General features: G+C 66.3%; 107 protein-coding genes, 1 tRNA gene and 4 pseudogenes (2 of these 112 running past the window's edge). 74 read left to right on the top strand and 38 right to left on the bottom strand.

The annotated features are described in order from the left end of the window. From ACQHI0_RS12395 to ACQHI0_RS12380, 4 genes are all read right to left on the bottom strand, one after another. Positions 1-195 carry the 5' portion of a DUF2316 family protein gene (locus tag ACQHI0_RS12395; RefSeq protein ID WP_427908085.1) on the bottom strand. 117 nt of this gene lie to the left of the window's left edge, so only the first 195 of its 312 coding nucleotides appear in the window; its start codon is at positions 193-195; its stop codon lies off the left edge, out of view. 27 nt (positions 196-222) lie between these two features. Further along, on the bottom strand, positions 223-819 hold the full coding sequence (locus ACQHI0_RS12390; RefSeq protein WP_427908084.1) for a TetR family transcriptional regulator: 597 nt from the start codon (positions 817-819) through the stop codon (positions 223-225). Next, on the bottom strand, positions 819-956 hold the full coding sequence (locus tag ACQHI0_RS12385; protein WP_427908083.1) for a hypothetical protein: 138 nt from the start codon (positions 954-956) through the stop codon (positions 819-821). Before ACQHI0_RS12385 ends, ACQHI0_RS12390 begins: the two co-directional genes overlap by 1 nt. A 245-nt stretch (positions 957-1,201) precedes the next feature. Then, on the bottom strand, positions 1,202-2,008 hold the full coding sequence (locus ACQHI0_RS12380; RefSeq protein WP_427908082.1) for a FadR/GntR family transcriptional regulator: 807 nt from the start codon (positions 2,006-2,008) through the stop codon (positions 1,202-1,204). Positions 2,009-2,157: 149 nt separating this feature from the next. On the opposite strand from ACQHI0_RS12380, the gene ACQHI0_RS12375 reads away from it, so the two are divergent. From ACQHI0_RS12375 to ACQHI0_RS12320, 12 genes are all read left to right on the top strand, one after another. Beyond that, positions 2,158-3,372, top strand: a complete 1,215-nt coding sequence (locus tag ACQHI0_RS12375) for an acyl-CoA dehydrogenase family protein (RefSeq protein WP_427908081.1) — start codon at positions 2,158-2,160, stop codon at positions 3,370-3,372. A gap of 42 nt (positions 3,373-3,414) precedes the next feature. After that, positions 3,415-4,017, top strand: coding sequence for a 3,4-dihydroxy-2-butanone-4-phosphate synthase (locus tag ACQHI0_RS12370; protein ID WP_427908080.1), 603 nt, complete (start codon positions 3,415-3,417; stop codon positions 4,015-4,017). 74 nt (positions 4,018-4,091) lie between these two features. Further along, positions 4,092-5,039 carry a VOC family protein gene (locus tag ACQHI0_RS12365; RefSeq protein ID WP_427908079.1) on the top strand — a complete coding sequence of 316 codons (948 nt, stop codon included), beginning with the start codon at positions 4,092-4,094 and terminating at the stop codon, positions 5,037-5,039. A 35-nt stretch (positions 5,040-5,074) separates the two neighbouring features. Continuing rightward, on the top strand, positions 5,075-5,563 hold the full coding sequence (locus tag ACQHI0_RS12360; RefSeq protein WP_427908078.1) for a flavin reductase family protein: 489 nt from the start codon (positions 5,075-5,077) through the stop codon (positions 5,561-5,563). A 79-nt stretch (positions 5,564-5,642) separates the two neighbouring features. Continuing rightward, a complete protein-coding gene (locus ACQHI0_RS12355; RefSeq protein ID WP_427908077.1) occupies positions 5,643-6,056 on the top strand; it encodes a nuclear transport factor 2 family protein in 414 nt (137 codons plus the stop codon). Between the two features lie 228 nt (positions 6,057-6,284). Then, positions 6,285-7,193: a nuclear transport factor 2 family protein gene (locus tag ACQHI0_RS12350; protein WP_427908076.1), complete on the top strand. Its 909-nt coding sequence runs from the start codon at positions 6,285-6,287 to the stop codon at positions 7,191-7,193. Between the two features lie 4 nt (positions 7,194-7,197). Next, complete coding sequence (locus ACQHI0_RS12345) at positions 7,198-8,451, top strand: MFS transporter (RefSeq protein WP_427908075.1); 1,254 nt, start codon at positions 7,198-7,200, stop codon at positions 8,449-8,451. Positions 8,452-8,562: 111 nt separating this feature from the next. Then, positions 8,563-9,411 (top strand): fumarylacetoacetate hydrolase family protein, encoded by an 849-nt coding sequence (locus tag ACQHI0_RS12340; RefSeq protein WP_427908074.1) that lies wholly within the window; start codon positions 8,563-8,565, stop codon positions 9,409-9,411. 151 nt (positions 9,412-9,562) lie between these two features. Continuing rightward, positions 9,563-11,551: an acetoacetate--CoA ligase gene (locus tag ACQHI0_RS12335; protein WP_427908073.1), complete on the top strand. Its 1,989-nt coding sequence runs from the start codon at positions 9,563-9,565 to the stop codon at positions 11,549-11,551. A 227-nt stretch (positions 11,552-11,778) separates the two neighbouring features. Further along, positions 11,779-12,552, top strand: a complete 774-nt coding sequence (locus tag ACQHI0_RS12330; RefSeq protein ID WP_427908072.1) for an SDR family NAD(P)-dependent oxidoreductase — start codon at positions 11,779-11,781, stop codon at positions 12,550-12,552. A 240-nt stretch (positions 12,553-12,792) separates the two neighbouring features. Continuing rightward, positions 12,793-13,431: an MspA family porin gene (locus ACQHI0_RS12325; RefSeq protein WP_427908071.1), complete on the top strand. Its 639-nt coding sequence runs from the start codon at positions 12,793-12,795 to the stop codon at positions 13,429-13,431. Positions 13,432-13,496: 65 nt separating this feature from the next. After that, positions 13,497-14,150, top strand: a complete 654-nt coding sequence (locus tag ACQHI0_RS12320) for an MspA family porin (protein WP_427908070.1) — start codon at positions 13,497-13,499, stop codon at positions 14,148-14,150. Between the two features lie 113 nt (positions 14,151-14,263). On the opposite strand, the gene ACQHI0_RS12315 is transcribed toward ACQHI0_RS12320, so the two are convergent. Continuing rightward, the gene (locus ACQHI0_RS12315) at positions 14,264-15,022 is read right to left on the bottom strand and encodes an SDR family NAD(P)-dependent oxidoreductase (RefSeq protein WP_427908069.1); all 759 of its coding nucleotides are present in this window, start codon (positions 15,020-15,022) and stop codon (positions 14,264-14,266) included. 85 nt (positions 15,023-15,107) lie between these two features. On the opposite strand from ACQHI0_RS12315, the gene ACQHI0_RS12310 reads away from it, so the two are divergent. From ACQHI0_RS12310 to ACQHI0_RS12220, 19 genes are all read left to right on the top strand, one after another. After that, on the top strand, positions 15,108-16,328 hold the full coding sequence (locus ACQHI0_RS12310) for an amidohydrolase family protein (protein ID WP_427908068.1): 1,221 nt from the start codon (positions 15,108-15,110) through the stop codon (positions 16,326-16,328). Further along, complete coding sequence (locus ACQHI0_RS12305; RefSeq protein ID WP_427908067.1) at positions 16,325-17,875, top strand: FAD-dependent monooxygenase; 1,551 nt, start codon at positions 16,325-16,327, stop codon at positions 17,873-17,875. Before ACQHI0_RS12310 ends, ACQHI0_RS12305 begins: the two co-directional genes overlap by 4 nt. 8 nt (positions 17,876-17,883) lie before the next feature. After that, on the top strand, positions 17,884-19,548 hold the full coding sequence (locus ACQHI0_RS12300; RefSeq protein WP_427908066.1) for a (2,3-dihydroxybenzoyl)adenylate synthase: 1,665 nt from the start codon (positions 17,884-17,886) through the stop codon (positions 19,546-19,548). Positions 19,549-19,558: 10 nt separating this feature from the next. Then, complete coding sequence (locus ACQHI0_RS12295) at positions 19,559-20,281, top strand: TetR/AcrR family transcriptional regulator (RefSeq protein ID WP_427908065.1); 723 nt, start codon at positions 19,559-19,561, stop codon at positions 20,279-20,281. Between the two features lie 58 nt (positions 20,282-20,339). Beyond that, positions 20,340-20,936, top strand: coding sequence for a VOC family protein (locus ACQHI0_RS12290; protein ID WP_427908064.1), 597 nt, complete (start codon positions 20,340-20,342; stop codon positions 20,934-20,936). Next, positions 20,933-21,226 (top strand): hypothetical protein, encoded by a 294-nt coding sequence (locus tag ACQHI0_RS12285; protein ID WP_427908063.1) that lies wholly within the window; start codon positions 20,933-20,935, stop codon positions 21,224-21,226. The genes ACQHI0_RS12290 and ACQHI0_RS12285 overlap by 4 nt, the downstream gene beginning before the upstream one ends. Continuing rightward, positions 21,223-22,470: an alpha/beta hydrolase gene (locus ACQHI0_RS12280; protein ID WP_427908062.1), complete on the top strand. Its 1,248-nt coding sequence runs from the start codon at positions 21,223-21,225 to the stop codon at positions 22,468-22,470. The genes ACQHI0_RS12285 and ACQHI0_RS12280 overlap by 4 nt, the downstream gene beginning before the upstream one ends. A 583-nt stretch (positions 22,471-23,053) precedes the next feature. Then, the gene (locus ACQHI0_RS12275; protein ID WP_427908061.1) at positions 23,054-24,142 is read left to right on the top strand and encodes an amidohydrolase family protein; all 1,089 of its coding nucleotides are present in this window, start codon (positions 23,054-23,056) and stop codon (positions 24,140-24,142) included. Between the two features lie 60 nt (positions 24,143-24,202). Beyond that, the gene (locus ACQHI0_RS12270) at positions 24,203-25,168 is read left to right on the top strand and encodes an amidohydrolase family protein (protein ID WP_427908060.1); all 966 of its coding nucleotides are present in this window, start codon (positions 24,203-24,205) and stop codon (positions 25,166-25,168) included. A 60-nt stretch (positions 25,169-25,228) separates the two neighbouring features. Next, a complete protein-coding gene (locus tag ACQHI0_RS12265) occupies positions 25,229-25,672 on the top strand; it encodes a DoxX family protein (protein ID WP_427908059.1) in 444 nt (147 codons plus the stop codon). 213 nt (positions 25,673-25,885) lie between these two features. Further along, positions 25,886-26,044: a hypothetical protein gene (locus tag ACQHI0_RS12260; RefSeq protein WP_427908058.1), complete on the top strand. Its 159-nt coding sequence runs from the start codon at positions 25,886-25,888 to the stop codon at positions 26,042-26,044. Positions 26,045-27,100: 1,056 nt separating this feature from the next. Beyond that, complete coding sequence (locus ACQHI0_RS12255) at positions 27,101-28,054, top strand: polyprenyl synthetase family protein (RefSeq protein ID WP_427908057.1); 954 nt, start codon at positions 27,101-27,103, stop codon at positions 28,052-28,054. Positions 28,055-28,100: 46 nt separating this feature from the next. Further along, a complete protein-coding gene (gene crtI, locus ACQHI0_RS12250; RefSeq protein ID WP_427908056.1) occupies positions 28,101-29,627 on the top strand; it encodes a phytoene desaturase family protein in 1,527 nt (508 codons plus the stop codon). After that, the gene (locus tag ACQHI0_RS12245; protein ID WP_427908055.1) at positions 29,624-30,592 is read left to right on the top strand and encodes a phytoene/squalene synthase family protein; all 969 of its coding nucleotides are present in this window, start codon (positions 29,624-29,626) and stop codon (positions 30,590-30,592) included. The genes crtI and ACQHI0_RS12245 overlap by 4 nt, the downstream gene beginning before the upstream one ends. Before the next feature lie 161 nt (positions 30,593-30,753). Next, positions 30,754-31,107: a lycopene cyclase domain-containing protein gene (locus ACQHI0_RS12240; RefSeq protein ID WP_427908054.1), complete on the top strand. Its 354-nt coding sequence runs from the start codon at positions 30,754-30,756 to the stop codon at positions 31,105-31,107. Continuing rightward, complete coding sequence (locus ACQHI0_RS12235) at positions 31,104-31,436, top strand: lycopene cyclase domain-containing protein (RefSeq protein WP_427908053.1); 333 nt, start codon at positions 31,104-31,106, stop codon at positions 31,434-31,436. Before ACQHI0_RS12240 ends, ACQHI0_RS12235 begins: the two co-directional genes overlap by 4 nt. Further along, positions 31,429-32,190, top strand: coding sequence for a class I SAM-dependent methyltransferase (locus ACQHI0_RS12230; protein ID WP_427908052.1), 762 nt, complete (start codon positions 31,429-31,431; stop codon positions 32,188-32,190). Before ACQHI0_RS12235 ends, ACQHI0_RS12230 begins: the two co-directional genes overlap by 8 nt. After that, positions 32,190-33,764, top strand: a complete 1,575-nt coding sequence (locus ACQHI0_RS12225; protein ID WP_427908051.1) for an FAD-dependent oxidoreductase — start codon at positions 32,190-32,192, stop codon at positions 33,762-33,764. The genes ACQHI0_RS12230 and ACQHI0_RS12225 overlap by 1 nt, the downstream gene beginning before the upstream one ends. After that, positions 33,761-34,780 carry a DUF5914 domain-containing protein gene (locus tag ACQHI0_RS12220; RefSeq protein WP_427908050.1) on the top strand — a complete coding sequence of 340 codons (1,020 nt, stop codon included), beginning with the start codon at positions 33,761-33,763 and terminating at the stop codon, positions 34,778-34,780. The genes ACQHI0_RS12225 and ACQHI0_RS12220 overlap by 4 nt, the downstream gene beginning before the upstream one ends. 99 nt (positions 34,781-34,879) lie before the next feature. On the opposite strand, the gene ACQHI0_RS12215 is transcribed toward ACQHI0_RS12220, so the two are convergent. After that, positions 34,880-35,200, bottom strand: coding sequence for a hypothetical protein (locus ACQHI0_RS12215; protein WP_427909400.1), 321 nt, complete (start codon positions 35,198-35,200; stop codon positions 34,880-34,882). Between ACQHI0_RS12215 and ACQHI0_RS12210 the strand changes: the two genes are divergently transcribed. Both ACQHI0_RS12210 and ACQHI0_RS12205 read left to right on the top strand, forming a co-directional pair. Then, positions 35,094-35,705, top strand: a complete 612-nt coding sequence (locus ACQHI0_RS12210) for a fasciclin domain-containing protein (RefSeq protein WP_427909145.1) — start codon at positions 35,094-35,096, stop codon at positions 35,703-35,705. The genes ACQHI0_RS12215 and ACQHI0_RS12210 overlap by 107 nt on opposite strands. A gap of 54 nt (positions 35,706-35,759) precedes the next feature. Continuing rightward, on the top strand, positions 35,760-36,254 hold the full coding sequence (locus tag ACQHI0_RS12205) for a DUF6764 family protein (protein ID WP_427908049.1): 495 nt from the start codon (positions 35,760-35,762) through the stop codon (positions 36,252-36,254). A gap of 125 nt (positions 36,255-36,379) precedes the next feature. Here the strand turns inward: ACQHI0_RS12205 and ACQHI0_RS12200 are convergent, their stop codons facing one another. From ACQHI0_RS12200 to ACQHI0_RS12190, 3 genes and pseudogenes are all read right to left on the bottom strand, one after another. After that, on the bottom strand, positions 36,380-37,678 hold the full coding sequence (locus ACQHI0_RS12200) for a glycosyltransferase (protein ID WP_427908048.1): 1,299 nt from the start codon (positions 37,676-37,678) through the stop codon (positions 36,380-36,382). Positions 37,679-37,705: 27 nt separating this feature from the next. Next, positions 37,706-37,990 carry a DUF2867 domain-containing protein gene (locus ACQHI0_RS12195; RefSeq protein ID WP_427908047.1) on the bottom strand — a complete coding sequence of 95 codons (285 nt, stop codon included), beginning with the start codon at positions 37,988-37,990 and terminating at the stop codon, positions 37,706-37,708. 118 nt (positions 37,991-38,108) lie between these two features. Then, positions 38,109-38,423, bottom strand: a pseudogene (locus ACQHI0_RS12190) (DUF2867 domain-containing protein); the annotation flags it as partial. Positions 38,424-38,919: 496 nt separating this feature from the next. Between ACQHI0_RS12190 and ACQHI0_RS12185 the strand changes: the two are divergent. Further along, a pseudogene (locus ACQHI0_RS12185) lies at positions 38,920-39,109 on the top strand (transposase); the annotation flags it as partial. A gap of 188 nt (positions 39,110-39,297) precedes the next feature. Here ACQHI0_RS12185 and ACQHI0_RS12180 read toward each other — a convergent pair. Beyond that, entirely contained in the window at positions 39,298-40,305 is a 1,008-nt protein-coding gene (locus tag ACQHI0_RS12180; RefSeq protein WP_427908046.1) for a MerR family transcriptional regulator, read from the bottom strand. 307 nt (positions 40,306-40,612) lie between these two features. Here ACQHI0_RS12180 and ACQHI0_RS12175 point away from each other — a divergent pair, with 307 nt between their 5' ends. After that, positions 40,613-41,629 (top strand): recombinase family protein, encoded by a 1,017-nt coding sequence (locus ACQHI0_RS12175; RefSeq protein WP_427908045.1) that lies wholly within the window; start codon positions 40,613-40,615, stop codon positions 41,627-41,629. Here ACQHI0_RS12175 and ACQHI0_RS12170 read toward each other — a convergent pair. Continuing rightward, positions 41,608-41,695, bottom strand: a tRNA-Leu gene (locus ACQHI0_RS12170). The two genes, ACQHI0_RS12175 and ACQHI0_RS12170, sit on opposite strands and share 22 nt — an antisense overlap. A gap of 492 nt (positions 41,696-42,187) precedes the next feature. Here ACQHI0_RS12170 and ACQHI0_RS12165 point away from each other — a divergent pair. Next, positions 42,188-43,348: a serine hydrolase domain-containing protein gene (locus ACQHI0_RS12165; RefSeq protein WP_427908044.1), complete on the top strand. Its 1,161-nt coding sequence runs from the start codon at positions 42,188-42,190 to the stop codon at positions 43,346-43,348. Between the two features lie 98 nt (positions 43,349-43,446). Continuing rightward, a complete protein-coding gene (locus ACQHI0_RS12160; RefSeq protein ID WP_427908043.1) occupies positions 43,447-44,703 on the top strand; it encodes a diguanylate cyclase domain-containing protein in 1,257 nt (418 codons plus the stop codon). A gap of 8 nt (positions 44,704-44,711) precedes the next feature. On the opposite strand, the gene ACQHI0_RS12155 is transcribed toward ACQHI0_RS12160, so the two are convergent. Beyond that, positions 44,712-45,446, bottom strand: a complete 735-nt coding sequence (locus tag ACQHI0_RS12155; RefSeq protein WP_427908042.1) for an ATP-binding cassette domain-containing protein — start codon at positions 45,444-45,446, stop codon at positions 44,712-44,714. A gap of 175 nt (positions 45,447-45,621) precedes the next feature. Here ACQHI0_RS12155 and ACQHI0_RS12150 point away from each other — a divergent pair, with 175 nt between their 5' ends. From ACQHI0_RS12150 to ACQHI0_RS12135, 4 genes are read left to right on the top strand one after another with little or no spacing between them, the layout of a single operon-like run. Next, on the top strand, positions 45,622-46,992 hold the full coding sequence (locus ACQHI0_RS12150; protein WP_427908041.1) for an MFS transporter: 1,371 nt from the start codon (positions 45,622-45,624) through the stop codon (positions 46,990-46,992). A gap of 46 nt (positions 46,993-47,038) precedes the next feature. Continuing rightward, positions 47,039-47,698 carry a response regulator transcription factor gene (locus tag ACQHI0_RS12145; RefSeq protein ID WP_427908040.1) on the top strand — a complete coding sequence of 220 codons (660 nt, stop codon included), beginning with the start codon at positions 47,039-47,041 and terminating at the stop codon, positions 47,696-47,698. A 16-nt stretch (positions 47,699-47,714) separates the two neighbouring features. Continuing rightward, positions 47,715-49,178: a sensor histidine kinase gene (locus ACQHI0_RS12140; protein WP_427908039.1), complete on the top strand. Its 1,464-nt coding sequence runs from the start codon at positions 47,715-47,717 to the stop codon at positions 49,176-49,178. Continuing rightward, the gene (locus tag ACQHI0_RS12135; protein WP_427908038.1) at positions 49,175-50,092 is read left to right on the top strand and encodes a TAXI family TRAP transporter solute-binding subunit; all 918 of its coding nucleotides are present in this window, start codon (positions 49,175-49,177) and stop codon (positions 50,090-50,092) included. Before ACQHI0_RS12140 ends, ACQHI0_RS12135 begins: the two co-directional genes overlap by 4 nt. 2 nt (positions 50,093-50,094) lie before the next feature. On the opposite strand, the gene ACQHI0_RS12130 is transcribed toward ACQHI0_RS12135, so the two are convergent. Further along, a complete protein-coding gene (locus ACQHI0_RS12130) occupies positions 50,095-50,766 on the bottom strand; it encodes a TetR/AcrR family transcriptional regulator (RefSeq protein ID WP_427908037.1) in 672 nt (223 codons plus the stop codon). A 76-nt stretch (positions 50,767-50,842) separates the two neighbouring features. Here ACQHI0_RS12130 and ACQHI0_RS12125 point away from each other — a divergent pair, with 76 nt between their 5' ends. Beyond that, the gene (locus tag ACQHI0_RS12125; RefSeq protein WP_427909144.1) at positions 50,843-52,057 is read left to right on the top strand and encodes an acetyl-CoA C-acetyltransferase; all 1,215 of its coding nucleotides are present in this window, start codon (positions 50,843-50,845) and stop codon (positions 52,055-52,057) included. Between the two features lie 37 nt (positions 52,058-52,094). Further along, on the top strand, positions 52,095-54,260 hold the full coding sequence (locus ACQHI0_RS12120) for a 3-hydroxyacyl-CoA dehydrogenase NAD-binding domain-containing protein (RefSeq protein WP_427908036.1): 2,166 nt from the start codon (positions 52,095-52,097) through the stop codon (positions 54,258-54,260). A gap of 63 nt (positions 54,261-54,323) precedes the next feature. Here ACQHI0_RS12120 and ACQHI0_RS12115 read toward each other — a convergent pair whose 3' ends face one another. Both ACQHI0_RS12115 and ACQHI0_RS12110 read right to left on the bottom strand, forming a co-directional pair. After that, positions 54,324-55,472, bottom strand: coding sequence for an acyl-CoA dehydrogenase family protein (locus ACQHI0_RS12115; RefSeq protein ID WP_427908035.1), 1,149 nt, complete (start codon positions 55,470-55,472; stop codon positions 54,324-54,326). A 91-nt stretch (positions 55,473-55,563) separates the two neighbouring features. Further along, positions 55,564-56,622, bottom strand: a complete 1,059-nt coding sequence (locus tag ACQHI0_RS12110) for an AraC family transcriptional regulator (protein WP_427908034.1) — start codon at positions 56,620-56,622, stop codon at positions 55,564-55,566. A gap of 107 nt (positions 56,623-56,729) precedes the next feature. Here ACQHI0_RS12110 and ACQHI0_RS12105 point away from each other — a divergent pair, with 107 nt between their 5' ends. The 5 genes and pseudogenes from ACQHI0_RS12105 to ACQHI0_RS12085 all read left to right on the top strand — a co-directional run bounded on the left by ACQHI0_RS12105 (position 56,730) and on the right by ACQHI0_RS12085 (position 61,026). Further along, positions 56,730-58,214 (top strand): flavin-containing monooxygenase, encoded by a 1,485-nt coding sequence (locus ACQHI0_RS12105; RefSeq protein ID WP_427908033.1) that lies wholly within the window; start codon positions 56,730-56,732, stop codon positions 58,212-58,214. 34 nt (positions 58,215-58,248) lie between these two features. Next, positions 58,249-58,467, top strand: a pseudogene (locus ACQHI0_RS12100) (AMP-binding protein); the annotation flags it as partial. 66 nt (positions 58,468-58,533) lie between these two features. Beyond that, positions 58,534-59,280, top strand: a pseudogene (locus tag ACQHI0_RS12095) (AMP-binding enzyme); the annotation flags it as partial. A gap of 116 nt (positions 59,281-59,396) precedes the next feature. Further along, complete coding sequence (locus tag ACQHI0_RS12090; RefSeq protein WP_427908032.1) at positions 59,397-60,281, top strand: oxygenase MpaB family protein; 885 nt, start codon at positions 59,397-59,399, stop codon at positions 60,279-60,281. 70 nt (positions 60,282-60,351) lie between these two features. Next, positions 60,352-61,026: a TetR/AcrR family transcriptional regulator gene (locus tag ACQHI0_RS12085; protein ID WP_427908031.1), complete on the top strand. Its 675-nt coding sequence runs from the start codon at positions 60,352-60,354 to the stop codon at positions 61,024-61,026. An 82-nt stretch (positions 61,027-61,108) separates the two neighbouring features. Here ACQHI0_RS12085 and ACQHI0_RS12080 read toward each other — a convergent pair whose 3' ends face one another. The 5 genes from ACQHI0_RS12080 to ACQHI0_RS12060 all read right to left on the bottom strand — a co-directional run bounded on the left by ACQHI0_RS12080 (position 61,109) and on the right by ACQHI0_RS12060 (position 67,301). Continuing rightward, on the bottom strand, positions 61,109-62,638 hold the full coding sequence (locus ACQHI0_RS12080; protein ID WP_427908030.1) for an aldehyde dehydrogenase family protein: 1,530 nt from the start codon (positions 62,636-62,638) through the stop codon (positions 61,109-61,111). 73 nt (positions 62,639-62,711) lie between these two features. After that, positions 62,712-63,551 carry an oxygenase MpaB family protein gene (locus ACQHI0_RS12075; RefSeq protein WP_427908029.1) on the bottom strand — a complete coding sequence of 280 codons (840 nt, stop codon included), beginning with the start codon at positions 63,549-63,551 and terminating at the stop codon, positions 62,712-62,714. Beyond that, the gene (locus tag ACQHI0_RS12070; protein ID WP_427908028.1) at positions 63,548-63,742 is read right to left on the bottom strand and encodes a hypothetical protein; all 195 of its coding nucleotides are present in this window, start codon (positions 63,740-63,742) and stop codon (positions 63,548-63,550) included. Before ACQHI0_RS12070 ends, ACQHI0_RS12075 begins: the two co-directional genes overlap by 4 nt. Positions 63,743-64,108: 366 nt before the next feature. Next, positions 64,109-65,899, bottom strand: coding sequence for a hydroxysqualene dehydroxylase (locus ACQHI0_RS12065; RefSeq protein WP_427908027.1), 1,791 nt, complete (start codon positions 65,897-65,899; stop codon positions 64,109-64,111). Then, positions 65,892-67,301 (bottom strand): NAD(P)/FAD-dependent oxidoreductase, encoded by a 1,410-nt coding sequence (locus ACQHI0_RS12060; RefSeq protein ID WP_427908026.1) that lies wholly within the window; start codon positions 67,299-67,301, stop codon positions 65,892-65,894. Before ACQHI0_RS12060 ends, ACQHI0_RS12065 begins: the two co-directional genes overlap by 8 nt. A 203-nt stretch (positions 67,302-67,504) precedes the next feature. On the opposite strand from ACQHI0_RS12060, the gene ACQHI0_RS12055 reads away from it, so the two are divergent. Next, on the top strand, positions 67,505-68,188 hold the full coding sequence (locus tag ACQHI0_RS12055) for a TetR/AcrR family transcriptional regulator (protein WP_427908025.1): 684 nt from the start codon (positions 67,505-67,507) through the stop codon (positions 68,186-68,188). A gap of 15 nt (positions 68,189-68,203) precedes the next feature. On the opposite strand, the gene ACQHI0_RS12050 is transcribed toward ACQHI0_RS12055, so the two are convergent. Continuing rightward, complete coding sequence (locus ACQHI0_RS12050; protein ID WP_427908024.1) at positions 68,204-69,349, bottom strand: AI-2E family transporter; 1,146 nt, start codon at positions 69,347-69,349, stop codon at positions 68,204-68,206. A 137-nt stretch (positions 69,350-69,486) separates the two neighbouring features. On the opposite strand from ACQHI0_RS12050, the gene ACQHI0_RS12045 reads away from it, so the two are divergent. Together ACQHI0_RS12045 and ACQHI0_RS12040 are read left to right on the top strand one after the other, a co-directional pair. Further along, entirely contained in the window at positions 69,487-70,137 is a 651-nt protein-coding gene (locus tag ACQHI0_RS12045; protein WP_427908023.1) for a TetR/AcrR family transcriptional regulator, read from the top strand. Continuing rightward, positions 70,121-71,722 (top strand): MDR family MFS transporter, encoded by a 1,602-nt coding sequence (locus tag ACQHI0_RS12040; protein WP_427908022.1) that lies wholly within the window; start codon positions 70,121-70,123, stop codon positions 71,720-71,722. The genes ACQHI0_RS12045 and ACQHI0_RS12040 overlap by 17 nt, the downstream gene beginning before the upstream one ends. A 29-nt stretch (positions 71,723-71,751) precedes the next feature. Here the strand turns inward: ACQHI0_RS12040 and ACQHI0_RS12035 are convergent, their stop codons facing one another. Next, on the bottom strand, positions 71,752-72,447 hold the full coding sequence (locus tag ACQHI0_RS12035; protein WP_427908021.1) for a hypothetical protein: 696 nt from the start codon (positions 72,445-72,447) through the stop codon (positions 71,752-71,754). A 164-nt stretch (positions 72,448-72,611) separates the two neighbouring features. On the opposite strand from ACQHI0_RS12035, the gene ACQHI0_RS12030 reads away from it, so the two are divergent. Continuing rightward, positions 72,612-72,803 (top strand): hypothetical protein, encoded by a 192-nt coding sequence (locus ACQHI0_RS12030; protein ID WP_427908020.1) that lies wholly within the window; start codon positions 72,612-72,614, stop codon positions 72,801-72,803. On the opposite strand, the gene ACQHI0_RS12025 is transcribed toward ACQHI0_RS12030, so the two are convergent. Then, positions 72,793-73,794, bottom strand: coding sequence for an AraC family transcriptional regulator ligand-binding domain-containing protein (locus ACQHI0_RS12025; RefSeq protein WP_427908019.1), 1,002 nt, complete (start codon positions 73,792-73,794; stop codon positions 72,793-72,795). The genes ACQHI0_RS12030 and ACQHI0_RS12025 overlap by 11 nt on opposite strands. A 292-nt stretch (positions 73,795-74,086) precedes the next feature. Here ACQHI0_RS12025 and ACQHI0_RS12020 point away from each other — a divergent pair, with 292 nt between their 5' ends. Genes ACQHI0_RS12020 through ACQHI0_RS11995 form a run of 6 tightly spaced genes read left to right on the top strand, consistent with a single transcriptional unit; the run spans position 74,087 to position 78,480 of the window. Beyond that, entirely contained in the window at positions 74,087-74,389 is a 303-nt protein-coding gene (locus tag ACQHI0_RS12020; RefSeq protein WP_427908018.1) for an urease subunit gamma, read from the top strand. Beyond that, positions 74,386-74,670, top strand: a complete 285-nt coding sequence (gene ureB / locus ACQHI0_RS12015) for an urease subunit beta (RefSeq protein WP_427908017.1) — start codon at positions 74,386-74,388, stop codon at positions 74,668-74,670. Before ACQHI0_RS12020 ends, ureB begins: the two co-directional genes overlap by 4 nt. Then, a complete protein-coding gene (locus ACQHI0_RS12010) occupies positions 74,667-76,376 on the top strand; it encodes an urease subunit alpha (protein WP_427908016.1) in 1,710 nt (569 codons plus the stop codon). The genes ureB and ACQHI0_RS12010 overlap by 4 nt, the downstream gene beginning before the upstream one ends. 5 nt (positions 76,377-76,381) lie before the next feature. Beyond that, entirely contained in the window at positions 76,382-77,038 is a 657-nt protein-coding gene (locus tag ACQHI0_RS12005; protein WP_427909143.1) for an urease accessory protein UreF, read from the top strand. Then, positions 77,031-77,753, top strand: a complete 723-nt coding sequence (gene ureG / locus ACQHI0_RS12000; protein ID WP_427908015.1) for an urease accessory protein UreG — start codon at positions 77,031-77,033, stop codon at positions 77,751-77,753. The genes ACQHI0_RS12005 and ureG overlap by 8 nt, the downstream gene beginning before the upstream one ends. 40 nt (positions 77,754-77,793) lie before the next feature. After that, on the top strand, positions 77,794-78,480 hold the full coding sequence (locus ACQHI0_RS11995) for an urease accessory protein UreD (RefSeq protein ID WP_427908014.1): 687 nt from the start codon (positions 77,794-77,796) through the stop codon (positions 78,478-78,480). 2 nt (positions 78,481-78,482) lie between these two features. On the opposite strand, the gene ACQHI0_RS11990 is transcribed toward ACQHI0_RS11995, so the two are convergent. Beyond that, positions 78,483-79,775 (bottom strand): DUF1576 domain-containing protein, encoded by a 1,293-nt coding sequence (locus tag ACQHI0_RS11990; RefSeq protein WP_427908013.1) that lies wholly within the window; start codon positions 79,773-79,775, stop codon positions 78,483-78,485. A 219-nt stretch (positions 79,776-79,994) separates the two neighbouring features. Next, a complete protein-coding gene (gene ilvD, locus ACQHI0_RS11985) occupies positions 79,995-81,686 on the bottom strand; it encodes a dihydroxy-acid dehydratase (RefSeq protein WP_427908012.1) in 1,692 nt (563 codons plus the stop codon). Between the two features lie 59 nt (positions 81,687-81,745). Between ilvD and ACQHI0_RS11980 the strand changes: the two genes are divergently transcribed. After that, a complete protein-coding gene (locus ACQHI0_RS11980) occupies positions 81,746-83,005 on the top strand; it encodes a hypothetical protein (protein WP_427908011.1) in 1,260 nt (419 codons plus the stop codon). Here ACQHI0_RS11980 and ACQHI0_RS11975 read toward each other — a convergent pair. Continuing rightward, the gene (locus ACQHI0_RS11975; RefSeq protein WP_427908010.1) at positions 82,983-84,269 is read right to left on the bottom strand and encodes an MFS transporter; all 1,287 of its coding nucleotides are present in this window, start codon (positions 84,267-84,269) and stop codon (positions 82,983-82,985) included. The two genes, ACQHI0_RS11980 and ACQHI0_RS11975, sit on opposite strands and share 23 nt — an antisense overlap. Positions 84,270-84,376: 107 nt before the next feature. Here ACQHI0_RS11975 and ACQHI0_RS11970 point away from each other — a divergent pair, with 107 nt between their 5' ends. Next, positions 84,377-84,967 (top strand): TetR/AcrR family transcriptional regulator, encoded by a 591-nt coding sequence (locus ACQHI0_RS11970; RefSeq protein ID WP_427908009.1) that lies wholly within the window; start codon positions 84,377-84,379, stop codon positions 84,965-84,967. Between the two features lie 43 nt (positions 84,968-85,010). Here ACQHI0_RS11970 and ACQHI0_RS11965 read toward each other — a convergent pair whose 3' ends face one another. Beyond that, positions 85,011-85,991 (bottom strand): fatty acid desaturase family protein, encoded by a 981-nt coding sequence (locus ACQHI0_RS11965; protein ID WP_427908008.1) that lies wholly within the window; start codon positions 85,989-85,991, stop codon positions 85,011-85,013. Between the two features lie 150 nt (positions 85,992-86,141). Next, a complete protein-coding gene (locus tag ACQHI0_RS11960) occupies positions 86,142-86,432 on the bottom strand; it encodes a hypothetical protein (protein ID WP_427908007.1) in 291 nt (96 codons plus the stop codon). A gap of 292 nt (positions 86,433-86,724) precedes the next feature. Here ACQHI0_RS11960 and ACQHI0_RS11955 point away from each other — a divergent pair, with 292 nt between their 5' ends. The 4 genes from ACQHI0_RS11955 (at position 86,725) to ACQHI0_RS11940 (ending at position 92,233) form a co-directional block, all read left to right on the top strand. Further along, positions 86,725-87,669 carry an RNA polymerase subunit sigma-70 gene (locus ACQHI0_RS11955; protein WP_427908006.1) on the top strand — a complete coding sequence of 315 codons (945 nt, stop codon included), beginning with the start codon at positions 86,725-86,727 and terminating at the stop codon, positions 87,667-87,669. Positions 87,670-87,772: 103 nt separating this feature from the next. Beyond that, positions 87,773-88,195, top strand: a complete 423-nt coding sequence (locus ACQHI0_RS11950) for a YybH family protein (RefSeq protein WP_427908005.1) — start codon at positions 87,773-87,775, stop codon at positions 88,193-88,195. 358 nt (positions 88,196-88,553) lie between these two features. Next, positions 88,554-91,148 (top strand): rifamycin-inactivating phosphotransferase, encoded by a 2,595-nt coding sequence (gene rph, locus ACQHI0_RS11945; RefSeq protein ID WP_427908004.1) that lies wholly within the window; start codon positions 88,554-88,556, stop codon positions 91,146-91,148. A gap of 164 nt (positions 91,149-91,312) precedes the next feature. Then, complete coding sequence (locus ACQHI0_RS11940) at positions 91,313-92,233, top strand: D-alanyl-D-alanine carboxypeptidase family protein (RefSeq protein WP_427908003.1); 921 nt, start codon at positions 91,313-91,315, stop codon at positions 92,231-92,233. A 107-nt stretch (positions 92,234-92,340) separates the two neighbouring features. Here ACQHI0_RS11940 and ACQHI0_RS11935 read toward each other — a convergent pair whose 3' ends face one another. Further along, positions 92,341-93,351, bottom strand: coding sequence for a glutathione S-transferase family protein (locus tag ACQHI0_RS11935; RefSeq protein ID WP_427908002.1), 1,011 nt, complete (start codon positions 93,349-93,351; stop codon positions 92,341-92,343). Positions 93,352-93,468: 117 nt separating this feature from the next. Between ACQHI0_RS11935 and ACQHI0_RS11930 the strand changes: the two genes are divergently transcribed. After that, positions 93,469-95,037, top strand: a complete 1,569-nt coding sequence (locus ACQHI0_RS11930; RefSeq protein ID WP_427908001.1) for an MFS transporter — start codon at positions 93,469-93,471, stop codon at positions 95,035-95,037. A 2-nt stretch (positions 95,038-95,039) separates the two neighbouring features. Here ACQHI0_RS11930 and ACQHI0_RS11925 read toward each other — a convergent pair whose 3' ends face one another. Together ACQHI0_RS11925 and ACQHI0_RS11920 are read right to left on the bottom strand one after the other, a co-directional pair. Further along, positions 95,040-96,341, bottom strand: a complete 1,302-nt coding sequence (locus tag ACQHI0_RS11925; protein WP_427908000.1) for a QsdR family transcriptional regulator — start codon at positions 96,339-96,341, stop codon at positions 95,040-95,042. A gap of 17 nt (positions 96,342-96,358) precedes the next feature. Continuing rightward, positions 96,359-97,345 carry a lipase family alpha/beta hydrolase gene (locus tag ACQHI0_RS11920; protein ID WP_427907999.1) on the bottom strand — a complete coding sequence of 329 codons (987 nt, stop codon included), beginning with the start codon at positions 97,343-97,345 and terminating at the stop codon, positions 96,359-96,361. 300 nt (positions 97,346-97,645) lie between these two features. On the opposite strand from ACQHI0_RS11920, the gene ACQHI0_RS11915 reads away from it, so the two are divergent. From ACQHI0_RS11915 to ACQHI0_RS11890, 6 genes are all read left to right on the top strand, one after another. Beyond that, a complete protein-coding gene (locus ACQHI0_RS11915) occupies positions 97,646-98,791 on the top strand; it encodes an acyl-CoA dehydrogenase family protein (RefSeq protein ID WP_427907998.1) in 1,146 nt (381 codons plus the stop codon). Positions 98,792-98,800: 9 nt separating this feature from the next. Beyond that, the gene (locus tag ACQHI0_RS11910; RefSeq protein ID WP_427907997.1) at positions 98,801-99,886 is read left to right on the top strand and encodes an acyl-CoA dehydrogenase family protein; all 1,086 of its coding nucleotides are present in this window, start codon (positions 98,801-98,803) and stop codon (positions 99,884-99,886) included. Next, positions 99,886-101,376, top strand: coding sequence for a carboxylesterase/lipase family protein (locus ACQHI0_RS11905; protein WP_427907996.1), 1,491 nt, complete (start codon positions 99,886-99,888; stop codon positions 101,374-101,376). Before ACQHI0_RS11910 ends, ACQHI0_RS11905 begins: the two co-directional genes overlap by 1 nt. Before the next feature lie 215 nt (positions 101,377-101,591). Next, positions 101,592-102,917, top strand: a complete 1,326-nt coding sequence (locus ACQHI0_RS11900) for a lipase family protein (RefSeq protein WP_427907995.1) — start codon at positions 101,592-101,594, stop codon at positions 102,915-102,917. A 93-nt stretch (positions 102,918-103,010) separates the two neighbouring features. Then, positions 103,011-103,679 (top strand): TetR family transcriptional regulator, encoded by a 669-nt coding sequence (locus ACQHI0_RS11895; RefSeq protein ID WP_427907994.1) that lies wholly within the window; start codon positions 103,011-103,013, stop codon positions 103,677-103,679. A gap of 146 nt (positions 103,680-103,825) precedes the next feature. Then, entirely contained in the window at positions 103,826-105,031 is a 1,206-nt protein-coding gene (locus ACQHI0_RS11890; RefSeq protein WP_427907993.1) for a glycoside hydrolase family 76 protein, read from the top strand. Between the two features lie 24 nt (positions 105,032-105,055). On the opposite strand, the gene ACQHI0_RS11885 is transcribed toward ACQHI0_RS11890, so the two are convergent. Further along, on the bottom strand, positions 105,056-105,529 hold the full coding sequence (locus ACQHI0_RS11885; RefSeq protein ID WP_427907992.1) for a hypothetical protein: 474 nt from the start codon (positions 105,527-105,529) through the stop codon (positions 105,056-105,058). 285 nt (positions 105,530-105,814) lie between these two features. Between ACQHI0_RS11885 and ACQHI0_RS11880 the strand changes: the two genes are divergently transcribed. After that, positions 105,815-107,056, top strand: a complete 1,242-nt coding sequence (locus ACQHI0_RS11880; protein WP_427907991.1) for an oxygenase MpaB family protein — start codon at positions 105,815-105,817, stop codon at positions 107,054-107,056. Between the two features lie 34 nt (positions 107,057-107,090). Then, a complete protein-coding gene (locus ACQHI0_RS11875) occupies positions 107,091-107,381 on the top strand; it encodes a hypothetical protein (RefSeq protein ID WP_427907990.1) in 291 nt (96 codons plus the stop codon). 28 nt (positions 107,382-107,409) lie between these two features. On the opposite strand, the gene ACQHI0_RS11870 is transcribed toward ACQHI0_RS11875, so the two are convergent. From ACQHI0_RS11870 to ACQHI0_RS11845, 6 genes are all read right to left on the bottom strand, one after another. Beyond that, entirely contained in the window at positions 107,410-107,697 is a 288-nt protein-coding gene (locus ACQHI0_RS11870; RefSeq protein WP_427907989.1) for a hypothetical protein, read from the bottom strand. Positions 107,698-107,824: 127 nt separating this feature from the next. Continuing rightward, complete coding sequence (locus tag ACQHI0_RS11865; protein ID WP_427907988.1) at positions 107,825-108,622, bottom strand: SigB/SigF/SigG family RNA polymerase sigma factor; 798 nt, start codon at positions 108,620-108,622, stop codon at positions 107,825-107,827. A 52-nt stretch (positions 108,623-108,674) separates the two neighbouring features. Next, positions 108,675-108,875, bottom strand: a complete 201-nt coding sequence (locus ACQHI0_RS11860) for a hypothetical protein (protein ID WP_427907987.1) — start codon at positions 108,873-108,875, stop codon at positions 108,675-108,677. 110 nt (positions 108,876-108,985) lie between these two features. Beyond that, a complete protein-coding gene (gene pepN / locus ACQHI0_RS11855) occupies positions 108,986-111,454 on the bottom strand; it encodes an aminopeptidase N (protein WP_427907986.1) in 2,469 nt (822 codons plus the stop codon). A gap of 51 nt (positions 111,455-111,505) precedes the next feature. After that, a complete protein-coding gene (gene glmS, locus ACQHI0_RS11850) occupies positions 111,506-113,338 on the bottom strand; it encodes a glutamine--fructose-6-phosphate transaminase (isomerizing) (RefSeq protein WP_427907985.1) in 1,833 nt (610 codons plus the stop codon). Between the two features lie 15 nt (positions 113,339-113,353). Beyond that, on the bottom strand, positions 113,354-113,623 hold the full coding sequence (locus ACQHI0_RS11845) for a hypothetical protein (protein WP_427907984.1): 270 nt from the start codon (positions 113,621-113,623) through the stop codon (positions 113,354-113,356). Positions 113,624-113,866: 243 nt separating this feature from the next. Between ACQHI0_RS11845 and ACQHI0_RS11840 the strand changes: the two genes are divergently transcribed. After that, positions 113,867-114,528 carry the 5' portion of a hypothetical protein gene (locus ACQHI0_RS11840; RefSeq protein ID WP_427907983.1) on the top strand. The gene runs 844 nt beyond the window's last position, so only the first 662 of its 1,506 coding nucleotides appear in the window; it begins with the start codon at positions 113,867-113,869; the stop codon falls past the right edge of the window.

The raw sequence follows: 114,528 nt of genomic DNA, 5'->3' as shown, positions 1-114,528 counted from the left end.
CAGTTGTTCAAGGTGGTCGCGTAGCAGCCAGACATCCGCTGGCTTGGCGATATCGCTGCAGTTCAGGGCGGACTCGAACTGCTCATGGGTGAACTCCAGCGCGGCTTGTGCCTCTTGCGGGGTCAGGCCGGTGAGCCGGAGGTTGGCGTGCAGCTCCTCGCTGGTGCGTGCTCGTTCTTCGGCATTCAGGGACATCTCGATCCTTCACAGGTCAGGTGGGTGTCAGCGGTGGGTGGCGCGCAGGCCGTCGATGAGCAGGGTGCAGACGTTGTCGAAGGCGTTGTCGATCCCGGCGGTCTGCCAGGAAGCGGCATGAATCGGGTGGTGGAAGGCCAACGTGCCGTCGAAGACGGCCTGTGCCGCCGCGCCCGGGTCCGAGACGCTGAAGTCGCCGGTGGCGACGCCGGCGGTGACGATGGCGCGTACCTGGTAGACGAGGGCCGCCACGTGTTCGGCGACCACGCTGTTGTGCTCGGCCGCGAGGACCGCGTAGGTGGCGGTGAGCGCGGGGTCGTCGAGCGCCTTCGCGCGTTTGGTGGCGAACAGTTCGACCAGCCATGCCCGCAGCCGCTCGGGCGGGGGCAGTAGGCGGTTGTCGGCGATCGCGGCGAGGCGATCGTAGGAGCGGTCGATCCAGCGGCGGGTGACCGCCTCGCGGAGCGCCGCTTTGGAAGGAAAGTGCCGGTAGACGGCGGCATGGGAGACCCCAAGAGATCGGGCGACGTCGACAACGGTGGCCTTGGCCGGTCCGTGGCGGCGCAGCATGTCCTCGGTGGCCGCAAGCAGGGTCTCCGCATTCAGTACGGCGGTGCGAGGCATCAGCGTTCGCTGTCCAGCTGCTGCATCTGCGGCGCCGCGTAGCGGTCCCCGGCGACCTCGGAGAAGCCGGCGTCGATCGCGGCGTGGATCGTCGCGATGGCCTCCCGCTCGTCCGCCGGACCGTAGGTGCCCGACATCGCGCTACATCCCAGCCTCAGCACCGGTACGCAGGGGCCGTTCGTGCCCAGGTGTCGCATCTCCATACCCGGAACGTACGCCAAGAGTTACAAGTTGGAAAGTCTGTAACTAATCTTTGTTCACAACAGTCGGCCGGGGGTAGCCGCCGACGCAGACGCGACGGCATTCGAAACCCGACCGATCTTCCGGGATGCACACGTGCGCGGGTGAATTCGGTGCACATGCGGATGTCGTTGCGGGAAAGCTACAGTGGGGAATTCGGCGGGGGCGACAGGATCATCGTGGGGTCGGTACGCCTGAGTGCATCGACGGCAGCATCGGTGTCACAGCGATTGAGGGCGTCGACAAGATCTTCCAGGACCTGGGCCAACCCGTTCAGGTGGACGTCGGGCTCGGTCGCCTCCAGCACCGCACGCAGGTATGAGGTTCCGACGTCCATGATGCTCAGGTAGAGGGTGTCGAGTAGCTGACGCTTGCCGATTCCTGCGATGTACTCGTGCAGCGCCCAACCCGCCCAGATGAAGTCGGAGACCGCCTGGGAGTTGCGGGCACGGCGCACTTCCCAGAGCCGCTCTTCGAGAGCTTGCTGATCGGCAAGTGTCATCTGTCGTAGCACCTCCTCGACCAGCAGGGGGGCGATGGCATCGCGAATCTGCACGGCCTCGGCAAAGGCGGATTCATCGTCAGCGGCGGCGCGGAACCAGCCGTTCATCCGGGACAGCGGGGAAGGGTCGCAGGCGAAGATACCGCCGCCAGGGCCTGGTCGTGAGGTTATGACTCCTCGGGCCTGCGCGAGCTTGATCGCCTCGTTCATCGTTCCGACGGAGAAGCCGCATAGCTTGCGCAGGTCCTCCTTGCTGCCGATGCGCTCACCCGCGCGCGCGGTGGCCGCAAGCCTGCTGATCTGGCCGGCCGCGACCTCGGCGCGCGAGCCGCCGATTGACACCCTGCCCTGCGTATCCGCAGGTTGGTGCCACATTGTGCGGGACGACGCCGGTCCCTCGAACCCCTCCACCTCAGCGGCGGTGAGTTCATCTCGCTGGTCGCTCATCGTCTTCCTTCCGGTTGGGAGCTGTTCACATTCAGGGTTGACAAGTGACCGCCTTCACATCATCCTAGCAATTAATCATGATTAATTAGCGGCTCGGGCGCGCACCGACTCGCCGGCTATCCGCTTCGAACACGAACAAAGGATCTCCTATGACCCTCACCGACACTGCTGCACCCTCGACGTCGTCGGCTACCGAACGGGAACGTCTCGTCACCGTGGCTCGCGAGCTCGCACCGCTGCTGCGATCGAACGCTGCGCAGGCCGAGACCGACCGGCGGGTGCCGCAGGTCAACATCGACGCACTCCGGGACGCGGGCCTGTTCGATATCACCAAGCCAGCTCGGCTCGGCGGCTCTCAGGAAGGCTTTCGCACCTTCCTCGAGACGGTGGCCGAACTCGGGCGGTCCTGCGCCTCCACGGCCTGGGTCGCCACGCTGAGCAACGTGACGTCCTACACCCTCGGCTTCTTTCCGGAAGCGGTCCAGCGGGAGGTGATGGGGGAGGATCCGCACGTCATCACGTGCGGCGTCGTGACGCCCACCGCGACGACGGTCCGCGTCGACGGTGGATACCGGGTCACGGGGCGTTGGGGATTCGCCTCCGCATCCCATCACGCCAGCTGGGCCAACGTCGGCATCCCGATCACCGATGAGGCCGGCGATGTGCTGGCACCCGGAATGGCACTGATCCCCTTGTCGGACTTGACTATCGACGACACCTGGTATGTGGCGGGAATGTCCGGATCCGGCAGCGACACCCTGGTCGCGGACGACGTGTTCGTTCCCGACGCCCACGTGCTCTCCGTCCAGGACGTGATGCAGGGTGTGACGGCGTCGGAATTCCAGGACGAGAGTCTCTATCACTCCGCGCTCGTCCCGGTGCTGGCGTTGGTACTGGCCGGCCCGGTTCTCGGTATGGCCGAGGGAGCATACGACACCGTGCTGGCGACGCTGAAGAAGAACAAGCCGATCTCCTACTCGTTCTACGAGCGCTCGATCGACGCCCCCTCGACCCAACTGTCGATGGCCGAGGCCCGCTCACTGATCGACCAGGCCAAGCTGCTCGCGTTCCGCAGCGCCGACGAGGTCGACGCCGCCGCGGCCGCGGGCAGGCAGATGAGCGTCGTCGAACGCGCCCGTTGCCGAATGGACGCGGCCCACGCGGCCAAACGATGCCGCGAGGCTGTCGAAGTTCTGCTCAACGTGTCCGGCGCGGGCAGCTTCGCCCAAGCCAATCCTTTGCAGAGGATTTGGCGGGACCTCGAGACCGGTTCGCGGCACGCCTTTATCAGCTTGAACATCAACGAAGAGATCTATGGCCGCGCCCTTCTCGGTATCGACGAACAGGTCTCCCCGTTCGTCTAGTCGACACCGGAGCTAACAACGGCACTACTCGCAGGAGGCCCCATGGCAGTGACACTGGATTCCCTGGCAGCGGTTCAGGGCTGTTCCGAAGACGATGCGTGCGCCCAACTCGCCGCAGGCGCGCCCATCGTCGTGTCCAGCAGGAGTGAGGGCGGCACAGGGATTCTCGTCGCCGCTGCGGCGTCGGTCTCGACCTCCACGTCCGCCTTCATGGTCCGGCACTCTTCGGGTCTTCTGCAGATCGCACTGCCGTCCGAACGGTGCGAGCGGCTTCTTCTCCCACCGATGAATCCATTCGACACCAGCGGAGTTCGGGTGTGCGTCGCGGTAGACGCGATCCGTGGGACCGGGACCGGGATCTCGGCCGCGGACCGCGCCACCACCGCCCGCGCTCTCGCCGGCCACGCTGCCACAGCGGAGGAGTTCACCCGCCCTGGACATCTGATCCCGGTCAGCGTCGAACCCGACGCCGCCACGCTGCCAATACCAGCGGCAGTCGCCCTGGATCTGGTCGGGCGGGCGGGAATGTCCAACGGCGCCCTGTTCGCCGGGCTCGTCGGCATCGCCGACCCCACCCGAATGATCACACACGCCGAGTGCGTCGCTTTCGCCGATCGCCACGCACTCCCACTGCACACCGTCTGAGCGCAGACGCGTCTCCTTAGATACCCACTGTCACCGTCTCTGGTGACCTGATGCGACAAAGCAGGTTCTTTCGCATGCCATTGCATACCCTCTCCCGCGTTATCATCGGCGTTCCGAACGTCGCCGAAACCGCCGCGTTCTACGATGACTTCGGACTTAACCGCACCGCAGGTACCGGGTCTGGTCGGGGAACCGAATCGGTCACCTTCGCTACCGTTGACGGCGGTGAACAACTCGAACTGATTCCGGTCCCGGACCGCCGTCGCCTCGTCGGCCTCGACGTTGCGGTTGACGACACCGATGACCTCGACCGGATCGCGCACAATCTGCACGGCCTCGGGCTGACCCCCGTCCGGAACGGGTCCAGCCTTTCCGTGGTGGATCCAGGTACCGATGTGCTCGTGCGGGTCGCTGTCGCCGGCCGTATCGCGCAGACCCCATTTCTCCTTCCCCCCTACAATGCGCCCGGCAATGTCGGACGCGATGCCGCCCGCGCGGATTGCATCGAGCGAACTGGCCGGGTACGCCCCCGCAAACTCGGGCACGTGGTGATCGGGTCGACCGACCAGCCGGCCAGCGAGCGCTTCTTCATCGAGGGCATCGGATTCAAGGTCAGCGACCGAGTCCCCGGAATGGCTGCCTTCCTGCGGTGCTCGACCGACCATCACAACGTTCTGGTTCAGGCCGCTCCGGTGACCATGCTGCACCACACCTCCTGGCAGGTCGACGATGTCGACGAGATCGGCCGCGGCGCGACCGCCATGCTGGAGAAGGACCCGCAGCGGCACATCTGGGGCCTGGGACGTCATCATGTCGGCTCCAATTTCTTCTGGTATCTCAAGGATCCCGCCGGCAACTTCAGCGAGTACTACTCAGATCTGGACTGCATCGTCGACGACCAACTGTGGACGCCGAGGGACTGGGAAGGTGCACAAGCCCTGTTCAACTGGGGCCCTCCGCCGCCGCCGTCGTTCCTCGCACCCGAGGATCTGGCGGGCCTCATGGCCGGAACTCACGGCTGACCGGCGCCGTGCCCACCACCGAGGAGACAGCGGATATGGATACTCACCAGTTCAAGGAGGCAATGGCACGGGTTACGGGACCTGTCGCCATCGTCACCGCCAACGATCACGGAGTGCCGCACGGCACCACAGTCAGCTCACTGGCGTCCTTGAGTCTGGCTCCGGCAATGATCACGATCGCGCTCGACAATGCCTCTGTGCTGCTCGGCGTTGTTCGACGTACCGGTAGCTTCGGTGTGAACGTCCTTTCCGCCGAACAGCACGAAACCGCGACACGTTTCGCCGGCCGCCGCGATGACCGGTTCGCCGACACCGCGTGGGAATTCGCCGACGGGCTGCCGTATTTGCCCGCCAGCTGCGCCTGGCTGCACTGCCAGGTCGCCGCCGAGGTCCCCGGCGGTGATCACACATTGATCCTGGGCGAAGTCCGCGACTGCACAACCTCCGAGAACACCCCGCTGATCTACAGCCATCGAGCATTCGGCATTCGGGCGGCGCTGTCCCCGGTCGCGAAGGCGTCATGATCGAACCACACATGGCCTACGGTTCGCCGCGCCGCGGACGGTCATCCGGTCTCGTACTACCACCTGCCGGAGTCCGCGCATGATCAACGACAACTATGAAACCGCCGAGGACACTGTCAGGGGCGAGATCATCGAACGGGAGGCCGCGCGCACCGCGGCACTGGTCGTGGGCCGGTTCGGCGAGGTCGCCGACATCTACGACGACCGGCTGACCTACACCCACTCCAATGGCTGGCGTGACGACAAGCAGAGCTTGCTGGCCAGGGTGACCGAGGCCGGAATGCGGTACGAGGAGTTCGAGCACCGGCTCGATCACGTGACCGTGATCGGCGATATCGCGGCGGCTACCGGCCTAATGCACGCCGTCGTCGCAACGGACGGGCACCGTCACGAGGTCTCATCGCTGACCTCGACCGTGTGGACCAGGCGCTCCCCGGACGAGCCTTGGACCATGCTGCTTTTTCACTCCTCAGCCACGCCGACGGTGCGGTAACCGGCACCGATGGCGCTGGCGCCCGGACACTCGACGCCGACGGGATGGTGTTGCTCCCGGGCGTGATTGATGCACACATTCATCTGCACGTACTCGAAGCGCCCGGCGGTGACGGACCTGACCCGCGTTGCAATACCCGCCATATCACCCAGATCTGCTGCGCGGCAGTCGAACACACCCCCGCACTACGGAACTGGGCGCACCCAGCTCCAGTTATGAGGATCATTCATGCCCATCGGTCATCGAACGATATTCACTTTCACCGAGAACCAACCACCCGAAGTCGTGGCGCAGCTCTCTGACCGTCTCAGATCTCTGATTGTCCGACTCCCCGGGATCGACGCCTTGCAGTGCGGCGCGACGAGTGGGCACGGGCATCCAGCCTCCGGGTTCGAACTGCTGGCGATATTCGCCGACAGGATGTCACTCGAGAATTTCCTGTCGGCGCCGGAATATCGGTCGATTGTCGCCGAGTTGGTCGATCCGCAGCTGAAGTCCCGAAGCTCGATACAATTCGACCCGCCGATTTCCCAGCCGGATACCAGGAGATCGGACGAAGCGGCGGTAATCGAGGTCGTTCTCCGGGAGCGAGCTGCGCGCGACACCGCTCAGTGGGACCAGATGAGGTCCGCGTTCGCGGCGGACTCGCAAGTCAGCCTGACCTGGTTCACCGGGACCGGGCCCGAGTTCGTCGATGCCTCGAAGGACATGTACGACCGCGGCAGCCGCGGCTTCCACATGATCGGGGCACCGAGTGTCGAGATCGTCGGTGACCGAGCACTGGCTCACGAGGGAGTCACGGTGTACGCGCGGGGAACCCTCGCCGACGTCGAGCTCGACATCGCCTCGCACGGCCGGCTCTACCAGCGGTTGATCAAGGCCGACGGGCAGTGGCGCATCACCGATCTCACCATGCTCTATTACAAGGATGTTGTCTCCCCGGTGAATCCAGCAGCGGATACGTCCGCGCTGGCGGACATCGGCTTTCCGGTCGACCGCCCGTACAAGTACCTCGCTGCGCTACTCGACGCCGTGGGATACACCGTCGGACCCGACTTGCCGGGCCCGGACCGTCCCGAGCTTGCGGCCCAATACATTGCGGCGCACCGCACTTGGCTTCACGAACCCCAGGGATAGATTCATGACCACCACTGCTCGACTGCGTGTGCCTGCATTCGTCAGCGTCGCGATCCTCGCATTCGTCGCGGCCGCCTCCGACGGCTACGACCTCGCCATTTTCGGTGCCGCGATACCGGACCTACTCGCCGAACCGAACTGGGACCTCACCCACGCCCAGATCGGAGTGATCGCCAGCACTGCCATCGTGGGTATGTGTCTCGGATCCATCTCGGCCGGGATGCTCGTCGACCGCTTCGGTGCGCGACGGCTTTTCCTGGCGTGCGTCATTTGGTTCTCCGTAGGCATGATCCTTTGCGCAGTCGCACCTACCTCGGAGCTGCTGGGCATCGCCCGCCTCGTCGCGGGGTTGGGACTGGGTGGCCTCGGTCCGGCGGCGATTGCTTTGACGATGAGTGTCGCACCGGAGCACCGGAAGAACGTCGCCAACGGCGTCATGCTCACGGGAGTGCCTATCGGTGGTATTGCTGCGGCACTCAGCGCGTTCGTATTCCTCGAAGGCGGGGGATGGCGGGCGGTTTTCCTCATCGGCGGTGTGGTCCCGCTGGTGTTCGTTGTACCCATCGCAATGATAAAGCTGAAAAAGTGGGCACCGGACACCATCTCGGCCACGTCGGCAACTCCGGGTGTGCGGGCATCTCTGCAGTCCTTGATCGCCGATGGCGGCGGCAAGGCACTGACCGCATTCATCGTGGTCACCGCCTGCTGCCAGATCTTGTCCTACGGCCTGCTCACATGGCTGCCGCAGATCATGAAATCGTCCGGTTATTCCCTCGGTTCGTCGCTGGCGTTTCTGATTATCTTCAGCATCGGTGCAACGACCGGCAGTGCTGCTGGATCTTGGATCGCGGACAAGGTCGGCGGTCGACTCGTGACGATTGTCGGCTTCGCGGTCGGCGCCGCAGCCATACTCGGCCTTTCCGTCCAGCTACCGCAGCCCATCCTCTATGTAGCGTTGTTCCTCGCCGGGGCTGGTTCTGTCGGTATCCAACCGGTCGTATACGGCTTCGCCGCAGGGTATTTCCCGGCCGGCGTGCGCGGTAGCGCGATCGGATTCATCGGCGGCATCGGCCGGATCGGCGGCGTCTTCGGCCCGATCCTCGGAGGTCTTCTCGGTGGGTTGTCCGCACTGGTGAATTTCTCCGTATTCGCCGGCATCGCGGTTTTTGCATCGTTGCTGAGTTGGATAGTTTTCTCCACCGACCGCACCCGCCCCGAACGGCCTCCGACGCCCACGACCGTCGCTGCCGAGGTCTAGTAACCAGAAATAAGTCGCAGAGCTCCACGTCGAGGCTGCTGCGGTTGGCCTTTCCGACCATCGACGAGATATGTAATCCAGTCCCGCCACGAAACATCAGAGGTGACATCAATGAGAATTGCCAACATCGACGGCCGGCTTGCTCTCGCCGCCAATAACGGGTACCTCGACGTCGCGAAGGCCAGCGACGGCCGGTTCGGGCCCGATCCCCAGGCGGTATTCGAAGACTGGTCGACTTTCGTCGACTGGGCATCGCGATTCGACACCGCTGCGCATCCGGTAGTCGAGACCACAGAACAGACGGTATGGGGTCCGCCGGTGCCACGGCCTCGGCAGATTTTCGCGATCGGCCTGAACTACCACGACCATGCCGCCGAGTCAGGACTCGACAGCCCCACCGTTCCTCCGGTCTTCACCAAGTTCCCCACCAGCTTGACCGGCCACGAGCAGCCCGTAATCCTGCCCGCTGACACCGTGGACTGGGAGGTCGAACTCGTCGCCGTCATCGGTACCCGCTGCGACTACGTGTCCGAGTCGGATGCTTGGGACCACATCGCCGGCGTGACCGTCGGTCAGGATCTATCCGAGCGCTCACTGCAGCTCGCCGGACCTGCTCCCCAATTCTCGCTCGGCAAGTCCTATCGCGGCTTCGCCCCGACCGGCCCCGAACTGGTGACGGTCGACGAGCTGCCCGACCGGAACAACCTCGAGATCGGATGCGCGGTCGCTGACGAAGTCCTGCAGCAGGGCCGGACCGCAGACCTGATCTTCACCGTTCCCCAGCTGGTCGCCCATCTCTCGGCGGTATGCCCGCTGCTGCCGGGTGACCTCATCTTCACCGGCACACCCGCCGGTGTCGGCGGCGCCCGTAAGCCGCCGAAGTTCCTTCGACCCGGTGACGTGCTGATCAGCTGGATCGAAGGCGTCGGCACCATCCGTACCCCGCTGGTCGCCGGCTGAGCCGACCCCGATCCCCATCCCCATCACCATCACCATCAGATCGCACCGGTGCCCGCCCGGACTCCCACGACAGCCCGCAGATGCGGACTCGCGGAACCGTCGAGCACCCGAACCGGCACCGGTGCGGTGCACATCGCCGTCGAAGGACAGGATGAACACCCAACCCACCCCGACCGACCCCATCACGGAACCGATCTGGACGCCCACCGAGTCCGAGGCAATGTCGGCCAGAATCACCGAGTTCGCCGACTTCGTGTCGGCGCGCACCGGTGTCACCTACCCGACCTACCACGATCTGTGGTTGTTCTCCACCGAGCATCTCACCGAGTTCTGGGCGGCGGTGTGGGATTTCTTCGAGATCGTCGCCGACGGCGACTACACGGACGTCTTGACCGACGCGACAATGCCTGGGGCGGGCTGGTTTCCCGGGGTTCGGCTCAACTACGCCGAACACGCACTGCGCAATGGGGGGTCGGCCGAGGCGGCGGTCATCTCGATCAGCGAGGACGGCACGACCACGGAGATCAGCTGGGCGCACCTGCGCCAACAGGTCGCCGCTTTCGCGCAGTGGCTCCGCGATCATGGCGTCGGCCGCGGTGACCGGGTGGTCGGCTACCTACCCAACACTTCGCATGCGGTCGTCGCCTGCCTTGCCACCGCCACCATCGGTGCCGTGTGGTCGGCCTGCGGCCAGGATTACGGGGCCGCGGGTGCCGCATCCCGTTTCGCCCAGCTCGAACCGGCAGTCCTCGTCACAGCCGACGGCTACCAGTGGAACGGCCGTCGGCACGACCGCCGTACCGAAGCAGCCGACTTGCGTCGACGCCTTCCCACCCTGCGCGCAGTCGTCCACGTGCCCGTCCTCGGTCTGGCGCCGGCCGAGCCCGATGCTGTTCTGTGGGACATGGTGACGACCGGCGATGCCGAGTTGACCTTCACACGGGTTGATTTCGATGCCCCGCTATGGGTGCTGTTCTCCTCCGGTACCACCGGAATGCCCAAGGGGATCGTCCATGGACATGGTGGCGTCACCCTCGACCACTTCAAACTCCTGGGCCTGCACAAAAATTTGAGCCCCGGCGACCGTCTTTTCTGGTACACATCGCCCAACTGGATGATGTGGAACTTGGTGCTCTCCGGTCTGCTGGTCGGTGCGACCATCGTCGTCTACGACGGCAGTCCCACCCACCCAGGCCCACAGCGGCTGTGGGACATCGCCGCACAGCACGACCTCGATGTTCTCGGCGTCAGCCCCGGCTACCTGCTCGCAAGTGCCAAAGCAGGGCTGGAACCCGGCCGCGATCTCGACCTGCGGGGACTTCGAGTGATCGGCTGCACCGGAGCACCACTTCCCGCCCAGTCCTATCACTGGGTGCGGGAGCAGGTCGGGGACCACATCCAGCTGGCATCGACCAGCGGCGGCACTGACGTCGTCAGTGCATTCGCGGGCAGCGCGCCGACCACAGCGGTGTGGGCAGGTGAGATCTCGGCACCGATGCTCGGTGTGGCGATGGCAGCCTGGGACGACGACGGCCTCCCGGTCGTCGGCCAGGTCGGCGAGCTGGTGATCACCCAGCCCATGCCGTCCATGCCGATCTTCTTCTGGAACGACCTCGACGGCGCGCGCTATCACGATGCGTACTTCACGACCTATCCCGGGGTGTGGCGACACGGGGACTGGATCACCCTCACCCCACATGGCAGTGTGATCATCTCCGGACGCTCGGATTCCACCCTCAACCGGCAGGGTGTCCGGCTCGGGAGCGCCGATATCTACGACGTCGTCGAGGACCTCCCCGAAATCCGTGAGGCCTTGGTGATCGGCGCTGAACTCTCCGATGGAAACTACTGGATGCCACTGTTCGTCGTTGTCGAACCCGGACACACCCTCGACGAGGCACTCCGCGACCGGATCACCACGGCAATCCGCACTCGAACGTCACCCCGGCACGTCCCGGACGAAATCATCGCCGTCCCGGCAATTCCCCACACCAGGACCGGTAAGAAACTCGAAGTACCCGTAAAACGGCTGCTGCAGGGAATTTCTCTCGGGAAAGTTGCCGGCACTGACACCATCGACGACCCCGCCGCCCTGCATTACTTCACTCGATTCGACACCACGCGAAAGACTGACAGGTGACGTGCGGGCGTTGTCCTGCTCACCAGTGCTGATCTGCCGGAATTGACCGGCGCGCACGTACATTTCGTCGTCCGACAGCTTTGCGTGGCTGCCGTTGGCGTCACAACATCAATATTCTCAGGAGTAGGAATGACATTTCACAGCCAACCGAGTGCTGACCGGCAGCCCGGCAACCACCGCTCGCTCGTGCTTGTTTGCCGCGTGGTCGACGCCGATGGGCGTATCGCATGAACAGGGAAGCCTGTGCTCTGCGATTGACCGGGAAGACCGTCGTCGTGACCGGTGCCAGCAAGGGGATCGGTGCCGAAATAGCCGACCGCATCGAGGAGGCGGGTGCGCACGTGATAGCGGTTGCGCGGCGCGATAGTGCCACCCGATCCGTGCACCGTCTCGACGTAACAGCCGCGGATCAGTGGGCCACCTTGGCCGCGGAGCTCGAAGCGGCCGGTGGTGCTGTGCACGGTCTGGTGAACTGTGCCGGCATCACCCGGCGTTCCCGGATCGATGCGGTCAGCGCCGAGGATATGACGGACGCCTACGCTGTCAACGTCCTGGGCCCCCTGTTCGCGATTCAAGCTCTCACGCCGTTGATGCATGCCGGCGGGTCGATCGTCAACATCGGCTCTATCGCCGCGCTCACCGGCCACTATCCGGTCGCCTACACAACCAGTAAGTGGGCGGTGCGGGGGTTGACCCACGCCGCGGCTTTGTCGCTGGGCGAACGTGGGATCCGGGTCAACGCGGTCCATCCCGGGTTCATCGATACACCGATGACCGCCAGTGCGCCCGCAGTCTTCCGGGACGCATCTATCGGTGAAACGGCACTTGGTCGCGCCGGCACCCCGGCGGAAGTCGCCGGTGTAGTCGAATTCCTCCTCAGCGACGACTCCACCTATGTCACTGGTAGCGAGATCGTCGTGGATGGCGGAGTTGTTTCGCACGGAGGGGTCAAGTCGATCTCCGACGCTCTTCGCGCCGCCACCGTATCGCCGGTGGAGTAGGCGGCCCGGTGATGTCGTGCACATCGCCGCGAATCTGGAGAACGAGGCAGCGGGGAGCCGTCACCAGCCGAGATCCGCACGCGCGGTCGATCCATTGTGACCGCCCCGAAAACCTCACGAAAGAAGCCGACCTGTTCCCGCGCGTCACAGGTCCAGATTGTCCGAATTCGAGTCCCGCGCTGGTCGCCGAAAGCTTCCAAGAGCGTGTTCGGCTCACCACTCCTGATAAGGACCCCGACCATGCGAAAAATCCTTGCTGCCACCGCGTTGGCCACAGCTGCCCTGGGCATCGCGAGCGGCGCGGCGACGGCAGACACCTTCGTGCCGTTGCCGGACGGCGAAAAGGCCGGGCCGGACGTCACTATCAAGCGGGTCGCGGAAAGCGCACTCATCTCGCCGTCGATGGCTGCTAATGGAGCGGGCCGGGTGGCATGGGTGAGCGGAACGGTGATCGCCGACGTCGCCGCAACACCCAAGGGCGACCCGAAACCGTTCGTCGGCGGAGGCGGGGCGGATGGAACGAACAACTCCTCGACCCACGGCTCCTCGCGGATCAACACCGGCTACATCGTCGGCTGTCAGGTCAGCGTCGCCGACAACGCGATCTCCGCGGGTATCTCCGGCGGCATCTCGACCACCGGTGTCAACGCAGGCGGCAACATCGGCGTGAAGATCGGCCCCGGTGAGGTGAAGTTCGTCGGCGTCGAGGGCTTCGACATCATCGACAAGGGCACCTTCCACATCAGCTACAAGGACGTCGAACTGCATATCCAGGGCTGTGGTGGTTACGCACAGGCACGCGCCTACACCGTCGTCGAGATCATCGGCGCGAACTACTCGAAGACCACACTGTACGGGCAGCCGTTCAGCATCGGCTGACACTCCGCGTGTTCGTCGAACAACCTCTCGCGCAACAGCTTCAAGCCTTGAAAGGCACCACAGACATGACCAGATTCAAAACGGCCGCCGCCGGCGCCGCGGCGACCGCCACCGTCATCCTCGGCCTGCTCTCCACCGGCGCAGCCAGCGCCGACACCTTCATTCCGCTGCCCGGCGGTGAGATCACCCAGACCCTGCCTGACGGCACGGCCGTCACGATCCGGCTGACCAGCGAGTCGGTCAATATCAGCCCGTCGATGGGTTCGACTCCGCTGCACCGCAACGTCTGGGCCTCCGGGCGCGCCGAGGTACAGATCCACGGCAAGCACAAGTACTCCAAGATCTACCCCGGCTACGTGGTCGGCTGCCAGGTCGACATCAGCGGCGGCACCGCAACCGGCGGCGCCAACGCCGCCACCTGGGAGGGCAAGGGCAGCGGCGGTGTCACCTCCGGGGGCAATTTGACGCTTGGACCGGGCCAGGCGTCGACGTTCTGGTTGCTCGACCTCGAAGGCCCCGACGCCTACGGCGAGAAGGCGAACCTGCCCGGCTTTGCCTTCCGCGAGGAGCAAGCCTCGGTGACCTGGGCCGATTCGACCCTCGGTCTCGGCGGCTGCGCCGGATACGCCCAGGCCCGCGCCTTCGTCGGCGTCGAGGTCACCACCAAGCAGGGGCGTTCCGAACTGCGCCTGTGGGGTCAGCCGTTCAGCCTCGGCTGATCAACCGTCCGTGACATCGCAAAGCCCGGCCACCATCGTGGCCGGGCGCTATGCAGGTACGCACCCGCCAGCGCCGGGCCACCCGAGTCCCGCCGAGCCAGGGCACTTGCCCGTTACGTGGAAGCGGTGTCCCAGTCGAGCGGTGAGTGCCAGATGCTAGGGCCGGCGGTGGTCATCATGATCTCCGGAACGAAACAGCGAGGCGACGTCCTGACCAGAAATCGCACTGCTTCGGCCACATCGGCAGCATCGAACATCTGGTCCCGGATGCCGGAGTCGGCCCATCCAGTGCCCGGAGTGTCGACGAACCCGGGAAGCAAGGCAGTGACATGAACACCAGAACGACTCAGCTCGGCATGGGCGACATTGCTGAGTGAGACCAGAGCAGCCTTGGTCGCCGCGTAGACAGAGGCGTTCGGTCCGTTCTCACGGGCGGCCATGGAGCTGACATTGATCACGTAACTGGCACCGTGCTCGGCAGCTGCCTTCTTCAGCGGCGCAATGCAGGATTGCAAGATGATGTAGGAGGCTTTGAAGTTCAGGGACAGCTCGAGGTCGAGCTGCTTCCCGGTCTTTCTTTCGATCGGTCCTACGAGTCCGATCCCGGCGTTGTTGACGAGCATGTCAAGGCGACCGAACCGGTCCAGGTGCGCCAGGCCGACCTGTGCTGCGGCGTCCGGGTCAGCCAGATTGGCGGGATGTGTCTGTACTTGCGTCCCATGCACCGCGAGCATGCCCGCGGCGGCTTCGAGTTTCGCCGGATCTCGTGCCACCAAGGTGAGGTCCCAGCCTTCATCGGCGAGCATGTCCGCGATCGCCAGCCCGATGCCTGCCGAGCCGCCGGTGACGATCGCTGAGCGGTGTGTTTCCACGATGTTCCTCCTAGACGTTGACTAATAATAGTCACATATGTCAGAATTTTGTCAATCTTGACAACTTTAATTCTGAGGAGGCGTCGTGCACAACAGCACCCGGTTTGCGGTCAAGGACGTGCGGATTTTCGACGGAGACACCGTCCTGGATCGCGGCACAGTCCTTGTCGACGGTGCCACCATCACCGCCGTCGGTGACTCACTGGACAGCACGGGATTCGAGGTGATCGATGGCTCCGGGGCGACATTGATACCTGGGTTGATCGACTGCCATACACACCCCACTGGTGACGCCCTGGCGCTTGCGATTCTGTTCGGGGTGACAACCGAACTGGACATGTTCACGGTGCCCGAGCGCCTCGGCGAGCAACGAATTCACGCGGCACAACGCAACGACGTCGCCGATATTCGGTCGGCATCGACCGGCGCCACCGTCCTCGGCGGACATCCGTCGATGTTGATCGGCCTGTCGTTCCGGGAGCAGTTTCCCGTCGTCACCGGCCCCGAGGACGCAGCGCAATTCGTACGGGACCGGATTGCCGAAGGCGCCGACTACATCAAACTGCTGATCGACAACGGCGCCGCCATGGGGCACCCCTCGCCCACGCTGTCGGAAGAGGCCGCCCGAGTGGTCGTCGACGAAGCGCACAAGCACGGACTGCTCGCTGTCGCACACGCAACCAGCGCGGACGCCGCCCTGATCGCTGTCCGCGCCGGCGTCGACGGACTGGTCCATGTGTTCATGGATCAACCCCCAACTCCCGAGGTGATCGACACGATCGCCGAGGCCGGGGTGTTCGTCGTTCCGACGCTGGTCACCATGGGATCACTGGCCGGCGACCTGACCGGGGCCGCGGTAGCCGAGGACCGCCGCGCCAAGGCACTGATACCCGAGGACTGGCACCGGAATCTGTGCCAGTGCTGGCAGATGGGCAGCCCTAGCTCGCTCGACAACGCCAAACAGGCCGCCGCCGCACTCCGTAGTGCGGGGGTACCGCTGCTCGCCGGAACCGATGCGGCCGATGTCGGTGTCCTGGGGACCGCGCACGGGATCAGCCTGCACCAGGAACTCGCACTGCTCGTCGAGTGCGGACTGACTCCCACCCAGGCACTCGCCGCGGCCACCTCGGTCGCCGCGGACAAGTTCGGGCTGACCGACCGCGGACGCATCGCGCCCGGCCTGCAAGCAGACCTTGTCCTCGTCAACGGCGATCCCACCCGCACCATTGCGGATTCGCTGTCGATCGACCGGGTGTGGCGACGCGGCGAGGTCCTCGATCGAAAACTCGTCAAGGAGCATCTGTGAGCATTCGGCGCGACAACGGCGGCACCCGGGTTGCGGTCATCGGCGGCGGGCCAGGCGGTGCCTTCACCGCGCGACTGCTGCAGCTGGCCAACCCTGGCTGGCAGATCACCCTTTACGACCTGCTGCCACCCCTCGAAACATTCGGTTTCGGGGTCGGGCTCAGCTTCAGCACCCGCCACAGTTTGCAACAGAGCGACCCCGAGACCTTCGATGAGATCTTCAAAGTGTCCCTGCGCGGGCATGGTGCACGTCTGTACTCCGACCGCGGCTCAGTCGACCTTCCAGGCGCCGACCGCTCGGCAATCGCCCGTGCAGATCTGCTCCAAGTGCTGTACCGGCAGGCAGAAAAGGCAGGCGTCCGCACCGAGACCGGCGGACGGGTCGACGCGTTCGACGTCGATGCCGACATCGTCGTTGCCGCTGACGGGGTAGGCAGCACAACCCGGACCGAGCACGCAGGGCAATTCGGCGCCTCCGAACGGATCGGACGCGAACGCTTCATCTGGTTGGGCGCCGATCGCGCACTACCGGACGCGTTGTTCGCGTCGGTGCACACCGAGTTCGGGACTTTCACCGCCCACGCCTATCCTTATCGAGCCGATCGAAGCACGTTCCTGGTCGAGACCGATGAGTCGACCTGGGTTGCCGCCGGATTCGAGTTCACCTCCGAAGGACTGGCGCCTGGGCAGTCCGACGAGATTGCGCGCACTTTCCTCCAATCGATCTTCGCGCCCTACCTCGACGGCACTCGGCTGTTGGGCAACAACAGCCGATGGACACGATTTCGCACTGTGCATTGCGAACGTTGGCATCATGGCAACGTGGTCCTCGTCGGCGATGCCGCGCACACCGCTCACTACTCGATCGGGTCGGGTACAAAACTCGCCATGGAGGATTCGATCGCACTCGCCGCGGCATTGACTCGGCACGAGGACACGGCGACAGCCTTTGCCGAGTATCAGTCGATGCGCGCGCCGGCGGTCGCCCGGCTCCAGAACGTGGCTTACCGTAGCCAGCTGTGGTGGGAGCGCTTCCCGTCGCGCCTGAGTATGTCGCCGGAACAACTGCTGGCCTCCTTCCTTACCCGGGCCGGAAACGTCTCGCTCAGCGACTTTCGAAACCACGCACCTGGAGCCGCCACGAAGGCGCTACGGGAATACGGCACGGAAGTCCCCCCGGAAACCGGTCTCGACGACTGGGTCCTTGCACAACCGTTGCAGCACGATGGACGACAGTTCACCCACCGGCTCGCATCGCGCAGCGGCGCTGCGCTATCTCGAGTGGAGGTGGATATCGAGGATCCGCACGGCGCCGAGGCCGATACCTTCCTGGCCCGCTGTGCCGATGTGGCGCGGCAGGACCGAACAGATGGGGTCGAGCTGGACGGCGGCATGCTCCGTCCTCAAATTCTTCAGCGCCTCGATCTTGCCGAGCGGCTGCGGGACGAGTTCGGCGTGCTCACTTCGGTGCGAGGCCCGGCCGATCACTGCGGCGACCTGATTGCCGGGCTCATCAGCGGCCGCACCGACCTCATCTCATTGGACTAGGACACACGATGACCAATCACCCCCGCCATCAGGCCACCGCAGTCCCATTCCCGGACGAATACGTTCAGCGGTACTTCGATGCCAACGTGTGGCATCGGCGTTCTCTCGCCGATTCCTTCCGTGCCACGGTCGAGCGCTTTCCAGACCGACCCTCGCTGGTTTGTGGCACAACCACGTGGACATTCCGTGAACTCGACGAACTCAGCGACAGACGCGCCGCAGGGCTGAATTCGATCGGTCTGGAGCCAGGCAGTCGCGTGCTGCTCCAGCTGAACAACAGCGCTGACACCGTTTTGACCTGGTATTCGCTGCTCAAAGCCGGTGTTATTCCCGTCTGCACCCTCGCGCTGCACCGCGGTCACGAGATCGGCGAAATCGCCCGTCAGACACAGCCCGCCGCCCACCTCGTAGACGCGGGCGACCCGAAATTCGATCTCGTCTCCTTCGCGCTCGAGCAGTCGGCGGCCGCCGACCGGCCTTGGAAGGTAATCGCCATGGGAACGAACGTTCCAGATACGGCGATCGATATCTCTTCACTCGACACCGTTGTCAGCGCCGTCGATGCACGCACGATCGTGGATCGGATCCAACGAGAACTGCGGCCACAGGATGCCGCCGTCTTCCAGTTGTCGGGCGGCACCACCGGAGTTCCGAAAGTCATTCCCCGGCTCCACGCCGAGTATTGGTACAACGCAGAGCGATACGCACATACGCTCGGTTGGACGCATGAGGATCGGATCGGCTACGCCGGTCCGCTCGCTCACAACGCCGGCATCATCTGCGGCATTCACGGCCCACATTCGGTCGGTGCCGCGCTCATTCTAGGTCTCCCCGAAACAGATTCTCTCTTCGAGGTCTTGGTCGACGAGCGCGCCACCGACATCGTCCTCGGGGGGCACGCCTACGAGATTGTGCTGGACCCACGCATCAGCGCTGCGCGGTCACTCGAGCGGGTGATCTTCAGTGGGAAGAAGGTCGCCCCGAAGCACTTCCACGCCCTCGACGACCGCGGAATCTGGGCCGGTCAGCTCTTCGGCATGAGCGAGGGACTGTGCATGGTCACACCACTCGACGCGCCTGCATCCGTGCGGGCAACCACCGTCGGGGCTCCGATCTCCCCGCTCGACGAGGTGCGGATCTTGCAACCCGGCACCGAACAGGAAGTCGATCCAGGAACCGTGGGGGAGCTCTGTGTCCGCGGGCCCTACACCATTCGCGGATACTACAACGCCGAAGAACAGAATCAGCGTTCCTTTACCTCCGACGGGTTTTACCGCACCGGCGACCTCGCCGCCCAGCGGTCGATCGAGGGAATGATCTGTTATTCCATCGAAGGACGAATCAAGGATCTCATCAACCGCGGAGGCGAGAAGATCAACGCCGCCGAGATCGAACTCCTCTTGGTCTCCCATCCCGACATCACCGAAGCAGCCCTTGTCCCGATGCCTGATGCCCGCCTCGGCGAACGCGCCTGCGCCTTCGTGGTCGGCGACTCCGGCTCACGTCCGAGTCTCGAAGAAATGCGTGGCTTTCTCGGTGCGCGTGGGGTGGCGAAGTACAAGTGGCCCGAACGGTACGTCTGGCTCGACGAGATGCCTCGCAGCAACGTAGGGAAGATCGACAAGCGGGTGCTGGGTGCCCAGGCCGCCGATCTGAAACCGGGCTCTCACTAGACTGGTGCCCATGGTGAATGGCAAATCGACCGCTCGACCAGGCAGCAACGGTAAGTCCGTTCGGCGAGAGTTGGTCGTCGCGCAGATCTACGAACAGGCCGCGCGCCTGTTCGCTGAACGCGGATACGCCGGTACCACACCACAGGACATAGCGGACGCGGTGGGCGTGAGTCGGCAGTCGCTGTATTACTACGTCAGCAGCAAGGAAGAGATCCTCGCCAATCTCGTCGCGGAGATGACGGAAAAGGGGGTGGAGACTCTTCGGGCGCTGGTCGAGACCGATGCTCCAGCCCCTGAGGTTCTATACCGTATCGCTCACCACACCATCGTCGATCGCGCCGCCAACCGAACTAGGTTTCGGCTTCTGGATCGGTCGGAGGCCGCGCTCTCCGAAGAGCTTTCGCAGCGATTCCGAGAGGGTCGTCGAACCGTGCTCACGCTCGTCACGGAGGTGATCGAGCGGGGGAGGGCGGAAGGGCACTTCCGGACAGCGAACCCGAAAACGTCCGCGCTCGCCGTGCTGGGGATGTGCAATTGGGTGGCATGGTGGTTCGAGCCCGGTCCCGACCATCCCGTCGAGGCCATCGCGGCCCAACTGTCCGAGCACGCCGTGACAATGCTCCGCGCGCCCGCCGGCGCTGACGCGCCCAACGCTGACGCGCAGAGCGTTATCGATGCCATGCAAGTTGGACTGGACACCCTCCGTCAACTGCTCCCTGACAGGGTTGACTAATATTTGACAGATCAGTCCATCCTGCTTATTCTTTTCTTATGCCGAGTAGGAGGCTGCAATGACCGAACTAACGCACGCGGTGCAGGGCGTGGACCACGCCGCATTCCCCACCTTCGATCCGAAAGCGACGATCCGGTTCTATCGTGACGTTCTCGGATTTCCGGTAGTCCACGCGACATGTGCACTCGGATGGGGCCCGGCAAATCACCCCGACTTCATCCACTTCTTCTTCGACATCGGACAAGGTGACCGCATCGCCTTTTTCTATTATTTCGGGGTCGACCCGTACCATGACGAGAATGTTCCCGAAGTCCTGATGGCTGCTCGCCATCTCGCTATTCACGTCAACACTGAAGATGACCTACTGGAATACCGCCGACGCCTCGACGCCAGCGACTGGAAGTGCGAGCTGCAGGTGCGACACGAGACCGTCGAATCCATCTATGTCAGGGACCCGAACGGCTACCTGATCGAAATCACCCGTCCGCTACGCGTACTGACCCCGGAAGATGATCTCGACGCGAACCTCAGCGTCGATGCCCTGATGGCCGTGGTCGACGAGGATGAGCCCAGCCTCGAGCGCTTTTACCAGATCAAGGCGGAGCTCATCGCCGCGCGCTACGCCGACGAACCCGCTGAGGTGTCCTACGTATGACGACCGTGCTGTATGTTCTCGACGTGGAGGATTTCCGTCCGCTCGCTGAGGTCGCCGCAAAGTGCCCTGGCGTAACCGTGCGCCGGCGTGGCCCCTACCACGAGGTGTCCTCTGCGAAGGGCATCGAGATCGAACGCGCCGCCACGGGTTGCCGAAACGCGGTGTGGTTCAGTGCCGTTGCCGCTATCGGTAGCGGCCGGATCACCCAGTGGGACAAGGCCATCCTGCGTATCGAACCCGATAGGATCGGCGCGCCGCTGTGCGATAGCTCCGCAGGAGACGATCAATGAGCGACGGTAATGCCATCGACCGGCTCGGCGCCGGTCGTGACGTCGACGGGATTGCCCCACCGACCGGAGTTGTTACTACCCTGCACGAGCTCGCGACGTTCGACGGTGCTCGCGTGCACGGCGCCCTTCATAAATTACCGGGGTCGCGCACCGTCGTGTGCCTTATGCATCCCCGGCAACAGGTGGCCCACCATCCGCTGATCGCCTACTTTCTCCGGATGGGCGCATCGGTGTGGACGCAAGACACTCGATCACCCAACAACGACATCAATCTGGTGCACGAACAAGCGCTGCTCGACGTGGCCGCAGGGCAGGTGTTCTTGCGAGACATCGGCTTCGACTCCGTCGTGGTCTTCGGACATTCCGGCGGAGGCACCCTGTTCGCCTATTACATTGAACAGGCCGCGCTCGAGCCGCAGCATCGGATCGACGTGACCCCGGCCGGCAAGCCGATCGCGCTCGCCGGAGCCGTGATGCCGGTCCCGGACGGCGCACTCTTCCTGGCGCCCCATCCCGGACAAGGCCAGGTCCTGCGTCACTGCATCGACCCGTCGGTCTTCACGGTCGATGATCCACTGTCGATCATCCCGGAATTGGACATGTACGATCCGGCGAATGGTTTCCGCTCGCCTGGCGTTTCTTCGGCCTACAGTGACGACTTCCTCCGCGAGTATCGAGCGGCACAGTTGCGGCGTATCGAACGCATCGACGGCATTGCCCGCGAATACGCCGCCGAAGCCGCCGACGCGCGCGTCCGATTCGCCAAGACGGAAGACCCTCGAGATCGGCGAGAAGCGCTCGCACCGCGAGTAATCCTCACGTACCGCACCGATGCCGACCCGCGGTACGTCGACCTCACCCTGTCACCCAACGACCGTCCATACGGGTCACTGTTCGGCCGCAGACCGGATCTCACCAATTACGGACTGGTCGGATTCGGACGGATCACCACGGCGGACGCCTGGCTGTCGACGTGGTCGGCACTCGCGACCAACGCCGACTTCCAGCGATGTGCCGCGGGAATCCATATTCCCACCATGTACATCGAATTCACCGGCGACCAAGCCGCTTACACCGAAGACGCCGACCGTATGTTCGCCGCTATCCCCGCTGAGGACAAGACCCGGGCGGCCGTTCGTGGCCAGCATTTCGGCCAGGCATTGGCAATCGGAGAACCCACCGGCTACGCGTCAGCTGCCACCCTCTTCGACGAATGGCTGGCCAAACGATACGATCTGCGCTGAGCGCTCACGCATTCGTTCTCCTGGTCGGCAGGATCTCTGTCGTTGGACCTGATCTGCGCCCACCCAAAATCCGCGTTGGTAGGCAGAGCAGCCTCTCAACCAAGCAGTGCGTCTACGACACCGTCCTGGCCACAGCGATGCGACGACCCCTGCCGACCTGGCCGGCACCTGCCGTTCGGCGGGGAGCCTGTGTGGTGGATATGCTGCGGGCCTGGTTTCCGGATACGGCAAGGTCGTGCTACCGAATGGAACCGGCGTTCTCGGATATCATTTCGCAGCAGCGGATCTGGTGTCGGTCGTCGGGTCAGCCAGGGTCGGTGGCAGCTGGCGGGGTCGGCTCTGCGGGGCTGAAACATTGTGCTCGCGGATGATGTCGAGGCGCGAGAAAACGCGGCCGCCTGGCTCCGGGAGTAGTCGTCCATCTGGAACACCGTGGCTATCCTCAGGCCACACCCAGCTTCGATTGTTCATGCGTTTGCGTTCGGCGTTTGCTCCTTGAATGACAGCCGCATGGTCTGTAGTCACCCGAACACGCCGATACACGACCGAACGTGTCGGCAAAGACCACCGACAGGAGATGCTCTTGAGTGCGAATTCCTCCCGAGCCAAGCGGATTGCACTGACCGACGTCCGCGTATTCGACGGCCGCAGGCTGTCCGAGCCACGCACCGTGATCATCGACGGAGCGGTCATCGGTACCGACCCCGATGGTGTCGAAACCGTCGACACGGGCGGCGCGGTGCTGTTGCCCGGGCTCATCGACGCTCACGTTCACCTGCACGGACGTGAAACACTCGAACAACTGGCAGGGTGGGGGGTAACCACCGCCCTTGACATGGCGACCTGGCCCGCCGAACTGGTGGCCTCGCTGCGGAATGTCGACGGATTGACCGACATACGCAGCGCCGGACTTCCGGTGATCGGCCCAGGCGGCCCCCACTCACATTTCGGGATGCCGACGGAGGCTCTGGTCGCTGATGCTGAGCAGGCGCCACGGTTCGTGTCCGATCGCGTAGCCGACGGGTCCGACTACATCAAGATCGTATTGGAAGCGCCAGGGCAGGGCGGCCCGGATCCGCAGGTGGCCGCCGCTGTGGTGGCGGCCACGCACGAGCACGGCAAACAGGTTGTCGCACATGCCTCCTCGCACGGCGCCTATGCTCTCGCTGTCGATCTGGGTGTCGATGTGGTGACCCACATCCCGAATGGTGAGACTCTCGATACTGCGGTGGTCGCCCGGATGGCGTCCGACCGTCGAGTCGCGGTGCCTACCTTGACGATGATGCAAGCACTGTCGACGATGCGAGGCGAGCCTGATGGATTCGCGGGGGCCTGCGCCGGTGTCGCGGCCCTGTATGCGGCGGGTGTACCGATCCTGGCCGGTACCGACGCGGCCGTACAGCCCGGCCTGCCACGACTGGTGGTGCATGGGGAGAGCCTGCACCGCGAACTCGAGTTACTCGTCGCGGCTGGGATGTCGACGGTGGACGCACTGCGCGCGGCGACAGTCGAGCCCGCCCGTCACTTCGGACTCGGCGACCGCGGCGCCATCGAGCCGGGCTTGCGGGCGGACCTGATTCTCATCGACGGTGATCCGTTGGCCGATATCTCCGCCACCCGGAAGATTCGCAAGATCTGGTGTGCGGGAACGGAATACACGCCAGCGAACTGAACACGAACCGTACCGATGATCATCACGTGCCGCACCAACGACACCGGGAGATGTTGTCCTGTGCCCCCTGCGAAGGAACAACTGATCGACGTCCACGCGCATTTCGTCACCGATCGCTACATCGCGGCGGCTCGAGCGGCAGGCCACCAGCACCCCGACGGAATGCCCGGCTGGCCGGGCTGGGATGTCGACGCGCATCTCGAGCTCATGGAATCCAGTGGTATCGCGACGTCGATGCTCTCGGTGTCCTCACCCGGAACCCACTTCGGTGACGATCGAGCGGCCCGCGAACTGAGTCGCGAGGTCAATGAATTCGGCGCGGCGGTGGTGCGCGATCACCCTGGCAGATTCGGCCACTTCGCCGCACTGCCGCTGCCCGATGTCGAGGGGTCCTTGACCGAGATCGCCTACGCGCTTGACACGCTCGGCAGCGACGGTGTGGCCGTCGAAACTAACGCGCACGGTCGCTATCTCGGCGACAACCGCTTCGAACCGGTGTGGGCCGAACTCGATCGCCGCAAAGCCGTCGTGTTCGTCCACCCGACCTCACCACTGCATCCGGAATCGATCTCCCTCGGACGCCCCAGACCGATGCTCGAGTTCCTGTTCGACTCCGCCCGGGCCGCGAGCGATCTGCTGTTCGCGGGAGTGCTCCTGAGATACCCGGGCATCGAGTGGATCTTCACTCATGGCGGCGGTGCGCTTCCGCTGCTCGCCGACCGGATGGAGTTGTTCAGCACAGCATTCTTCGGCAGTGACAATCCTGCCCCGCTCGCCCGTGAACAACTGCGCGCATTGTGGTTCGACATGGCGGGCACGCCGTTCCCCGGGCAGATACCGGCCTTGAACGCCGCTTTCGGACTCGATCGTGTGCTTTACGGCAGCGACTACTGCTGGACCCCGCCGGCCGCGGTGACCACACAGATAACTTCGATCGACGACGCGCAACAGCCTGCGGGTTCGACGTGGCGGGCATTGACAACCCACCATGCCTGTCAGCTGTTTCCGCGACTGTCCCAGGGATAGGCGGCGGAGAGTGCCGATCCGATCGACCACAGTGAACGACAAGGCCTTACGGAGACAACTATGAGCCTGAACCCGATACGCCTGGCTGCCCGAGTGCTCACCGGTTCGACTTACGCACTGCTGGGCGCGGACGCGGTGCGTGAGCCCGGTGGCCGCACCGAACTGGCTGCGCCCACCCTGGCCGCGGCACGGAAGGTGGTTCCGCTACCTGGCGACGACGAAGTACTGGTGCGCGCCAACGCCGCAGTGCAGGTGATCGGCGGAACATTGCTGGCGCTGGGCAGACTGCCGCGTCTGTCCGCGCTGGCCTTGGTCGCCTCGATGATCCCGACAACCGTCGCGGGACATGCCTTCTGGAACATCGAGGATCCGGCGGCGCGCAAACTCCAGCGGGTGCAGTTTCACAAGAATATGGCCATGATCGGTGGCTTGCTGTTTGTTGTGCTCGACAATCCCGACCTCCGGGAGGCGGATAAAGCCCACCGAATCGCGACGATCGACTGATCGAAGTGGCCCGCGTCCTTCAACATCGAACGCGCACCTTCGGGGTTCCGCGGTGCCCGTGACTGCTGTCGCTGCAGGAGTCGGCAGTCGAGGGCTCGGTGCCAATAGAATCCTCGGCAACGATGGGAGTTGCATGTCGGAGGTTTCGCAGCTGACGGCGATTGATTCTGCGGGCGTGCTCTGGCCGGTCCTGCTTCGTCCGGGGAGCGGGCGGTGACGCGCGTCGAATTGGTTGGTCAGGGCGTGTTCGGATCGGTTGATGACGACTACCTGAGCCGTCTGGTCGCTGTCCGCAAGTACTTGGAAGAGCGGGGCAGCTGTTGTGTTGTCAGGGAGCTCGGCAAGCGGCTCGACCTCGATTCCAGCGGGTAAGACGGAAATACCTTGCACCGCAGAAGGCCTCGTCTATCCATACCGGTATGAGAGTCTGCTGCTCATCCTGAAGGCCGGAAGCAACTATGTGCTGGTGCCCGCGTCGTGGACCGAGAATGACGGCACCACAGTTGTCCTGTCCGCAGTCGCTACCGAGGCGCTGCGCCTCAAGTTTGCGATGTCGGGTGCGACCACCATCGCTGACAAGTGCTGAGCTTGACTGTTCCTGTGGACCATTTCGAGATGTCGCGGCGGTCGAGTCCATATCTGCCCGATCAATGGCTCTTCCCTTGCAAGGAAACCCGACATTGGGAGTTTTCGCCATCAAGAGCCGATAGTCGGCTGTGGACGCAAGGGTCAGCGTCGACGGAGGGAGGACTCAAGCGGTAGCCGCACCAGCCCATCGGGCTCTTGCGCTCGAGTTCGGCGGTCGTCATCGACAGTTGTATCCGGTCAGGCCATGTCCAACGCGCGTTCCGAATCCTGCGGAGCATGGTCCATTCCCTGCGCGACGGCAACGGCGCCGCATAGCTCGTTCCCCAGCGTACGTCTCGTGGCACTCGGACAGGACTGCAGCTTGGTGTCACACGCCGCACTTACCGACATGCTTGCACAGCGCAGCGGCGGCCACGACGATTTGTCCTTCCGGCGCAGATTTCTGCACCGTCGACGGTCGATCTATTGCCACGATGGTGAGACCAGGGGAGCGTGCGCTCGCCGCGGCCCTGGCGCTGTGCCCGATGGAGCTAGCGGATTCAGCTGCGCGCGTGATCGCACTCCACAAGGCGGTCGCTCAGATCACGTCAGTCATGAGCGCCGCCTCGCCGAGCGAAACGATGCGTAAACGATGCATTTTCGGGCGAACGGTGTCACAATCGACGGGTGGATGCAGAACGAGTAGCGATCACACTCCGGCCTGACGAACCCACCACAAGCGGTGACGGTTCTGCGCAGTTCGCGGATTGGCTTGCCCACACGCAAAGTTCGGTACGCGATCACGTCGATGAGTTCGTCCGCGCGCGCTGCACAGCGGAACTGGACCCAGAGGGGTTCTCGTTGCCTGGTCAGCTGATGATCGACTTCGCGTCGGGCGGCAAGTGCGTCCGGTCGGTGTTCGTCTATCTCGGCTGGTTGTGTGGTGGGGTCGGTGAGTCCGAACCCGCGCTGCGCGCTGCCGCGAGCGCGGAGCTCCTGCATGCGTTCGCGCTCGTGCAAGACGACGTGATGGACGAGTCCCAGGTCAGGCGGGGACGACAGTCAGCCCATCTGCGTCTCGCCGCGTGGCACGCCGATCAGGGGTTGTCGGGATCGTCGGCCCGATTCGGTGAGTCCGCGGCGATCCTCGTCGCCGACCTGTACTTGGTGTGGGCTGAGCGCATGTTGCGCGAAAGTGGTGTCGCTGCAGCGGCGTTGGATCGAGCATGGCCACGCTATGACTCGATGCGCAGCGAACTGGCGGTAGGTCAGCTCGCGGATTTATCCAACGATGCGAACCGCGTTCCGACCCTGGGTGCGGTGATGGACATCGCACGCCGTAAATCCGGCAACTACACCGTGCGCCGCCCCCTCGAACTGGGTGCGTCGATGGCCGACTGCGACGAGACGGTGATGCGCATTCTCGGTGAATACGGCGAAGTGATCGGGGAAGCGTTCCAGCTCCGTGACGACCTGCTCGGCATTTTCGGCGACCCCACGACAACCGGAAAACCTACCGGCGACGATGTCCGAGATCGAAAGGCAACCACCGTGATCGCGCTGGCTGATCAGCTCGCCGTGCCGTCTGACCGGGCCCGGCTACGAGACCTCTGGCGCGAAGAGTTCATCGATGAGCAAGGCGTAGCGCTCGCGCAGGCGGTGATCACCGACAGCGGCGCAGGACAGCGCGCCGAGCAGATGATCGGCGACCGCGTCGAACACGCGCGTCGGCTCCTCGACGTCACCGATCTCGAACCGTCGGTGGCCGACGCGCTGCACCGAATGGCGCTGTTGTGCACCCACCGTACGTACTGACCTGCTTCCCGCCGTCACCACCGAAAAGTCCGACTGAAAGGTAGCGATGCGAACGATATCGGGAAGAACCGATGAGGTGGTCGTCGTCGGGGCCGGTCTTGCCGGTCTGGCCGCAGCGTTACACCTGGCGGGACGCGGTCGCACTGTCACAGTGGTGGAGCGCGACTCGTTCGCCGGAGGTCGAGCCGGCCGGCGCGATATCGATGGCTTCCGACTCGACACCGGCCCGTCGGTGCTCACCATGCCTGACATCGTCGCTGACACCCTTGCCGCGGTCGGTGAAAGCCTCGAATCCCGGTTGGAATTGTTGCCGGTCATTCCTGCCTACCGCGCGCACTTCGCCGACGGCAGTGGGTTGGATATTCACAGCGACGCCATGGCGATGGAGGAATCGGTCCTGGCATTCGCCGGACCCAAGGAAGTCGACGGGTATCGCCGACTTCGCACGTGGTTGAGCGAGCTGTACCGCGTCGAATTCGATCGGTTCATCGCAACGAACGCCGATTCTCCACTCTCGCTGCTGACACCGGCGTTCGCGCGATTGATCGCCTTGGGTGGTTTCCGGCGTCTCGACAGGGCGGTCGGATCTTTTCTGAACGACGAACGGCTGCGCCGAGTGTTCACGTTCCAATCGCTCTACGCAGGTGTATCGCCACAGCGAGCCCTAGCGCTGTACGCGGTGATCTCGTACATGGACACCGTGGGCGGGGTCTACTTTCCTCGCGGAGGAATGCGCGCGCTACCGGACGCCCTGGCCGCCGCTGCCGTCGATGCCGGCGTGACGTTCTGTTACGGCGAGACAGTCCACGACCTGGAACGAAACGGTTCCCGCATCACTGCGGTACTGACCGAGCGCGGTCGGCGAATCCCTTGCGATGCCGTCGTTTTGGCGACTGAACTGCCCACCGCCTACGAGTTGCTCGATCGCTGCCCGCGCCGCCCGATCAGCTGGCGCCCGGCACCCTCTGCGGTCGTCATGCACGTCGGCTTTCCCGCCGCGGTGCCGACCGCACATCACAACCTCGTCTTCGGCGGCGCATGGAAGCAAACCTTCGACGAACTGATCGGTGCGGGGGAGTTGATGACCGACCCGTCGCTGCTGGTGACCCGGCCCACGGCGACCGACCCCGCCCTCGCCCCACACGGGCGCGATCTGTTCACTGTTCTCGCTCCGGTACCCAACCTCTACCGCAGCAAGGATCTGGACTGGGATCGTCGCGCTACCGCGTACAGCGAGGAGCTCGCTGCGATCGTCGAGGACCGGTTGGTCCCGGGCTTCGTCAAGGACTCCACGATCGTGCATGTGGATACCCCCGCCGATTGGGAACGGCAGGGCATGCTGGCCGGTACTCCGTTCTCGCTCGCGCATACCTTCGCCCAAACCGGCCCATTTCGGCCCGCGAACATGCCGCGTGGCGCGACCAATGCGGTGCTGGCCGGCTGTGGCACCGTCCCCGGCGTCGGCGTGCCGACGGCCCTACTGTCGGGCCGTCTCGCCGCCGACCGTGTCACCGGCACGGTGTCGACACCGCGGTCTTCGACCTCGACCTCGACCAGGAGTGATCGACGATGATTCGCACCGAACTCGACGCCGCCGGTATCCGCGCTGCTGGGCTGCGTGAGTCCTACCAGAGATGCCGGGAACTCAATGCGCGCCATGGACGCACCTTCTTCCTCGCCACCCGGCTGCTCGCGCCCGCCCAGCGCCCCGCGATCCACGCCCTCTACGGTTTTGCCCGGTGGGCAGACGACATCGTCGACGAACCACCCATCGACGATGCCGCCGGCCCTGCGGTGGCCCGACTGGACGCAGTGGCCCAAGACCTGCACGACAGTCTGTGCGGTACCCCCGGAGACGACCCGATACTCGCCGCGGTTGCCGATACCGCCGCCAGATACCGGATCGACCACGTCTTGTTCGACGAGTTCCTCGACTCGATGCGAATGGATCTGACGGTGACCGACTACCTGGACCGGGCCGCGCTGGATCGCTACATGCATGGTTCGGCCGCGGTGATCGGCCTGCAAGTACTGCCCGTGCTCGGCACCGTCGTCCCACAAGCCGATGCTGCCCCCTACGCGGCGGCGCTGGGAAAAGCATTTCAGCTCACCAACTTCCTTCGCGACATCGCCGAAGACCTCGACCGCGGCCGGGTATATCTGCCTGCCGACGAACTGGCTGCATTCGATGTGGACCGCGCCCGGTTGCAGTGGTGTCGGACGCATCGCCGCACCGACACCAGGGTGCGATCGGCGCTGGCGGCTCAACACGCGATTGCCCGCGACTTGTACCGATACGCCGACACCGGAATCGCACTGTTGCATCCCGTATCGCGGCCATGTGTCGCTACTGCGGCCGTGCTGTACTCGGAAATTCTCGACCGAATCGAGGAGACCGAGTTCGCGGTGTTCACCGCGCGGGCCACCGTGGGCAACGCGCGTCGTACCCGCGTCGCCGGTTCGGCGTTGGCTCGCGCGTTGTGGGCGCGGCGAGGCGGCCGCGCACGCGCACTGACCCAGGCCGAACGTCTGAGGTGATCCCATGAAGTCGGCAGACGGGCGGTGCGGGGTCATCCAACTCGAGGGGAAGTGGGTCTAGTTTGTGCTCTGAGCACCTGAAGCCTCGGGATCCCTGACCTGATGGACCGATGGTTTCACCGCTTGGACCGCGTGTTGTTGACCGAGAGTTAGGTGACACGATGGAGCGCTGGCAGTACCTGATCGTCATGGGACTATGTCTGGCGGGAACCCTGCCGCTGGAGTCCTTCGGCGGGGGCGTATACCGGCGCCCCGCCCGGCTTGCCCGTTGCGTGTTCCCGGTCGCCGCCGTCTTCCTCGTATGGGACGCGATCGCTATCGCTGCCGGTGTCTGGACCTACAGCCCGCGCTACCTGACTGGCTGGTCGCTACCCCTGGCGATACCGGTCGAGGAGCTGGTCTTCTTCCTCGTCATCCCGCTGTGTGCACTGCTCACCTATAGCGCGGTCGAGGCGATTCTCCATCGGCTGCGCCCCACCGCAGCATCCTCGTCACCTTCGGAGCGGACCCGATGACCGGCCTCGGTTATACGTTGCCCGCGCTGGTCGCGGTGGCCCTCGTGTGCGGATGGGAGCTCGCGATCCTGCGAACCGGACTGTTCCGTCGGCCCGGCTATTGGCTGTCCATGATCATCGTGCTCAGCTTTCAGATCGTGGTCGACGGCTGGCTCACCAAACTCTCAGCACCCTTGGTGCTCTACAACTCGACACACATCACCGGGATCCGGTTGCCATGGGACATCCCGATCGAGGACTTCCTGTTCGGCTTCGCCATGGTCACCGCGGTCTTGCTGCTGTGGGAACGCGAACGAATCCGGGATCGAAAGGTGCGCGCTTATGAATGACTCCCGAATCGGCGTCGACGGGCTGTCGCGCGAGGAGGTCCCGGCTGCCTTCGACGCGGTCGCCAACGATTACGACCGACTCGTCGCGGTGAACCCCGGCTATCACAAACACCTGCGCACCTCCGCGCGTCGGATGCAACTTCCCGACCGCGGGGCAGGTCTGCGACTGCTCGACGCCGGCTGCGGCACAGGTGCTTCCACCGCCGCGTTGCTATCGGTCGCCCCGCACGCAGAGATCGTCGCTGTCGACGGATCGGCACAGATGCTCGAACGAGCGCGTGCCAAACCGTGGCCCGATTCGGTCCGGTTCGTACACAGCCGCATCGAGAGTATCGAGGCCGCAGGCGTTGTCGGCCCCTTCGACGGAATCTTCGCCGCCTATCTCATGCGTAATCTCGCCGATCCTGACGCCCAACTTCGCGCGTTCGCCGCTTTGCTCCGCCCAGGCGCCCCCTTGGGGGTGCACGAATACTCGGTGGCGGAATCGAGGTGGGCTCGCATCGTCTGGAACACGGTGTGCCGCACCATCATCGTGCCCGCGGGGTGGATGCTCAGCCGAGACGCCACTCTGTACCGGCACCTGCAACGAAGCGTCGTTTCCTTCGACAGCACCTCTCGATTCCGAGAGCGGCTGCGCGACAACGGCTACACGGCCGTCGGTAGCGAAACCGTTTCGGGCTGGCAACACGGCATCGTGCACACGTTCCTGGCGATTCCCGATCCATCTCACAACCTGGATGGGGATGAGAGCTAGTGGACGCCGCGATCGGCCGCGATCGGCGCATCGTCCACCATGTCGCCGCCCGCCCTGTCAGCCATAGGCCGGGCACACGCCCATACGTGGTAGTGGTCGGCGCCGGCATCGCCGGGCTGACCGCCGCTACCGGACTCGCCGAACGCGGCATCGGTGTGGAGGTGATCGAAGGCCAGGACTATCTCGGCGGCCGCGTCGGCGGTTGGACAGACACCCTTCCCGACGGCACCCCGATCGCCATGAACCGCGGCTTTCATGCCTTCTTCCGGCAGTACTACAACCTGCGGCAATTGTTGCGCCGCACCGATCCCATGCTGCAGCGCATGATGCGCGTCGACGACTACCCGCTGCTGGATGCCGAAGGTCGCCACGATTCCTTCCGTGGCCTGCCGCTCACGCCGCCATGGAACGCGCTCGCCTTCGCGGCGCGCAGCTCAACGTTTCCGCTGCACGAGTTGTGCCGACTCGATGCCCGGGCCGCGGCCCCGTTGGCGATGGTATCGGTGCCCGCCATCTACGAGCAGTTGGATCATGTGGACGCGGAAACGTTTCTGCAGAAGATCAAATTTCCCGTCGCCGCACGCCACCTGGCCTTCGAAGTGTTCTCCCGGAGCTTCTTCGCGCCACCGGAGCAGATGTCGGCCGCCGAACTGGCTGCCATGTTCCACATCTATTTCCTCGGTTCCAGCGAGGGTCTGCTCTTCGACGTGCCGACGTCGAACTACGACACCGCGCTGTGGTCGCCGCTGAGCGAACACCTCGAATCGCGCGGAGCCCGGATCCGCACCGGAGTGACGGTCGCCAGAGTGCAGGCTGGCGGCGACCGAACCTTCCGGGTCCACGACGACGTGGGGGGCGTTGTCGATGCCGATGCGATTGTGCTGGCGACCGACGTCGCCGGGCTGCGTCGTATCGTCGCCGACTCCCCGGATCTCGGCAATGCCGAATGGCGCTCACGGATCCAGGCGTTGCGCAGCGCCCCACCGTTTCTCGTCCATCGCCTGTGGCTCGATCGGCCCGTCGCGGGGGACAGGCCCGCGTTTCTCGCGACCGGCGGCATGCCTCCGCTGGACAACATCAGCGTCCTTGACCGCTATGAGAATCAGGCCCGCTCCTGGGCCGAGCAGCACAACGGTGCGGTGCTCGAACTGCATGCCTACGCACTGTCCGAGGTTCGGACACCGCAGCTCGAGCGTGAGATCCGCGCGCAGCTCCTCGCCCGACTCCACCGTCTGTATCCGGAGACAGCCGATGCGCGGATCGTCGGTGAACATGCGCAGTGGCGACAGGATTGCCCCATGTTCGGGGTAGGCGACCACGCTCACCGCCCGGCCGTCCGGACACCACACGACAAGCTGATGTTGGCCGGCGACGGCATCCGTATCGACCTGCCTGTGGCATTGATGGAACGTGCTGCCACGACCGGCTGGACCGCGGCGAATGCGCTGCTCACGCAATGGGGCATGCCTGGGCACGACCTGTACACGGTGCCTACCACCGGACGACACGCCGTGCTGCGCCGTCTCGCCGCGCGCACTATGTCGAAAGCGACACTTCAGGAGGAATCTGTATGAGCGACAGGATCTTTCGGCGCTGGCCCACCGGCTGGCCGGTGCAACCTGTCGATTCCGAACGCTGGTCCACACAAAATCCCACCTATCGCGACGCCGACCCGGCGGTCATCGGCGCCGCTTTGGAGCGGTCGCAGAATCGTCCGTCGGGTAACTGGTACGTCTTCGGCGCCAGCCGTGACATTCGAAACGATCGGCCTTCCGGTGCCACGGTCGCCGGCGTAGAGCTCGTGGCCTGGCGCGACCAGCACCAACGCCTGGTGGTCGGACCCGGTGCGTGTCCCCACCTCGGTGCGCCTTTGGCGCAGGCGCGGGTCGACTGCGGGGCACTGGTATGCCGCTGGCACGGCCTGCGGGTAAGCGGTGCCGGTGGACCGGGTTGGTCAGCGCTGCCGTGCCACGACGACGGCGTTCTGGTCTGGGTCCGGCTCGACCACATCGGCGATGAACCGCCCTTGGATGCGCCGGTCATCGGTGCTCGTCCAACATCGGATCGCGTGATCTCGGCGGTCGCCACCGTGACCGGAGTATGTGAGCCCGCCGACATCATCGCCAACCGGCTCGACCCCTGGCACGGATCCTGGTTCCACCCCTACTCGTTCACCCATCTAGAGGTACTCGAATCCCCAGCGGCAGAACACGACGCGGCCGACTCTGTGGAACGGTTCGTCGTCGCGGTCACCTTCCGGGTCGGCGGTCGGCTCGGCGTCCCCGTGCACGCCGAATTCATCAGTCCGGAACCGCGAACGCTGACGATGCGCATCATCGACGGCGAAGGAGCGGGCAGCGTCGTCGAAACCCACGCCACTCCGCTGGGTGCCGGACCTGACGGGCAGCCACGCACGGCAGTCATCGAAGCAGTGATCGCAGACAGTCCCCGGCGTGGTTTCCGCGTTGCTCGTCATGCCGGTGCCGCGCTGAGGCCGCTGATGGCACACGCCGCGACCCGGTTGTGGCGTGACGACCTCGCCTACGCGGAGCGTCGCTACCAATTGCGCACTCGCCAACGCATCGAGTAGACCCCGACAGTAATGCGTCAATTCTGCATCGTTTGCCCGATCGTGTCCGTTACGCTCCTAGCATCACTTGAAGTGATAACCGCGCATGTTGGCGACCACTCAGCAACTTCTCGCAGTGACGGATGTTTCGCACAAGCCCGCATGATCGATCTCGGGTGGAGACTCCTCTTCGGCCGCTGGCGTGACCTGGACAAAGGTTCGATGAACGTCGGAAATCGTGGTGGCGAATCCCGCTGCCTCGTCGGAAGAGAAGAGAGTGAACGCGATGAGTATCAACGTACGAGTGAGCGTGGCAGGAGTAGGGGTGGTGGCGATGGCCTTGTTCGGCTCTGTGGCGTGTACGTCAGATGATTCGTCGTCGGACTCGGCGGCAACAACAACGGCGCAACCGATGTCGACAGAATCAATGGCACCGACCACGGGTGCCTCGGTCGGAGCGAATCTGGTGGGCCCGGGCTGCGCTGAGTATGCCGCGCAAGTCCCGACCGGTCCGGGGTCGGTGGAAGGCATGGCCAAAGAGCCGGTGGCAGTGGCGGCATCGAACAATCCGCTCCTGACCACCCTCACCGCCGCGGTGTCGGGCAAGCTGAATCCGCAGGTCAACTTGGTCGACACCCTCAACGGTGGCGAGTTCACGGTCTTCGCTCCGGTGGACGAAGCCTTCGCTGAGATCGACCCGGCCACCATCGAGAGCTTGAAGACCGACACCCCCACACTGGAGAAGATTCTCACCTATCACGTAGTGCCCGGCCGGATCGCGCCGAACGCCATCGCGGGCACCCAAACGACGGTGCAGGGTGGCACGGTGACTGTCACCGGCTCCGGTGACGACCTGAAAGTCAACGACGCGGCAGTGATCTGCGGTGGCGTCGATACTGCCAACGCCACTGTCTACCTGATCGATTCGGTTCTGATGCCGCAGTGAAGATCCGGTCGATATCTCGACGAGACGCAGTGAACAGCTCTAGAGGAGATTGAAATGAACAGTCACCACTACGGCCGAGCGGCAGGAGTCGGGTTCGGCGCGGCCATCGCGATTGCGGGTGTGATCGCGATGGCTCCGACTGCCGCCGCAGCGCCAGTTGAATGCCGAGTTCCCGGAGCGGGCACGATCGAGAATTCCTCGGACACTGCCCAATGCTCCGCGTCGAGCGTCGGCGGAAGCGCCGCCGCCGCGTTCGGACTCGACGGATCGGCTACGGCATCCACCGGGCCGCAGGGGCTTGCTCTGGCGCTCGGCATCGGCGGAGGTGCCGCGACATCGCAAGCACAGCGCCTTGCCGGGCCGGCCGCGATTGCGTTCGGTCAAGGATCCACCGTCGACGCTACCGGTGTTCGTCCCGGCTTGGCGCTCGGGATCGCGGGCCCGGGTGCGAACGTCACCATCGATGGGGTGACCAGACCGACCTGCACTGGTGGCCCCGCGCTCGCTGGGGACCTCCAGACGTTGAACGGATGCGTCTCCCTTGGATGAGGTCTTGCACGATCGGGTGAGCCGTAGATCCGACCTCGAATAGTCAGCTTCCCAAGCTGGGGTCGAGGACACCGTGCCCTGACGTGCTGTCTCCACTTATCGGTGCCGGTAAGTGGAGGCAACCCCTACTCGGCATCGGCCAGTGGAATCGGGTTGCCGGTGACCTCAGCGAGTGCATCGGCGATTGTTTTCAGTGGTGTTGCGGCGATGAAGTCGCGGCGTAGCTGGTGTGCTGAGGTGCGATAACTGGGGTCGGTTAAAATCCGATCGACTGCGGAGCGGATGACACCGGGTGTCGGATGTGCTGTGCCGAGGTTGATCCCGGTGTTGGTATGCGCAACGCGGGCTGCGACTTCAGCTTTGTCCGCGGTCTCTCCGGCGACGATTACAGGTATGCCGTAGCGGAGGGCGTGTTGCACGCCGCCGTACCCGCCATTGGTGATCACGAGATCCACCCTGGGCAACAGCTGTTCGTAGGACAGGTAATCGGTGAGATAGACGTTGTCTGGGATCGGCGTGCTGAGGGTGTGGATAGGCCCGCCGCCGGTCGTGGCGATGACAAGACAGTCGTCGCGGTCGGCGAGCGCGCGCAGGGTGGGTCCGATGAGCTGGTCGAGGTCGGTGTTGTCCCAGGTCCCTTGCGTGACGTGGATTATCGTTCGCGCGATGCCCAGCCGATCCGCCCAGGGCGGATCGCCTCGTTCGTCGGGTGCGGACGGGAAGATCTGGCCAGTGAACGTGACGGTGCCGGGCAGGTCGCTGCGGGGATATTCGAAGCTGGGCACGGTCAGTTGCAGCACTTTGTCAGCCAGTCGTGGCCAGTCGGCGAGGAAGACCGGCGACCGTGCGACACCGACCTGCTGCAGGGCTAGGTTGAGTCGCTTCTGCGTACTGGCGAACATGACCCGATGAACGAACCGGGTCATGTTGTCGTAGTTCACCGATTGCCGAGGCGGCCAGCCCATACCGAACGGTGGCGTATGGACGCTCGACAACGTCAGCGGACCGACGCCACACACCAGAATCGGCGGGCGGGGATGCCCTGCGAGCAGGTGCGCGAGCGCGCCGGTGAAGGCGAGATCGACCAGCACGGCGTCGATCGGTTCTCGGCGCAGGGCCTCTTCAAGCGCGTCGGATTGCGCAGTCAGTGGCGCGATGAACACCGACGACAGCTCGGCGCGTCCCCGCAGGTAGCGGCGAATCATCGGCGGAAGCCTGCTCGGTCGAGCGGGTGGTGGCGGGTGGATGTGCGCCTCTGGTGGCAGCACCGCGAATCGTAGTCCGGCTCGGTGGGCCTGGTCGCGGTAGTCGGCGCCGGTCAGCAGGCATACATCGTGGCCGCGGCGACGTAGATCGGCGCCGATGTGCAGCATCGGGATGACATGTCCGGCAATCGTGGCGGCGGCTAACAGGTAGCGAGCCAAGACATTCCTCCAGACTGTAGTTAAGCTTCAACTTGGCCTAGCCGCGCCGTCGGAGGAGGTGCGTTCGGCGGTTCCGGTGATGTTGCGGACCATGCCGCCGAACACGGCGTTGTGAAACGGTGTGATTGCCTTCCAGTAGAGGTGCCCGGCAAGTCCGTGGGGTTGGAATATCGCCCGCTGCCAGTAGCGGGAGCCCCCGTTCGGGTCGGGTTCGACGCCTGGTTCGAGCCATGCCAGTCCCGGGACCTGCATTTCGGCGCGAAGTCGCAGCAAATGGGGTCGGTCGATGTGTTCGACGCGCCACCAGTCCAAGGCTTCGCCCAGATGCAGGTGGTGTGGGTGGTTGCGGCCTCGGCGGTAAACCGACTCCGCCGGTGACTCGGTCGATCCAGCCGCGTAGTGACCAGGCGAGCGGAAATGAATACCAGCCGTTCTCGCCGCCGATGGATTCGATTACTGCCCAGAGGGTGTCGGGGTCTGCGTGGGAGTGGTGCTCGCGAAGATCCTCGTAGAGGGAGCCACTGGACCAAGCCGGGTCGGTGGGCAGCGGATCCGACGGCGCGCCGAAGGTGCTGGCGTCGGACCAGCGGGTGGGTACCTCGGCGTTGCGAATTCGAGTCAACGCCAACTCCACGGCACGTTCGTAGCGGGTGAGGCCTTCTGCGGGATCGGGGATGTGCACGGAGATATCGTGCTCGCCGCACACGACTTCATGGACGAGTGATTCTATGAGCGGAACGGCCATAGCACGCGGCACTGGGGTCACCAGGTTGACCCATTGCGCCGATAGCCATGGTGTGAGCACCGGGACCGGTAGCACTACTCGGTAGCCAGTTGCACCGAAAAACACACACCGCATGCGCGATCATCCCCTTTCGGTTGCGGATGCAGAGATCGGACAAGGGTGGCGGTCGCGGTCCGGCGCCTCGATATCTGCCAGATCCGCCAACCACGTGCCCACCACGACATCTATTGGCATCTCCGCATTCCTCTGACTCGAAGGACTCGCGCGGCGAGCGCCTTGCCTGGTCATGCTGGATGCATAAATGATTCATGATTTCGGCGGTTCGCGCATCCTTTCGCATGCAACCGCGCGTCGAGTCGGCATTGACGCGTATCGGTTTCCCGCAGGATGGAGCCTTAGAGGATGTCTCACGTCGTAGTCGGGTAGTCGCGATCTGACCGGAATCTGGTGTGGTGCATGATCTTCGGTCGTAACCGACAAATTGTCGTTGCGTTTGGTGCCCGATGAGCTGTGGGAGCTGGTCGCGCCGTTGTTGCCGGCGTTCTCACTCCGCCGCCAAGGCGGCGGGACCGCACCGACCGATGAACGGGCCGTGTTTCACCGCCGTGGTCTACGTGTTGACCAGCGGATGCGCGTGGCGGATGCTGCCACCCTCGTTCGGGGTCACAGTCCCGACCGTATTCAAGCTCTGTGGACGATCTGTTTCGGCAATATCGCGTGATCGCCACTCGGGCGATCGAGGTGCTGACCTCTCTAAACTGAATCCGATGGCTACCAGCGACGTTCCGTACGGCAGTCGGGGTGTGCGCGACGATCTCCACCTGGTGTGCGGCGGGTGTCGGGAGATGGCCGCAGGTTTGCTGTAGCGAGCTTCTCAGGCCGTATCAGGTCTGGTGGACCCGATCTCATGACGCGCGGGCGCGGGGTGAGCGATCCGATCTACCGCGTCGGCCAGCGTCGTGATCGGAATTGCTGCATCCGGCAGGATAATCGTGTCCCAGCCAGGTCCGCCGACGAACACTCGTGCTCCGGCAGAAGCGCAGGCGTGTATTGCCGATGTGAGCGCGGTGGACTCGTGCTGGGACCACAGTGCAACGTCGGGGCTGCGACCGGTGCGCGCGAGGGTGTTGGCGATGGCATCCGTGGGCATGTCGGCGCCCAGCATCCAGGTGCCTACACCGCGCTCGGCGAGCGCCGCCCGCAATGCCTCGAGCGGAAGTGCGTGGGTTTCTCCGCTCGTACATGCCAAAACCGCGGAATGACTGTCTGCGCGCACAGAGGTTGGGATGTAGCTGTGCAGAGCTGCTGTGATCGACCACGACAGCAGGTGTTCGATGTCGATGCAGCCCTCGCCGTCGAGCTGGCGCGTGACGATCGCGGTGAAGGCGGGGCGGCAGAGTAGGTCCCAGGTGTCGATGACTCCGAAGGCTTCCAGATGTGCTGTGAGGAGTGCAGACACTGTCCGGGTGTCGATAGCGAACACGGCCGTGAGCAGCGAGGTCCAATCGCCGCGTGTGGGAGTGGCGCGCCGCCTAGCCACCGACGCTGCCGCGCCGGCTGGACTCGCGCCCGCACGGATCTGGGTCAGCATGTGTTCCAGGTCGGCGATATCGGAGGCGTTGTAGAGGCGATGCTTCCCCGGCTGGTGATCGGTGGGGCCGATGCGGTATCGACGGTTCCAGCTGCGCAGGGTAGCGGTTGGTATGCCGACCCGCTCGGCGACCGCGCGTACCGTATACCCGGCCGCGTCGGAAGCGGGAGTGGAACCGGCAGGCATCGCTACAGTCTGCCTTGGAGCAACCGGGTTCGGAAATCTGTTGCCGCGATCAGGGGCGTCAAAGGGCGTGTGGGCTTTGGGGAGGGGCCGCAGGATCGAATGCAAGAGTGGCGGAATGCACTGGGGTGATCTATCTCTTGGCGGATGAAGTCCCGCGATACGGTCATGCATCGTTTCTGCATCATAAAATGATAGCCCGCAAACGGAGCAACGCAACGGGAGTTGTGCAATCGTCAGCGCAAGAGACGGGTGGACGGCGCAAACGCCACCGAAAACATCGACCGCTCTTTGCGTCCATCCCCGCGTGTGCGGTGACGTGGCCGTCTGGACTATGCCGCCCGCGCCCCGCGGGGATGGTCCATGATCGCGCGCGGGGTCTTCTCCCGCCATCTTGACGGCTCCGCAGGTTGCCATGGTCGTCGCCGGAGCAATTCCGTGCCCGTCGGCGCATCGTCGCGAGCAGAACAAGCATCGTGCCGGTGACGGCTGGCAGGGCTCTACGGTTGCAGCGATTCTGCAGAACCCGCGCTACACGGGCTATGCGATCTTCGGGCGTTGGAGCAAACGCGAAGAGTTGTTGGATCCCGACGACGTCGCCGCAGGGCATGTCGTCCGGTTCAAGCGTTCGCCCTCCGAACGCATCGTCAGGTCCCGTCGGCCAGCGCATCCGGCGATCGTTTCAGTCGAGACCTTCACTGAGGCAACGCTTCTGCGCCGCAAGCGGGCAGGGATGAGTAACCGTTCCCGCAGCCGGCTCGAGCGGACCAGGCCAATTCGCTCCGGTGGTATCTACCTGTTGCGGGGGCGGGTCTACTGCAGTGCCTGCGGCCGCAAGATGCAGGGCGAAGTGCTGCGGGGAGCCGTCTACTATCGTTGCCGCGCACGGAGTTTAGCTCCTGGCAGTGCGACTCAGCACGAGCATCCCCGGACGGTGAATCTGCGCGAGTCGCATCTCATCGAACCTGTCGACGGCTGGCTCGCGACCCTGTTCGATCGGAAGAATCTGGACACCACCGTTGCGGCATTCGTGGATGCCCAGAACGACGACGGCATCGATTCTCGCCGTCAGGCGTTGCGCCAACGTATGGGACAGGCGCAGATGAAGATCGGGCGTCATCTCGCGGCGATCGAAGCCGGGGTCGATCCTCAGGCTGTCGTTGAGGCACTGAATTCAGCTCAGGCGGAAAAGGCGGCTGCGGAGGTTGAGCTGAACAACCTTCCGAAGGTTGAGAGGCTGACTGACACTGAACTCCGCAAACTGATCGAGTCCTTGGGTGATGTCCGCGCGATTCTCGCTGCGGGTGCACCAGATCATAAGATAGAGCTCTACGCGTTTGAGCTCCAGGTGCGCTTTGCACACCTGGAGCATCGTGCAACTGTTAGTGCATCCCTGTGTGGGGATAGCACTGGTGTCCGGAGGGGGACTTGAACCCCCACGCCCTAATACGGGCACTAGCACCTCAAGCTAGCGCGTCTGCCATTCCGCCACCCGGACTTGCTGGTGTGCCAAAAGATTATCCGACGCGCTGTCGGAAACCAAATCGCCTGGCTGACCTGCTGTTTGTTCCGGTTCCGAGCACTCGTTTGGCACCGCGCGCAGCGCTCTCGCTCGTCCTCCCGTCGGGACCGACGCCGATCCCGGTCCCGGGCACCACTGTCGACGCGCTGGCCGCGCCGCGCGGATCCTCGTCGTGGCCCCGAGCGGCACCGGCTACTACTGGGCATCCACGTCATCAATGGGTTGCTGATTGATTTCTACCGGGTTCGACTGGGGGGAGTTAAGGTTGGATCGCGCGACATCACCCACTCCTGAGCAAACGCTGAACGGAGAATTATGGGACACCGGACGAGTATCGCAGTTTGTGTCGTGACCGCGGGATTGTTCATTGCCGCCGGCTGCGGGACGTCGTCGGATTCCGGCGGCGGAGCCACGAGTTCGTCGGTCGGTTCGGCGGTCGAACCCGCGTATGCCGCCACCCTAAGACCGGTGATTACCCAGCTGATGAAGGACAATGTCATCCCGGGCGCGGTCGTGGTCGTCAAATCGCCGAAGGAGGGCGATTGGACCGAGACGTTCGGCACCCGTGTCATCGGTGCGAACGACCCGATGTCGGTAGACGACTACTTCCGGATCGCGAGCAACACGAAGACGATGACGTCGACGGTCATCGTGCAGTTGGTGCAGGAGGGCAAGCTCGCACTCGAGGACCCGATCGCCAAATATTGGCCAGGTGTTCCGAACGGGGACGAGATCACTATCGCTCAGCTCTCCGAAATGCGAAGCGGGCTCTACAGTTACACTTTCGATCCGCAGTTCAACGCGATGCTCGACAGTGACCCGAACCGGGTGTGGACGCCAGAGGAGTTGCTCGCGATCGCCTTCTCGCACCCTGTCAATTTCGCCCCGGGGGCGAAATTCGATTACTGCAATACCAACATCATCCTGCTCGGGCTCGTGATCGAGAAGATCACGAAGATGTCAGCGGCCGAGAATTTCCAGAAGCGGATCTTCGAGCCGCTCGGTCTGAAACACACCTCGCTGCCTGCGGCGGCCGACCACTCGATCCCCGATCCGCACCCGCAGGGTTACGCGTTCGGCACCAATGTCTCCACTATCGACACGTTCGCCCTGCCGCCCGAGGAACAGGCCGCCGCTCTCGCGGGCACACTGCAACCCAGCAACGCCACCGACGCGAGCCCGTCGTGGACGTGGACGGCGGGTGCCGCGATATCGACGGTCGATGATGTGGCTACGTATGTGCGGGCACTGGTCGAGGGCGACCTACTCGACGAAAAGATGCAGCGAGTGCGCATGGACAGCATCCAGCCGATCGATCCGGCCGCTCCCGACGTCGCGGGCTACGGTCTCGGGATCGTCAGATTCGGCTTGCATCTGTTCGGACACGACGGTCAGATACCCGGATTCATGACGTTCATGGGCCATGACCCCGCGTCGGACCTCACGATCGTGGTCGCCACGAACCTGGCGACGGTGCCGTCGGGCGAGGGGTCGGCGCTGGTGCTGGTCAAAGGCATGCTGCCGGTTTTCTATGGCAACGAAGCGGTGCCAGGCAATCCGGCCGCGCCGACCACCGGCGCGACGACCTCGCCCACCAGCCCTGCCGGACCGACCACTACGGGCAGATGACCTCACGATGACACCCTGCTGATCCGATGTTCGCATGCAGTGAGGCAATCGTTGCTTTACTGCTCGAAAGAGTTCCGGAGTCCAGGGAGGTGATATCGATGGTGCCCGCTCGACGGTTCGCCCGACAATGGGCCGCGCAACTGGCTACGGTGGCGACCCTGGGACGTGGAGAAGACGAGCTCGTCGACATCCTCGAAGATCTCCTGGCCCGGCTGCTGATCTCGCTGGCCAACCCCGCCTGGGATCCGACCATCGGTGAGAATCTCGGGATCGCGGTCGCCGATCTGGGTTTCCGGTCTCCCGCCGCCATCGACGCTTCGCTGCCGACCCTGCGTGAAGTCTGCGTGCACGCCGGCGTGACACCGGAGGTGCTGACGAGCCTGGCCTCGCGATTCGGTCTCGGCATCGGGCGCAGTCTCACCTCCGAGTCGGTGACCGCGCACGCCGCCGACGGGTTCGAGATCGCGTTCCGGCACGCATCGGTGGCCATCTCCATCGGCGATTCCCGGGGCCGCATCATCGACGCCAATCCGGCCTTCGAACGCTTGCTGGGGTACCCGCTCGACCACCTACGGGGACTCGACGGCTTCGACCTGGCCGGTGACACCGCCGAGGTCGAACGCCAACGTATTTTCGCCGAGCTCGCCGGGAACGATTCGGGCACCGTGCGGTTCGAGAGCGAACAGACCCGGCCCGACGGTTCCACGAGGTGGGTCGGCTGGACCGTCACCCACTGCCTCTCGGACGACGGCGAGCGGACCTACCTGCTCGGCTTCGGCCAGGACCTCACCGAGCAGCACACCGCGGCGCAACGGCTGCACTGGCAGGCCCACCACGACCCGCTCACCGGACTGACCAACCGGCGTGGTCTCCACACCGAGCTGCACTCGCTCATCGGCGCCGCCGCCGCCGGTGCGAGCGCGGCGGTGTGCGCGCTCGACGTCGACGGGTTCAAAGCGGTCAACGACACCTACGGACATGCCGTGGGCGACCAGATCCTCGTCGAGCTCGCCGAACGCCTGCGGCGATGCCTGAGCACCGATCAGGAGGTGCTCGCTCGCCTCGGTGGGGACGAGTTCATCGTGGTACTCCCGCCCTCGGCCGTCGACCGGACCCGCGAGACCGTCGATCTGCTCCACGCCGCGGTCGTCGAGCCGTTCGCCCTCCCGGGCGGACCGGTATCGGTGTCGGTCAGCATCGGCGCGGTGGTGACTCCTTTGGCAGGCAGGCGCGTTCCCGACTTGCTCGCCGAGGCCGACGAGTGCCTCTATCAGGCCAAAGCGCTGGGCAAGAACCGGTGGATCCTGCGCACTGACCCGGAACCGGGATCGACGGAAAGTTCCTCACGCCGGTAGCCGTTCGGTCAGCGGCTCGCGCCGAGGATGGCCCGCACGAAGGTGTCGGTGGATTCGGTCAGCTCCGCCGTGGTGCCCGCGGCGAGGACCCTGCCCTCGTGCAAGATCACGAGCCGGTCGGCGAAGCCGCCATGGGCGAGTACCTGGACTTCGTTGCTGACAACGAGAACCGCCGCCCCGGAGTCGGCGTACTCGCGCAGTGATCTCCACACCTCGTATGCCGTTCCCACATCGAGGGAATTGGTAGGTCCATCCGCGATGAGGACGGGTGGCGCGGGCAGTAGCGCGGCGGCGAGTGCGGCGCGTTGGATCTGGCCTCCTGAATGTTGCTGGGGGAGCAGGTCCAAGGTGTCGGTGGGATACTGCGCCGCTGCGCAGGCCCGCTCGATACTCCACGCTCGGTGCCGTTGCTGCAGCGTCTGCAACTGTGCACCCACTGTCGTGTCGGGGTCGAAGGCTGTCACACCTTCTTGCGGCACATAGCCGACGATGCGTTCACGCAGCGCGTGCCAGTGCTGACCGTCGACGGCTGCGCCGTTGATCGAGATGAGTCCCTGGTGCCGCGCGGTTGCTGGCAATCGGCCGGTGAGCGCCGAGGCGAGGATCGTCTTCCCGGCGCCGGGTCCGCCGAGCACGGCGGTGATCCGGCCTGCGGGTACGGCGAGATCCACGTCTGCGAGCACGGTTCCGCTCCAGCGGCCGGTGTCGATGTGGACGGTGAGGCCGGACAGTTCAGCGGTCATGGATCAGCTTTCTGGATGGCATCCACCCATTGTGCGGCTGCGGCCGATCAGGGTGGGTCGCCCGATCGTCCTAAGGGAAGGTTAGGAACTGCCCATGCGGCTTCCTTTTGGCTTGTGACAGCCGACACAGTGGTCTGCGACGGTGCAAAGCCGCGCCGATAGAGGAGGGTCCAAGGTGACAACGACACAGGCCGGTGGTGAACGGCGAGTAGTAGCGAATGTGCTGCGCGGCTCGATCGGCAATCTCGTCGAGTGGTACGACTGGTACGTCTACGCCGCGTTCAGCGTGTACTTCGCGAAGGCGTTCTTCCCGGACGGCGACCCCACCGCGCAGCTGCTGTCGACGGCAGCGGTGTTCGCGGTCGGGTTCATCATGCGCCCGATCGGCGGCTGGGCGCTCGGACGCTACGCCGACCGGTTCGGTCGCCGCGCCGCGCTCACCCTGTCGGTGACCGTGATGGCCGCGGGGTCGCTGATGATCGCGGTGACTCCCGGGTTCCAGACAATCGGCATCGCGGCGCCGGTGTTGCTGCTCATGGCGCGGCTGCTGCAAGGACTCTCGGTCGGCGGCGAGTACGCCACCAGCGCCACCTACCTGTCGGAGGTGGCCTCCCCGGGGCGGCGCGGGTTCTACTCGAGCTTCCAGTACGTGACGCTGGTCGCGGGCCAGCTCGTCGCGCTCGGCGTGCAGATCATCCTGCAGCAGATGCTCTCGTCCGAGCAGATGTACAGCTGGGGCTGGCGTATTCCGTTCCTGATCGGTTCCGGTGGCGCGATCGTGGTGATGCTGCTTCGACGCGGCATGGACGAGTCGGACTCGTTCAAGGCCATGGAGAAGACATCCGAAACAGGCAAGGCGGCCGCGGGCAGTTCACGTGGTTCGCTGCGGGTCCTGCTGCAGTACCCCCGCGAATGCCTGCTGGTGGTCGGCCTGACCCTGGGTGGAACCGTGGCGTTCTACACCTACACGACCTACATGCAGAAGTTCATGATCAATACCTCGGGCATCTCCAAGGACACCGTGGCCTGGATCAACTTCGTCGCGCTGCTGGTCTTCGTGGTGCTCCAGCCGATCGCGGGCGGTCTGTCGGACCGGGTCGGGCGACGCAAGCTGCTGATCTTCTTCGGTGTCGCGGGCACTGTGCTGACGGTGCCGATCATGACGGCGCTCGCGCACACGTCCAACCCGCTCGCGGCCTTCGGCCTGATGATGACCGCACTGGTGATCGTCACCGGCTACACCTCGATCAACTCGATCGTGAAGGCCGAGCTGTTCCCCACCAAGATCCGGGCACTCGGCGTCGGCCTGCCGTACGCGCTGACTGTCGCCATCTTCGGTGGAACCGCCGAGATGATCGCCCTCGCGCTGAAGAAGGCGGGCCTCGAGTCCCTGTACTTCTTCTACGTCGCCGGGTGTATCGCGATCTCCCTGCTCACCTACTACTTCATGCGGGAGACGTCGGCCGAGTCGACCATCGACGCCGAAAGCGGCGTCGACGCGGAGGCAGTCGAGCCGGATCGGGCGATGGCCGCCGTGCGTGGCTGACCGTCCGGAATACGCGCCGGTCCTTCCGCTATGGGAGGATCGGCGCGTGCGGCTTGCGGTGGTCGAGGACGACGACGGTGTGGGCGACGCCCTGGTAGAGGCGCTCACCGCGCGCGGCTACCGGGCCGAGCGCATGCGCCGTGGCGCCGATCTGCTCATCGCCCATCGTGACTACGACGCCGTGCTCCTCGACCTCGGACTGCCCGACGCGGACGGGCTCCAGGTCCTGCGGCAGCTGCGCGAGGTCAGCGCAGTCCCGGTGCTGATCCTGACCGCCCGCAGCGATGAGCGCTCGATCGTGCGCGGGCTGCGCGGCGGCGCCGACGACTATGTGGTCAAGCCACCGCGGATCGCCGAGCTGATGGCGCGGTTGGAGACCGTGCTGCGCCGGGCCGCGGCCGTCGCCCAGCGGGCCAGGACGGAGGTCGTCACCGGTGATGTCCGGGTGGATCTGCGCGCCAGGGTCGTCGAGGTGGCCGGTACGCCGATCTCGCTCACGCAGAAGGAATTCGAGCTGGTCGAGGTGCTGGTGGAACGCCCGGGCGCCGCGGTGAGCAGGCAGCAGCTGATGGACCGCATCTGGGGCGACGCGTTCGTCGCGGTCTCGCGCTCGCTCGATGTCCACATGACCGGGTTGCGCGCCAAGCTGAACCGGCCAGGACTGATCACCACCATTCGCGGCTATGGCTATCGGTGGGGCGAGTGAGCGCCGGAGGCCGGGCATGCGCCGCAGACTGCTGACGGCGCTCACCGTCTTCGCGGCGCTCGCGGTGCTGGCCTTCGCGGTGCCGTTGTCACTGACCGTGGCCACCAGCCGGACGCAGCAGTTGGTGCTCGGCCGTTCCGGCGACGCCGACCGATTCGCGACCCTCGCCGGCGCGGCGGCGTCGGCGGGTGGGACGCAGGCGCTCGCCGACGAGGTCGGTCGCTATCACGAGCTGTACGGGGAGAACGTACTGGTCGTCGATGCGCGCGGGGCACCGATCGTCAATGCTGGGGTCGAGGTGAGCGATCCGGGAATCAGCGCCGCGGTGGCGGCGGCTCGCCGCAATCAGCGCCCGCAGCAGGCGGATCGGCTGACGCCGTGGAGCGCGCCGGTGATGCTCATCGCGCGCCCTGTCGGCACCGGGGTGCAAGTGAACGGCGCCGTCGTGATCGAGGCGTCGACCGCCGCGGCGCGCTCGTCGATCGCCCGGATGTGGGCCGTGATCGCGGTGGGCGGGCTCGGCGCAATGGGATTGTTCATCCTGTTGGCGCTGGTGCTGAGTCGATGGGTGCTGCGGCCGCTGGCCGCGATGTCGGGGGCGGTCGCCGAACTCACCGCGACCCTGCCGAAGCCACGTGGCCGCGCCCCGATAACCAGAAGATACGGCGGCCCACCTGAGATTCGCGACCTTGCCGAATCGGTCGACGCCATGGCCACCGCCGTCGGCGACTCCGCCGACGCGCAGCATCAGCTCGTCGCCGATACCGCGCATGCCATGCGAAACCCACTCGCCGCCTTGACGATTCGTCTCGACTCGCTGGAATCGGCCGTCCCGGAACGCGCCACGGGGACCTTCCGCGGGGCGACCGTGGAGGTGGAACGGCTGACCGCGCTCCTCGACGACCTGCTGGAACTGGCTGTGGCCCAAGCGCCCGCGGCTTTCGGCACCGCGGCGTCCGCCGAGGAATTCTGTGACCCGGCGCAGGTCGCGGCCGACCGAATCGACGCGTGGGCGCCGGCGTTCGACGAGGCAGGGATGCGATTGACCACGGCACCCGCCGAACCCCGATCCGGCGAGACCGTCGCGGCGATTCCTGCTCGGCCTGCCAGTGGCGAGATAACCGGCAGTCGCCCCTCGGCGGCGATCAGCTCGGCGGCTCTCGCGCAGATCCTCGATGTGGCGCTGAGCAATTCGTGTCGATACGCGGGATCCGGTGCACGCACCGTCGTCGAAGTGTCGGCCGATCCCGGATGGGTGACGGTCCGGGTCACCGATGACGGGATCGGCGCCGCGCCGGACGAACTCGACAAACTCACCGCCCGGTTCTACCGCGGTTCGACGGCGGTCGCGGGCGGTACCGGGCTGGGCCTGTCGATCGCGCAGGCGTTGGCCAAGGCGTGGGGCGGGACTTTGACAGTCGAGGCAGTGCGGCCGCACGGGCTCGCCGTGGCGGTCCGAGTACCCGAGGTGGCGCGATGAGCGCGCCGATCTCGCGTCGCCGGATGATGGCACTGGCCGCGTTCGCCTCGATGGGTGCGTTCGGATGCGGCGCGAACGACCGTGCGACCGTACGACTGGCCTCGGGCGAGGACGGCGGTTTCTACTACGCCTTCGCGCGACTGCTGGCTACCGCGGCCGCGAACAACACCGACGATCTGCGCATCGAAACGGTGGAAACCGCTGGATCGCAACAGAATCTGCGGATGGTCGCCGACGGCGAGGTCGACACGGCACTGGCGCTCGCGGATTCGGCGAGTGACTTCGGTGGCCGGGTGGTGGCGCTCGGTCGCGTGTACGAGAACTATCTGCAGCTGGCGGTCCGCACCGACGGTCCGATCGCCGAGGTCGGCGACCTGCGTGGACGCCGGGTCAATCTGGGCGCCGCGGGCTCGGGAGCCGCGTTGACCGGTCAGCGGCTGCTCGCGACCGCCGGGCTCGATCCGGTCGACGTCCTGGTCGAGCACCGACCCCTCCGTGAGGCCGCCCAGGCGCTGACGGACGGCACCCTCGACGCGTTGCTGTGGGCAGGCGGCGTGCCGACCGGTGCACTCACCGTGCCCGATCCGATGCGCCTGATCGACCTCGGCGCCCTCGTCACACCGATGCGCGAACGGTACGGTCCCGTCTACGACCAGGTCGCCATCCCCGCCGACGCCTATCCGGGCAGCCCGGCGGTCCACACCATCGGCGTGGCCAATCTCCTGCTCGCCGCCGCGACCCTGCCCGACGAGACAGCGGCCGCCATCGTCGAACTGCTGGTCCGGCGTGCCGATTCGCTTGTCCCCGCCGAGGCCGCGGGCACCCAGTTTCTCGACAGTCGATTCCTGATCGGCACCGGAACGGTCCCGCTGCACCCCGGCGCGGCCGAGGTCTACCGCCGCTGGCACGGCTGACGCTAGGTGAGCCGGCTGGGTTCGGACCGCCGCAGGTGACTTTCGGGTCCCAGAATCTGGTCGACGACCACGAGGAAGATCTCGGTCGACTCGTCGACGAGCTCGTCGCGCGTCAGGTCGAGAGTTCCGTTGAGCCAGCCGTACACGGTCTCGTACAGCCCGCCGACGAGGTGCATGGCGGCGAGCTCACCGTAAGCGCCTGCGGCCGTTCGGTTCTCGGGGCTGAGCTGCTTACTCACGGTCGCCAGCACGAGGGCGGCGAAAGTGCGAATCGTCGCCGTGCGGCGGGTGTTGAGGACGGGGTTGAGCTGGGCTTCGGTGAAGGCGATGCGGATCAGGCGGGGATCGTCGGCGACCATTTGCAGGCCGGCGGCGATGGCCGCGTGCACCTTGTCGCGCAGGGGATCGGGGGCGGCGCGCACCCGCTCGGCGATCAGTGCGGTCAGCTCACCGATCACCTGGTCGTAGATCTCGGTGACGACGGCGTCCAGGTTGGTGAAGTTCTCGTAGAAGTATCGCTCGGTCAGTCCGGCCTGGCGGCAGAGGCCGCCGACGGTGAGCCGAGCCGAGCCCTGGGTGCCGACGATCTCCCTGGCGGCCTCCAGGAACGTGATCCGGCGCTGCGCGCGCCGCTGTTCGGCGGGCACGCCCGCGTACGCGCGATCCTTGACCATGCGCCGAGTCTGCCACAACGCCTTGTCAGATTTCCAAATCTGCTGCATCCTATTGTCAGATTCGAGCGAGGAGAGAATCATGACCGAGGCATTCATCTACGAGGCGATCCGCACGCCGCGTGGGCGTGGCAAGAAGACCGGCGCTCTGTACGGCGTGAAGCCGCTCGACCTGGTGGTCGGGCTGATCGACGAACTGAAAACCCGTCATCCCGGGCTCGACCCGGCGGCGGTCGACGACATCGTGCTCGGCGTGGTCTCCCCGGTCGGCGACCAGGGCGCCGATATCGCCAAGACCGCCGCGCTCGCCGCCGGGCTGCCCGACACGGTCGCCGGCGTGCAGCTCAACCGGTTCTGTGGTTCGGGCCTCGAGGCCGTGAACACCGCGGCGCAGAAGGTGCGATCGGGCTGGGAACAGCTGGTGATCGCCGGTGGCGTGGAGTCGATGTCGCGGATTTCGCTGGGCTCCGATGGTGGCGCGTGGGCGATGGACCCGGTCACCAACTACAACACCTACTTCGTGCCGCAGGGTGTCGGCGCGGATCTGATCGCCACGATCGAGGGCTTCACCCGTGAGGATGTCGACGCCTTCGCGGTGCGGTCGCAGCGCAAGGCCGCTGCTGCCTGGTCGGGTGGCTATTTCGCCAAATCCATTGTGCCGGTGAAGGACATCAACGGCGCGGTGCTGCTCGATCACGACGAGTTCATGCGCCCCGATACCACGGTGGAGAGCCTGGCCGGGTTGACCCCGTCGTTCGCGGCGATGGGGGAGATGGGCGGCTTCGACGCCGTCGCCATGCAGCGCTACCACCATGTCGAGAAGATCGACCATGTGCACCACGCGGGGAACTCCTCGGGAATCGTGGACGGTTCGGCGCTGGTTTTGGTCGGCAGCGAATCCGCCGGTGTCGCAGCGGGTCTCACTCCGCGCGCCCGGGTGGTCGCCTCCGCGGTGAGTGGTGCCGATTCCACGATCATGCTGACCGGGCCGGTCCCGGCGACCGAGAAGGTGCTGGCGCTGGCCGGGCTCAGCGTCGATGACATCGACCTGTTCGAGCTCAACGAGGCCTTCGCGTCGGTGGTGCTCAACTTCCAGAAGAAGCTGAACATCCCCGACGAGAAGCTCAACGTCAACGGCGGCGCCATCGCCATGGGCCACCCGCTGGGCGCCACCGGCGCGATGATCACCGGAACCATGGTCGACGAGCTCGAGCGCCGGGGAGCGCGCCGCGCGCTGATCACGCTGTGCATCGGCGGTGGCATGGGCATCGCCACCATCATCGAGCGCGTCTGAGCGTCGGACTCCGAGACCGAAGGAACAACGAAAAGCGATGACTGACAACATGATTTCCTGGGATCTGGGTGCCGATCGGGTGCTCGTGCTCACGATGGACGACCCGAACCAGTCGACCAACACGATGACCGAGGCGTTCGCGCGTGACCTCACCGCGACCGTCGATCGGCTCGAGGCCGAGAAGGACACCTTCGACGGCGTCGTCCTCACCTCGGCCAAGGACACCTTCTTCGCCGGTGGTGACCTGAACCTGCTGATGAACGCGACACCGGAGTCCGCACCGCAGATCGCGCTCGGACTGGACACCTACAAGGCGGCATTCCGTCGGCTGGAGACCCTCGGTAAGCCGGTGGTGGCCGCGATCAACGGCACCGCGCTCGGCGGCGGGTTCGAGGTCGCGTTGGCCACCCATCACCGGATCGCGATCGACGTCAAGGGCAGCCTGCTCGGCCTGCCCGAGGTCACTTTCGGGCTGCTGCCCGGCGCGGGTGGTGTCACCCGGACGGTTCGGCTGCTCGGTATCACCAACGCGGTGCTCAACGTCGTCGGCCAGGGCCAGCGGATGAAGCCCGCGAAGGCGTTGCAGGTCGGCATCATTCACGACGTCGCCACCACTCGCGAGGAGATGTTCGACAAAGCCCGCGCCTGGATCGCGGCCAACCCCGAGGCCGCGCAGCCGTGGGATGTGAAGGGGTACAAGATCCCCGGCGGCACGCCGTCGAGCCCGGCGGTGGCGGCGAACCTGCCCGCGTTCCCCGCGAATGTGCGCAAGCAGCTCAAGGGTTCGCCGATGCCCGCACCGATCGCGGTGCTGGCCACGGCGGTGGAGGGTGCGCAGGTCGATATCGAGACCGCGTTCGCGATCGAGACCCGCTACTGCACCAACCTGATCTGCGGCCAGGTCTCGACGAACATGATCAAGTCGCTGTTCTTCGATCTGGGCACGATCAACAAGGGCGGCAGCCGCCCCGAAGGCTTCCCCGTGCGCACGCCGGAGAAGGTCCTCGTGCTCGGCGCGGGCATGATGGGCGCGGGCATCGCCTATGTGCAGGCCCGCGCCGGCATGCAGGTCGTGTTGAAGGACGTCACCATCGAGGCGGCCGAGCGCGGAAAGGCCTACTCGCGCAAGCTGCTCGACAAGGCACTCCGCAAAGGCGCGATCACCCAGGACAAGTACGACGAGATCCTCGGCCGCATCCACCCGACCGCCGATCCGGCCGATGCCGCGGGATGCGACTTCGTCGTCGAGGCGGTGTTCGAGGATCCGGGTCTGAAGAAGAAGGTGTTCGGCGAGATCGAGCACCTGGTGAACGCGGACGCGCTTCTCGGGTCGAACACCTCGACCCTGCCGATCACCGACCTGTCCACCGGCGTGAAGCGCCCGAAGGATTTCATCGGACTGCACTTCTTCTCCCCGGTGGACAAGATGCCGCTGGTCGAGATCGTCGTCGGCGACGAAACCAGCGACGAGGCGATCGCCCGTGCCGTCGATTACACCCTCGCCATCAAGAAGACCCCGATCGTGGTCAACGACAGCCGCGGCTTCTTCACCAGCCGGGTGATCGGCCAGTTCATGGACGAGGCGATCTCGCTGGTCGCCGAGGGCGTGCATCCGGCCTCGGTCGAACAGGCCGCCACCCAGGCCGGGTACCCGGTCGGTGCGCTGGCGCTGGCGGATGAGATCAATATGAAGCTGGCGCAGAAGATTCGGCGCAGCCTGAAGGAGAACTTGCTCGCCGAGGGCAAGAACTGGGTCGACTCGAAGGCGTACCCGCTCGTCGACGCGATGGTCGACGACTTCGAGCGCCCGGGCAGGCTCGAGGGTCGCGGCTTCTACGAATACGAAGCCGACGGCAAGAAGCTCGGCCTGTGGCCGGGGCTGGTCGAGAACTACACCCGCGACGATCACGGCATCGCGTTCATCGACATGCAGGAACGGATGCTGTTCGCCGAATCCCTCGATACCGTGCGGTGTTTCGACGAGGGCGTGCTGCGCACCGTGCCGGACGCGAACATCGGGTCGATCTTCGGCATCGGGTTCCCGGCGTGGACCGGCGGCGTGATCCAGTACATCAACCAGTACGCGGGTGGCTTGGCCGGATTCGTCGCGCGGGCCGACGAGCTGCGGGCCGCCTACGGCGACCGGTTCGAGGTCCCGGAGTCGTTGCGGGTCAAGGCCGCTGCCGGCGAAACCCTCGGCTGACTGTCATGACAGAACCCCCGTCGCCCGGTAACCCCGGGCGGCGGGGGTTCTGTGCTGAAGCGGCTACAGGGATCGGGCGATCAGTTCCTTCATGATCTCGTTCGTTCCCGCGAGAATGCGAAGCACGCGCGCACTGGTGAAGATCTCCGAGATCGGGTACTCGGTCATGAATCCGTATCCACCGAACAGTTGCAGGCACCGGTCGGCGACCACGCTCAACTGATCGGTGAGCCAATATTTGGCCATCGACGCCGTTGCCACGTCGAGTTCGCCGACCAGATGCTTGGTGAGGCAGTCATCGAGGAAGACGCGACTGATTCTGGCGACGGTGGCGCACTCGGCGAGCTCGAACTTGGTGTTCTGGAAGGCGAGCAGCGATTTTCCGAACGCTTGCCGATCCTTGGTGTAGGCGACGGTCATCGCGACCGCGGCCTCCATCGACGCCACGGCCATCACCGCGCAGACGAGTCGCTCCTGCTGGAGCAGCTTCATCATCTGATAGAAGCCCTGGCCCTCGGCCTCGCCGAGCAGATTGCCGACTGGCACCCGCAGGCCGTCGAAGAACAGCTCGGCGGTGTCCTGGCCGGTGCCACCGATCTTGGACAGGGTCCGCCCGCGAGTGAAGCCGGGGGTGTCGTCACCGACCTCCGCGACGATGAGCGACACCCCGGCGGCGCCCTTGTCCGGGTCGGTCTTGGCGGCGATGATGACCGCGTCACAGAGCGCGCCGTTGCTGATGAACATCTTCGAACCGGTGATGACGTACTCGTCGCCGTCGCGCACCGCCTTGGTCTGAATGTTCTGCAGATCCGATCCCGTTCCCGGTTCGGTCATCGCGATCGAGAGCAGGCACTCGCCGCTGACCACCTTGGGCAGCAGGCGCGTCTTGAGCTCCTCGGAGGCGAACTCGACGAGATAGGGCGCGATGATCCCGGAGTGGATCGCCAGGCCCATGGAGGTGTCGCCTGCCCTCGATTGGGCCTCGATGATCGCCGCCTCGTGGGCAAACGTGCCGCCTCCGCCGCCGTACTCTTCCGGCACGGAGGGCGCCAGCAGCCCGAGCTTGCCCGCTTTCAGGTAGAGGTCACGGTCGGGGTGCCCCTGCTGCTTGTACCGCTCGGCGCCAGGAAGCACCTCCTTCTCGAAGAACTTCGTCGCGAGTTCGCGAACGGCCTCGATCTCATCGTCTACCCAGCCCGCTTGTGCGGTCATCCGTGCCTCCCAGGACGCAATCTGCCTCAATCTGCGGAAACAGATTGTCAGATATATTGGCAGAACGTCAATAGTGCGCGGGTTGTCGTGCTCAGCGGCGACCCCAGGTGCGCCGGTAGGCGGCCGGAGTGGTGGCCGTCCAGCGCTTGAAAGCGCGGATGAAGGGGCCTGCCTCCGTGTAGCCGAGCCGTGCGGCGATCTCCTCGACCGCGAGTGTGGTGGCGACCAGCATGTCCTCGGCTAGACCGTGCCGTGCCTCGTCGAGCAGGATGCGGTAGCTGGTCCCGTCCGCGGCGAGATGTCGTCGTAAGGTGCGGCCGGTGATGCCGAGGTCGTGGGCGACCCTGTCCAGCGACGGCGGTGTCGCGATCCCCGCGGTGCCGATGCCCGCCAGCAGATGGTCGCGAACCTCGGCCGCTATCCCGGTGCGAGTGCTCCGGCGGTCGATCAGCTCACGGCATTGCGCCAGGCACAGGGCCAAAGTGGCCTGATTCGCCTGTGGCAGTGGCTGGTTCAGAGTTTCGGCGGTGATCGTGATGCTGGTTTCGGCCTGCCCGTAGCGGGGGAGTACACCCAGGATCGTGGCGATGTGGTCGCCGTAGCCGGGTTCGGGGAACGCGAACCGCGCCTGGTGGATATCCACCGGTCGGCCGAGGAGGTCGGCGAGCACCCGATGCATCGCGAAGGTGTCGCGTTCGACGAGGAATTGCCGGACATCATCAGGTATCCGATCGTGTCGGATCCGGGCAACCATCCGCTGGTCGTGAATTTCCACGACCGGTGTGCAGAAGGCGAAGCTCAACTGAAAGTAGCTCAGCGCCAAGGAGATCGCCTCGCCGAGGGTGGGGCTGGTGATCCAGGCGTAGCCATAGATGCCGAAGGCGCTGATGCGATAGCTGCGACCCACCTCGATGCCGAGCGCGGGCCGGGTGCCGAGTTCGCGTAGCAGATTGCGAACCACCAGCAATTCGGTCCGGGCATCGATCTGGCGGTCGGCGGAGTCGAGGTCGGCGACGGACAGGCCGGTACCGGCGAGGATCGACGTGGCGTCGGCGCCGTGCTCGACCGCGAACCGGTTCATCACGGCGACACTGGCGACACCGCGGGGGAAGTCCCATGTGTCCACTGCCGGCTCCTGTCGTGTGCGCATGTCTCGATTATGGCCTGAAATGTCAATTTTCTGTCCGCGGGCATCCTCGTCACCGCCTCGACGGCGACCTACCGTTGACCGGACACAGCAATGACATGAGGAGCTCTATGCGCACTCGGACAATGCCGTCCGCTGTCATCATCGGTACCGGGTTCGGCGGCCTCGGCATGGCGATGGAACTACTGCGCCACGGTGTCGACGATCTCGTCATCCTGGAGCGGGCTGCGGAAGTGGGTGGCGTGTGGCGGGAGAACACCTACCCGGGTGCCGGTTGCGATATCCCCTCCCCGCTCTATTCGTATTCCTATGTGCCGAAATCCGATTGGCCCAAGCGATTTTCGGGGCAGCCCGATATCCACGCCTATCTGCGGGACGTGGCGCGCGACAACGGTCTGCTCGAGCGGATCCGGTTCGAGTCCGAGGTGACCGAAGCCGAGTTCGACGAGGCGAGCGGGAGATGGACGGTGCGCACCGCCGACGGTTTCGAGGTGACCACCGACGTGCTGATTTCCGCGGTCGGTCAGCTGTCGCGGCCCGCGCTGCCCGCCATCGCGGGCATCGGCTCGTTCGCCGGACCCGCGTTCCACTCGGCGGAGTGGGACCACAGCGTCGATCTGACGGGCAAGCGGGTAGCCGTTGTCGGCACCGGGGCCAGCGCGATCCAGTTCGTCCCCGCGATCCAGCCGCGGGTGGCGGCGCTGACGCTGTTCCAGCGCTCGGCGGCGTGGGTACTGCCCAAGCCCGACGTCGAGTATAAGCCGTGGCATCACCGGATGTTCGCGGCGGTGCCGCCGGTCCGGCTCGCCGAGCGGTTCGCGGTCTGGGCGCTGTGTGAGTTTCTGTCGCTCGGCATCGCCGACGTCCCCGCGATCAGGGGATTCGTCACCAAGATCGCCGTGAACCATCTGCGCAAGCAGGTCGCCGACCCGCAACTGCGTGCGAAACTGACCCCTGACTACCCGGCCGGCTGTAAGCGTGGGCTGTTCTCCAACAACTACTATCCGGCACTCACCCAGCCGAACGTGCGGGTGGAGACGACCGAGATCGCCGAAGTCGTGCCGAGCGGGGTGAAAACGGCCGACGGCGTGCTGCACGAGGTCGACGTGATCATCTACGGAACCGGGTTCAAGGGCACCGAATTCCTGTGGCCGATGACGATCCATGGCGCGAACGGTCGCAAGCTCGAGGACGAGTGGCAGGGCGGTGCCCGCGCCTACCACGGCATCTCGGTGCCCGGATTCCCGAACATGTTCATGGTGTACGGACCGAATACGAACCTGGGCGTGGGGTCGATCGTCTACATGATCGAATCGCAGGCTCGCTACATCCGCCAGGCGCTGCAGGAATTGTCCCGCCATCCGGCGCACACCCTCGACGTCCGGCGCGCGGTCGCCGAGGAATACGACGTGAAGCTGCAAGCGCGGCTGGACCGTACGCCGTGGGGTCTGTGCTCGAGCTGGTATCGCAACGCCGCGGGCCGGATCACCAATAACTGGCCGGGCGCGGTCGCGAGCTACCGACTACAGACCCGAACACTGCGCCCCGAGCACTATCACCTGAACGCCGGCACGACAACGCCTGCGGGCCAGTGAGATTCGCGGACCGGAACTCGCAAGAGGCTCATCGATGAAGCTGACCAACGGCACCGTGGCCGACGTACGCGGGGTGCTGACCTACCGCGAGCTCGACGAGCAGTCCAACGCCCTGGTCCACGGGCTGCTCGGGCAGGGCCTGCGCGGCGGCGAGGTGATCGGCGTGCTGGCCCGCGACCATCGTGGCCTGATACTGGCGATGGTGGCGGCGGGCAAGGCCGGGTTACGGCTGGCCATGCTGAACACCAGTTTTCGACAAGCCGCAACTCACCGAAGTCGCTGTGCGGGTTCGCCACCGCGCTGGTCGTCGACCGGGTGCCGTTTCCTCGCGCTCGGTCCCGACATGATCGCCAGGTACGACACCTCGACGCTGCGCACGGTTTTCGTCGGCGGCGCACCGCTCCCGCCCGACCTGGCGATCCGATGGCAGGACGCCTTCGGTGACGTGCTGTACAACGGGTACGGCTCCACCGAGGTCGCGATCACCGCCGTCGCCCAGCCGCACGAATTGCGTCGTGCGCCAGGCACAGTCGGGCGGGCACCGGTCACCGCGCGCATCGCGCACTACGACGGCGACGATCGCCGAATCGCCGCTGCGAACGTCTCGGGTCGGATCTTCGCCCGCACCGTCGCCCCGTTCGAGGGGTACACCGACGGGAAGACCGAACAGATCATCGACGGGTACATGTCGACCGGCGACATGGGCCACTTCGACGCCGACGGGCTGCTGTTCATCAACGGCCGCGACGACGACATGGTGGTCTGCGGTGGCGAGAACGTGTATCCGCTGGAGGTGGAGAATCTGCTGACGGGTCGCGCCGCTATCGCCGATGTCGCGGTGATCGGTGTCGACGACGCGGACTTCGGACAGCGATTGCGCGCCTTCATCGTTGCGGCGACGGACGAGAAGCCGGACGCGCAGGAGATCAAGAACTATGTCAAGGACAACCTGGCCAGGTACAAGGTGCCCCGTGACGTGGTGTTCCTCGACGAGATGCCACGTAATCCCACCGGCAAGATCGTGCGCAAGGCGCTGCGGTTCGGGTTGACCCCGCGCCACCGTTGAGCAACCACGACGCCCCGCAGCGGCACTGCCCGAAAGCCCACGCTGAGTCGATTAGTTGAATATTATCTCACTGTATCATCGTCTTAGAGGCTCTCAGCAGAAGGAGGCGCAGGACCATGCGTGAAGTGTCAACGGTGACCGATCCTGTGATGGTGGGCGATCTCGGCGAGGTTCTGCGGTGTCGATACGGCACCGTCGAGGACTTCGACATCGAGCGATTTCTCGACGGGATCGGAGCCTTCGCCGGGGCGGGCGCGAATGTGATCGTGCAGCTCGCGAACCGGCCGGTGGGATACGGCGTCGTCGAGAGCACCGTCGAGTCGGGCCGCGCCGACGTCCATCCGTGGAAGCGGTTGCGCACCACGCTGACCTACATCGCGGTGGCGATGCTCGGCACCGAGGACGACCGGGACGTGTACCGGCAGGCCGTCGGCAGCGTCCATCGGCGCGTCCGGTCGGCGCCGGGCGCCGAGGTGAAGTACAACGCGTTCGACCCCGAACTGCAGAAGTGGGTCGCGGTCTGCCTGTGCTGGGGAGTCATGGACACCCACGAACGCCTCTACGGACCGCTGGACAAGGCCACCAAGGAGGTCTTCGTGCAGTACGGTGCCAGGTTCGGCACCGGGTTGCAGATGCGGCCCGAGATGTGGTTCGCCGACCTGGCGGCGTTCGAGAGCTACTTCGAATCCGGGTTGGCGAACATGCAGATCGACGACGTGGTCGCCGAGTACCTGCGCAAGCTGGTCGGGTTGCGCAATATTCCGAGACCGCGTCCGCTGGCGAATATTCATCGTTTCGCGGTGACCGGTCTGCTGCCCGAAACGATGCGCTCACAGCTCTACCTCCCGTGGACCGACGAGCAGGAGCGGCGGCATCGGCTGATGTTCCGGGCCATCGGCGCCGTCTACGGGCGGCTACCCGTGCGCGCGCGGATCGTGCCGTACTCGACCGTGCTCCGGGACATGCGGCGGCGTCAGCGGCTCGGCCGCCCACTGGTCTGAGAAGGCGAGGTTGCGGGCTACCGTCGGACCACATTATGTTCGGGCTCTTGTCAGCTGAGGGGAATGGGATATGGCCGAGTCGATCAGGTTGCTGGCACGGATTCGCGGACACGGCGGTGTCGAGCGCGATAACGCCGACGTCCTGAACGGCGCCTTGGCCGCGTTTCTGGACTTCGGGATCAAGCGCACCAGCATGGCGGAGGTGGCCCGCCGCGGTGGTCTGTCCCTGGCGACCCTGTACCGCCGATTCGGCGGGAAGACCGACGTGGTCCAGGCGGTGGGGCTCTGGCAGGTGCGTCACCTGCTGGAGCAGGCCGACGCCTCGATGCGCCGGCAGGCCGACGAGGGTGCCAGCGCCGAAGACCAGATCGTCGAACTGTTCGTCGCCTTCGCCCTCGGCTTGCGCGACAACCCGTTGCTCGACCGCCTCCTCGCCACCGACGCCGCCACCGTGCTGCCCTACCTCACCACCGGTGGGGCGCCGGTGATCGAGCTCGGTCGTGACTTCCTGGCCGAGTTCATCACTCGCTTGCAGGAGGCAGGCAAGCTTCCCGCCTACGACCCGCTCCCCGTCGCCGAGCTGGTGGCTCGTACCGCGCTGTCGCTGGTGCTGACCAGGCCGACGGTCATCCCGCTCGACGACGAGGCCGCGGCGCGCCGGTTCGCCCGCGATCACATCGCACCCGGGTTCCGTCCACTGGACGTGCGCACGACGACCCAGGCGACCGGCGCCGCACCTCGCTAGTTCCCGCGCCCGGGGCGATTACCGCTTGCCGCGGACGGATGAGGCACTGGCGGGTGCGGCATCCGTCCGCGGCGAGGCCCGCCTACCTGCCGAAGCGGCGCCGACCGCGAGCGCCGGTCGCGCGCATCGCGTTCCGCATGAACCCGAAGTTCTTCAGGCTGTACGGGTACCAGACGAGTTCGGACTTCTGCGTCGGCAGCGCCGGCGCCGTGATCGCCTGCTTACGGCAGTACTTGCGCACGCCGTCCGCGCCGCCGAATCGGTATCCGGTGCCGGACTGGCCCCAACCACCATGGGGGAGTGCGAAATTGAACAGGTTGATGGTGGCGTCGTTGATGTTCACCGCGCCGACGGTCAACCGGCGGGCGATCTTCTGCCCGCGGGACTTGTTGCCCGTCCAGACCGAGGCGGACAGGCCGTACTCGGAGTCGTTGGCGAGGCGGATCGCCTCGTTCTCGTCGGCGACCTTGATGATCGGGATGGTCGGGCCGAACGTTTCCTCGGTGATGCACGACATCGAATGGTCGACGTCGACCAGCACGGTCGGTTCGAAGAAGTTCCCCTCGCCGGTCGCCTTTCCGCCCGTGAGTGCCCGCGCGCCCTGGGCGATGGCGTCGTCGACGTGGCGGGCGACGATCTTCAACTGCGTTTCGTTGGCGAGCGGACCGACGTCGATGTTGCCACTGCGGTCGTCGCGACCGAGCCGCAGCGTCTTGACATGGGCGACAAGCTTGTTCACGAACTCGTCGTACACCGCGGCCTCGACATACACCCGCTCCACCGACACGCACAGTTGCCCGGCGTTGGTCAGCGCGCCGAAGGCGATGCCGTTGGCGGCGCGGTCGAGGTCGGCATCGGCGAGCACGATCGCCGGGTCCTTGCCGCCCATCTCGAGGCTGTAGGGCCGGGTGCGCTCCGCGCACGCGACCGCGATGCGGCGCCCGGTGTTGCCGGAGCCGGTGAACTGGATGAAATCAGCGTTGTCGACAACCGCGGCACCGGTGGCGCCGAACCCGGAGACCACCGTGAACACCGGCGGCGCGCCGATCTCGGCCCATCCGCGGGCGAGCACGAGCGGCGTCAGCGGGGTCACCTCCGACGGCTTGAGCAGCACGGCAGCGCCTGCGGCGAGCGCCGGAACGAGATCGGAGGCGGGCATGGCGAGCGGAAAATTCCACGGCGTGATGATGCCGACCACCGGATACGGGGTGTAGGTGGTGGTCAACTTCTTGACCCGCATCAACGGAGTGTGGGGGCTCACTGCGGTATCGGCGAGAAACTTCGCGGCGTTGCGTGCGTAGTAACCAAGAAGATCGACGGTGAAGGCGACCTCGACCTCGGCCTCCACCCGGGGCTTGCCCGACTCGTCTTGAATCGAATCCGCCAGCTCGTCGGCGTGGTCGAGCACCCAATCCTGCAGCTTCAGCAGCCACTGCTTCCGTCCGGCCGCGCTGATCGACGCCCACCGCGGCTGTGCTTTGCGCAGCGCGGCCGCGGCCGCGGCGACCTCCTCCGGGGTCGACACGGCGACGGTGCCGACCAGTTCTCCGGATGCCGGGTTGCGAACAGCGAGTTCGGCGGCGTCGACGGTGGGTGTTGCGGAATCAGACACATTTTCTCCTGGATAGCCGTATCGGTCTACCGACCAACCTTAGGCAGAGTGAGACGCTTTGTATATCATTCTGTCATTTCGACGGATGGCTCAGATCTCCGAGCTGAGACGCCGACCTCTCGGCGCGCGCCGAAGGCACGTAGCGAATCCGCGGCGGCACCATCGGGGCCGCCATCCGGAGGCCAGCGGCGTACGAGCGGAACGCGGCCCGATCGCCGGGTCTGGCTCGCACATCGAGCAGTTCCTTGGTGCGCGGGTGGAGCAACCCGCGGACGGCGACGGATGGCAGCAGCCGCGGGACCCAGCTGGTCGGACGCAAGACCTCGGGCGCGAGCGTGCGGCCGGCTGCGGTAAGGCGCAGTTGCTGTGCGCACACCCGCTCGAAATAGTCGCCGAAATCCGCCCAGTTCTGCGGCATGGCCCGCGCGGACACCCCGAATCGCAGATACCACTCGCAGCACTCCGCGTACAGGCGTTCGTGGTCGCGATCGGACATCGGCGCGATGAAAGTGTTGACCGCGACCATCAGCGTCTCCACATAGGTCGCGTGCTGAAAGTGGAACAGGTCCGGATTCAGTGCGTGGAAACGCGCGCCACGGTCATCGGTTCCACCGATGTGCCCGTGGATGTTGACCACGCGGTGCCGCTGGTCCCGGTCGTCGTAGGCCATCTGAACTGTCTGCGAGACGGTCCGCGCCTTGTGGTACCACAGCCGCATCGCCACGTGTTCGTCGAGAGCCGTCGCGATGGCCGGGTGCAGAATCTGCAGCCCTACCGCACGCGGCAAGGCGAGCAGGAATCGCCGATCGCCGACGTATTGGCGAAGCAGTGAGGTCCCGTGTCGGCGGCGCATCGATAGCTTCCTCGATCGAGGATCGAGCGGTGCGGTGCGCGCGGGAAGTGGTGTGGTCATCGTTGACTCCGTTCGAAGAAGCTCAGCGCTTGCCAGACCATCACGGCTGTGGCGGCGTCCATCACCAAGTGCGGGAACAACGCTCGTGCCGGTTTGCGATGGGCGATCTGCCACGCGAGTGCGCCGAGCGTGATGACGGCGTCGACGGCGAAGATCGCCACGAATGCCCACCCGAGCAGCGGGACCGGCACTGGGTGCGCCAATCCCGGGTGGGCGTGGTGGTGCTGCCCGAGTCCAGGACGAAGCGCTGGAATGCCAGGTCCTCCGGACTGGATTCGGTCACCTCGGGCATCGTGATCGCGTCGCTCGTCACGCCGCCTCCGTTCGTGGGGCCGGTCCTCGTCGTCGCGCGGGCGGGGCGAAACTCGCGGTTCCGGTCTCCGTGGGTGGGCGGCGGCGCAGCCGGCGGAATCCCGCGACGAGGTAGCTCGCCAACAGACAGCAGGGCATCGTTACCTCGTCCGATTCTGTGCGGGCCGCCTTGCCTCATTGTGGTGCGTACTGACACCACAATTATGTGGTGTCAGCGTGCACCAGAAATCGCGGATGGTCAAGGGTCAGCTGTCGAGTAGGTGGGGCAAACCGGCGCGGAAGCGATCCGCATCGATGGCTTTGGCGGCCGCGAACGCGGGCAGGGAAACCAAGGGGAAGATCTGCGCGCGGGGGCTCGGGTCGTCGGCCGCATCGAGGATGGCGTTGGCGGCGGCGCGGCCGGATTCGTTGGCGCCCTCCATGGTGGCCAGGTCGATGTGGTTGCGCACGTGGTCGCCGCCGAAATAGAGATTGGGAATCGCGCAGTGCGCGTCGGGGCGATTGTCGTAGGAGCCGACCGTGTTGACCAGCAGTGGGGTTTCGTTGTGGATGGTGTTGCCGGACCAGGTGATGCCGGGGTCGAGATGCCAGGAATGGATGTCGTCGTCGCGTAGCCAATCGGTGCCGGTGTTGAGCCAGGCTTTGAGCTGAGCCCAGGTCTCGGTGGCGATCTCGGCGGCGGTGCACTCCTTGGCGGTGCGGCCGAACAGGATTCCGGGTGTGTCCCAGTCGGAGATGTCGACCGACAGGCATTCCAGCACCGACCCGTCGCCGTAGGTGGCGGGGAAATCGCCCACCCACATCGGCGCCTGGCGCAGGGCGGTGAGGGCCCAGGGGGAGCCGAGTGCGGCGATGTGTCCCTCGGGGATATCGGTCGGGCGGCGCAGGTAGTACTGGATGCCGACCATCCAGTCGGTCACCAGGTTTCGCATTCCGCCCAGGCGCGGATCGGCGTCGATGATCGCGTCGTCGAGGAGATCGACGGCGCGGTCGACCGGCATCGCGCACAGGTAGTGGTCGGCGGTCACCGCCGCCGTCCCGCTTGTTCCGCTGACCATCGCCGAGGTGATGCGACCACCGTCCATCCGCAATGCGGCAAGGCCCTGTCCCATGGCGAAGCGGACGCCGAGCGAGCGCAGGTACTCGACCCACGGATCGATCCACGCGATATTGGTGGGGCGGTTGAGGATACGGTCGACGCCCCCGGCGTACTGCGGGGCGGCGCCAGACGCGGCGAGGACGAGGGCCTCGCCGATCGTGCCGATGGTTCGTGCCGAGCTGGTCTGTGGTTTCGCGGCGACGGTGATCCGGGTGAGCGCGTTCACCAAGTACTTCCGATAGGCGACCGACTTGCCTTCGGCCTGCATGATCTGCTCCCAGGTCACGTATTCCCACTGGCCGAAGCGGCGTTCGGTGCTGGAGGTGAACCACACGAGCATCTGCTTGGCGAAGAAGGCCAGCTCGTTGGGTGGGAGGTCGGGGATGAACCCGAGCGCGCCGACGATGCTGTTGCGCACCAGTTCCGGCGTCAACTGACTCAGCCCGCCGAGCTCGACGGGAGCGAAGATCGGCGGAAGGTCCTGGAATCCGGCGATCGTACCCTCGACCCGCACAAGGTTGTCGAGCACGCCGTTCGGGTTGCCGGGGAACGGGATTCGGCTCATCGTGTCGGGAACATGCTGATAGCAGCCGGGAAAGAAGCGGAATCCGTGTTCACCCGGCAGCGGTTGACGCCCGGGCGACGCCGTCCCCGGCACACCCATGCTGCGCGCCTTGCCGCCGAGGAACGCGGGCTCGTAGACGGTGACCTCGTACCCTCGCTCGACCAATTCGTGGGCGGCGCTCAGCCCGGCCATGCCGCCACCGAAGATCGCCACCGACTTGCCGCCGGAGCGCAACAGCGGTGAGCGCCTCGCCGTCGGCGCGGCGTCGGCGATCGGGGCAGTGACGGCGAGTGCGGCTCCGGCGACGAGTCCGGCGCGCAACGCGGTGCGGCGGGTGATCGGTGCTGACAACGGTGTCGGCTGATCAGGCATGGTGTTCTCCTGGACCTGCGGTGGTGAGGGTGAAAGGTGAGGTCGGTGGCGCGGTGGCATGAGAGACAGTGCCGCGCAAGGTTGTTTGGGTGATGCGCCGTTCGCGGGCCGAGTCGCGGATCTCGCGCGCCACATCGGCGAGGACGGCGGGCAGGTGGGCGCGCTGGTGGAACGCGGCGCGAGCCGCGAGACCCAGTGCGCGCGCCGGGGCATACAGCTCGGCGGGCCGATGGGTGCGGGAGAAGATGCCCGCGGTGATCTCCGCCAGTTCCGGGTCGCCGGCGGCGGTGCGGTAGAGCTCGATCTCCAAGGGGCGCATGACTTCACCGCGTGCCAACCGATTCGTCCAGTGGAAGATCTCGCGGCATTCGACGACGCGGCGGCGCTCCCAGTCCGACAGTGCTGCGTCGAGTGCGCGCGGGTCGTCGAGGACGTCGCCGACCGACTCGGCGAGGGTGCGGCCGTAGTGCAGGGCGTCGCGGATGCCCTGCGCGGTAACGGGATCCTTGAAATGTCCGGCGTCGCCGGGCAGCGCCCAGCCCGGGCCCGCGGAGTGCCGGAAGTACGAGGAGATGCCGGTGGCGGAACGGACCCGGCCGACGCGCTCACAGCCGCTCAGCCGGTCGGTGAGCGCTGGAATCCGGGCGAGGGCCTCGGCGTAACGGCGTTCCGCCGCACCGCGATCGGCGACCGTTGGTGGCTGCACCAAACTGAGCACCAGACCGTCGTCGCAGGGAAAGGCCGTGCCGAGATCGGCCCCCACCCGCCACTGGGCGGCGATGTGGCGCGGGGCGTCGGCGACATCACGCCAGTAGGCGAAATAGCAGTCGCGCCCGCTCGGTACCGTCAGGAACGGTCGCTCGGCGCCTACCGCGCGAGCGATGGTGCTGCGCCGTCCGTCCGCGCCGACGACGAGCGCGGCGCGGATCTCCCTGGCCTGGCCCGCGGCATCGAGATAACGCACACCGGCGCAACGGTTTCCGTCCCACACCACCGAGGCGACCCGGCAGCGCGGCCGCACCTCGGCGCCCGCGTGCACGGCGGTTCGCATCAGCACGGCGTCGAGCCCGGTGCGGCGCACGCACATCGCGTAGTCGATGCCGTCGAACGGGGGAAAGCCGGAACCGACACCGTAGCCCGCGCCCTGTGCGTAGGCCCTGGTCAGCCGTGGCGCGCCGAGAGCTTCCACTGCCGCGAGCGCGCCCAGCCGCTGGAGTTCGGCCAGTCCTGCCGGCCAGAGCAAATGAGTGGACAGCGTGTCCGACGGCAACGCCGCGGCGTCGAGTACGACGACGGTGCGGCCCGCCGCTGCGAGCGTGGCCGCGGTCGCCGATCCCGCGCAGCGCGCGCCGACCACGACGACATCGGCCCGTTCGACCGCAGTGCCAGGGGAATCGACCATGGGTACCGCCTCGGTCACTCAGTCTCGGACAGTATGTCCGATTGATGATGAGGCGGGCCGCGTACAGGTGTCAACAGCGAACCGGGACAGGGGGATTGGCACCGCCCGTACCCCGCCACCACGGCGGTGCGCCGGTCTACGGGCACAATGGATCCCATGGTCAATGCCAGCGCGTCAGGTGCTGCCTCGGCGACGGATCGCCGATGCCCTCGCTGACCCGTGTCCCGCGATCGGCGCGCAAACCCGCCGACGACCGGCGGGCCGAATTCGAGCGTCGTGTGCTGGCCGCCGTCGAAGACCTGCTGGCCGACGGTACGCCGTTCACCGAGATCGCCGTGCAGAAGATCGCGGCGGCCTCCGGGTCCGCAAGATCCACCTTCTACCGCTACTTTCCGGACAAGAGCAGCCTGCTGATCCGGATGGCCGAGCTGGCCACCACCGATCTGTTCGCCGCGGCGGAGGCGTGGTGGAGTGCCGAGCACACCGATCAGCAGGCCGGTGTCGTTCGAGCCATGCGCGCGATGATCGGCGGTTTCCGCGACCATCGCTATCTACTGCTAGCCCTCACCGAAGTGGGTTCCTACGACCGGGAAGTCGGTGCCTACTGGCGTTCCAGGGTCGCGACTTTCGCCGAACTGGTGCGTGCGCGGCTGGCGGCCGAACAGGCAGCGGGCCGCGTCGGCGCGCAGCTCGATCCCCGAGCCACCGCGCTGGTTCTCACGTCGATGGTCGAACGCACGATCTCCGTCGCCTTCGCCGCCGAAACCGGTATCGGCGAGGAGGAATTGGCCGAATCGCTGGGCCGCGCCATCTGGCTCGTCATCTACGGCGACGCCCCTCAGCGCGGAGCGACTTCGCCGCCGAAGGCACGATCATCCCGGCGGTGACGGCGCCCTTGTCGGTCAGTCGTCGGCTGCGGACGTGGTGCGTTTCCGGCGTGGGGTCGTCTGGTCGATGCGCGGGTCCTCGGTCACCGCATAGTGTTTCACGTACTCGGACAGGAACGCCTGCACCGTCGCGGTGGCGGGGATGGCCAGCAGTGCGCCGACCGCTCCGAGCAGCGCGCCACCGGCCAGCACCACCAGCAAGGCGATCGCGGCGTTGACGTCGACGGTGCGGGCGGTGATCCGGGGCTGCAGCAGATAGTCCTGGAACCACTGGTAGGCGACCGCGAACACGATGATCCACACCGCGTCCATCGGATCGACCGTCAGTGCCACGAATACCGGAACGATCGCGGCGATGTAGGTGCCGATGGTCGGGATGAACGCGGAGATCACGCCGAACCAGACACCGAGTGCGATCGGGTTGGGCAGGTGCAGGATCGACAGGAACACCCCGTGCACGACCGCGGAGACGATCGCCAGCAGCACCCGCGAGAACAGGTAGCCGCCGGTCTTGTCGATGGCGAGATCCCAGGCGTGCAGGAAGGTCTGCTGGTGCGCGGGCAGTAGCAGCGAGCACACGGTGCGCCGCACCTTCGGGCCGCCCGCGGTGAGGTAGACGCTGAACAACGCGATGGTCAGGACCTGCGCCAGACCGCCGAGGACTGTGGTCGACACGCCCCAGGCGTTGTCGGCGGCGGTGTGCGCGTAGTTCTCGATGAGGGTGGACTCGTGCAGTAGTCGCTGGCTCAGGTCGTGCACCGTGAAGTGCTGGCCGAACGTGTGATTGACCCAGTCCACGCCCTCGTCGAGCAGCCGCGGCGTCTCATGAGCCAGGTTGGTGGCTGTCTCCACCAGCAACGTCACCAGTGCGGCGAGAAAGGCGAGAACGCAGGCGAAGGTGCCGACGAACACCAGTCCGGTGGCGAGCCCCCGCGGCACACCGCGTCGCACCAGCACCGCGACGGCCGGTTCCATCGCCAGCGAGATGAAGAACGCGACGAACAAGATGATCAGGATGCCGGTCAGCCGGTGGAACGCCCAGTCGGCGATCAGGAACAGCCCGAAGAACACCAGCGCCAGCACCATCGCCCGAGGTAGCCACTTCGGCATCCTGGTGCGTGCGGGTGTCTGCGGAGCGGCGTCCGGGGAGTTGATGTCCACGACTCTCAGTGTCGCCCCGGGTCGGCCCAATTCCCGGCACCAACGCGGTCGCGTTGACCTGGCCGAACGCTCGGCGCACGCACTCGCCCAATACTTGCAGTTTCTGAAATATTGCAGTTTGTGCTAATTTATGGGGCGTGACACAGCAGCCGGTCAAGCAGGCCTCGATCGGACTGCGCGAACAGAAGAAGCAGCGAACCCTGCTCGACCTCTGCCTCGCCGCACGGCGGTTGGCGGTCGAGCACGGCCTCGACGCGACGAACGTCGACGACATCGCCAAGGCGGTGGGCGTCTCGCCGCGCACCTTCTTCAACTATTACGAGACCAAGCTCGACGCGGTGGTCGGCCCGATCGGCGAGATAGGTACCCCCGAAGCCAGGCAAGAGTTCATCGCAGGCGGACCGACCGGCGTGCTCATCGAAGACCTCACCTGGCTGCACGCCGCGGGTTTCCAGCCGGACAGTGAAGTGCGCGAGGGTATCTCGCTGGTCACCGAACTGGTCATGGCCGAGCCGAGAGTGCTCGCCGCGTTCATCGCCTCCGGTGCCCGGATGGAGGCCGCCATCGCCGAACTCCTCACGGCCAGGTGCGGCGCCGACGTCGCCCCCGAATTCGCCTCGCTCACCGCGGGAATCATGACCACCATCACCACGCGGGCAGCGATGTCGCTGGCCGCCGACCCGAACGGGTCGCTGGCGGCAGCGCTGCACGAGCACTGCGCCATGGCCGCCCGGCTGTTCCGGCCGGACGACAGCACAAGGAGACGCTCCGATGACCACGACGGCTGATTCGCCGCCCACCCCGATCGTCCTGACGCAGAAGCGGATCTGGCTGATCTTCTCCGCGCTGATCGCGGGCATGTTCCTGGCCAGCCTCGATCAGATGATCGTCGGCACCGCGATGCCGACCATCGTCGGCGAACTCGGCGGGGTCTCGCACATGGCCTGGACCGCCACCTCGTACCTGCTCGCCACCACCATCGTGATGCCGATCTACGGCAAACTCGGCGACATGTTCGGCAGGCGGTGGCTGTTCCTGTTCGCGATCACCGTCTTCACCGCCGCGTCGATCGGTGCCGCCGCGTCGACCGGGTTCTGGGAGTTCATCGCGTTCCGTGGCCTGCAGGGCGTGGGTGGCGGTGGCCTGATGATTCTGGCGCAGGCCATCATCGCCGATGTCGTGCCCGCCAAGGATCGTGGCAAGTACATGGCGCCGATGGGTGCCGTCTTCGGTATCACCTCGGTCGCCGGACCGCTGCTCGGCGGCCTGTTCGCCGACCACCTCGACTGGCGGTGGTGCTTCTGGATCAATGTGCCGATCGGCATCGCCGCGCTGTTCATCGCCTTCCGCTACTTGAACATCCCCAGCCATCGACCCAAGTTCCGTCCCGACTACCTCGGCATCGTGCTCATGTCGACCGCGACCACGCTGCTGATCCTGATCACCGACTGGGGCGGCAAGCAGTACGCGTGGGGCTCGACGGTGATGGTGTCGATGATCGCCGCTCTCGTCATCGTGGTCGCGGCCTTCGTGTTCGTGGAATCGCGGGCCGCGGAGCCGATGCTGCCGCTGTGGCTGTTCCGCAATCGCACCTTCGTGCTGACCTCGCTGATCGGATTCCTCGTCGGCCTGGTGATGTTCGCCGCGATCGGCTTCATCCCGACCTACCTGCAGATGGCCAGTGGAACGTCGGCGTCGGTGTCGGGTCTGCTGCTGATCCCGATGATGATCGGCATGATGCTCACACTGATCACCTCGATGAACGCGATCACCAAAACCGGTCGCTACCGGGTGTATCCGCCGATCGGCGCCGCGCTCATCGGCATCGACATGCTGTGGCTGACCCGTTTGGACGCCAACACCTCGATGTGGCTGGTCTCGGCCATGCTGTTCGTGATGGGTGCCGGGCTCGGCCTGATCATGCAGATCATCGTGCTCGTAGTGCAGAACGCGGTGGCGCCCGACCAGATCGGCACGGCGACCAGCGCGAACAACTACTTCCGTGAGATGGGTGGCGCGCTGGGCATCGCGATCTTCGGTTCCATCTTCACCAGCAGGCTCACCGAGAACCTCACCGGCGCGTTCCAGGCGAACTGGCAGGAAGCGGCGGCGGCGAAAATCGACCCGAGCGCGCTGATCCCGTCGGTGGTCAAGAACCTGCCCGAGAACCTGCACGACGCGATCGTCGGCGCCTACGTCGACGCGCTGGTACCCGGGTTCTGGTACCTGATCCCTGGCGCGGTTATCGCGTTCGCGCTCGCGCTGTTCATCCCACACTTGAAGCTGTCCGACGAAGCGGGCATGGTCGCACGCGGCGAGGCGGTCATGGCAGACACGGAGCCCGTCGAGCCGGAACTGGTCAAGGAGGGCTGAGCGAGCGGGCGGCGCCTTCGCGTCGGTCCCTATGTCGTGGCCGATGATCCGGCATTCTCGAGGTCGACCGGCGTGCTCCTCCACATTTCGGATGCCAGCCACAACGCCGCCACCGCAACCAGTGCGCCCCAGGCGATCCGGCCTGCGTGCGGTAGGAAGTACTGGGGCAACATGGTGACCAGCAGTGCCGCCAGTGGGACGCCGCTCCAGCGGTGGAGAGTGCCCGAGCGCCACACCGCCACAGCGGCGAGCACCGCGGTCGCCGCGACCAGCGCGAGCCCGATCACGAAGACGGCTATCGCGGTCGAATCGTTCCGGAAAGCGTTGCCGACCTCGGCCAGTGTCGCATCCCCGTCGGCAACGGCCCGCTGCCCGATCGCTGTGAGGCCATAGACCTCGGCGCCGTAGTACGAGATCGTCAGCGCTGAACCGATGTAGCCGATCGTCGCGGCGACAGCGGCCGTGTTCTCGGTGGAGGTGCCGTCGAGATAGCCGCGCAGCGCGCCGTATCCGAGCGGGATGAGGATGAGTCCGATGATCGCGGCGATATGCGCCACCGACCAGCCGGACGTTGTCCACGACCGGGCGGCTTCGAGCGAGGTTTGGTCGCCGACACGCGGGGCGGCGGCTTCGTAGATCACGAACAGGATGCCGGCGCACGCGAATGCCAAGGCTCCCCTGCGGACTCGGCGGCGTTGTGGTGATGTGGACTCGGGGACGGACATGACGCTCCTCAGCTGCACCGACCATTGCGAGATCAGTGCTCTCTCTTAGCGTAGCCCGATTGGCGTGTTCGGCGCGAGGTTGGCGCGTTCTGTTCTTGTCGTGGCACCGACGTCATTCGAGACTTACGTTCGTAATGTCGGAGTGTGAACGAGGGGAGAGCGCGGTGCCGGTTACGAGGGAGAGCGCCACCGTCTACGTGATTACCGCGTTGGAATCGAAGGGCACCGCGACCCGGGACGATTTCGACGTAGCCGGAATCGTCGCCGCGTTCCGCGATCTCGTCGACGGGTGGGACTTCCGCTTGTTGGAACGGGACATGTTCTGGCAGATCGCCTCGACCTACCTCAGGACGTAACGGTCCCCAACGGATGGGTACCCGCCGACCAGCGCCGGGCCGCGCGACGCAACGAGCCCGCGTCGGAGTAACCGAGTAGTTCGGCTTGCCTGGTGCCGCTGACCGACCCCGCGGACACCGCTCGCGACAACCGGGCGCTGCGGGCGCGATCCAGTTCGGCCCGCCAAGTCGTGCCCGATTCGGCCAGCCGCCGCTGCAGGGTTCGAGGGCTGATGTTGAGGATCCGGGCGACGCTGTCGAGCGAGGCGACCCCGGCCTCGATGGCCTCGTCCACTGCGGCGGCCACCCGCTCGGGCCAGGCCGAGGCGAGGGTCGGCGGGGGTGCCAGCGCGGCGGCCAGCGGCTGTAAGACCGCGGCGAGTACGGGATCCGCGGTGGTCAGGGGCAGCTCCAGATCCGCGGAGCGGAAGGTCATCGAATCGGTGGGTGCGTCGAATTCCAGTGTGGCGGAACCGAATACGGCGCGGAAACCATCGAGGCGCGCGGGAGCGGCTTGGCGCAGCGAGACGCGCACCGGGTTCAACGGATGGTCGACGGCTCGGCGCGCGCGGCTCAGCACCGCCGATAATCCCCACAGTTGGGTGTGGTCTCTTCCCCGGCCTTCGCCATCGAGCATCTCGAGGTAGAGGGTGGATTCGCCCTCGGTCTCGGCGACCAGGTCGAACCGGTGATTGGTGGTGACCGCGGTGATGTAGGGACCACAGGTGGCCAGCCCGGCGCCCAGCGTGGGCGCGGACGCGAACAGGTAGTCGTAGAGACCGAGGCTGGACAGCTCGTAGCGCCGGGCGACCTGCAGGGCGACATCGGGGCCGAGGCGATGCTCGCCGACCTCCCATAGCCGGGAGAACGTCGAACTCGGCAGATGCACATCGTGGCCGGTCATCGACCAATCCGGGACTCCGGTGTCGCGGATCAGTTGCGCACGATCCAGCCCGGCGGCCCCGAACTGGGAGATGACGAAACGGTGCAGCAAGCTCTGGTCGGTAGCCATGACGTCTCCTCATCCGCACCTCGGGTGTGATCCGGTTCTACCAGTTCCGCGTGGTCGCCGCCTTCGTGTTCGTCGAGTAGTTGGCCGCGGAGCCGATTCAGCGCCGAACCGAGGTGGCCGTGCGGCGCGGCGATGGCTGCCGTGTTCGGCGTGGGGCGCCTCGGCGGGCGGTGATGGCCGGCGCGGTTCCGGCCGCCGCGCTGCTCAGGTCGGCGGCGGAGCCGACATCGGTTGATAGAGTGCCCGAACGCAGGTTGTGGGTGTTGGTCTCCAGAGATCGGAACAGCTCGATATGCGATTGAATCCTTCGGATACCGAAAAGCTGCTGCTCAGCGTCGCCGGTATGGTCGCGCGCGATCGGCACGAGCGTGGCGTGAAGCTCAACTATCCCGAGACGGTGGCGTTGCTGTCGTGCTGGGCGATCGAACGTGCTCGTGAGGGCAGGTCGGTGGCGGAGGTGATGAGCGCGGGGCGCCAGGTGCTGACCAGAGGCGATGTCATGGACGGCATTCCGGAAATGGTCGGTGACGTGCAGGTCGAGGCGACTTTTCCCGACGGCCGCAAACTCGTCACGATCACCGAGCCGATCCAATGATTCCGGGCGAGTACCGATTCGGCGACGACAAGCTGCCGGATGAAAACAGCCGGGCCCGGGTCAGTGTGGTGATGGTGAACACGGGCGATCGACCGATCCAGATCGGTTCGCATCTCCATCTGCCGGAAGCGAATGCGGCGCTGTCGTTCGACCGTGCCGTGACCACCGGCTACCACCTCGATATCCAGGCCGGCACCTCTGTCCGTTTCGAACCCGGCGTGAGCCGCACCGTGACGTGCAGGCAGTTCGGTGGCAGCTTCGGCCGAAAGGACGCGCGGTGAACGCGATCTCACGGGACCGATCCGCCCAGCTGTTCGGGCCGACCACGGGCGATCAGATCCGGCTCGGTGACACCGATGTGTGGATCGAGGTCGAGCAGGACCGCACCAACCGTCACGACGCGGTCGTCTTCGGCGGCGGCAAGACGATTCGCGACGGTATGGGGCAGGGGCGGGTCAGCCGGGAGCAGGGCGCGCTCGATGTGGTGGTGACCAACGTGATCGTGCTCGACCACTGGGGGATCGTCAAAGCGGACGTCGGAATCCGTGACGGGCGCATCGCCGGGGTCGGCCGGGCGGGCAACAGCGAGATCATGGACGGTATAGATCCCGGGATGGAGATCGGGCCGAGTACCGATGTCATCGCCGGGGAAGGCTACATCCTGACCGCGGGCGCAGTGGACACCCACGTGCATTTCCTCTCCGAGATCGAGGTGCGCGAGGGCATCGCGGCAGGCACGACCACCATGATCGGCGGCGGCGCGGGCCCGACGAAAGGCACGAAGGCGACCTCGGTGACTCCGGGGGCGTGGGCGTTGACGATGATCCACCGCGCGCTGGACGAATTGCCGGTCAATATCCTGCTTTTCGGCAAGGGCAGCACCGCCGGCCGGCAAGCGTTGCGCGAGGACGCACTGGCGGGAGCGGGTGGATACAAGATCCACGAGGACTGGGGTGCCGCACCGCCGGTGATCGATGCCGCCCTGCGCGCGGCCGACGAGTTCGGTCTGCAGGTCGCCCTGCACAGCGACAGCCTCAACGAAACCGGCTACGTCCAGGAGACGATCGACGCGATCGGGGGCCGCGGCATCCACGCGTTCCATTCCGAAGGCGCGGGCGGCGGTCACGCACCCGACATCATGGTGCTCGCCGGTCAACCGAATGTGCTTCCCGCGTCGACGAATCCGACGATGCCATACACGGTCAACACCGTCGACGAGCACCTGGACATGCTGATCGTCTGCCACGCGCTCAATCCGAAAGTGCCCGAGGATCTGGCGTTCGCCGAATCACGCATCCGCGCGACCACCATGGCCGCCGAGGACGTCCTGCACGACATCGGCGCCATCTCGATCATGTCCAGCGACGGCCAGGCGATGGGCCGGATCGGCGAGATGATCTGCCGCACCTGGCAGACCGCGCACGTGATGAAAACCCGGTTCGGCCGCGGTGATTCGGCGCTGCCCGCCGACAACGAGCGCGCTCGCCGCTATGTCGCCAAGTACACGATCTGCCCGGCGGTGGCGCACGGTGTCGATCACGAGGTCGGCTCGGTGGAGACGGGCAAGATCGCCGATCTCGTGTTGTGGAAGCCCGCGTTCTTCGGGATCCGGCCCGAGGCGGTCATCAAGGCGGGCGCCGTCGTCGCCGGGCCGCTCGGTGACCCGAGCGCGTCGATCACCACGCCGCAACCGGTGCTGATGCGTCCCGGGCTGGCCGCGCACGGCGCGGCCGCCGCGCACCTGTCGACGACGTGGGTGGCGCCGATCGCCCTTGACACCGGCCTCGCTCAGCGTCTCGGTCTGACGCGCAGGTTGGCGGCGGTCCGTCCCACCCGCGAGATCGGGAAGAAGGACCTGCCGCGCAACAACACGCTGCCCCGGATCGAGGTCGACGCGGAAACCTTCGTGGTCTCGATCGACGGCGCACCGGTGCAGCCGCAACCCGCGATCGAACTGCCGCTCGCCCAACGCTACCTGCTGTTTTGACCGGTGTGGCCGGCTTGCTGCTGGCCGACGGGCGGCTGCCCACCGGCGGTCACGCGCATTCCGCCGGGCTCGAACCGGCGTTGCGCGCCGGACTCGCACCGGCCGAGATCCCGCGCTACCTGCGGGCCCGGCTGCACACCGTGGGCCGGGTCGAGGCGGCGACCGCGGTTCTCGCGCGGCGCGCCGCGGTCGGCGAGATCACCGTCGACCTGGCTCAGCTGCAGGCGGCCTACGACGCGCGGACATCCAGCGCCGCACTGCGGGCGGCATCGGCGCAACTGGGCCGTGGTCTCTCGCGGCTCGCCCTGCGGCTGTGGCCGGACGCACCGCCGATCGGCGCACTGGCGGCGATGGCGGCACCGTGCCGACCGGTCGCCCTCGGCGTCGTCGCGGCGGTCGCGGGACTCGACGACATCCAGACCGCGCGGACCGCGCTCTACGACGACCTGCAGACCGCCGCGTGCGCCGCGCCCAAGCTGATCCCCATCGACCCGATCGAGCCGGTCCGGTGGGTGCTCGACCTGGGTGAGGCCGTCGAACGCGTCGGCGCGCTCGCCGTCACCGTCACGGGGACGGCTGATCTGCCCGTACTCACGGCACCGCTGGTCGAGCAGTGGTCGCTGGAACATTCGCATCGACAAAGGAGGATCTTCCATGCCTGAGACGACCGATCAACCGATGCGGCCGCTGCGTCTGGGGGTGGCCGGGCCCGTCGGAACCGGCAAGAGCACGCTGATCGCGACCCTGTGCCGACGGCTGGCCGCCGACTTGCAGATGGCAGTGGTCACCAACGACATCTACACCGACGAGGACGCGCGACTGCTGCGTGCCGCGGGCGTGCTGCCGGTCGAACGGATCGTCGCGGTGGAGACCGGCGCCTGCCCGCACACTGCGATCCGCGACGACGTGACCCCCAACCTGCTGGCGGTCGAGGATCTCGAAAAGCAGTTCGCGCCTTTGGATCTCGTGCTGGTCGAAAGTGGCGGCGACAACCTCACCGCCACGTTCAGCCCGGCCCTGGTCGACGCACAGGTGTTCTGTATCGATGTCGCGGGCGGGGGAGACGTCGCCCGCAAAGGCGGGCCGGGGATCGAACGCGCGGATCTGCTGGTGATCAACAAGACCGATCTCGGGCCGCATGTGGAGGTCGATCCCGATCAGATGGTGCGTGACGCCGCCGCCGTCCGTGGTGGACTGCCGGTGATCGCGGTGAGCCAACGGGTTCCGGCCAGCATCGACGTCCTCGTCGACTGGGTGCTCGGCGTGCTGAGCGCCTACCGTGCGGGCACCTTGGTTCCAGGGGACCCTGGCCCGATGGCGCCGCACATCCACGCCGACCAGCACGACCATGACCACAATCACGTCCACGTGCACTGAACCGGTCACCGGCGTAGCCTCTCGCCCGACACGAATCTCGGTGCAGCCCCGTGGTTCCGGTGTCGCCGCGGTCGCGCTGGACGCCGGTGACTACCTCGTTCCGCGCCTGCTGGACACGCACGGACGGCACGCGCGGGTCGCGCTGGTCGGGCGTTGCGGCATGCTCGTGGCGGGCGACCGGCTCGAACTCGACATCACCGTCGGTCCCGGTGTCCATCTCGACCTCGTCGAACCCTCCGGCACCGTCGCGTACAACGCGCGCGGTGGGCAAGCGAGTTGGTCTGCGCGCGCCACGGTGGCCGAGGGCGCGACCCTGAGTTGGCTCGCCGCTCCGCTCGTCATCGCCACGGGAGCCGACCTCACTCGCGAGGTCGACATCACGCTCGCCGAAGGCGGGTGCGCGGTGCTGTCGGAACTGCTGGTGCTCGGTCGCAGTGGCGAAACCGGTGGTGCGTTGCGTTCTCGTCAGCACGTCACGCACGCCGGAATGCCGTTGCTCGTCGAGGAACTCGATCTCACCGACCCGGCAGCGCGCGACTTGCCCGGCATGCTGGGCGGGCTGCGCGTGGTCGGAACCGTCGCCGTGCTCGGGCGTCGACCCGCCGTACTGCCGGGGCCGCGCGCGACCTCGCTCGCCGGACCCGGTGCGCTGGCCCGCGTGCTCGGCGCGACGGCGCACACGATCGAGGACGAGATGAATTCGCTGTGGCAGGCGTGGCGGGTCTGACCTCAGGCCGCGGGGACGGGTGTGTCGGGTGTGTCGGCGGCCCGCCGCGGGTGCGCGAGGAACGCCGCGACCGGGGCAACCACGGCCGCGACGAAGCCGGCGGCGAACCCGTTGCCGTAGAGGTTGAGTCCTGCCACCAGCGCACCGGTGACCTGGGCGGTCGAGGCGTGGAAGAAGCCCGCGATCACACCCCAGTGCGGGCCGAACCGCCCGGCGATCGGCGCCAGACAGGTGCCGTATAGCGCTGCCCAGATCAGCCCCGGATCGGTCAGCTCGAACGGCTTGAGCAGTCCGGCCAAGGCGACACCGGCGACGATCGGAACGATGTTGAGCGCGTGTTTTCCGCACGCGCCGAACCCGACCACGCTGAGAATTCCCGCCACGACGGGCCCGTTGAGCGGCGCGCCGATGACCAGGACGTACGCCGTTGCCAGCGTGCCGATCACGGCCATATTGAGCAGCACCGCGCCCGCTCCGTCGCTCGCGAGGAAGTCCGACGGTGCCCGCCCGTCGCTGCGCAGGAGTCGACCGAGGTTGCGCCATGGTGTGCGGTCACCGACGAACGCGGCGGCGAGCACGCCGACCAGGAGGACGGCAAGCAGGATCAGCAACGGCGTGTCGTGGCCGGAAGTCCACACCATCTCCGGTTGCGGCCCGAGTCCGAACGCACGGTAGACCGAGACGATCACCGCGCCGACCACTCCGGCCACGAAACCCATGTTGTAGAGGGTGAATCCGGCATGCGCCTCGAAGAGCCTGCGCGCGACCGGCGGCATCACGAACCCGATCAGGACCGAGGTCGCCACGCCGAGGACGAGTCCGGCCCAGGTGGGCAGCGACGTGCCGAAAGCCAGCACCGAGAAGATCGGTGACAGCGCTGTGGCGAAGAACGCGGTGGAGACGTGGTCGGCCAATCGATCACCGCGAACCCAGGCGTACAGGGCGACACCCGCCAGAATCGGCCAGATATTGACCAGGGTCTTGCCGTACAGCGCGGTGCCGAGCACCAGCAGCAGGCACGCCACCGCGGGCCCGTCCACCGGCGCACCTGTCACCCGATAGATCGCACACGCCACCAAGGACACCAGTCCGGCTTGGACGAACGCCCCACCGAGCCCACCGACACCGACGAAATCGGTGATCACCAGATCGCGTGCGAACACGATGTCACCGACGCCGCGCAGTACCTGCCCCGGCGGGTCGGCAAGGAACCCGAACAGGACGAACGCGAGCGACATTCCCGCGACGACACAGAACAACACCCGTTGGTCGCGGTGACCGGCCGTGAGCTCCATGACTGGGTCCTCCTCCGCATCAGCACGCCTGCTCGCGTGTCGCAGCCCGTTCATCCTCTCTGCTCGGACGCCACATTGCGGTAACCGACGCGGCTTTCGCGCGGCCGCGATCATCGCGCGGTCGCGGGAGATATCGACAGCAGCAGTCTTGCCCAGGCTGGTGGACGGGGCCGCGCACCGAGACCGTGCCCGCGGACGCGATCGCCCTGGCCGAGCGGGTCAGCCGGTGACGGCGCCGTGCGCAGCCGAGCTGACGAGCTTGCGGTACTTCGACAGCACGCCCGAGGTGTACCGGGGTGGCAGCGGCTCCCAGCCGACCTTGCGCGCGGCGAGTTCGTTCTCGTCGATCTCGACGTCGAGGACGCGATTGGCGACGTCGAGCACGATCGGATCGCCGTCGCGGACGAAGGCGATCGGCCCGCCGTCCACGGCTTCGGGCGCGACATGCCCGACACACAAACCTGTTGTGCCGCCGGAGAATCGGCCGTCGGTGAGCAGCAGGACATCCTTGCCGAGACCTGCGCCCTTGATCGCGCCGGTGATGGCGAGCATCTCGCGCATGCCGGGGCCGCCCTTGGGGCCCTCGTTGCGGATGACGACCACATCGCCCGCCACGATCGTGCCGTCCTCGAGTGCGTTCATCGCCGCCCGTTCCCCGTCGAACACCCGCGCCGTGCCGCGGAAGACGTCGGAGTCGAAACCGGCGCTCTTCACCACGGCGCCTTCGGGTGCGAGCGAGCCGTGCAGGATGGTGAGTCCGCCCGTGCGGTGGATCGGCCGATCGAGGCGCCGGATGACATCACCGTCGAGGCCGAGTTCGATATGGGCGAGGTTCTCGGCCATGGTCGCGCCGGTGACGGTCATGACGTCGCCGTGCATGAGACCCGCGTCCAACAGGGCTTTCATCACGACCGGGATGCCGCCGACCTTGTCGACATCGTTCATCACGTAGCGGCCGAACGGTTTGAGATCGCCCAGGTGCGGCACTTTGTCACCGACCCGGTTGAAGTCGGCGAGGGTGAGGCCGACACCGGCCTCGCGCGCGATGGCCAGCAGATGCAGTACGGCGTTGGTCGACCCGCCGAGCGCCATGACGACGGTGATGGCGTTCTCGAACGCCTCCATCGTCATGATGTCGCGGGCCGTGATCCCCTTGCGCAGCAGCCCGACGACAGCCTCGCCGGACTTCTCGGCGTAGTCGTCGCGGCGACGATCCGGGGCAGGCGGGGCAGCCGATCCCGGCAGGCTCATGCCGAGAGCCTCGGCGGCCGAGGCCATGGTGTTGGCCGTGTACATGCCGCCACACGCGCCTTCACCCGGGCAGATCGCCCGCTCGATGCGATCGACCTCCGCCGGGGTGATCAGGCCCTTGATACAGGCGCCGACGGCCTCGAAAGCGTCGATGATGGTGACGTCCTTGCCGTCGATATTGCCCGGCAAGGTCGAGCCCGCGTAGAGGAAGACGCTCGCCAGATCGAGGCGCGCGGCGGCCATCAGCATGCCCGGCAGGCTCTTGTCGCAGCCTGCGAGCAGTACCGAACCGTCGAGGCGTTCCGCCATCATCACGGTCTCGACCGAATCGGCGATGATCTCGCGGCTGACCAGCGAGAAGTGCATCCCCTCGTGCCCCATCGAGATCCCGTCCGACACCGAGATCGTGCCGAACTCGAGTGGGTAGCCACCGCCGGCGTGGACGCCGCGTTTGACCGCCTTGGCCAGCCGGTCGAGCGAGAGATTGCACGGGGTGATCTCGTTCCAGCTGGAGGCCACGCCGATCTGCGGCTTGACCCAGTCCTCGTCACCCATCCCCACCGCGCGAAGCATGCCGCGAGCGGCAGTTTTCTCGAGTCCGTCGGTGACATCGCGCGAGCGCGGCTTGATGTCCACGGGCTGATCGGAGTCGTGTGCCATAGCGCCAGCCTACGAGCCCGGGCGGCGATATCGCTACGACGGCTGCGTTAGGCTCGGATATGGCCCGGCGGTCCGTTGTTCTCGGTGCGATGTTCAGCGCGATGTCGTTGCTGTGCGCGTGCACGCTGTTCGGCCGTGGCGAGAGCGACCCACCTGCCGCGCGAGATGCGGATGTGCTGGTGTCCGTCGGCGAGTCGCCGGGGTTCCTGGATGTCCGGCAAGTGGGAAGTCGGCGCGTACCGTTCTTCGAATTGCGCCGTGACGGTACGGTTTTCACCGATGTCGACGACGGCGCCGAGCAGAGCCTGTTCGGTGTCTACTGGGCGCGGCTCACCGGGGAAGGTATCGAACAGGTTCGTACGTGGTTCGACGACCTGTCGTTCAACGACGTCCATTACGAGGAGTTCTCGCCGCCGACGGACCAGCCGACCACGTCGGTGTACGCGAACTTCGATGGGCCGGTCGGCGTGTCGGTCTATGGCCTGGACACCGAGACCGGGTCGCGATCCGGCAACGGTGAGGTGCGCAGGTTGGCCGACGTGCTCGATCGCCTACGCGCCTTGCCCGACGACGAACAGCTCACCGAGCAGCGGCGTGCGCCGTACACGCCGACCGCCATCGACCTCACATTCCAGCCCGCGGCACCGGAGGACGGCGAACCACTGCCCGCCCCGACCGGTTGGCCGTTCCCTACGCCACTGACGCAGCGCCCCTTGGGTGTCGGCGGCTACGGGCGGGTGCTGTGCGCGACGATCGACGGCCACGAAGTGGCCACCGTTATCGAGCTGCTGTCCCGGCAAGACGAGGACACCCGCCCCCACTGGTCGACCGGTGCGGCACCGGGGACCGGGCAACCCACCTCGGTCTTCGTGACACCGAACGCGCTGCTGCGCGGTCAATCCGGTTGCAGCACAGCGGAATCGGCTTCACCGGCGAATCGCGTTGTCGTCGAACCGATTCAGGACGTGATGCTCGCCGATCCGGCAACCTGGAACGGCCCGTACCCGGCCGACCGATTCACCGCCGCCACCAGCCTGGAACTCTATGCCGCGGTACCGATTCTGATCCGCGACCTCGAGCGCAGAGCGGATATCGAGGACGCGAGCGGCACCAGCGACAGCACCGAACTTCACGTGCCGACCGGATCGACCCTCACCTGGTACGACTACCGGTTCGTCGCCGCCGAGGTGAACGGTGCCCGCTACATCGACCTCGAGGCCCACTATCAGGGCGGGAAGCCGGACCCGTGGGAGCCGCCGACCTGGCACGCCCGCATCGCCCTCGGCCCCGAAACCGTCACTGACCTCGACCTACGTTGACCACTTCGGGGGCGCGGTCGACCTTGTGCACCCGGCGTGCGGGGGTGTATGGATTTTCCGGGATCGGCGCGGGCGAATGTTGGCTGAGCGCACGGCGGGTCGCGGCGGCGAGCAGCAGCAGAACCACACCCGCGGTGACCGCGACCGAGAAGCCGTTGTCGGCGCCATAGGTGTCGATGATCGGTCCGGCGACGGCGGGCCCGATCGCGGTGCCGAGCCCGAGACCCGCGGTGGACCAGGTCAACGCCTCGGTGAGCGAGGCCGCGGGCGTGTTCCGTTCGATGAGTTGAGCCGCCATGATCATGGTGGGCGCGAAGAACGCGCCGGCGAAGAACACCGCGACGGACAGGCCGGCGATCGAGGAGACGAACAGCAGCGGCACGGTGGTCAGACCGGTGGCGACCAAGCCGATCCGCAACAGCCGACCCAGTGGCCAGGTGAGGGTCCGGGCGCCGAAGACGAACCCGGACAGGCACGACCCCGCCGCGTAGACCGACAGGACCACGCTTGCCAGCGCGGTGTCGCCCTGATGTTCGGCGAACGCCACCGACACCACGTCGACGGTGCCGATGATCACGCCCATCGCGGTCATGACGGCCACGACCGCGGCGACCGTCGGATGCGTCAGCACGCGCAACGCGGACGAGCCGCGGTCGCCGGGATCCGAGGTGGCGACCGGGGGTTCGGTGGTCCGCTGCCGGGTCAACCAGATGGTCCCGGCGAGCAGCGATATCGCCGCGGCCAGCAGACCCGCCTGCGGGAAGATCGCCACGCTGAGCCCGATCGCCACCGGCGGACCCAGGATGAACGACACTTCGTCGAGGACGGTCTCCCACGAGTACGCGGTGTGCACGTCCTGCGCGTCGTCGAGGAGATGACTCCACCGGGACCGCACCAGGGCCGGGGCGCTCGGGGTTATCCCGGCGAGGAGCGCGAACACGAACAGTAGGAGATCCGGTCCACCGACAACAGAGGTCACTACCAGGGCAGTGATCGCGGCGGCGCTCGACAGGGCCACCGGCAGGACCACCCGACCTTGCCCATACCGGTCGATCAGACGCGCGACCTGCGGAGTGGCCACCGCCGCGGCGAGCGCGTAGACGGCGGCGACCGCACCGGCGAGGGTGTAGCTGCCGTGGGTCTGGGCGATCGTCGCGATCACGCCGACCCCCACCATCGACAGCGGCATGCGCGCCAGCACTCCGGCAAAAATCATGGGCGCTGTGCCGGGTCTGGCGAACAGGGTTCGGTAACGGTGGAACATGGCAGGTCCTCACTGTCGGTGCGGCACACATGCATTCATTCACATACGGTGCGTATGCAAATGAAACGTAATTGGCATACGCCGCGTATGTCAATTATGGTGGTGTCATGACCAGGCGATCGCGCGCGCAGATGCTCGACGAGACCCGCCGACTGCTACTGGATGCTGCGCGGGAACACTTCGGCACCGTCGGATACGCCGCGACCTCGATGGACGAGCTGACCGCCTCGGCGGGTCTGACGCGCGGGGCGCTGTATCACCACTTCGGCGGCAAGACCGGCTTGTTCGCCGCTGTGGTGGCGGCCGTCGATGCCGAGATCGATGCCCAGCTCGAGGAGATCGGCCAACGCGCCGCCGATCCGCTCGATGAGCTGGCCCACCGCAGCGTGGCCTACATCGAGCTCACTCAGCGAACCGACGTGCAGCAGATCCTGTTCCAGGACGCGCCCTCGGTGCTGCCGCAGGACTCGGCGGCCGCCACGGCGGTCTGCATCGCCTCGATCGCCGCGCTGATCGACCGGTGCCGGAGCGTGGGGCTGCTCTCCTCGTCGGTGTCGCCGTCAGCACTGGCGGTACTGCTCAACGGTGCGCTCGTCGACGCTTCTCGCTGGGTCGCCGCCGCCGACCGAGACGAACAGGGCGCCCGACTCGTCCAGTCCTGCGACAGTGTCCGGCTTCTCGTCGCCAGTCTGCGCTGACGACGACCAGCGTCATGGCGGCTGACCGTTCGACCCGGCGAGATCAGGTCAGTTCGATCGGTCCGCGGAGCTGGCGGGCGACGGCGCTGAACCAGCCCAGGTGGTAGCGGCCGCCCTCGGCGTCGAATCGGGAGCGCAGTTCGTACCAGCGCAGGCCGGGGTGGCGGTGGTGCACGTCGTGCAGGGTGAAGTTGAGAGCGAAACGTTCGAGGATCCGGGGTAGGCGCAGATTCATTGCTGCCCTGGGTGATTCGAGGTCGGTGCCATAGTGGTAGGCGTTGTCGGAGAGCGAGATGATGAGCGCGCGGGCGCCGAGCGCGGCGAGCAGCATCCAGCCGTGGGCGCCGTAGGCGAGGAACGCGGCGGTGTGGACGACGATGATCGCGGCGGCATCGGTGCGGAATTTCCCCAGCACCACCGGCCGGGCGACGCGTTCGAGCACCAGACCGCCGATCGAATCGGGTGCCTCCGCGCGGCGTCCCAGCGCGCGAATGGCGCGTTCGGGCAGCGCCGCGAGCAGCAGCGCGATCACCTCGAGCAGGTAGAGGCCGCCGAACAGCGTGAGATAGAACGGGACAGCCGCGCGCTGCCTGCTGGTTTTCGCCGGATCATAGATCTCGCTGCGCTCACGGACCCGGCTGTAGCGATGGTGCAGCAGGTGGCCGACTTTCAGCATCGCGAACGGTGACCCGTACACCACTGCCAGAACGCGTCCGATCCGGTCGTTGTGCGTTCGATTCCGCAGTAGCGACCCGTGCACGGCCTCGTGGATCAACGACCAGAACGGTGTGGTGGTCAGCGCCAGCGGCACCAGGAGCCAGCCCCCATCGATGTCGCGCGGCAGCAACACCAGCGGGATCACGAACAGCTGGATCGCGGCGATTGTCAACGCCAGCACAATGAGCCGGATATTCATCAGGTCGCCGCCGACCGTTCGCGAGGCACCGGAGGAGCCCGGTCTGCGGGTTTCGGTCATGGTGCAGCGCCGCTCCGTGTAGATCAGCCAACACCTCGATCGTGCCATCACCGCACGGTCGGCGACAGGCCCGAAGGCGCGCTGTACCGGGAATTGGCCGAGAATTCAGAATCGGCTCCGCGAGCGGGCGCCCACCCGATGCCCGGCAGGGCTGTCGGGCCGTTCTTGCCGGACGGCAACGGGGTTGCGCAGTTCGCCCTAGTCCTGCTCGTCGGTATCCAGCGCGAGAATCGGCAGTCGGCTCACGGTCCAGGCCGCCAGTGCGGTGGACGCGAGTACGTGCACGAGATAGGCCGAGCACACCGGGCCGATGCCGTAGTCGCGCATCCACGCGCCGAGCGGAATCAACGCCACCAGGTCGAGGCCGAGCATCAGGATCGAGAGGAGCAGGGCAGGGGCGGCCCACGAGGGCGGTGCCGGGGCGATGGGACGCTCGCTCTCGACTGGAGTCGGCGCGAGCGGGGAATCGCAGTGATTCTCGGTGGCCATAGTGTCCTCACGGGCAGTGCCGGTGGATGCTGCCTACTTGCTGATCTGTCACTTATTCGAGGTCGCAGGCGGCTCGGATCGGCCCGGGAAGTGAAAACTTCGGCATCCGCAATCTGTCGGCAACATGAACAGGGCGGCCCGTCAGGCGGCCTCTCGGTGGTCGAGATCTGTTGTCCCACAAAGCAGCAACCCTCGCGATTCGACACGGATCGGAGTACCGGCGGACCGGGAGCCGACAGCGGTTCGGGTTTGCCACCGATGCCGGACGGGCGGCTGTGCAATGATCGGGAGGGTGGGCAGCGTCGATGATTCCGCCTCCGCTCGCGCCGAGTTCGACCGTCTCGTCGGCCCGCTGCGCGCGGAATTGCACGTGCACTGCTACCGATTCCTCGGCTCGGTCCACGACGCCGACGACGCGCTGCAGGAAGCGTTGCTGCGCGCGTGGCTCTCACGCGAGAATCTTGTCGATCCGCGCAAGTTCCGGCCGTGGCTGTACAAGATCGCCACCAATCGCTGCCTGACCATGCTCGACCGGCGCGGCCGACGCGAACTCCCGATGGACACCGCACCGGATTCGCCTGCGGCCGAACGGGTCTGGCTCGAACCGTATCCAGGCATCGGCGTGGGTGAGCCCGGACCGGAAGCCCGCTATACGGCGCGCGAGTCGGTGGAATTGGCGTTCGTGGCGATGGTCGGGCAACTGCCGGGGGTGCAGCGCGGTGCGTTGCTGCTGCGCGATGTTCTCGGATTCACCGCGAGTGAGACCGCCGAGCTGCTCGACGTGACCGTCGCCTCGGCCAACAGCGCCTTGCAACGCGCCCGCACCCGCCTCGAAGGGAGCACACCGTCGCAGGCGCCCGACGATCAGGACGTTCGTCGACTCGGCGAGCGCTATGCCGCTGCCTGGGAGGATGCCGATGTGGCCGGCATCGTCGCGCTGCTCGCCGCCGACGCCCGATACGCGATGCCACCGCGGCCCGAATGGTATGCCGGGCACGCCGCGATCCGGGACTTTCTGGTGGCAGGCCCATTGCACTGGCGCTGGCGCTTTCTGCCGACCGTGGCGAACGGCCAACCCGCGTTCGGCACCTACGGCTGGGATGCCGAGCGCTCGGTGTTCGCCGCGGTGGCGCTCGACGTGCTGACAGTGCGTGACGGCGCGATCACCGAGGTGGTGTCGTTCCTCGACCCGGCACTGTTTCGCCGATTCGCACTGCCCGCCGCCGTAGCCGGCTGATTTCCCGCCCGACGATTACTTCGGCACCTATCGCGGGGTCATACCGGTAGTGGGATATCCCCACCTGCCGAGCGCCGAGCTCGGCACACCGAAGGAGACCGTCATGTCGCATGCTGAAGCCCAGATCCGCACCCTGATCCACGAGTGGGCCGCGGCCGTCCGCGCCGGTGACCTCGACGCCGTGCTGGCCGATCACACCGCCGACATCGTCATGTTCGACGTACCGCCACCGCAGAACGGCGTCCGCGGCATCGACGCCTACCGCCGGACGTGGCCACCGTTCTTCACCTGGCTCGCGGGCGGCGCGGCCTTCGACATCGTCGAACTGGAGGTGCGAGCCGGCGCCGACGTCGCCTTCGCGCACGCCCTGCTCCGGTGCGGCTCACCGGAAGAGCTTGCCGCGGAACCGGATACCCGTCTGCGCCTCACCCTCGGCCTGCGCAAGGAAGGCACACGATGGGTGATCGCCCACGAACACCATTCGTTCCCGAACCGGGCCGTCGACCCGGCAACTGCGGTCGAGTAGACGCGCGCGCCGCACCGGACGGGGCTACCCGCGGGTCTGCCAGGTGCTGTCGAGCCGGATCAGCGGGACAGCCGCCGCCGCGAGGACTGCTCTGATCACGCAGACGGAGGTGAGCGCGGCTCCCGCCACCGGTCCGGCGCAGCCGGCGGCTGAAATACTCAGCCTCTTCGGCAAACACGATGAACGAATGCACGTGGGCGCCCGACCACAGCCCGAAGGGTGACACAGATCGGCAGATGACCAGCTACGAGGTGCTTCCCCCTTCACTGTATACACGATTCCGGGCCATCATGAGAGATTGATTCGTGGTCCATAATCGCTCGCGAAAGACCGAAACCACCAGGTGAGGAGCAGCGGGATGGCTTATGTACTCGGGTTCGGGGAGGTCGATTCCGCGCAGGTCGCGGTCGTGGGGGGCAAAGGAGCGAACCTCGGTGAGCTGTCGCGCGTCGGTGGTGTCGAGGTGCCTGCGGGATTCTGTGTGACGACGGCGGCATTCGCGCGGACGGTGGCGGCGGCGCTCGATGAGCGGATCGAGGAGTTGTCGCGGCTCGAGCCGGGGGATCGGGCGGGGATTTCCGCACTGAGCGCGGAGCTGCGGCGCACGGTCGAGGAGTTGGTGATTCCTGACGAGGTGGCGGCCGCGATCCTCGCCGCGCACGCTCGGCTCGGTATCGACGGCGCGTACGCCGTGCGGTCGAGTGCGACGGCCGAGGACATGCCGACCGCGTCGTTCGCGGGGCAGCAGGACACCTACCTGAATGTGGTGGGATCGGCGGCGATCCTCGAGCAGGTACGCCGGTGCTGGGGTTCGCTGTTCACCGAACGGGCCGTCACCTACCGGCTGCGAAATGGCATCGACCAGAAGAAGATTCAGATGGGTGTCGTCGTGCAGCGGATGGTTTTCGCGCGCGCCGCGGGCATCATGATGACGGCCGATCCGGTCACCTCCGACCGGACCGTCGTCTCCATCGACGCCGGTTTCGGTCTGGGGGAGGCGCTCGTCTCCGGACTCGTGAACGCCGACGTCTACCAGGTTCGTGCCGACCAGATCCTCACCAAGGTGATCGCCACGAAGAAGATCGCCATCGAGCCGATGTCGACGGGCGGCACGCGGGTGTGCGAGATCGCACCGGAGCGACGCAACGAGCCGGTGCTCGCCGATGCCGAGGTGCTGCGACTCGCGCAACTCGGCCGCCGCATCGAAGCGCATTTCGGTCGCCCACAGGACATCGAATGGTGTTGCGACGGTACCGAGTTCCGCATCGTCCAGAGCAGGCCGATCACCACCCTGTTCCCGATTCCCGTGGCCACCGACGGGCAGAACCACGTCTACGTGTCGGTCGGCCATCAGCAGATGATGACCGACGCGATGAAGCCGCTGGGGATCTCGGTCTGGCAGCTGACGAGCAATGCGCCCATGCGCGACGCGGGCGGGCGATTGTTCGTCGACGTCACCGCGATGGTGTCCTCGCCCGCCACCGGCGCCGCCCTGGCAGCCGGACTCGGCAAGTCCGATCCGCTGATGGGCGACGCCCTGCGGACCGTGCTCGACCGCGCCGGCTTCGTTCATCAAGTGCCAGAAGATGATTCGGGCGCACCGTCCGCGTCGTCGGGCAACGCGCCGGTGCCGATCGAGACCGATCCCGGCATCGTCACCGAATTGATCGCCGAGAGCGAGGCTTCGCTCGCGGCGCTGCAGCGTGACATCGGCGACCTGTCCGGGCCGGCGCTGCTCGATTTCATCCGGTCCGATATCGAAGGCGAGCTACGGCGGGTCCTGTTCGCGCCGCGGGGTTTACAGGTGATCATGGCCGCGATGGACGCCACGGAACAGCTCAACGATCGGCTCCGGGAATGGCTGGGGGAGAAGAACGCCGCCGACGCGCTCAGTCAGTCGATCCCCGGTAACGTGACTGCGGAAATGGGCCTGGCCCTGTTGGACGTCGCCGACGCGATCCGCCCGCACCCCGAGATGGTGGCCTACCTGGAGCAGATCGAGGACGACGATGTCCTGAACGAGTCGACCGGCTGTCCCGGCGAGGTCCGGACCGCGATCGAAGACTTTCTCGACAAATACGGAATGCGTTGCGCGGGTGAAATCGACATCACCAGGCCGCGGTGGAGCGAAAGCCCGGCCACCCTCGTGCCGGCAATCCTCGGCAATATCGAGAACTTCGGGCCGGGCGCGGGCACACAGCGCTTCCAAGACGGGCTACGTGACGCCGAGCAGCAGAAACAACGAATCCTGCAACGCCTGCGCGCACTCCATGACGGGGACGAGAAAGCCGCCGAGACCGAGCGATTGATCGCGCGCGTCCGCACGTTCGCCGGATATCGTGAGTACCCGAAGTACGGCATGGTCAGCCGCTACTTCGTCTACAAACAGGCATTGCTCCGCGAGGCCGAACGACTGGTGCAAGCCGGTGTGCTCAGCGAACCCCACGACATCTACTACCTGCGGTTCGATGAACTGCACGAGCTCGTTCGCGCACAGCGAGCGGACCAGACACTCGTCGACGAACGAAAAGACGCCTTCCGCTCGTATCAGCACCTCACCGCGCCGCGCGTGCTCACCTCCGACGGCGAGGCCCTGACCGGCGCGTACCGTCGCGAAGACCTGCCCGCCGGCGCACTGCCCGGTATGGCGGTGTCGGCCGGGACGATCGAAGGCCGCGCCCGTGTGCTCGCCGACATCGCCGAGGCCACGCTCGAATCCGGTGACATCCTGGTCACCGCCTATACCGACCCGAGCTGGACGCCACTGTTCGTCGGCATCGCGGGCCTTGTCACCGAAGTCGGCGGCCTGATGACCCACGGCGCGGTGATCGCCCGCGAATACGGCCTCCCCGCCGTGGTCGGCGTCGAACACGCCACCGACCTGATCCGCGACGGCCAGCGCATCCGGGTGAACGGCACCGACGGCTACGTCGAGATTCTCGCGCCACAGTAGGGGTGGCCGTGTTCGACGACTGAGGCGCACTGATGAGTAGCGACCTCGACGCGGTGGGCTGGAGCCACCAGTCCCTCCTCAATAGTTGGCCGAAATCGAGGGTTCTGCCGAATGTCGGCGGTTCAATCCCGCAGGTCGGCGAAATTGTGCGCCAGAATGTCGCCATGCGGACACTCGTGAAGACGTTGCATGCCGTCACTGCTGGGGTTCTGATCGTCGCTGCTGGTCACGGCGTTGCGGCGGCCGCGCCCACCGGGAGTGCTGATGGTCTGCTGCCGTGGGCGGCCGCGGGGCCGGACGGGGTGCAGGCGTCGGGTGCGGCGTTGGCGGAGGGGCTGACCGGGACGGTGGTGTGGTCACGGGAGGCGAACACCCCGGTCCCGATCGCCAGTATCGCGAAGGTGATGACGGCAGTGGTCGTGATCGTCTCCGGCGACCTCGAGCGGCCCGTGACGGTGCCGCAGGAGGCAGGCGCCTACTGCGCCAGGGAGAACGGCAGCACCGCGGGGCTGGTTCCCGGCGAGGTGCTCACGGCCCGGCAATTGCTGTACGCGCTGCTCCTGCCGTCCGGCTGCGACGCCGCCTACACCGTCGCCGAGTCGTTCGGCCCCGGTCAGGGCGGTTTCCTCGCCAGAATGAACGACACCGCGCGCGTGATGGGCTTGGCGGGAACGCATTTCAGTGACCCGGCCGGTATGCCGTACCCCACCGATCACTCCACCTATTCCACCCCGGCGGATCTCGTGGCACTGGGCGTGCGCGCGATGAACCTGCCGGTGTTCCGCGAGATCGTCGGTTCGAGAAACTTCCACGTGCCCGCCGGACCCGCCAACCGCGAGCACCACTGGGAAACAACGAACCGGATGTTCGATGAGTATCCCGGCACCATCGGGATCAAAACCGGCAACACCAACGCCGCGGGCCACTGCCTGCTGTTCGAGACGGTGCGCGCGGGCATCCCGCTGATCGGCGTGGTGCTGCACAGTTCCGACCACAGCAGCGCCGCGGCGCGCGACGACGCGGCACGCATGCTGAACTGGGCCTACGACCCCATCCTGCGTGTCCTGCAACCGGCCGGCGGCTGAGGATCGCGCGGAGTTCGAGAATCAGATGCGAACGCGCGGTGGGGCTTTGATGAGTGCGTTGCCGCAGGACTCCGAAGGCACCTCGACCGATTACCCGCTGTACTGCGTCAGTCGATCGCGGGAACCTGTTCGGCGGGCAACGGCGGTGGTGGCGGTGTGCCGTCGCCGAATGGGCGGCCACCCAGTTCCTCGCGGTGGTGCGGGGTCAGCCAATTCGACAGGTCAGGACCCGCCGGGATGATTCCGGTGGGGTTGATGTCGCGGTGCACGACGTAGTAATGCTCTTTGATCTGGCCGAAGTCGATGGTGTCGCCGAAGCCGGGGGTCTGGAACAGGTCGCGAGCGTAAGCCCACAGCACCGGCATCTCGCTGAGTTTGGTGCGGTTGCATTTGAAATGACCGTGATACACGGGGTCGAACCGGACCAGCGTGGTGAACAGCCGCACGTCGGCCTCGGTGATGGTGTCGCCGACGAGGTAGCGCTGGCCACGCAGCCGTACGGTGAGTCGGTCCAGCGCCGCGAAGAGCCGGACGTAGGCAGCGTTGTAGGCCGCTTGATCACCGGCGAAACCGCACCGGTAGACGCCGTTGTTGATGTCGCGGAACACTTCTCGGTTGATCTCGTCGATCTGTCCGCGCAGCGATTCGGGATACAGCCGCGGCGCTCCCGGCCGGTGGTAGGCGGTCCATTCGGTCGAGAAATCGAGGGTCATCTGCGCGTAGTCGTTGGTGACGACCTGTCCGGTCGCGATGTCGACCACCGCGGGCACGGTGATCCCGCGCGGATAGTCCGGGAACCGCGCCAGATAGGCATCGCGCAGCCGAGGAATGCCGAGGACCGGATCGACCTCGCCGGGATCCAGATCGAAAGTCCAGCTGAGCTTGTCATGCGTGGGCCCGCACAGTCCGAGCGACAACACCGATTCCAGCCCGAGCAGCCTGCGCACGATCAACGTGCGATTGGCCCAAGGACAGGCTCTCGCCGCGACGAGCCGGTACCAACCGGGCTCGACGGAGTAGCCGTCACGGCCATCGGCGGTGATCCGCGTGGTGATGTAGTTGGTGTCGCGGCGAAACTCGCCCGCCTCGACATAAGTGCCCGCACCGGCATCGCTCACCATCCCAGTCTCGCATATTCGCGGACCGAATTCGTTGGGCGAGCGTTCACCTGGCGGTGGTCGGCTTACGTCTGGCGCGCCGGTGAACCCACCAGTAGCGTGTGCCCGGTGATACCGATGGACAAAGCGCCGGGCGGGGCGGCGCGTCCGCGCATCGCTCTGACGGCCGTTGCTGTAGTGGTGTTCGTGACGTTCCTCGACACCACGGTCGTGAGTGTGGCGCTGGGGGATATCCGGCGCGATCTGAGTGCCGATGTGACCATGCTGCAGTGGGTGGTCAACGCCTACACCGTCGTCTTCGCCGGGCTGATGCTGGCGGGCGGATCGCTCGGCGACCGGTGGGGACGCAAGCGGGTGATGATCGTCGGGCTGGTGATCTTCGGCGTGGGGTCGGTGGTTTCGGCGCTGGCGAGCAGCGTCGCGGTGCTCATCGCCGGGCGCGCGATCATGGGCCTGGGGGCCGCGGCGTCGGAGCCGGGGACCCTGTCGGTGCTGCGCCACGTTTTCCCGGATGATCGCGCTCGCGCCAAGGCGATCGGCGTGTGGGCGGCGGTGTCGGGTCTCGCGCTCGCGGCGGGGCCGGTGCTGGGTGGCGTGCTGGTCCACGCGTACGGCTGGCGCTCGATCTTCTGGTTCAACCTGGTGATCGCCGCGGTGGCGCTGGTCGCCGCGCTGTGGTCGATCCCCGAAAGCGCCGACCCACGTCCCGAGCCGATCGACTGGGCCGGTGCCGTGCTCGGCGCGGCGGCCTTCGGCTCGGTGATCTATGCCGCGATCCTCGGTCAGGATCAGGGCTACGCCGCGCCCGCGGTGCTCGCGCTGTTCGTGTTCGGTGCCGTGGCGCTGGCCGCCTTCGTCGCCGTCGAAACGCGAGCACGCGCACCCATGCTCGACTTCCGCTACCTGCGACTGCCCGCGGTGCGCAGTGCGCTGGTGGTCGCCTTCGCCGTCTACTTCGGAATCTTCTCGATCTTCTTCTTCACCGCGCTGTATCTGCAAGTGATGCAGTCGTATTCGGGTGCGCGTACCGCGGCGATCTTCGCCCCGATGGCCGCCACGATCGTGATCGGGTCACTGGTCGCGGGCTGGTGGGTGGGGCGGCGCGGAGCCCGTGCCCCCATGATCCTCGGTTGTGTCGTCGGTGCGGGCGGGATCCTGCTGACCCGCTACATGTTGTCCGGTGAACTGCACGACCCGTCGATCGCGGCCGCGATGGGGGTGGCGGGTTTCGGCTTCGGCATCGCGGTGGTCCCGCTGACCTCGGCGGTGATGTCGGGTGTCCCTGCCGAACACTCGGGAATGGCCGCCGCCGTGACCAACACGATGCGCCAGGTCGGCTCGGCCTTCGGCGTGGCGGTGCTCGGTGCGCTGGTGAGCGGATTCCTCTCCGCGGACCTGAAGGCGCGGATGAACGAGTTGGGTCTGCCGACGTCACTCCAGCCCGACGCCATCCAAGCCGTGGAACTCGGCAAGATACCCGAGGGCGTCGACATCGGCCCGTATCTGAAGTATCTGTCGAAGGTGTCCGAGGTCCTCAACACCGGCAAGGTCGCCTTCCATCACGGCCTCGACGTGGCCCTGCTCGTGTCGGCGCTGATGATCCTCGCCGCGGCGGCTTTCACCGCACTCGATGCGCCGCGCGGCCGGAAGGACTCACCCGCCCGTCCCACGAGCGAAGCGGTCTGAACTCACGGACCGCCAACCGGGGCGGCGACGCCGAGCAGGGTCGTCTGCACTTGCAGGAGGTGGTCGATGTCGCCTTCGACATCAGCGACAGCGTTGCTGTAGAGAAAGCTCTCGCCGAGTCGCACGAGGGCGAAAGCCAAAGTGGTTCGGTCGATCGGCGGTCGATATCCGTCCTGTTCCTGGGCGCGCTGGATGAGCCGTTCGACCAGCCGAACGCTGCCGCGGTGGACCGGTCCGTCTGTCTGCGTGACGAGGCGGAGGGCGGCCGGTGCTTCGTTCTGGAGATAGGTGCGCAGCGCCGGGTCGGCGGCCAAGCGGCGTAGCGTCCGATCGAAGATCTCGGAGATACGGTGGGCGCCGCGGCTGGTGCAGCGGCTGTCGATGGTGGTGATCACGTGTTCGAACTGGCGGGCGATGACGACGCCGAGCAGGTCTTCTCTGGTGCCGAATCGGCGGTAGATCGTGGTACGGCTGATTCCGAGCTCGGTGGCCACCGCGTGCAATTCGAGCCGTTCGCCGCGGAGGAACATGCGGATCGCCGTATCGAGCACGTCATTGCGAGGGGTTGCGGGGGAGGGCTGTGGCGGAGTTCGGTCGGCGGTCGGCGCAGTCGGCTCAGCAGGGCGCGACGGTGCAGCGGGTTCGGCGTCGGCATCGACGGCTCGCACAGCAGCGGGGTCGAGGTGGCGCATCGCCGCGACGATGATCGAGATCGTCAGATTCGCGGCCGCCGTGAAGTCGAGGTCTTGTGCGAGCGCTTGCTGCACGCCACGCACGCCGATATCGGTGATCGCCGCCGCGCAGAAATCGGCGCTTGCGCCCCACTCCAGGTCGGCGCCACCGTATTCGTGCCGGATCAATTCGGCGACGGTGTCGGTCACCGATCGGATCGTGGCGGCCCGCACTTCGTGTGAACGCCCCGCCGTCGGCGCCCCGAACAGCACGTGGAAGCCCTCGGCGTGGGTGGCGGCGAAGTCGAACAGCGCGCGCGTCGTGGTCGCGACGTGCCGGTCGAGATCGAAACCCTGTGCGCGCCGGTAGCTTTCCCGCATCCACTCGAGCAGGCGCGACGCCTCACGGCGCACACACGCGTCGAAGAGCTGCTCCTTGGTTCCGAAATGCGCGTACAGCGTCGGTTTGGAGGTTTCGGCCGCGACGGCCAGCTGCTCCATGGTGACGTCGTCGAAGCCGAGCGTGGCGAATACCGACAGAACTCCGTCGAGCAGCGTGTCGTCGGACGGCCGCACCGCCGTGGATCGGCGGCGCGGCCGGGGCTCGGCCGGCTCCGGATCGGACCTGGTCATGATGCAGCAGACTACCGTCAGCCGTTGCGGGGGTGGGCGAAGCAGTTCACGGGTACGTGGTCGGCCGGATCGAGCGCGTTGAGAACGTGCTGTGCGACAACCGGATCCGAGGCCGCGCCCGCGTGTTCGAATATCGCCAGCGGGCACTGGTCCTGGACGACGATATTGGTGACGTTCGGGGCCGCCGGTCCCATGCCGCTGGTATGCGGAGCCACCACCTGATCCCAGCGGGTCATGATGAAGGTGTAGGCGATATCGGCGGGGTAAGCGTTGCCGGAGTTCACCGCGTCGAGGTAGTCGGAGCCGCTCGTCATCTGCAGACTCGCGCCGAATCCGAATGCCTCGGCACGGAGTTGGAGGTCGTCCCATACTCCGAGTGCGTCGAGGGCGCGGGCGATCAGTGCCTGTCCGCCGGCTCTGGTGCCGTCGTTGAGCGGGGTCAGATTCACCGACTTGGCGACCTTGTCCGCCCCGCCCAGGTACTTGATGTACCAGCGCGGCATCACGGTCCCTTCCGAGTGGCCGACCAGATCGACCTTCTGCGCCCCGGTGGCGGCGAGCACGCGATCCACGAACGGCGCAAGCTCCTCGGCCGAGGATTCCCGCATCGACTTGGTGCCCGGAATCAGATTCAACGGCAGCGGTGCGTCCGGGTCGAGCCCGTAGTTCAGGGCGAACACGCAGTAGCCGTTGTTTGCCAGCAGCGGCGAGAGGGTCGTCCAATTGGCGGCCATCGTGGCGGTGAGACCGTGAACCAGGACAACCGGCTCCGGGTGTTCGACGCTCGGGCGGCAGTTCCAGTCGTTGGCTCCGGGCGGAGAGGCCCGGTCGACGAAATGGACGATTCCGGGAATCAGCCCGTAGGGGACGGGGTATTGCGGTGCGGCGTGCGCGGAGGCGGGTGTGCCTGCGGCGGCGGCCCCGGCCAGCATCGCGGCCAGGACCAGCCGCTTCAGGGAGCCGGGGCGTCGGGAGAGAGCGGCGGTTCGGGTGGGAGAAGACATGAGCACTCCTAGGACATCGTTGTTCTGCCAGGAGTTCTAGCACAGCATTACCGACGGTAAAGCCGATTTGGGCAATGTTCAGGAGAATTGCAGGCAATGATTGACAGATCCTGCGACCTAGTGGAACGTTTATCCATATTCGTTCCATCGCAGGAGTCTTCTGACGTGTACCCGGTATCAGCGCACAACACCGGCAGCGCTGCCGACCGACCGCACAGATCGATCACCTCGTCGACCTCGCCGTTGTGGTGGCCACCGCTACCGGCCTGTGACCACCAGCGCAGAAAGTGAATACCGACAATGCAATGTGCACTGACCGGCGATGAGCTCGCATTCCGCAATCAGCTGCGGTCCGTCTATCGCGACGAAATCCCGTCCGAGATCCGCGATGGCGTGCGGGAAGGCCGCGAACTCGGCCGCGAGGCACTCATCACCACGCAACGCATTCTCAACGCCCACCGCATCGCGGTGCCGGATTGGCCCCAGCAGTGGGGCGGCCGGGACTGGACCCCGATTCAACGCCATCTCTGGCACGACGAGATGGCCCTGGCCTCGGTACCGGAACCGCTGACCTTCAACGTCGACATGGTCGGCCCAGTCATCGCCCGATTCGGCACCGACGAGCAGAAGGCTCGGTTCCTGCCACCCACCGCGAACCTCGACATCTGGTGGTGCCAGGGGTTTTCCGAGCCCGAAGCCGGATCGGATCTGGCTTCTCTGCGCACCACCGCGGCTCGCGATGGTCACCACTACGTCGTCAACGGGCAGAAGATCTGGACCAGCGCGGCACAGCACGCGGACTGGATGTTCTGCCTCGTCCGCACCGACCCCGCCGCGGCCAAGAAGCAAGCGGGGATATCGCTGCTCCTGATCCCGATGCACGCACCCGGTGTCACGGTGCGGCCGATCGAGCTCATCGGCGGCAGTCGCGAGGTCAACGAGGTATTCCTCGATGACGTCCGCGTACCCGTCGAACATCGTGTCGGGCAGGAGAATCGGGGCTGGACCTACGCGAAGTTCCTGCTCGGCAACGAACGCACCGGCATGGCCGCCGTGGGACGCACCAAGGTCGCGCTGTCGACGATCAAAGCGCGCGCCAGGCAGACCCGGGTGGGCGAGAGCACGCTGCTCGACGATCCATTGTTCGCCACCCGTCTGGCTGAACTCGAAAACGAGACGCTCGCACTGGAATTGATCCAGATCGGCGCAGCATCCGGAGTGAAGGCCCCGACGTCATCGATTCTGAAACTCCGTGGCAGCCAACTTCAGCAGGCCGCGACCGAACTGATGATGGAAGTCGCCGGCCCGGCCGCGCTGCTGTCCGACGTCGACCAGTGGGCCGGGCGCAGCACCGCCGCCTACCTCAACTGCCGTAAGACATCCATCTACGGGGGATCGACCGAGGTGCAACGCGGCATCATCGTTTCGACGATCCTCGGATTGTGAGCCCGGACCATGAATTTCGAACCGACCGCGGAACAAACGATGTTGCGCGACACCGTCAGTAACGTTCTGGCCGATCATGTTCCCGGGGCGCCGGATGACCTATGGGCCACCTTCGCCGACCTCGGACTGCTCGGGCTGACCTTCCCGGAATCCGACGGCGGCCAGGGTGCGGGTCCGATCGAGGCGATGATCGTGATGTCCGAACTCGGCGCCGCCCCGGCACGGATCCCGGTGCTCGACTGCGCCTACCTGCCAGGGGGCTTGCTGGTCGAAGCCGCAAGTCCTGCGCAACGACGTGAACTGCTGCCGAAGGTCGCGGCCGGAGAGCTACGGCTCGCATTCGCACACGAGGAGCGGGGCTCGCGGTGGCCGCTGCACACAGTCTCGACATCTGCGGTGCGACAGGGCAATGCGTGGCGGATAAGCGGGTACAAGTCGCCTGTGCTCCACGGTGACGAAGCGGATCTGCTGGTCGTCAGCGCGACAGGACCCGATGGCATCGGGCTGTTCCTTGTCGACCCCGCCGACGCGGGCGTGACCCGGCGCGGCAGCGCGGCCCACGACGGTGGTCGCGTGGCCGATATCGTCCTCGAGCAGGCCGCGGCCGAACCGCTCGCTTCGCGCAGGGCCGAGGACGCGATCGAAGCCGCCCAGATCGCGGCCCAGGCGGCACTGTGCGCCGAAGCGGTCGGCGCGATGACCGAGGCATTGCGGATCACCGCCGAATATTTGTGCACCCGAAAACAATTCGATGTACCGCTGCGGAACTTTCAGGCGCTGACCCACCGCGCCGCCGACATGTACATCGCGGTCTCACTCGCCCGTGGTATGTCGGTGTACGCCTCGACGGCGTTGGCCGATGGCCTGATCGACCCGACGGTGGCCTCGCGCGCGAAACTCCGGGTCGGACGGTCGGCGCGGTTCGTCGGTCAAGAGGCTGTCCAGCTGCACGGCGGCATCGGAATGACGAAGGAGCATCCGATATCGCGCTACTTCGCACGGCTCACCGCCATCGAGCAGACCCTCGGCAATTCCGACGACCACCTGCGATACCTGGTCGACCGGGTCGCCGAGTACGACTTGGTCGACCTGTGATGCCCGCCGGTCGGCCGGTGGTCGAGGTCACCGGTGGCAAGGTGCGGGGCCGGACCGTCGGCGGTGTCAGTGCGTTTCTCGGAGTGCCCTACGCTGCCTCCCCGGTAGGCCGGGCCCGCTTCCGCGCGCCGGGACCGGTCGTGGGCTGGGTGGGGACTCGCGAGGCCACCGCGCTCGGACCGACATGCCTGCAGGGCCCGTATCCGCCCGGTATCGAACAGATCCTGGGCACCACGCTGGTGGCGGGCACCGAGTGCTTGAACGTGAACGTGTGGACGCCCGACCCCGGTGGTGGTGGCCTGCCGGTCATGGTGTGGATCCACGGTGGTGCGTTCGTGCACGGTTCCAACGCGGTACCGGCGTATGACGGCGCCGCCTTCGCCCGTGACGGCGTGGTACTCGTGGCGATCAACTATCGGCTCGGGGCGTCGGGTTTCGCGGTACTCGACGGAGCGCCGGCCAATCGCGGCCTGCTCGATCAGCTGTCCGCGCTCGAATGGGTGCGCGACAATGCGCGGGCCTTCGGCGGTGATCCCGGCAATGTCACGATCTTCGGTGAATCGGCTGGTGCGATGAGTGTCGCCGCGCTGCTCGGTTCGCCGGCGGCGAGCGGTCTGTTCGCTCGCGCGATCATGCAGAGCGGCAACGGTGGCGTCGCGGCAACGGTCGACGATGCGCGCTTGCTCAGCGGCGAACTCGGCAAGGCGCTGGGAGTGCCCGCGACAGCGGAAGCGTTTGCGGCAGTGCCGCCGTCGGTGCTGCTGGCCGCGCAGGAGTCGGTGCGCGCGGACTTCGCCCGCGAACCGGACCCGGCGCGCTGGGGTGAGTCGGTGCTGGCGGCAGGTGCTGGGATGGCCTTCTTTCCGGTCGTGGACGGAGACGTTCTTTCCGCGGTACCCGCCGAGGCGATCGCGGCGGGATCAGCCCGCGGGATCGGCCTGCTCGCCGGCTGCACCGCCGAGGAGTTCCGGTTGTTCACGGTGCCTACCGGACTCGGGGACACGATCACCGTCGACGCACTACCGTTCGCGCTCGCACGGTTCGGTATCGGAGCTTCGGCGATCATGCCGTATGCAGCCAACCGGCCGGAGGCAACCGCGGGGGATCTGCTGGCGGCGATTGTCACCGACGCCGTCTTCCGCGGCCCGACACGGGAACTCGCCGAATCGCAGGCAGCAGTCGGCACTGCGGCCTTTGTGTACGAGTTCGGCTGGCAGCGAGCTGATCTGGGCGCGATACATGCACTCGAAGTGCCCTTCGTGTTCGATACCTTGGCTGCCGCGACCACCCTCACCGGTCCGAATCCGCCGCAGCGGATCGCTGATGAAATGCACTCGGCCTGGGTCGGTTTCGCCACCGATGGCAACCCGGGCTGGCCACCGTACGCCGAGGACCGGCTGGTGATGACCTTCGACGACCCCGTCTCGGAGCTGGTCGCCGATCCGCGCGCCGATGAGCGCGCGACCCGCTACCCAGGACGACAGGACTGATCCATGAGGCCGCCGCTATGATCGGGCATCCCTCGAGGGCACCACGGGCAAGATCCTCGAGCGGGCAATCGACCGGAGACCCTGCATCTGAACCCGCCAGTAACCGTGTTACTCTCTGTCGGCGCTGGTGTGACAGGCCTCATGATCCGCCGACCCCAGCGACCTGTGTCACTACGGCGACGATGCCGGCAGTGATGTCGACGGAGAGGTTCTCGATGGAGCGGCAAGATCTTCGACGCGCGCGGCCGCGTGCCGGGCGCATCGTCGCGGTGCTGGTGATGGCTGCCACGACGGCGGTGGCCGGTGTGGTGACCCAGGCGCGGGAAGTCGCGGCCGAGCCGATGAGCTCGTTCTACACGCCGCCGGACCGGATTCCGCAGGAACCGGGCGCGATCATCAAGACCGCGCCGATGACCTTGTTCGTGACCCCGCCCACCGAACAGGGTTGGCCGGGGCGGGCACAGCACGTGATGTACACCTCGCGGCTGCAGGACGGGTCGCCGGTCGCGGTGAGCGGGACCTACATCGAACCGACCGGTCCGTGGCGCGGAGCCGGTCCACGGCCGACCGTCGTCATCGGACCCGGGACTTCGGGGCAGGGCGACCGTTGCGCGATGTCGAGGGCATTCTCGACGGGCGTGGCGGTGTCCGCCGAGCCGCTGGGGGTGTCGGCGAACCAGGAGCTGCCCTCGTCGACGGTGTGGAGCGGCCTTGGCGCACGGGTGCTGGTCACCGATTACATCGGCCTCGGCACGCCTGGCATCCACACCTACGCCAACCGGTTCGAGAGCGGGCACGCCATCCTCGACGGTGTTCGCGCCGCCAACAACCTGGCAGGCGTCGGACCGGAGACGCCCGTCGTGCTCTGGGGCTACTCCCAGGGTGGTGGCGCCACCGCGGCCGCCGCGGAGATGCAGCCGGCCTACGCGCCGGAACTGAATCTCAAAGGCACCTGGGCGGGGGGACCGGTCGCCGATCTCGCCGCGATCCTGGAGAAGATCGACGGCGCGCTGATCGGCGGCGCGATCGGGTTCGCCGTCAACGGCATGCTGGCGCGTTACCCCGAACTGCAGCGCGCGGTCGATCAGGTCACCAGTCCGGCCGGGCGCGCCATGCTCGAGAAGCTGAGCGACTCCTGCATCGCCGACGTGATCACCTATCACCCCTTCATGAAGACCGAGTCGCTGACCAGGGACGGTCGATCGCTGTCCGCCCATCTCGCCGAATTGCCCGAAGCCGCACCGGTGCTCGAGCAACTGCGCATCGGCAACTCCACCCCCCGCACCCCGGTCCTGATCACCAGCGGCCTCAACGACGACACCGTCCCGTACGGCCAGGCCCGCAAGCTCGCCGACGACTGGTGCGGCAAGGGCGCGACCGTCACCTTCCGCACGAACGACCTTCCGCCGATCCTGCCCGGAACCACCATCCCGAATCATTTCGGGCCGGAGATCATCGACGGTTTCGGTCCGGACAATGCGTTCACCTACCTTCTCGACCGCCTCGAGGACAAGCCGGTCGCCGGCTGCAGCATCGACTGAACCGGGCCATGGACAATCTGGTCGGCGAGGACGTGGGAACTCGCCTCCGAATCGGTTCGGTGGCAGCACCAGCCGATGGACTACTGTGGCGGAGTGGCTAGAAAGGGCGAAGGTGAACCCGCGCGCAAGATCACCGAAACCACTCTGGCGCTACTCGAGTCGGAAGGGTACGACGCGGTTCAACTGCGCCGGGTGGCCCGCGTCGCCCAGGTCTCGCTGACCACGGTCTACAAGCTGTACCCCACCCGTGACGAGCTCGTCCTCGCCGCCGTCGCCCAGTGGATGGCCACCAACACCTACACCGAACTCGAACCGCCGCGCGCCGACGAATCGCTCGCCGACGTGCTGAAACGGGTCACCCGCTATGTGTTCGAACCGTGGGAACGGCACCCGCGGATGCTGGCCGCCTACTCGCATGCCCGGTCCGGCCCCGGCGGGCAGCGCCTGGACGCGCAGGGCTTCGCCGCGGTGTTGCCCGCCGTCAGCACGATGTTCACCAGCCTCGACGAGGAATACGCCGCCGATCTCGCACTCGTCCTGACGAACATGGTCTACGCCCTGTTGACACGCTTCGCACACGGCGATCTCGCGATCACCGAGATCCTGCCCGCCCTCGAACGCACCATCATCCGATTGACGCAGAACAACGCACCGTTCGCCGCGGCCGCCGAGCGGAGCGCCGAGCCGGACGCGACACCGTTCGAATGGACCTCCGGGTTCAGCTCGCCGTACTCGCCGGGAACCGAAACCGGCGAGTCCTAGCCGTGTTCGGGCCGGGCTCTCCTCCGCAGGCGGTTCCGCCAAACGTTTTCGCGGCCAACCGGAGCAGTTCAAGCGCTGGCAATCCCGACACGGGACCCTGTGGATTCGGCGCCGATGCCGTTGCCCAGGAGGAGGAGCCCGAGCGGATGGATCGCCGGAATCAGCAATTCAGCCGGCGTAGTGTGCTGTGCGCGGCCGGGGCGGCGATCGCGCTGACCGTGGTGGCACAGCCGACGCAGGCGGGGACGATCACCGAGAAACGTTCGGTCGCCCTCGGTCCGGGGGCGCGGGCGGACCTGGCGGAGCAGGCGATCGTGCAGCGGCACGTGCGCTCGCTGCTCGGGCTGGCGGACTATCGGTTGGGGGTGCTCACCTGGCCCGCGGACCTCACGGAACGGTCCATGCTCGGGCGGTGGTGTTACTGGTGGCAAGCGCACCTGCTCGACTGTGCGATCGATGCCGCGCACCGCACCCGCACCCCGGACCGGATCGACCGGATCGCCGCCCTTGCGCGTGGTATCCGCGCCCGCAATGTCACCGGTTGGACCAATCGGTACTACGACGACATGGGGTGGTTGGCCATGGCGCTCGAACGCGCCGAGCGACTGCTCGACGTCCGGTTCGACGAGGCGCTGGGTGATCTGCGGGTCGCTCTGCTCGATGGCTGGAACCCGGATGTGGGCGCGGTGCCATGGCGCAACGGCGACGACTTCTATAACACGCCCGCGATCGGTCCGACCGGCATCGCGTTGGCTCGTCTCGGTGAACTCTCGCGCGCGGGCCAACTGGCCGACTTCCTGTACACCCGACTGCACGATACCGCCAGCGGCCTGATCCACGATGGTGTGCACGAGCCCGGCGGGCGGGTGGACCGGACCGTCCACACCTACTGTCAGGGCGTCACCATCGGGCTGGAAACCGAATTGGCCGTGCGCACCGGCGAATCCGTTCACCGCGACCGTGCGGCAGCGCTCGTCGCCGCAGTCGAGAACCGGCTCACCGACGCGGGAGTGATCGCCGCGGCCACCGCGAACGACTCCGGGCTCTTCATGGGAATCCTCGCGCGCTATCTCGCCGAAACCGCACTGGCACTGGGCAACACGACCGCGGCCAACATCGTGCACGCGTCCGCCGAGGCGGCCTGGAGCAATCGCGCCGAGGTGGACGGCCTACCGCTGTTCGGTGCGGACTGGGCCCGTCCGGTCACGGTGCCGGAACATCCGGGAACCTTCCTCCAGCTCGCCGACGTGTCCGCCGCCGCGTCGGCGAACCTGAGCCGCGATCTCTCGGTACAGCTGAGCGCGTGGATGCTGCTCGAAGCAGACCACAGGCTCACCGCTGCGGGACACTGAGCTCGCGACGAGGCGTGAAGCCACTCAGGGCATTTCGACGGTTTCGGCCCTGGCGATCTCGCTGATGGCTCGCTGAACGGACTCCTGGGGCGGGGTGCGGGTCAGGTCGGCGAGGTAGTCGATCAGGAGTATCGCGGCGGGTTGGGGATCGGTCCGTGCGTGGTCCGGATCCTGCGCCTCGTCGATCCCGAGTGCCCCGGCGAGTGCACTGAACACCGCGGCGGCGTCGAGCCGGCGCAACCATGCCGCCGATCGCCGCACGACTGCTTCCAGTACTGCGCGCACATCGTCGCCGGTGAGTCCGTCGGGATGCGCGGTCTCGAGCAGTTCCCGAACGATCGCCGCCAGCACCGCGGTGACCTGGTCGGGCGGGAGCTCGGCCAGGTCTGCGGTGGTCTCGCGGAACCCTGGCTCGTCGGCGGACCGCGCCGCGGCGACGGCGGCCTCGACGGCGGTCGCGATCGCGCGGGCTGACGAGGGCCAGTCGGACGGCCACATGGGTAGTTCTCCTCGCGGGGTCGGTGTGCTCGCAGATCACTGCCCGTCTGCGGGGTCTGCTGTCAGCGTAGTCAGTGGCGGCGCACGCGCCGCGTAGTCGTCATAAGTTACTGACTATTTCTGCATGAACTTCGTTGTATACGGCGGTTGATCGATTGCGCAAAGCTGATACAGCGCGAAGAACAGGCTGTTAAGTTACTGCTCATTCCGGACCAGCAGCTGCTGGATGCGCCACCTGCATCGGACGCGGCCGGGGTCAGTTAGTGCTCGACGAGGAGTGACGTCATGGATGGACTCAACAGACGCAACGCATTGAAAGCCGGTGGGATCGCGGGGGCGCTCGGGGCGTTGGCGATGGTGACGCCCGCGCGGGCGGAGCCGTGGACGTGGTCGCCGGAGGGGTCGGTGGCCGGCAACGGATCCGGCGCCGACCCGATGACGGTGTGGGATCCCGAGGCCGACGCGCTCGTCGCCGGGCTGATCGATCGCGGGGAAGTGCCGAGGGTCAACGAGCTGCTGCGCACCTGGACCAGGAACGGTGAAGCGTTGCCGGACGGCTTGCCCACCGACCTTCGCGATTTCATGGAGTACGCCCGTCAACTGCCGCAGTGGACCGACCCGGGCGCATTGGGCACCGCGATCGAGTTCAACAAGAAGCGCGGGCTGTATCTCGGAGTCCTCTACGGGTTCGCCAGCGGCATGATGAGCACCGTCATCCCGAAGGAAGCGCGGGCGGTCTACTACTCCAAGGGCGGCCACGATCTGAAGGACCGCATCTCCAAGACCGCCAAGCTCGGCTACGACATCGGTAGCGCGAATGCCTATGCCGCCGACGGGGAAATGATCGTCACCTGCGTCAAAACCCGCCTCGTGCACGCGGCGGTGCGCCACTTGCTGCCGCAGTCACCGCACTGGGTGAACTCGGCCACCGAGGACATCCCGATCAGCCAGAACGACATCATGGTCACCTGGCACAGCCTGCCCACCACGGTCATGAAGCACCTCACCAACTGGCAGGTGCCGATCCCGGCACACGAATCCGCGGCGTTCCTGCATTCCTGGCAGGTCGCCGCGCATCTGCTCGGCGTGCGCGACGAGTACATCCCCAAGTCGTGGCCCGACGCCAATTCCCAAGCCGCACAAGTTCTCGACCCCATCATCGAGGCCACCCCCGAAGGCGCCAAGCTCGCCGACCGGCTGCTGGGGCTTGGCGCCAACATCGACTTCGCGCTGCTGAGCAAGCCGGTCCTCGGCGCGTTCACCCGCTTTCTGCTCGGCGACAAAACCGCCGACGGACTGAACATCCCGAGGGAACCGGTCTGGGACCCGCTGCTGCGCTTCAGTTGGGGACCCTTCATCGCCGTACGCGAAGGCCTGCTCACCGCGGTTCCGCCGATCGGTGACCCCTACTGGCTCCTCGACGAATTCCTGCGCAAAGCGGCGCTCACCTACCTGGCCGAACTGCGCCTGCCGATCAGCATCGAAATTCCGACGATGAACCGCGACATGACCCAGCCACATCGCTGACTCCCTGACCCCACCTGACACAAAGGAACTCGATATGCGTACCACTCTCCGCCTCGCCGCAGGCTCGGTCCTGGCGGCAAGCCTCGTCGTCACCGCGGCGACCGCCACCGCCGATCCGGCATCGGTCGACGGCACCGGCTCGTCCGCGCTGGACTACGGATCATCGGCCGCGAACTCGGCCGGGGAACTGCTCCAACGCGGCGACCTCATCGGCATGATCGTGCTACTCGGCATCACTCCGATCCAGATGGTGACCAGCGGTATCTGCGATCTGGCCACGATGTCGGCGCTGGCGAGCCCCTGTAGCCCCTCCCGCTATCGGTAGCGCGTCACCGGGCCCGTCCGGCAGCCGGTCACGGGCTCGGTTCCGGTAGCTGACATTCGGACACCCTCGGATTCACGCCGAGGTAGTTGAGCGGGCCCGCGAGCGCGGTGAGCCCGATCGTGCCCCAGTCGCCACAGTTGACCGGGGTGTTCGTGAAATAGTCTCGCTGCACGGCGGCCAGCAGCCCGGCCCCGAACCAGACCACCATCAGCACCGACAGCAGGAATTGCGCGGTCTGGTGACGTGGCCGGGCCCGGATCTCCCGCACTTCGCGAACTTGTCGATCCCGTCGATTCCGTCGGCCACGCATCGTCATCGATCGCACCCTTCCCGCTCCTGTGGACGTCGCCACGACACGCGCGAGGTTCTGCTGTATCAACAGTGCAGCCCAGCAACCGCACAGTCAATGGCTCTGGCGGTGCGAGTTGGGAGCGGGGAGGGGTTCAGGCCGCCGGTACCGGCTGTTCGCCGATGGCCTCGGCACGCAAACCGCCGAGCAATCGGGTGAGCTTGCGGGAGACGCTCATCTGTGAAACGCCGAGCCGTTCGGCGATCTCGCCCTGCGAGAGGGAGTCGTAGAACCGCCAGATCAGCAGTTGGCGGTCTTCGGGTGCGAGCCGGGCCAGCAGGGGCGCGACGGTGATCGTGTCTTCGGTGCGGCGGTAGCTCGGGTCTTCGGCGCCGAAGGTGTCGGCGACGGTCATGCCGGGTTCGCCGTCGCCGTCGCGTGCGGGAGTGTCGAGGCTGCGTGTCTGGAATGCGTTGGCCGCCACCAGGGTTCTGGTGATATCGGTGACCGTCGCATCGAGTTCGGCAGCGAGTTCGTGCGCGGTGGGAGCCCGTTGGAGCCGACGGCTCAACTCGTCGGTCGCGACTCGCACCTTGCCTTGCAGTTCCTTCTCGCGCCGCGGCACGTGCAGGGGCCAGAGATGATCGCGGAAATGCCTGCGCACCTCACCCATGATGGTGGGCACCGCGAAGCCGAGAAAGGGTGAACCGGTGGTCACGTCGTAGCGGTCGACCGCCATGACGAGGCCGAGTCGCGCGGTTTGCAGCAGGTCGTCGAAGATCTCGCCGCGACCTGCGTATTTGCGAGCGATGTGTTCGGCCAGCGGGAGGCAGAGCTCGATGATCTTCGCCCGTGCGGCGTCGTGCTCGGGGCTGCTCGGCTCAGTGAGCGCCCACTGCGCGAAGAGGGGTTCGGCGTGTTCGTAGGTCCTGTTGTCGGTGGTTCGGGACATGTGGATCAGCTCCTGGCCTTCGAGTGCTCACCGGTTCCGCGCGGAGGCGAACCTAAAAGCTGTGCGGGCCGAGCATTCTGAAGGTCATCATCATGCCCGCGCCCAGGCTGACGGCGCCGAAGATCGCGGCGGGCAGCGATCCGGTGAGTGCGGTCAGGCCGAAGAGGAAGAACACGCAGGTGGCCAACATGATGGTGGTGCTGGTCAGATCCATGCTCGGCGTACTCGTTGTCCGATTACGTGAGGTGGTCATGGATCAAGGGTTGACCGTCGCGGAGGTTATTAAACCGTTATTGGTCGACTGGGGTTGACACTGCGGCAATTTCGCGTTTGGATGTTTAACCCATCGAGAATGGGGAATCGTTAATTCACGTCGCGCACGCGCAAATCCCGCGCGAGGTGGTCGCGCTGCTCGACGACCAGGCGACGCAGCGCGCTCGGTGCGTCGGCGTTCGCCGCCAGCCACCGATCGACCTCGTCGAGCGAATCGGCGGCGGGAAAGAGCCCGACCACGATGCGGCGGGCGATCTCGATGCTGCGCTGATCCCACACCGTACGGAGTGCCGCGAAGTACTCGTCGTCGTAGCGTGCGATCAGGTCGCGGTGTCGGCCAGCGCGGAATCCGTCGATGGTGGCGTCGAGGTGGTCGTTGGTCAGCGTGGTGTCGCCGAGCGCCGAATCCCAGGCCGAGGCTTTGACTTCCGCGTACGGGCGTGCCGCGAGTGCGCGCCGATGGGCGGTTCGCCCCGACGCCGTGTCGTCGTGTTCGAGTTCGGCGTCCAGGTCGTCGGCTTTCGCCTCGCCGGTGGCCGCGAGGGCTGTCCACAGCGCCCAGCGCAGATCGGGATCCAGGGCGAGGCCCGCTGGTGCCCGGTCGAGGAGGATCGCCCGAATGTCGGTGGCACGGCCGGGGTCGACCGTGGCGGCGGCGGCCGTCGCCCGTGCCCACGCGAGCTGCGCGCCGGAACCCGGTGCCGACGAATGCAGTGTGGCCCAGCAGGATTGGAGCCACTCGCCGCGCCACCGGTCCCGTGCCGGCTCGGGCAGATAGTGGCCGATGGTGAAGGACGCGTTCGCCAGGACGGCGGTGAGCAGCGCCATATTCGTTTCGGTTGGCGCGAAATCGCGAGCCATCGACAGGTAGCGTTCGGCGCCGAGTTCGCCGTCCCGGGTGGCGTTCCACAGTGCCGACCAGATGAGTCCGCGGGCCAGCGGGTCGGTCACCCGATCCAGCGAACTCTGTACGGTGGCAAGCGAATCCGCGTCGAGGCGAACCTTCGCGTAGGTGAGATCGCCGTCGTTGAGCAGGCGCAGGGGAGCGGGCGCGAGGGCGACCGGCGTGTGGCGGTCGACGATGTCGAGTTCCACGCGTTCGCGAATGAGCAGGTCGCCCGCGGCATCGAAGTCGTAGAGCCCGATCGCGAGCCGGTGTGGGCGCGGATCGGTTTGCACGACCGCACCGTCTTCGATGGTCAATGTCGACATTCCGGTCGTTTGCAACCAGGCCCGCGCCCAGCCCGCCAAATCACGGCCGGAATCCGCGGACAATTCGGTCAGCAGGTCATCGAGAGTCGTGTTGCCGAAGGCGTGCGTCCGGAAATACCGCCGCGCACCCGAGAAGAATTCTTCCCGGCCGACATAGGCAACCAGTTGCTTGAGCACGCTGGCACCTTTGGCATACGTAATACCGTCGAAATTGAGTTTTGCTGCCTCGAGATCGGTGATGTCGGCGACGATCGGATGGGTGGTCGGCAGCTGATCCTGCAGATACGCCCAGGCCTTGCGGCGGTTCGCGAACGCCACCCAGGCGTCGGTCCACTCGGTGGCCTCGGCGCTGGCGAGCGCCCCCATGTAATCGGCGAAGGACTCCTTGAGCCACAGGTCGTCCCACCACACCATCGTGACGAGATCGCCGAACCACATGTGCGCCATCTCGTGCAGGATCGTGTTGGCGCGCCCCTCGTACTGCGCCGCGGTCGCCGCGCCACGGAACACATAGGCCTCGGTGAACGTGACCAGTCCCGGGTTCTCCATCGCGCCCAGGTTGTACTCGGGCACGAACACCTGGTCGTACTTGCCCCACGGGTAGGGATAGTCGAAGTGTTCGGCGAAGAAGTCCAGACCCTGCTTCGTCACCTCGAAGATCGTGTCCGCGTCCAGGTAGCGGGCGAGCGAGGCGCGGCAGTAGATCCCGAGTGGGATGGTGAGTGCATCTCGCGCCCAGGAAGATTCGACGTGATGGTAAGGGCCTGCCGCGATGGCGGTGATATACGTCGAGATCGGCAGGGTGGGGGAGAATACGACGTTCTGTTGCACGCCGTTGTCCTGAATCGCCGCGAACGGCCGATTCGATACGACCGACCACCCGCTCGGCGCTGTCACCGCAAAGGTGAACGGCGCCTTCATATCCGGCTGTTCGAAGCAGGCGAAAACCCGCCGCGCGTCCGCGGGCTCGTACTGGGTGTAGAGGTAGGTCTGCCCATCGACCGGATCGAGGAACCGGTGCAGCCCCTCACCCGAGCGGCTGTAGGCACCGGTGCCCCGAACGACGACCACATTCGACTCCGACAACCCGCCGACTGTGAGCCGGGCCCCGTCGTAGTCGACGACGATCTCCGCGCCGTTCACGGTCACCGATTCCACCGAGAGCCCGATGAAATCGAGCCACGTCTGCCCGACCGAGGCATCGAATTCGACAGTCGTCGTCGTGGCGAAACCGTCCCGGGTCTGATCCGGGGCCCCCGACAGGTCGAGTTCGACGCGGTACGCGCGGACGGTGACCGCCGCCGAACGCGCGGCGGTCTCGGAGCGGGTCAGATTCGCGGTGTGCACGCCTCGATCCTGCCAGCCGCTGCGCCGCCGCGCGTCGCACTCGGTCGCTGTCTATTCCACGGTGACGCTTTTCGCGAGGTTGCGCGGCTTGTCGACGTCGCGGCCGAGGGCGATGGCCGTGTGATAGGCGAGCAGCTGCAGAGGAATCGTCAGCAGCATCGGGTCCAACTCCGGTGCGACCCGCGGAACTCGGATCACCTCGTCGGCCGCGCCGGCCGGGAGGTCCGCGTTCGTGACGGCGATGACAGGGCCGCCGCGGGCCTTGATCTGCTCGATGGTGCTGAGGTTCTTGGCCAGGAGTTCGTCGTCGGGGACGAGTACCACGCTCGGCATCTCCGGGTCGATCAGCGCGAGTGGACCGTGCTTGAGTTCAGAGGCCTGGTAGGCCTCGGCGTGGACATAGGAGGCCTCTTTCAGCTTCTGCGCGCCTTCACGAGCGACCGGCCACGCGCGCACCCGTCCGATGAAGAACATGCTGCGGGCTTTGGCGTAGCGGTGGGCGATCTCGGCGATGGCGTCCTCGTCGGCCAGGACCTGGTCGATCGCGTCGGGCAGGGCGCGCAGGCCGTCGACGACGCGGTTGCCGTCGGCGGCCGAGAGGTCGCGCACGCGGCCGAGCAGCAGGGCCAGCATGGTGAACGACACGGTCATGTTGGTCAGCGCTTTGGTCGAGGCGACGGAGATCTCCGGGCCCGCGTGCAGGAACACCCCTGCTCCGCACTGTCGGGCGATCGCGCTGCCCACGGCGTTGACGGCACCGATGACCCGGCCGCCCTTGCGTTGGAGTTCCTGCACCGCGGCAAGGGTGTCGAGAGTTTCGCCGGACTGACTGATCGCGACATACAGCGCGTCGGGATCGACGACCGGGTTGCGGTAGCGGAACTCCGACGCGGGCTCCGCCGTGGCCGGGATCCGAGCCAGTTCTTCGACGAGCTGGGCGCCCAGCTGGCCCGCGTAGTAGGCCGAACCGCAGCCGAGGAAAACGACCTTGCTGATGCTGCGCAGCTCGCGGGCGTCCATGTTCAAACCGCCGAGGTGGGCGGTGGCGAAGCGGTCGTCGAGGCGGCCACGCAGCGCCCGGCGGACCGCCTCGCCCTGCTCGGCGATCTCCTTGCGCATGAAGTCGGGGAAGCCGCCGAGGGCGTAGTCCTCGGCCACCATGTCGATGGTGGTCGGGGTCTTGTCGGTCTGCTCGGAGTCGATTCCCAGTGTGCTGGTCCGGAATTCGCCTTCACGAACCGTCGCGAGCTCGCCGTCGTCGAGGAATACCACGCGCTGGGTGTGGTGGACGAGCGCGGCGACATCGGAGGCCACGAACATCTCACCGTCACCGACACCGAGGACGATGGGACTGCCGTTGCGCGCCACCACCAGCTCGGTCGGACGGCGCGCGTCGAGCACCAGCAGACCGTAGGTGCCCCGAATCCGGTGCAGCGCGACGCGAACGGCGTCCTCGAGCGATGCGGCGTCCTCGATTTCGCGAGCGATCAGATGGGCGATCACCTCGGTATCGGTGTCGGAGACCAGGTCGATGCCCAGCGCGGTGAGCTCGGCCCGCAGCTGTTCGGCGTTCTCGACGATGCCGTTGTGCACCACGGCGATGCGGCCACCGGCATCGATGTGCGGGTGTGCGTTGGCATCGCTCGGTTCGCCATGAGTTGCCCAGCGGGTGTGTGCGATGCCGACCGTGCCGCGCAGGGCAGCGGTGTCGGTCTTGTCGCGCAACTCCTGTACCCGGCCCTGGGTTTTGCACACGCGCAGCTTCCCGCGATGCGGCAGCGCCAATCCGGCCGAGTCGTAGCCGCGGTACTCGAGCCGATGCAGACCTTCCAGCAGCACGGGCACAACTTGCCGGTGACCGATGTATCCGACGATTCCACACATGGCGTGATGAACCCCTTACCCGTAGACGATGCGACGTAGTTGCCGTTCGGTGAACGTCGGGGCCGCGACCGGACGCTCGGCGAGTTCGGCGTCGAGCTGTCGCCAGATCTCGGCGTTGCGCATCTGCCTGGCCTGCAGCTCGGCGTGCCTGCGCCGGACGAACTGCTCGACCGTCTCGTCGAAGTAGCCGACGATGTCGGCGACAACCCGGGCCGCCACGCGTTCGGGTAAGCCGGTGGACGCCACCACGTAGCGGACCAGCTCGGTAGGTGCCCCGTCATTCACTCGGACGATCATGCCCGGTCCGACCGCGTTCGCCAACATTCCTGCCCGAATTCGGGCACAAGTCGGCCGAGCGGGCTTCCGTGCGGGCGAGCCGCGCGTGCGGGTGGGTCAACTCGCGCGCGCGGCGCCGATCCTGTTATCGGCTTGTGAGGTGTGAGCCGCGACTTGCGGACAATTTGCTGGAAGGCTGGCAATGGGCACGGCACAATGCGCATCCGAGTGGAGGTTGTGGTGAGGCGACGAATGGGCGACGCATTCAATGATCGACTCTATTTCGCCGGCCCCGCGCCGGCCTCCGACGAAGCGGGGGGCCGACCCGAATATGTCGTCGACGCGGCCATTGTGACGATCGCCGAAGAAATCGTGCGAACGGGCTTCGATGCCGACGACACCGTGCACCAGCGGCTGCGGAGATTCTGTGCGCACGCGAAAGCTGAAGGCGCGATGGTGAATTGCCTTCTCGGAGCGGCGACTACGGTAGAAGACGGCGGCGTGGTGCCCTTTGTCGGACGGGTCGTCGGCAGACTCGGGCACGCGGAGTTGTTGTTCGATCTCGCGCTCGGCGAATCGGGTATCGACCCCTTCGACGGGAATCCCGTCCAGAATGTGGTCGGCCCCGGCACCATGACGGAGCTGGATTTCGAATTCGTCATCGCCCAGGTGAGTGAACTGGTCGATAGCCTGTTGCTCCCGAATTACCTGGCGTTGCTGGAATGGCGTGACCTCACCGGGGAGGGGCCGCGCTCTCGCCGGCCGGAGCAGTCGGCCGCGCTGCTGTACGAGCTGAACGAACGGCTCGCGCCGGTCCTCGGCGAGATGCCGCTGGCCTGGCTGCTGCTGCACTACGCGGAGTTCGGCGTCGCGCCGCTGGCGGATTCGATTCATCGCGCGCTGCTGCGCACCAA

The organism is Nocardia sp. FBN12 (assembly GCF_050320175.1).
In the GTDB taxonomy this organism is placed as follows: Bacteria; Actinomycetota; Actinomycetes; order Mycobacteriales; family Mycobacteriaceae; genus Nocardia.
Note: the sequence above shows the minus strand (reverse complement) of the source record. Positions and strands in the feature narration are given on the sequence as shown.

Bases quoted from the DNA above. Each gene is read 5' to 3' on its own strand.
- ACQHI0_RS12090 (WP_427908032.1), top strand. From the start codon at position 59,397: ATGCGTGAAGTGTCAACGGTGACCGATCCTGTGATGGTGGGCGATCTC.
- ACQHI0_RS12365 (WP_427908079.1), top strand. From the start codon at position 4,092: ATGCCATTGCATACCCTCTCCCGCGTTATCATCGGCGTTCCGAACGTC.
- crtI (WP_427908056.1), top strand. From the start codon at position 28,101: ATGCGAACGATATCGGGAAGAACCGATGAGGTGGTCGTCGTCGGGGCC.
- ACQHI0_RS12085 (WP_427908031.1), top strand. From the start codon at position 60,352: ATGGCCGAGTCGATCAGGTTGCTGGCACGGATTCGCGGACACGGCGGT.
- ACQHI0_RS12345 (WP_427908075.1), top strand. From the start codon at position 7,198: ATGACCACCACTGCTCGACTGCGTGTGCCTGCATTCGTCAGCGTCGCG.
- ACQHI0_RS12210 (WP_427909145.1), top strand. From the start codon at position 35,094: ATGGCCTTGTTCGGCTCTGTGGCGTGTACGTCAGATGATTCGTCGTCG.
- ureG (WP_427908015.1), top strand. From the start codon at position 77,031: ATGCCTGAGACGACCGATCAACCGATGCGGCCGCTGCGTCTGGGGGTG.
- ACQHI0_RS12220 (WP_427908050.1), top strand. From the start codon at position 33,761: ATGAGCGACAGGATCTTTCGGCGCTGGCCCACCGGCTGGCCGGTGCAA.
- ACQHI0_RS12380 (WP_427908082.1), bottom strand. From the start codon at position 2,008: ATGAGCGACCAGCGAGATGAACTCACCGCCGCTGAGGTGGAGGGGTTC.
- ACQHI0_RS11910 (WP_427907997.1), top strand. From the start codon at position 98,801: ATGAATTTCGAACCGACCGCGGAACAAACGATGTTGCGCGACACCGTC.
- ACQHI0_RS11905 (WP_427907996.1), top strand. From the start codon at position 99,886: ATGCCCGCCGGTCGGCCGGTGGTCGAGGTCACCGGTGGCAAGGTGCGG.
- ACQHI0_RS11970 (WP_427908009.1), top strand. From the start codon at position 84,377: ATGACCAGGCGATCGCGCGCGCAGATGCTCGACGAGACCCGCCGACTG.
- rph (WP_427908004.1), top strand. From the start codon at position 88,554: ATGGCTTATGTACTCGGGTTCGGGGAGGTCGATTCCGCGCAGGTCGCG.
- ACQHI0_RS12320 (WP_427908070.1), top strand. From the start codon at position 13,497: ATGACCAGATTCAAAACGGCCGCCGCCGGCGCCGCGGCGACCGCCACC.
- ACQHI0_RS11880 (WP_427907991.1), top strand. From the start codon at position 105,815: ATGGATGGACTCAACAGACGCAACGCATTGAAAGCCGGTGGGATCGCG.
- ACQHI0_RS12115 (WP_427908035.1), bottom strand. From the start codon at position 55,472: ATGACCGCACAAGCGGGCTGGGTAGACGATGAGATCGAGGCCGTTCGC.
- ACQHI0_RS12295 (WP_427908065.1), top strand. From the start codon at position 19,559: ATGGTGAATGGCAAATCGACCGCTCGACCAGGCAGCAACGGTAAGTCC.
- ACQHI0_RS12355 (WP_427908077.1), top strand. From the start codon at position 5,643: ATGATCAACGACAACTATGAAACCGCCGAGGACACTGTCAGGGGCGAG.
- ACQHI0_RS11875 (WP_427907990.1), top strand. From the start codon at position 107,091: ATGCGTACCACTCTCCGCCTCGCCGCAGGCTCGGTCCTGGCGGCAAGC.
- ACQHI0_RS11925 (WP_427908000.1), bottom strand. From the start codon at position 96,341: ATGACCAGGTCCGATCCGGAGCCGGCCGAGCCCCGGCCGCGCCGCCGA.
- ACQHI0_RS12155 (WP_427908042.1), bottom strand. From the start codon at position 45,446: ATGACCGCTGAACTGTCCGGCCTCACCGTCCACATCGACACCGGCCGC.
- ACQHI0_RS12375 (WP_427908081.1), top strand. From the start codon at position 2,158: ATGACCCTCACCGACACTGCTGCACCCTCGACGTCGTCGGCTACCGAA.
- ACQHI0_RS12105 (WP_427908033.1), top strand. From the start codon at position 56,730: ATGCGCACTCGGACAATGCCGTCCGCTGTCATCATCGGTACCGGGTTC.
- ACQHI0_RS12130 (WP_427908037.1), bottom strand. From the start codon at position 50,766: ATGGTCAAGGATCGCGCGTACGCGGGCGTGCCCGCCGAACAGCGGCGC.
- ACQHI0_RS11940 (WP_427908003.1), top strand. From the start codon at position 91,313: ATGCGGACACTCGTGAAGACGTTGCATGCCGTCACTGCTGGGGTTCTG.
- ACQHI0_RS12245 (WP_427908055.1), top strand. From the start codon at position 29,624: ATGATTCGCACCGAACTCGACGCCGCCGGTATCCGCGCTGCTGGGCTG.
- ACQHI0_RS11930 (WP_427908001.1), top strand. From the start codon at position 93,469: ATGGACAAAGCGCCGGGCGGGGCGGCGCGTCCGCGCATCGCTCTGACG.
- ACQHI0_RS12285 (WP_427908063.1), top strand. From the start codon at position 20,933: ATGACGACCGTGCTGTATGTTCTCGACGTGGAGGATTTCCGTCCGCTC.
- ACQHI0_RS12335 (WP_427908073.1), top strand. From the start codon at position 9,563: ATGAACACCCAACCCACCCCGACCGACCCCATCACGGAACCGATCTGG.
- ACQHI0_RS12280 (WP_427908062.1), top strand. From the start codon at position 21,223: ATGAGCGACGGTAATGCCATCGACCGGCTCGGCGCCGGTCGTGACGTC.
- ACQHI0_RS11920 (WP_427907999.1), bottom strand. From the start codon at position 97,345: ATGTCTTCTCCCACCCGAACCGCCGCTCTCTCCCGACGCCCCGGCTCC.
- ACQHI0_RS12140 (WP_427908039.1), top strand. From the start codon at position 47,715: ATGCGCCGCAGACTGCTGACGGCGCTCACCGTCTTCGCGGCGCTCGCG.
- ACQHI0_RS12235 (WP_427908053.1), top strand. From the start codon at position 31,104: ATGACCGGCCTCGGTTATACGTTGCCCGCGCTGGTCGCGGTGGCCCTC.
- ACQHI0_RS12135 (WP_427908038.1), top strand. From the start codon at position 49,175: ATGAGCGCGCCGATCTCGCGTCGCCGGATGATGGCACTGGCCGCGTTC.
- glmS (WP_427907985.1), bottom strand. From the start codon at position 113,338: ATGTGTGGAATCGTCGGATACATCGGTCACCGGCAAGTTGTGCCCGTG.
- ACQHI0_RS12120 (WP_427908036.1), top strand. From the start codon at position 52,095: ATGACTGACAACATGATTTCCTGGGATCTGGGTGCCGATCGGGTGCTC.
- ACQHI0_RS11990 (WP_427908013.1), bottom strand. From the start codon at position 79,775: ATGGAGCTCACGGCCGGTCACCGCGACCAACGGGTGTTGTTCTGTGTC.
- ACQHI0_RS11900 (WP_427907995.1), top strand. From the start codon at position 101,592: ATGGAGCGGCAAGATCTTCGACGCGCGCGGCCGCGTGCCGGGCGCATC.
- ACQHI0_RS12020 (WP_427908018.1), top strand. From the start codon at position 74,087: ATGCGATTGAATCCTTCGGATACCGAAAAGCTGCTGCTCAGCGTCGCC.
- ureB (WP_427908017.1), top strand. From the start codon at position 74,386: ATGATTCCGGGCGAGTACCGATTCGGCGACGACAAGCTGCCGGATGAA.
- ACQHI0_RS12060 (WP_427908026.1), bottom strand. From the start codon at position 67,301: ATGGTCGATTCCCCTGGCACTGCGGTCGAACGGGCCGATGTCGTCGTG.
- ACQHI0_RS11915 (WP_427907998.1), top strand. From the start codon at position 97,646: ATGCAATGTGCACTGACCGGCGATGAGCTCGCATTCCGCAATCAGCTG.
- ACQHI0_RS12370 (WP_427908080.1), top strand. From the start codon at position 3,415: ATGGCAGTGACACTGGATTCCCTGGCAGCGGTTCAGGGCTGTTCCGAA.
- ACQHI0_RS12035 (WP_427908021.1), bottom strand. From the start codon at position 72,447: ATGTCCGTCCCCGAGTCCACATCACCACAACGCCGCCGAGTCCGCAGG.
- ACQHI0_RS12110 (WP_427908034.1), bottom strand. From the start codon at position 56,622: ATGCGCACACGACAGGAGCCGGCAGTGGACACATGGGACTTCCCCCGC.
- ACQHI0_RS12240 (WP_427908054.1), top strand. From the start codon at position 30,754: ATGGAGCGCTGGCAGTACCTGATCGTCATGGGACTATGTCTGGCGGGA.
- ACQHI0_RS12385 (WP_427908083.1), bottom strand. From the start codon at position 956: ATGTCGGGCACCTACGGTCCGGCGGACGAGCGGGAGGCCATCGCGACG.
- ACQHI0_RS12075 (WP_427908029.1), bottom strand. From the start codon at position 63,551: ATGACCACACCACTTCCCGCGCGCACCGCACCGCTCGATCCTCGATCG.
- ACQHI0_RS12230 (WP_427908052.1), top strand. From the start codon at position 31,429: ATGAATGACTCCCGAATCGGCGTCGACGGGCTGTCGCGCGAGGAGGTC.
- ACQHI0_RS12205 (WP_427908049.1), top strand. From the start codon at position 35,760: ATGAACAGTCACCACTACGGCCGAGCGGCAGGAGTCGGGTTCGGCGCG.
- ACQHI0_RS12065 (WP_427908027.1), bottom strand. From the start codon at position 65,899: ATGCCTGATCAGCCGACACCGTTGTCAGCACCGATCACCCGCCGCACC.
- ACQHI0_RS12325 (WP_427908071.1), top strand. From the start codon at position 12,793: ATGCGAAAAATCCTTGCTGCCACCGCGTTGGCCACAGCTGCCCTGGGC.
- ACQHI0_RS11950 (WP_427908005.1), top strand. From the start codon at position 87,773: ATGTCGCATGCTGAAGCCCAGATCCGCACCCTGATCCACGAGTGGGCC.
- ACQHI0_RS11890 (WP_427907993.1), top strand. From the start codon at position 103,826: ATGGATCGCCGGAATCAGCAATTCAGCCGGCGTAGTGTGCTGTGCGCG.
- ACQHI0_RS11975 (WP_427908010.1), bottom strand. From the start codon at position 84,269: ATGTTCCACCGTTACCGAACCCTGTTCGCCAGACCCGGCACAGCGCCC.
- ACQHI0_RS11980 (WP_427908011.1), top strand. From the start codon at position 81,746: ATGGCCCGGCGGTCCGTTGTTCTCGGTGCGATGTTCAGCGCGATGTCG.
- ACQHI0_RS12340 (WP_427908074.1), top strand. From the start codon at position 8,563: ATGAGAATTGCCAACATCGACGGCCGGCTTGCTCTCGCCGCCAATAAC.
- ACQHI0_RS12175 (WP_427908045.1), top strand. From the start codon at position 40,613: ATGGTCGTCGCCGGAGCAATTCCGTGCCCGTCGGCGCATCGTCGCGAG.
- ACQHI0_RS12040 (WP_427908022.1), top strand. From the start codon at position 70,121: ATGACCACGACGGCTGATTCGCCGCCCACCCCGATCGTCCTGACGCAG.
- ACQHI0_RS11885 (WP_427907992.1), bottom strand. From the start codon at position 105,529: ATGTGGCCGTCCGACTGGCCCTCGTCAGCCCGCGCGATCGCGACCGCC.
- ACQHI0_RS11860 (WP_427907987.1), bottom strand. From the start codon at position 108,875: ATGACCACCTCACGTAATCGGACAACGAGTACGCCGAGCATGGATCTG.
- ACQHI0_RS12350 (WP_427908076.1), top strand. From the start codon at position 6,285: ATGCCCATCGGTCATCGAACGATATTCACTTTCACCGAGAACCAACCA.
- ACQHI0_RS12300 (WP_427908066.1), top strand. From the start codon at position 17,884: ATGACCAATCACCCCCGCCATCAGGCCACCGCAGTCCCATTCCCGGAC.
- ACQHI0_RS12360 (WP_427908078.1), top strand. From the start codon at position 5,075: ATGGATACTCACCAGTTCAAGGAGGCAATGGCACGGGTTACGGGACCT.
- ACQHI0_RS12160 (WP_427908043.1), top strand. From the start codon at position 43,447: ATGGTGCCCGCTCGACGGTTCGCCCGACAATGGGCCGCGCAACTGGCT.
- ACQHI0_RS11965 (WP_427908008.1), bottom strand. From the start codon at position 85,991: ATGGCACGATCGAGGTGTTGGCTGATCTACACGGAGCGGCGCTGCACC.
- ilvD (WP_427908012.1), bottom strand. From the start codon at position 81,686: ATGGCACACGACTCCGATCAGCCCGTGGACATCAAGCCGCGCTCGCGC.
- ACQHI0_RS12290 (WP_427908064.1), top strand. From the start codon at position 20,340: ATGACCGAACTAACGCACGCGGTGCAGGGCGTGGACCACGCCGCATTC.
- ACQHI0_RS12025 (WP_427908019.1), bottom strand. From the start codon at position 73,794: ATGGCTACCGACCAGAGCTTGCTGCACCGTTTCGTCATCTCCCAGTTC.
- ACQHI0_RS11870 (WP_427907989.1), bottom strand. From the start codon at position 107,697: ATGACGATGCGTGGCCGACGGAATCGACGGGATCGACAAGTTCGCGAA.
- ACQHI0_RS12265 (WP_427908059.1), top strand. From the start codon at position 25,229: ATGAGCCTGAACCCGATACGCCTGGCTGCCCGAGTGCTCACCGGTTCG.
- ACQHI0_RS12390 (WP_427908084.1), bottom strand. From the start codon at position 819: ATGCCTCGCACCGCCGTACTGAATGCGGAGACCCTGCTTGCGGCCACC.
- ACQHI0_RS11865 (WP_427907988.1), bottom strand. From the start codon at position 108,622: ATGTCCCGAACCACCGACAACAGGACCTACGAACACGCCGAACCCCTC.
- ACQHI0_RS11960 (WP_427908007.1), bottom strand. From the start codon at position 86,432: ATGGCCACCGAGAATCACTGCGATTCCCCGCTCGCGCCGACTCCAGTC.
- ACQHI0_RS12330 (WP_427908072.1), top strand. From the start codon at position 11,779: ATGAACAGGGAAGCCTGTGCTCTGCGATTGACCGGGAAGACCGTCGTC.
- ACQHI0_RS12055 (WP_427908025.1), top strand. From the start codon at position 67,505: ATGCCCTCGCTGACCCGTGTCCCGCGATCGGCGCGCAAACCCGCCGAC.